The organism is Burkholderia sp. AU33545 (assembly GCF_020419685.1).
In the GTDB taxonomy this organism is placed as follows: domain Bacteria; phylum Pseudomonadota; class Gammaproteobacteria; order Burkholderiales; family Burkholderiaceae; genus Burkholderia; species Burkholderia diffusa.
The window spans coordinates 113,611-214,160 of the sequence record NZ_JAIZRQ010000011.1; the positions used below are offsets into that span (position 1 = coordinate 113,611).

General features: G+C 64.3%; 104 protein-coding genes, 4 tRNA genes, 1 rRNA gene, 2 pseudogenes and 1 riboswitch (1 of these 112 running past the window's edge). Of the genes and pseudogenes, 8 read left to right on the plus strand and 103 right to left on the minus strand.

Annotated elements, in window-relative coordinates:
- On the plus strand, positions 1–564 hold the end of the coding sequence (locus tag LGM71_RS30735) for a Do family serine endopeptidase (RefSeq protein WP_059535654.1). 642 nt of this gene lie to the left of the window's left edge; only the last 564 of its 1,206 coding nucleotides appear in the window; its start codon lies off the left edge, out of view; its stop codon occupies positions 562–564.
- A 235-nt stretch (positions 565–799) separates the two neighbouring features.
- On the opposite strand, the gene tatC is transcribed toward LGM71_RS30735, so the two are convergent.
- From tatC to LGM71_RS30880, 29 genes and pseudogenes are all read right to left on the minus strand, one after another.
- Positions 800–1,582, minus strand: coding sequence for a twin-arginine translocase subunit TatC (tatC, locus tag LGM71_RS30740; protein ID WP_226118279.1), 783 nt, complete (start codon positions 1,580–1,582; stop codon positions 800–802).
- A 41-nt stretch (positions 1,583–1,623) separates the two neighbouring features.
- Positions 1,624–2,154 (minus strand): Sec-independent protein translocase protein TatB, encoded by a 531-nt coding sequence (tatB, locus tag LGM71_RS30745; RefSeq protein WP_059686471.1) that lies wholly within the window; start codon positions 2,152–2,154, stop codon positions 1,624–1,626.
- Between the two features lie 26 nt (positions 2,155–2,180).
- Positions 2,181–2,411 (minus strand): Sec-independent protein translocase subunit TatA, encoded by a 231-nt coding sequence (gene tatA / locus LGM71_RS30750; RefSeq protein WP_034183658.1) that lies wholly within the window; start codon positions 2,409–2,411, stop codon positions 2,181–2,183.
- Positions 2,412–2,504: 93 nt separating this feature from the next.
- The gene (locus LGM71_RS30755; RefSeq protein ID WP_044845951.1) at positions 2,505–2,870 is read right to left on the minus strand and encodes a histidine triad nucleotide-binding protein; all 366 of its coding nucleotides are present in this window, start codon (positions 2,868–2,870) and stop codon (positions 2,505–2,507) included.
- Positions 2,871–2,899: 29 nt separating this feature from the next.
- The gene (locus LGM71_RS30760; protein WP_059599820.1) at positions 2,900–3,292 is read right to left on the minus strand and encodes a DUF4870 family protein; all 393 of its coding nucleotides are present in this window, start codon (positions 3,290–3,292) and stop codon (positions 2,900–2,902) included.
- 71 nt (positions 3,293–3,363) lie between these two features.
- Positions 3,364–3,729 (minus strand): phosphoribosyl-ATP diphosphatase, encoded by a 366-nt coding sequence (locus tag LGM71_RS30765; protein ID WP_044845953.1) that lies wholly within the window; start codon positions 3,727–3,729, stop codon positions 3,364–3,366.
- Positions 3,726–4,142: a phosphoribosyl-AMP cyclohydrolase gene (gene hisI / locus LGM71_RS30770; protein ID WP_044845954.1), complete on the minus strand. Its 417-nt coding sequence runs from the start codon at positions 4,140–4,142 to the stop codon at positions 3,726–3,728. Before hisI ends, LGM71_RS30765 begins: the two co-directional genes overlap by 4 nt.
- Positions 4,142–4,915 carry an imidazole glycerol phosphate synthase subunit HisF gene (hisF, locus tag LGM71_RS30775; protein WP_059599819.1) on the minus strand — a complete coding sequence of 258 codons (774 nt, stop codon included), beginning with the start codon at positions 4,913–4,915 and terminating at the stop codon, positions 4,142–4,144. Before hisF ends, hisI begins: the two co-directional genes overlap by 1 nt.
- 105 nt (positions 4,916–5,020) lie before the next feature.
- Entirely contained in the window at positions 5,021–5,776 is a 756-nt protein-coding gene (gene hisA / locus LGM71_RS30780) for a 1-(5-phosphoribosyl)-5-[(5-phosphoribosylamino)methylideneamino]imidazole-4-carboxamide isomerase (RefSeq protein WP_039366646.1), read from the minus strand.
- 163 nt (positions 5,777–5,939) lie between these two features.
- Positions 5,940–6,581 carry an imidazole glycerol phosphate synthase subunit HisH gene (hisH, locus tag LGM71_RS30785; RefSeq protein ID WP_059599818.1) on the minus strand — a complete coding sequence of 214 codons (642 nt, stop codon included), beginning with the start codon at positions 6,579–6,581 and terminating at the stop codon, positions 5,940–5,942.
- Positions 6,578–7,198, minus strand: coding sequence for a YchE family NAAT transporter (locus LGM71_RS30790; protein ID WP_124904005.1), 621 nt, complete (start codon positions 7,196–7,198; stop codon positions 6,578–6,580). Before LGM71_RS30790 ends, hisH begins: the two co-directional genes overlap by 4 nt.
- Positions 7,199–7,260: 62 nt before the next feature.
- Positions 7,261–7,848 (minus strand): imidazoleglycerol-phosphate dehydratase HisB, encoded by a 588-nt coding sequence (hisB, locus tag LGM71_RS30795; RefSeq protein WP_059599816.1) that lies wholly within the window; start codon positions 7,846–7,848, stop codon positions 7,261–7,263.
- Positions 7,849–7,913: 65 nt separating this feature from the next.
- Positions 7,914–8,987 (minus strand): histidinol-phosphate transaminase, encoded by a 1,074-nt coding sequence (hisC, locus tag LGM71_RS30800; RefSeq protein ID WP_226118281.1) that lies wholly within the window; start codon positions 8,985–8,987, stop codon positions 7,914–7,916.
- Between the two features lie 119 nt (positions 8,988–9,106).
- The gene (hisD, locus tag LGM71_RS30805; protein ID WP_059599814.1) at positions 9,107–10,423 is read right to left on the minus strand and encodes a histidinol dehydrogenase; all 1,317 of its coding nucleotides are present in this window, start codon (positions 10,421–10,423) and stop codon (positions 9,107–9,109) included.
- 24 nt (positions 10,424–10,447) lie between these two features.
- Positions 10,448–11,101, minus strand: a complete 654-nt coding sequence (gene hisG / locus LGM71_RS30810) for an ATP phosphoribosyltransferase (protein WP_059599813.1) — start codon at positions 11,099–11,101, stop codon at positions 10,448–10,450.
- Positions 11,098–12,447: a UDP-N-acetylglucosamine 1-carboxyvinyltransferase gene (gene murA, locus LGM71_RS30815; RefSeq protein WP_059599812.1), complete on the minus strand. Its 1,350-nt coding sequence runs from the start codon at positions 12,445–12,447 to the stop codon at positions 11,098–11,100. The genes hisG and murA overlap by 4 nt, the downstream gene beginning before the upstream one ends.
- A 13-nt stretch (positions 12,448–12,460) precedes the next feature.
- Positions 12,461–12,700: a BolA family protein gene (locus LGM71_RS30820; RefSeq protein ID WP_006477131.1), complete on the minus strand. Its 240-nt coding sequence runs from the start codon at positions 12,698–12,700 to the stop codon at positions 12,461–12,463.
- 50 nt (positions 12,701–12,750) lie between these two features.
- Positions 12,751–13,590: an ABC transporter permease gene (locus LGM71_RS30825; protein ID WP_226118283.1), complete on the minus strand. Its 840-nt coding sequence runs from the start codon at positions 13,588–13,590 to the stop codon at positions 12,751–12,753.
- Positions 13,587–14,513, minus strand: coding sequence for an ABC transporter ATP-binding protein (locus LGM71_RS30830; protein ID WP_059599810.1), 927 nt, complete (start codon positions 14,511–14,513; stop codon positions 13,587–13,589). The genes LGM71_RS30825 and LGM71_RS30830 overlap by 4 nt, the downstream gene beginning before the upstream one ends.
- 192 nt (positions 14,514–14,705) lie before the next feature.
- Positions 14,706–14,981, minus strand: coding sequence for a lipid asymmetry maintenance protein MlaB (locus LGM71_RS30835; protein ID WP_124904013.1), 276 nt, complete (start codon positions 14,979–14,981; stop codon positions 14,706–14,708).
- Positions 14,978–15,607: a phospholipid-binding protein MlaC gene (locus LGM71_RS30840; RefSeq protein WP_124628028.1), complete on the minus strand. Its 630-nt coding sequence runs from the start codon at positions 15,605–15,607 to the stop codon at positions 14,978–14,980. Before LGM71_RS30840 ends, LGM71_RS30835 begins: the two co-directional genes overlap by 4 nt.
- Positions 15,608–15,717: 110 nt before the next feature.
- Positions 15,718–16,681, minus strand: a pseudogene (locus LGM71_RS30845) (VacJ family lipoprotein).
- A 31-nt stretch (positions 16,682–16,712) separates the two neighbouring features.
- The gene (gene mlaD / locus LGM71_RS30850) at positions 16,713–17,273 is read right to left on the minus strand and encodes an outer membrane lipid asymmetry maintenance protein MlaD (protein ID WP_059599808.1); all 561 of its coding nucleotides are present in this window, start codon (positions 17,271–17,273) and stop codon (positions 16,713–16,715) included.
- A gap of 24 nt (positions 17,274–17,297) precedes the next feature.
- A complete protein-coding gene (gene mlaE, locus LGM71_RS30855) occupies positions 17,298–18,065 on the minus strand; it encodes a lipid asymmetry maintenance ABC transporter permease subunit MlaE (protein ID WP_059599807.1) in 768 nt (255 codons plus the stop codon).
- Entirely contained in the window at positions 18,062–18,883 is an 822-nt protein-coding gene (locus LGM71_RS30860; protein ID WP_059535623.1) for an ABC transporter ATP-binding protein, read from the minus strand. The genes mlaE and LGM71_RS30860 overlap by 4 nt, the downstream gene beginning before the upstream one ends.
- Positions 18,884–18,967: 84 nt before the next feature.
- Positions 18,968–20,092, minus strand: coding sequence for a thiamine phosphate synthase (gene thiE, locus LGM71_RS30865; protein ID WP_226118285.1), 1,125 nt, complete (start codon positions 20,090–20,092; stop codon positions 18,968–18,970).
- Entirely contained in the window at positions 20,089–20,904 is an 816-nt protein-coding gene (locus LGM71_RS30870; protein WP_059599805.1) for a thiazole synthase, read from the minus strand. Before LGM71_RS30870 ends, thiE begins: the two co-directional genes overlap by 4 nt.
- A 39-nt stretch (positions 20,905–20,943) precedes the next feature.
- Entirely contained in the window at positions 20,944–21,141 is a 198-nt protein-coding gene (gene thiS, locus LGM71_RS30875) for a sulfur carrier protein ThiS (protein WP_014898319.1), read from the minus strand.
- 32 nt (positions 21,142–21,173) lie between these two features.
- Complete coding sequence (locus tag LGM71_RS30880; protein ID WP_226118293.1) at positions 21,174–22,310, minus strand: FAD-dependent oxidoreductase; 1,137 nt, start codon at positions 22,308–22,310, stop codon at positions 21,174–21,176.
- Positions 22,311–22,544: 234 nt separating this feature from the next.
- Positions 22,545–22,668, minus strand: a riboswitch (TPP riboswitch).
- Positions 22,669–22,936: 268 nt separating this feature from the next.
- On the opposite strand from LGM71_RS30880, the gene LGM71_RS30885 reads away from it, so the two are divergent.
- Positions 22,937–24,706 carry an ABC transporter ATP-binding protein/permease gene (locus LGM71_RS30885; RefSeq protein ID WP_226118296.1) on the plus strand — a complete coding sequence of 590 codons (1,770 nt, stop codon included), beginning with the start codon at positions 22,937–22,939 and terminating at the stop codon, positions 24,704–24,706.
- Between the two features lie 70 nt (positions 24,707–24,776).
- On the opposite strand, the gene thpR is transcribed toward LGM71_RS30885, so the two are convergent.
- The 6 genes from thpR to LGM71_RS30915 all read right to left on the minus strand — a co-directional run bounded on the left by thpR (position 24,777) and on the right by LGM71_RS30915 (position 35,440).
- Entirely contained in the window at positions 24,777–25,325 is a 549-nt protein-coding gene (gene thpR, locus LGM71_RS30890; RefSeq protein WP_124904021.1) for an RNA 2',3'-cyclic phosphodiesterase, read from the minus strand.
- Positions 25,322–26,812 (minus strand): alanine/glycine:cation symporter family protein, encoded by a 1,491-nt coding sequence (locus tag LGM71_RS30895; protein ID WP_124628039.1) that lies wholly within the window; start codon positions 26,810–26,812, stop codon positions 25,322–25,324. The genes thpR and LGM71_RS30895 overlap by 4 nt, the downstream gene beginning before the upstream one ends.
- A gap of 593 nt (positions 26,813–27,405) precedes the next feature.
- Positions 27,406–27,900, minus strand: coding sequence for an RICIN domain-containing protein (locus LGM71_RS30900; protein WP_151051102.1), 495 nt, complete (start codon positions 27,898–27,900; stop codon positions 27,406–27,408).
- A 282-nt stretch (positions 27,901–28,182) separates the two neighbouring features.
- Positions 28,183–29,649 carry a glutamate synthase subunit beta gene (locus tag LGM71_RS30905; protein WP_124628042.1) on the minus strand — a complete coding sequence of 489 codons (1,467 nt, stop codon included), beginning with the start codon at positions 29,647–29,649 and terminating at the stop codon, positions 28,183–28,185.
- 85 nt (positions 29,650–29,734) lie between these two features.
- The gene (locus tag LGM71_RS30910; RefSeq protein ID WP_124904027.1) at positions 29,735–34,438 is read right to left on the minus strand and encodes a glutamate synthase-related protein; all 4,704 of its coding nucleotides are present in this window, start codon (positions 34,436–34,438) and stop codon (positions 29,735–29,737) included.
- Between the two features lie 288 nt (positions 34,439–34,726).
- Positions 34,727–35,440, minus strand: a complete 714-nt coding sequence (locus tag LGM71_RS30915; RefSeq protein WP_027783329.1) for a transposase — start codon at positions 35,438–35,440, stop codon at positions 34,727–34,729.
- Between the two features lie 193 nt (positions 35,441–35,633).
- Between LGM71_RS30915 and LGM71_RS30920 the strand changes: the two genes are divergently transcribed.
- Positions 35,634–36,365 (plus strand): OmpW/AlkL family protein, encoded by a 732-nt coding sequence (locus LGM71_RS30920; protein WP_151051098.1) that lies wholly within the window; start codon positions 35,634–35,636, stop codon positions 36,363–36,365.
- 164 nt (positions 36,366–36,529) lie between these two features.
- Here the strand turns inward: LGM71_RS30920 and ugpQ are convergent, their stop codons facing one another.
- The 12 genes from ugpQ to LGM71_RS30980 form a co-directional block, all read right to left on the minus strand.
- Positions 36,530–37,294, minus strand: a complete 765-nt coding sequence (gene ugpQ, locus LGM71_RS30925) for a glycerophosphodiester phosphodiesterase (RefSeq protein WP_226118298.1) — start codon at positions 37,292–37,294, stop codon at positions 36,530–36,532.
- Between the two features lie 28 nt (positions 37,295–37,322).
- Positions 37,323–38,408: a sn-glycerol-3-phosphate import ATP-binding protein UgpC gene (locus tag LGM71_RS30930; protein ID WP_226118300.1), complete on the minus strand. Its 1,086-nt coding sequence runs from the start codon at positions 38,406–38,408 to the stop codon at positions 37,323–37,325.
- Between the two features lie 32 nt (positions 38,409–38,440).
- The gene (gene ugpE / locus LGM71_RS30935; protein WP_124628054.1) at positions 38,441–39,286 is read right to left on the minus strand and encodes a sn-glycerol-3-phosphate ABC transporter permease UgpE; all 846 of its coding nucleotides are present in this window, start codon (positions 39,284–39,286) and stop codon (positions 38,441–38,443) included.
- Positions 39,283–40,167 carry a sn-glycerol-3-phosphate ABC transporter permease UgpA gene (ugpA, locus tag LGM71_RS30940; RefSeq protein WP_124628056.1) on the minus strand — a complete coding sequence of 295 codons (885 nt, stop codon included), beginning with the start codon at positions 40,165–40,167 and terminating at the stop codon, positions 39,283–39,285. Before ugpA ends, ugpE begins: the two co-directional genes overlap by 4 nt.
- A gap of 100 nt (positions 40,168–40,267) precedes the next feature.
- Positions 40,268–41,602, minus strand: coding sequence for a sn-glycerol-3-phosphate ABC transporter substrate-binding protein UgpB (ugpB, locus tag LGM71_RS30945; RefSeq protein WP_124904033.1), 1,335 nt, complete (start codon positions 41,600–41,602; stop codon positions 40,268–40,270).
- A gap of 90 nt (positions 41,603–41,692) precedes the next feature.
- Positions 41,693–42,901, minus strand: a complete 1,209-nt coding sequence (locus LGM71_RS30950; protein WP_124628060.1) for a deoxyguanosinetriphosphate triphosphohydrolase — start codon at positions 42,899–42,901, stop codon at positions 41,693–41,695.
- A 41-nt stretch (positions 42,902–42,942) separates the two neighbouring features.
- Positions 42,943–44,022, minus strand: coding sequence for a 3-dehydroquinate synthase (gene aroB, locus LGM71_RS30955; protein ID WP_124904035.1), 1,080 nt, complete (start codon positions 44,020–44,022; stop codon positions 42,943–42,945).
- A complete protein-coding gene (locus tag LGM71_RS30960) occupies positions 44,019–44,573 on the minus strand; it encodes a shikimate kinase (RefSeq protein ID WP_082728862.1) in 555 nt (184 codons plus the stop codon). Before LGM71_RS30960 ends, aroB begins: the two co-directional genes overlap by 4 nt.
- A gap of 40 nt (positions 44,574–44,613) precedes the next feature.
- Positions 44,614–46,257 (minus strand): type IV pilus secretin PilQ, encoded by a 1,644-nt coding sequence (locus tag LGM71_RS30965; RefSeq protein WP_226118302.1) that lies wholly within the window; start codon positions 46,255–46,257, stop codon positions 44,614–44,616.
- Positions 46,254–47,123 (minus strand): pilus assembly protein, encoded by an 870-nt coding sequence (locus LGM71_RS30970; RefSeq protein WP_226118304.1) that lies wholly within the window; start codon positions 47,121–47,123, stop codon positions 46,254–46,256. Before LGM71_RS30970 ends, LGM71_RS30965 begins: the two co-directional genes overlap by 4 nt.
- A complete protein-coding gene (locus LGM71_RS30975; protein ID WP_226118306.1) occupies positions 47,120–47,755 on the minus strand; it encodes a fimbrial protein in 636 nt (211 codons plus the stop codon). The genes LGM71_RS30970 and LGM71_RS30975 overlap by 4 nt, the downstream gene beginning before the upstream one ends.
- The gene (locus tag LGM71_RS30980) at positions 47,752–48,675 is read right to left on the minus strand and encodes a competence protein ComA (protein ID WP_226118308.1); all 924 of its coding nucleotides are present in this window, start codon (positions 48,673–48,675) and stop codon (positions 47,752–47,754) included. Before LGM71_RS30980 ends, LGM71_RS30975 begins: the two co-directional genes overlap by 4 nt.
- A gap of 225 nt (positions 48,676–48,900) precedes the next feature.
- Here LGM71_RS30980 and LGM71_RS30985 point away from each other — a divergent pair, with 225 nt between their 5' ends.
- Complete coding sequence (locus LGM71_RS30985) at positions 48,901–51,288, plus strand: penicillin-binding protein 1A (RefSeq protein ID WP_108064679.1); 2,388 nt, start codon at positions 48,901–48,903, stop codon at positions 51,286–51,288.
- 82 nt (positions 51,289–51,370) lie between these two features.
- Here LGM71_RS30985 and cyaY read toward each other — a convergent pair whose 3' ends face one another.
- Positions 51,371–51,697, minus strand: a complete 327-nt coding sequence (gene cyaY, locus LGM71_RS30990; protein WP_059599785.1) for an iron donor protein CyaY — start codon at positions 51,695–51,697, stop codon at positions 51,371–51,373.
- A gap of 36 nt (positions 51,698–51,733) precedes the next feature.
- Here cyaY and lptM point away from each other — a divergent pair, with 36 nt between their 5' ends.
- Positions 51,734–52,015, plus strand: a complete 282-nt coding sequence (gene lptM, locus LGM71_RS30995) for an LPS translocon maturation chaperone LptM (RefSeq protein ID WP_124628070.1) — start codon at positions 51,734–51,736, stop codon at positions 52,013–52,015.
- Positions 52,016–52,099: 84 nt separating this feature from the next.
- Here the strand turns inward: lptM and msrQ are convergent, their stop codons facing one another.
- The 5 genes from msrQ to LGM71_RS31020 form a co-directional block, all read right to left on the minus strand.
- Positions 52,100–52,789 (minus strand): protein-methionine-sulfoxide reductase heme-binding subunit MsrQ, encoded by a 690-nt coding sequence (msrQ, locus tag LGM71_RS31000; RefSeq protein ID WP_226118327.1) that lies wholly within the window; start codon positions 52,787–52,789, stop codon positions 52,100–52,102.
- A 20-nt stretch (positions 52,790–52,809) separates the two neighbouring features.
- Complete coding sequence (gene msrP / locus LGM71_RS31005; RefSeq protein WP_124628072.1) at positions 52,810–53,805, minus strand: protein-methionine-sulfoxide reductase catalytic subunit MsrP; 996 nt, start codon at positions 53,803–53,805, stop codon at positions 52,810–52,812.
- A 158-nt stretch (positions 53,806–53,963) separates the two neighbouring features.
- Positions 53,964–55,154: a c-type cytochrome biogenesis protein CcsB gene (gene ccsB, locus LGM71_RS31010; protein ID WP_226118310.1), complete on the minus strand. Its 1,191-nt coding sequence runs from the start codon at positions 55,152–55,154 to the stop codon at positions 53,964–53,966.
- A 4-nt stretch (positions 55,155–55,158) separates the two neighbouring features.
- Positions 55,159–57,375, minus strand: a complete 2,217-nt coding sequence (locus LGM71_RS31015) for a cytochrome c biogenesis protein ResB (RefSeq protein ID WP_226118312.1) — start codon at positions 57,373–57,375, stop codon at positions 55,159–55,161.
- A 204-nt stretch (positions 57,376–57,579) separates the two neighbouring features.
- A complete protein-coding gene (locus LGM71_RS31020) occupies positions 57,580–58,233 on the minus strand; it encodes a c-type cytochrome (protein ID WP_226118328.1) in 654 nt (217 codons plus the stop codon).
- Between the two features lie 218 nt (positions 58,234–58,451).
- Here LGM71_RS31020 and yihA point away from each other — a divergent pair, with 218 nt between their 5' ends.
- Positions 58,452–59,111 (plus strand): ribosome biogenesis GTP-binding protein YihA/YsxC, encoded by a 660-nt coding sequence (gene yihA / locus LGM71_RS31025; protein WP_226118314.1) that lies wholly within the window; start codon positions 58,452–58,454, stop codon positions 59,109–59,111.
- Positions 59,112–59,364: 253 nt separating this feature from the next.
- Entirely contained in the window at positions 59,365–60,363 is a 999-nt protein-coding gene (gene hemB, locus LGM71_RS31030) for a porphobilinogen synthase (protein ID WP_124628078.1), read from the plus strand.
- Between the two features lie 116 nt (positions 60,364–60,479).
- Here the strand turns inward: hemB and dsbD are convergent, their stop codons facing one another.
- The 49 genes from dsbD to LGM71_RS31275 all read right to left on the minus strand — a co-directional run bounded on the left by dsbD (position 60,480) and on the right by LGM71_RS31275 (position 98,485).
- On the minus strand, positions 60,480–62,315 hold the full coding sequence (gene dsbD / locus LGM71_RS31035; protein WP_226118316.1) for a protein-disulfide reductase DsbD: 1,836 nt from the start codon (positions 62,313–62,315) through the stop codon (positions 60,480–60,482).
- Positions 62,308–62,634 (minus strand): divalent-cation tolerance protein CutA, encoded by a 327-nt coding sequence (gene cutA / locus LGM71_RS31040; RefSeq protein WP_059599777.1) that lies wholly within the window; start codon positions 62,632–62,634, stop codon positions 62,308–62,310. Before cutA ends, dsbD begins: the two co-directional genes overlap by 8 nt.
- A 208-nt stretch (positions 62,635–62,842) precedes the next feature.
- Positions 62,843–63,238, minus strand: coding sequence for a 50S ribosomal protein L17 (gene rplQ / locus LGM71_RS31045; RefSeq protein WP_006477175.1), 396 nt, complete (start codon positions 63,236–63,238; stop codon positions 62,843–62,845).
- 136 nt (positions 63,239–63,374) lie between these two features.
- Positions 63,375–64,352 carry a DNA-directed RNA polymerase subunit alpha gene (locus tag LGM71_RS31050; RefSeq protein ID WP_006477176.1) on the minus strand — a complete coding sequence of 326 codons (978 nt, stop codon included), beginning with the start codon at positions 64,350–64,352 and terminating at the stop codon, positions 63,375–63,377.
- A 124-nt stretch (positions 64,353–64,476) separates the two neighbouring features.
- Complete coding sequence (gene rpsD / locus LGM71_RS31055) at positions 64,477–65,100, minus strand: 30S ribosomal protein S4 (protein ID WP_012362893.1); 624 nt, start codon at positions 65,098–65,100, stop codon at positions 64,477–64,479.
- Positions 65,101–65,255: 155 nt separating this feature from the next.
- A complete protein-coding gene (gene rpsK, locus LGM71_RS31060; protein WP_004197937.1) occupies positions 65,256–65,657 on the minus strand; it encodes a 30S ribosomal protein S11 in 402 nt (133 codons plus the stop codon).
- Positions 65,658–65,685: 28 nt separating this feature from the next.
- Complete coding sequence (gene rpsM / locus LGM71_RS31065; RefSeq protein WP_039323572.1) at positions 65,686–66,051, minus strand: 30S ribosomal protein S13; 366 nt, start codon at positions 66,049–66,051, stop codon at positions 65,686–65,688.
- A 38-nt stretch (positions 66,052–66,089) separates the two neighbouring features.
- A complete protein-coding gene (rpmJ, locus tag LGM71_RS31070; protein WP_004199844.1) occupies positions 66,090–66,206 on the minus strand; it encodes a 50S ribosomal protein L36 in 117 nt (38 codons plus the stop codon).
- Between the two features lie 20 nt (positions 66,207–66,226).
- A complete protein-coding gene (gene infA / locus LGM71_RS31075) occupies positions 66,227–66,445 on the minus strand; it encodes a translation initiation factor IF-1 (RefSeq protein WP_004521905.1) in 219 nt (72 codons plus the stop codon).
- A gap of 9 nt (positions 66,446–66,454) precedes the next feature.
- On the minus strand, positions 66,455–67,804 hold the full coding sequence (secY, locus tag LGM71_RS31080) for a preprotein translocase subunit SecY (protein ID WP_006400642.1): 1,350 nt from the start codon (positions 67,802–67,804) through the stop codon (positions 66,455–66,457).
- A 42-nt stretch (positions 67,805–67,846) separates the two neighbouring features.
- Positions 67,847–68,281 (minus strand): 50S ribosomal protein L15, encoded by a 435-nt coding sequence (rplO, locus tag LGM71_RS31085; protein WP_006477180.1) that lies wholly within the window; start codon positions 68,279–68,281, stop codon positions 67,847–67,849.
- Between the two features lie 26 nt (positions 68,282–68,307).
- Entirely contained in the window at positions 68,308–68,490 is a 183-nt protein-coding gene (gene rpmD, locus LGM71_RS31090) for a 50S ribosomal protein L30 (RefSeq protein WP_006400644.1), read from the minus strand.
- Positions 68,491–68,505: 15 nt separating this feature from the next.
- Positions 68,506–69,024, minus strand: a complete 519-nt coding sequence (gene rpsE / locus LGM71_RS31095) for a 30S ribosomal protein S5 (RefSeq protein WP_006752931.1) — start codon at positions 69,022–69,024, stop codon at positions 68,506–68,508.
- Between the two features lie 14 nt (positions 69,025–69,038).
- A complete protein-coding gene (gene rplR / locus LGM71_RS31100; protein WP_006477183.1) occupies positions 69,039–69,404 on the minus strand; it encodes a 50S ribosomal protein L18 in 366 nt (121 codons plus the stop codon).
- Positions 69,405–69,416: 12 nt separating this feature from the next.
- On the minus strand, positions 69,417–69,947 hold the full coding sequence (gene rplF, locus LGM71_RS31105; RefSeq protein ID WP_006758786.1) for a 50S ribosomal protein L6: 531 nt from the start codon (positions 69,945–69,947) through the stop codon (positions 69,417–69,419).
- Between the two features lie 18 nt (positions 69,948–69,965).
- A complete protein-coding gene (gene rpsH, locus LGM71_RS31110; RefSeq protein WP_006477185.1) occupies positions 69,966–70,361 on the minus strand; it encodes a 30S ribosomal protein S8 in 396 nt (131 codons plus the stop codon).
- A gap of 14 nt (positions 70,362–70,375) precedes the next feature.
- Positions 70,376–70,681, minus strand: coding sequence for a 30S ribosomal protein S14 (rpsN, locus tag LGM71_RS31115; protein ID WP_006482884.1), 306 nt, complete (start codon positions 70,679–70,681; stop codon positions 70,376–70,378).
- Positions 70,682–70,688: 7 nt separating this feature from the next.
- Positions 70,689–71,228 carry a 50S ribosomal protein L5 gene (gene rplE / locus LGM71_RS31120; protein ID WP_006482882.1) on the minus strand — a complete coding sequence of 180 codons (540 nt, stop codon included), beginning with the start codon at positions 71,226–71,228 and terminating at the stop codon, positions 70,689–70,691.
- Between the two features lie 16 nt (positions 71,229–71,244).
- Positions 71,245–71,553 (minus strand): 50S ribosomal protein L24, encoded by a 309-nt coding sequence (gene rplX / locus LGM71_RS31125; protein WP_006477187.1) that lies wholly within the window; start codon positions 71,551–71,553, stop codon positions 71,245–71,247.
- Between the two features lie 9 nt (positions 71,554–71,562).
- Positions 71,563–71,931, minus strand: coding sequence for a 50S ribosomal protein L14 (rplN, locus tag LGM71_RS31130; protein ID WP_006752929.1), 369 nt, complete (start codon positions 71,929–71,931; stop codon positions 71,563–71,565).
- A 309-nt stretch (positions 71,932–72,240) separates the two neighbouring features.
- Positions 72,241–72,513: a 30S ribosomal protein S17 gene (rpsQ, locus tag LGM71_RS31135; RefSeq protein ID WP_006752928.1), complete on the minus strand. Its 273-nt coding sequence runs from the start codon at positions 72,511–72,513 to the stop codon at positions 72,241–72,243.
- Positions 72,510–72,704, minus strand: a complete 195-nt coding sequence (gene rpmC / locus LGM71_RS31140; RefSeq protein ID WP_006400652.1) for a 50S ribosomal protein L29 — start codon at positions 72,702–72,704, stop codon at positions 72,510–72,512. Before rpmC ends, rpsQ begins: the two co-directional genes overlap by 4 nt.
- A gap of 9 nt (positions 72,705–72,713) precedes the next feature.
- Positions 72,714–73,130, minus strand: coding sequence for a 50S ribosomal protein L16 (rplP, locus tag LGM71_RS31145; RefSeq protein WP_059468475.1), 417 nt, complete (start codon positions 73,128–73,130; stop codon positions 72,714–72,716).
- A 2-nt stretch (positions 73,131–73,132) separates the two neighbouring features.
- On the minus strand, positions 73,133–73,933 hold the full coding sequence (gene rpsC, locus LGM71_RS31150; RefSeq protein ID WP_006482899.1) for a 30S ribosomal protein S3: 801 nt from the start codon (positions 73,931–73,933) through the stop codon (positions 73,133–73,135).
- An 11-nt stretch (positions 73,934–73,944) separates the two neighbouring features.
- The gene (gene rplV / locus LGM71_RS31155) at positions 73,945–74,274 is read right to left on the minus strand and encodes a 50S ribosomal protein L22 (RefSeq protein ID WP_004199272.1); all 330 of its coding nucleotides are present in this window, start codon (positions 74,272–74,274) and stop codon (positions 73,945–73,947) included.
- Between the two features lie 12 nt (positions 74,275–74,286).
- Entirely contained in the window at positions 74,287–74,562 is a 276-nt protein-coding gene (rpsS, locus tag LGM71_RS31160; RefSeq protein ID WP_004199273.1) for a 30S ribosomal protein S19, read from the minus strand.
- A 10-nt stretch (positions 74,563–74,572) separates the two neighbouring features.
- Positions 74,573–75,400, minus strand: coding sequence for a 50S ribosomal protein L2 (gene rplB / locus LGM71_RS31165; RefSeq protein WP_034209733.1), 828 nt, complete (start codon positions 75,398–75,400; stop codon positions 74,573–74,575).
- A 2-nt stretch (positions 75,401–75,402) separates the two neighbouring features.
- A complete protein-coding gene (gene rplW, locus LGM71_RS31170; protein ID WP_004199275.1) occupies positions 75,403–75,717 on the minus strand; it encodes a 50S ribosomal protein L23 in 315 nt (104 codons plus the stop codon).
- Entirely contained in the window at positions 75,714–76,334 is a 621-nt protein-coding gene (gene rplD / locus LGM71_RS31175; RefSeq protein WP_006477192.1) for a 50S ribosomal protein L4, read from the minus strand. The genes rplW and rplD overlap by 4 nt, the downstream gene beginning before the upstream one ends.
- The gene (gene rplC / locus LGM71_RS31180) at positions 76,334–76,984 is read right to left on the minus strand and encodes a 50S ribosomal protein L3 (RefSeq protein ID WP_006752926.1); all 651 of its coding nucleotides are present in this window, start codon (positions 76,982–76,984) and stop codon (positions 76,334–76,336) included. The genes rplD and rplC overlap by 1 nt, the downstream gene beginning before the upstream one ends.
- A 178-nt stretch (positions 76,985–77,162) precedes the next feature.
- Positions 77,163–77,474 (minus strand): 30S ribosomal protein S10, encoded by a 312-nt coding sequence (gene rpsJ / locus LGM71_RS31185; protein ID WP_004199280.1) that lies wholly within the window; start codon positions 77,472–77,474, stop codon positions 77,163–77,165.
- A 286-nt stretch (positions 77,475–77,760) separates the two neighbouring features.
- Positions 77,761–78,951: an elongation factor Tu gene (tuf, locus tag LGM71_RS31190; protein ID WP_006482910.1), complete on the minus strand. Its 1,191-nt coding sequence runs from the start codon at positions 78,949–78,951 to the stop codon at positions 77,761–77,763.
- Between the two features lie 42 nt (positions 78,952–78,993).
- Positions 78,994–81,096, minus strand: a complete 2,103-nt coding sequence (fusA, locus tag LGM71_RS31195; RefSeq protein WP_059535572.1) for an elongation factor G — start codon at positions 81,094–81,096, stop codon at positions 78,994–78,996.
- Between the two features lie 123 nt (positions 81,097–81,219).
- Positions 81,220–81,690 carry a 30S ribosomal protein S7 gene (rpsG, locus tag LGM71_RS31200; RefSeq protein ID WP_006477195.1) on the minus strand — a complete coding sequence of 157 codons (471 nt, stop codon included), beginning with the start codon at positions 81,688–81,690 and terminating at the stop codon, positions 81,220–81,222.
- Between the two features lie 172 nt (positions 81,691–81,862).
- On the minus strand, positions 81,863–82,243 hold the full coding sequence (gene rpsL, locus LGM71_RS31205) for a 30S ribosomal protein S12 (protein ID WP_006400662.1): 381 nt from the start codon (positions 82,241–82,243) through the stop codon (positions 81,863–81,865).
- A 227-nt stretch (positions 82,244–82,470) separates the two neighbouring features.
- Positions 82,471–84,318 carry a DNA helicase RecQ gene (gene recQ, locus LGM71_RS31210; protein ID WP_059599776.1) on the minus strand — a complete coding sequence of 616 codons (1,848 nt, stop codon included), beginning with the start codon at positions 84,316–84,318 and terminating at the stop codon, positions 82,471–82,473.
- 242 nt (positions 84,319–84,560) lie between these two features.
- Positions 84,561–88,802 (minus strand): DNA-directed RNA polymerase subunit beta', encoded by a 4,242-nt coding sequence (gene rpoC / locus LGM71_RS31215; RefSeq protein ID WP_226118318.1) that lies wholly within the window; start codon positions 88,800–88,802, stop codon positions 84,561–84,563.
- Between the two features lie 21 nt (positions 88,803–88,823).
- The gene (gene rpoB, locus LGM71_RS31220; protein ID WP_059599774.1) at positions 88,824–92,930 is read right to left on the minus strand and encodes a DNA-directed RNA polymerase subunit beta; all 4,107 of its coding nucleotides are present in this window, start codon (positions 92,928–92,930) and stop codon (positions 88,824–88,826) included.
- Between the two features lie 377 nt (positions 92,931–93,307).
- Positions 93,308–93,682 carry a 50S ribosomal protein L7/L12 gene (gene rplL / locus LGM71_RS31225; RefSeq protein WP_021161757.1) on the minus strand — a complete coding sequence of 125 codons (375 nt, stop codon included), beginning with the start codon at positions 93,680–93,682 and terminating at the stop codon, positions 93,308–93,310.
- Between the two features lie 63 nt (positions 93,683–93,745).
- A complete protein-coding gene (gene rplJ, locus LGM71_RS31230) occupies positions 93,746–94,243 on the minus strand; it encodes a 50S ribosomal protein L10 (RefSeq protein WP_226118320.1) in 498 nt (165 codons plus the stop codon).
- Between the two features lie 295 nt (positions 94,244–94,538).
- Entirely contained in the window at positions 94,539–95,237 is a 699-nt protein-coding gene (gene rplA / locus LGM71_RS31235) for a 50S ribosomal protein L1 (RefSeq protein WP_226118322.1), read from the minus strand.
- The gene (gene rplK, locus LGM71_RS31240; protein WP_006400671.1) at positions 95,238–95,669 is read right to left on the minus strand and encodes a 50S ribosomal protein L11; all 432 of its coding nucleotides are present in this window, start codon (positions 95,667–95,669) and stop codon (positions 95,238–95,240) included.
- 140 nt (positions 95,670–95,809) lie between these two features.
- Positions 95,810–96,367 (minus strand): transcription termination/antitermination protein NusG, encoded by a 558-nt coding sequence (gene nusG / locus LGM71_RS31245; protein WP_006400672.1) that lies wholly within the window; start codon positions 96,365–96,367, stop codon positions 95,810–95,812.
- Between the two features lies 1 nt (position 96,368).
- On the minus strand, positions 96,369–96,749 hold the full coding sequence (secE, locus tag LGM71_RS31250) for a preprotein translocase subunit SecE (RefSeq protein ID WP_006482892.1): 381 nt from the start codon (positions 96,747–96,749) through the stop codon (positions 96,369–96,371).
- Positions 96,750–96,791: 42 nt separating this feature from the next.
- Positions 96,792–96,867 (minus strand) — tRNA-Trp (locus LGM71_RS31255).
- Between the two features lie 59 nt (positions 96,868–96,926).
- Entirely contained in the window at positions 96,927–98,117 is a 1,191-nt protein-coding gene (tuf, locus tag LGM71_RS31260; RefSeq protein WP_006482910.1) for an elongation factor Tu, read from the minus strand.
- 65 nt (positions 98,118–98,182) lie between these two features.
- Positions 98,183–98,257 (minus strand) — tRNA-Thr (locus tag LGM71_RS31265).
- A 25-nt stretch (positions 98,258–98,282) separates the two neighbouring features.
- Positions 98,283–98,356 (minus strand) — tRNA-Gly (locus tag LGM71_RS31270).
- A gap of 43 nt (positions 98,357–98,399) precedes the next feature.
- Positions 98,400–98,485: transfer RNA gene (locus LGM71_RS31275), tRNA-Tyr, on the minus strand.
- Between the two features lie 692 nt (positions 98,486–99,177).
- Here LGM71_RS31275 and LGM71_RS31280 point away from each other — a divergent pair.
- Positions 99,178–100,307: pseudogene (locus LGM71_RS31280) on the plus strand (IS3 family transposase).
- A 128-nt stretch (positions 100,308–100,435) separates the two neighbouring features.
- On the opposite strand, the gene rrf reads toward LGM71_RS31280, so the two are convergent.
- Positions 100,436–100,548 (minus strand): 5S ribosomal RNA (rrf, locus tag LGM71_RS31285).
- Positions 100,549–100,550 lie beyond the last annotated feature (2 nt).

A 100,550-nucleotide genomic window follows, 5' to 3' on the forward strand; every position in this document is an offset into this window, starting at 1 on the left:
CGCAACCATCTCGGCATCAACACGTTCGAAAACTTCATCCAGACGGACGCGCCGATCAACCCCGGCAACTCGGGCGGCGCGCTGGTCGACGTGAACGGCAACCTGCTCGGCATCAACACGGCGATCTACTCGCGCTCGGGCGGCTCGCTCGGCATCGGCTTCGCGATCCCCGTGTCGACCGCGCGCACCGTGCTCGAAAGCATCATCACGACGGGCTCGGTCACGCGCGGCTGGATCGGTGTCGAGCCGCAGGACGTCACGCCGGAAATCGCCGAGTCGTTCGGGCTCCAGCAGAAGTCGGGCGCGATCGTCGCAGGCGTGCTGCAGGGTGGTCCGGCCGACAAGGCCGGCATCAAGCCGGGCGACATCCTCGTGAGCGTGAACGGCGACGACATCACCGACACGACGAAGTTGCTGAACACCGTCGCGCAGATCAAGCCGGGCACGCCGACCAAGGTGCACGTCGTGCGCAAGGGCAAGGAGTTCGACGTGAGCGTGGTGATCGGCAAGCGCCCGCCGCCGCCGAAGCAGACGCTCGACGAACAGGACAGCGACAGCGAGTGACATCCGGCGGGCGGCGGGCGGTGTATCGGCGGGCGCCGCTTGCCGGCCAAGGATGGAAATGCAAAAGGGCAGCCTGATCGGCTGCCCTTTTGTTTTGCTTCGAAGATCCTTCGTCACGGTGACGGAGCTGCGTTCACCCGCCGCCTGCACCGCCCGGTCGCGCGCCCGGATTCAACGTCGTCGAAGTGCCGCATCGACGGCGCCCCTCATGCCGGGCGCCGCGCGCCGCGTTTCATCAACTCGCGGCGCCGTCCTCGGCCTCGGGTTCTTCCGTCGGCTTCGGCACGAAGAATCGCGCGGCCAGCAGCCCGATTTCGAACAGCACGACGAGCGGCAGCGCGAGCATCAGCTGCGAGAACACGTCCGGCGGCGTGACGACCGCCGCGACGACGAACGCGCCGACAATCACGTACGGCCGCATCTCCTTCAGCTTCTTCAGCGTCAGCACGCCCATCCGGACGAGCAGCACGACGACGATCGGCACCTCGAACGTGACCCCGAACGCGATGAACATCCCGAGCACGAAGCTCAGGTAGTTGTCGATGTCGGTCGACATCTCCGCGCCGAGCGGCGCGTTGTAGTGCGCCATCACACGGAAGATCGTCGGGAACACGAGGAAGTATGCGAACGCCATCCCGCACAGGAACAGGACGTAGCTGCTGCCGACGAGCGGCGCGACGAGCTTCTTCTCGTGCTGATACAGGCCCGGCGCGACGAACGCCCAGATCTGGTACAGCACGATCGGCAGCGCGATCACGAGCGCGACGAGCATCGTGACCTTCATCGGCACGAAGAACGAGCCGGTGACGTCGGTCACGATCATCCTGCCGCCCTTCGGCAGGTTCTCCATCAGCGGCCGCGCGAGCAGCCGGAAAATGTCGGGCGCCCAGTACACGAGCCCGAGGAACACGACGATCACGGCCAGCCCCGCGCGAATGATGCGATCGCGAAGCTCGACGAGATGGGAAATGAAGGTTTCTTCCGGGGCGTCGCCCGGATTCTGCTGGGGGTCGCTCACACCGGCCCTCGGTAGGATTGACGAGCGAGCATGCGCTCGGCTCAGAAGAAGCGCGTCGGCCGGCGCAGGCTGGCCGGCTGATGGCGCGCGACACGCGCGGCGCCCGACTGCACGTGCGTGCGGCGGGTCGTCGCGCGCTTGTACCAGACAGGCGTCGCCGCCTGTTTCACACGCCAGTTGCGACGCTTCGGCGCGAGCGCGGCCATGCTGCCCCGCCACGACGGCGCCGCGGGCGTGTCCGAGCCGTACGTGCCGGCATCGACCGAGCCTTCGTTAGGACCGCCGACCGCGGAGTTCCACGTGTCGTTCAGTTCCTTCTCGTGCTCGCGCAGGTTGTCGTGAATCGTCGTCTCGACATTGCGCGCGGCCGACTCGAAATCGGTCTTCATCGTCCGCAGCGCGTCGAGTTCGATTTCGCGCGAGACCTCGGCCTTCACGTCGTTGATGTACCGCTGCGCGCGGCCGAACAATGCGCCGGCCGTACGCGCGACGCGCGGCAGGCGCTCGGGGCCGAGCACCACGAGCGCGACGACGCCGATCAGCGCCATCTTCGAAAGACCGAGATCCAGCATCGCGAATGCCTGTCAGCGTGCCGGCGTTACGCCTTGTTCGAGTCGGAACGCGTCGTTTCCTTCGCGTTGACGTCGACCGAACCCGAACGCGGCAGTTGCTGCGCATCCGCCGGTGTCTCGCCTTCCTTCATGCCGTCCTTGAAACCCTTCACGGCGCTGCCGAGGTCGTTGCCGATGTTGCGCAGCTTCTTCGTACCGAAAACCAGCGCGACGATCAGCAGCACGATCAGCCAGTGCCAAATGCTCAATCCACCCATGATGAAACCTCTCCTCAACCACGCCGCGTCGCGGCGCAAATCGCCGGCGGCACGCCGGCTTCGACTATCGATGCGGGGAAACGCCCCGCCACGTCAACCCATCCGCAGCCACGGGCGCGGGCCGGCCAGGATGTGCGCGTGCAGGTGGTAGACCTCCTGCCCGCCGCCGGGGCCCGTGTTGATCACCGTGCGAAAACCGGTTTCGCCTCCCGTGTATGCAACGCCGAGCTGGTCGGCCAGACGGGCGACCAGCAGCATCAGCCGGCCGAGCATCGGCGCGTCGGCCTCGCTCGCCGCCGACAGCGTCGGCACATGCCGGCGCGGAATGACGAGCACGTGCGTCTCGGCCGCCGGGCGGATGTCGCGGAACGCGACGAATTCGTCGTCCTCGTGCACCTTCGTGCTCGGGATCTCGCCCGCCGCGATCTTGCAGAACAGGCAATTCGGATCGTGACTCATGTTGCTCCTGCGAAACGCCCGTGCGCCGGTCAGAACCAGGCCTGCGGATCGAGCGTCTTGTTGTCGTTCAGGTACAGCCAACCTTTGATGATACGGTACAGCGTCCAAATCCACGTGACAAACATGATCACGAATCCCACCACCACGAACATCAGCGCGAAGCCGATCACGTAGGCGATCAGCGCGCGCCAGAACGTGCGGATCTGCCACTCGAAATGGTCGGCGTACGGCGTGCCGGCCACGTCGCCGCGCTTCACGTAGTTGATGATGATCGCGATGATCCCGGTGACGCCGCCCGTCAGCCAATGAATCGCGTAGAGGCCGTACAGCACGTGCGTCAGCGTGCGCAGACCTGCCAGTCGCTCGGCGTCCGCTGCGCCCGGCACCGACGGTGTCGGAAACTGGCTCGGCGTATCGGTCATGATGCTACCCCCGTTAGATGACAATTCTTACAGCTTACCGCACTGTCGTCGGCGCGGCAGGCCGCGCGTCGTCACCCGCCGTTTTCCTCGCGCTCGCGACGCTTGCGCAGCGCCTTTTCCTCGATGCCCGACAGACCTTCGCGGCGCTCGAGTTCGGCGATCACGTCGGCCGGGCTCAGGTCGAAATGCGACAGCATCACCAGGCAATGGAACCACAGGTCGGCCACCTCGCCGACCAGCGCCGTCGGCGCGCCGCCCTGGCGCACGTCCTTCGCGGCCAGCACGACTTCGGTCGCCTCTTCGCCGATCTTCTTCAGCACCGCGTCGTCGCCCTTGTGAAACAGGCGCGATACGTACGATTGTTCGGGGTCGCCGCCCTTGCGGCTATCGATCACGGCCGCGAGGCGCAGCAGCGTGTCTTCGGTCGATTGCGTCATTTGTAGATGTGTTCGGGGTCTTTCAGCACCGGATCGACCGCGACCCAGTCGCCGCTGTCCACGGTGCCTTCGAATTTCTGGAAGAAGCACGAATGCCGGCCGGTGTGGCATGCGATGCCCGACACCTGCTCGACCTTCAGCAGCACGACGTCCTCGTCGCAGTCGAGCCGCACCTCGTGCACGTGCTGCACGTGGCCCGACTCCTCGCCCTTGAACCACAGGCGCTTGCGCGAACGCGAATAGTAGACCGCGCGCTGCGTCTCGATCGTCTTCGCCAGTGCCTCGCGGTTCATCCACGCGAACATCAGCACGTCGTTCGTCGACGCTTCCTGCGCGATCACCGGCACGAGGCCGTTGTCGTCCCAGCGGACCTTGTCGAGCCACGCGGGCAGGGATTTCGTTTCCGTATTCATCACAGCCTCACCGGAATGCCCTGGTCGGCCATGAAGCGCTTCGCCTCGCCAACCGTGTGCTCGCCGTAGTGGAAGATGCTCGCGGCCAGCACTGCGTCGGCGCGGCCGTCCTTGATGCCGTCCGCGAGGTCCTGCAGCGAGCCCACGCCGCCCGATGCGATCACCGGGACCGGCACCGCGTCCGACACGCCGCGCGTGAGCGCGAGGTCGAAACCGGACTTCGTGCCGTCGCGGTCCATGCTCGTGAGCAGGATCTCGCCCGCGCCGAGCTCGGCCATCTTGCGCGCCCATTCGATCGCGTCGAGGCCCGTGCCCTTGCGGCCGCCGTGCGTGAACACTTCCCAGCGCGGCGCCTCGCCGTCGGCCGACACGCGCTTCGCGTCGATCGCGACGACGATGCACTGCGAGCCGTACTTGTCGGCCGCGTCGCGCACGAGCTGCGGGTTCGCGACCGCCGACGAATTCATGCTGACCTTGTCCGCACCGGCGTTCAACAGGCGCCGCACGTCCTCGACGGCGCGCACGCCGCCGCCGACGGTCAGCGGAATGAAGACCTGCGACGCGACGGCTTCGATGATCGGCAGAATCAGGTCGCGCTGGTCGGACGTCGCGGTGATGTCGAGGAAGGTCAGTTCGTCGGCGCCTTGTTCGTCGTAGCGGCGCGCGATTTCGACGGGGTCGCCGGCATCGCGCAGTTCGACGAAATTGACGCCCTTGACGACACGCCCGGCAGTCACGTCCAGGCAGGGGATGATGCGTTTAGCTAGAGCCATGATGTTGCGCCAAATGCCGCGCTGGGACGGCCGGTTACGGAAGCCTCGCGCGAGGCTTCCGGTGGAGCCGCCCGCGGGCAGCTCCGGCAAACGGAACAACCGCGGTTACGCGTTGTCGAGTTCGCCGTTCAGTTCGTCCGCGCGCTTTTGCGCGGCCGCGAAATCGAGATCGCCGGAGTAGATCGCACGGCCGCAGATCACGCCTTCGACGCCATGCTCTTCCACTTCGCAGAGGTTCTCTATGTCCGTGAGGTTCGACAGGCCGCCGCTGGCGATCACCGGAATGCCGACCGCCTGCGCGAGCTTCACGGTCGCCTCGATGTTGATGCCCTGCAGCATCCCGTCGCGGCCGATGTCCGTGTAGACGATCGATTCGACGCCGTAGTCCTCGAACTTGCGCGCGAGATCGATCACTTCGTGGCCGGTCAGCTTGCTCCAGCCGTCGGTCGCGACCTTGCCGTCCTTCGCGTCCAGCCCGACGATGATGTTGCCGGAGAACGCGGTGCACGCGTCCTGCAGGAAGCCGGGGTTCTTCACGGCGGCAGTGCCGATGATCACGTAGGACAGGCCGGCGTCGAGATACTTCTCGATCGTTTCGAGGCTGCGGATGCCGCCGCCGAGCTGTACGGGGATTTCGTCGCCGACTTCGTCGAGGATCGCTTCGATCGCTTCGAGATTCTTCGGCTTGCCGGCGAATGCGCCGTTCAGGTCGACGAGATGGAGCCGCCGGGCGCCGAGATCGACCCACTTGCGGGCCATCGCCGCCGGGTCCTCGGAGAAAATCGTGGCCTGGTCCATATCGCCCTGTTTGAGGCGCACACACTGACCGTCTTTGAGATCGATGGCCGGAATCAGCAACATAGCAATCGGGTGTCGTCGTGGAAAATGAAAAGAATCCGGCGCGTACCGGCCAAACCGGTGCCGCGCCGTCTCGCTAGTTTAGTACAACTCTTTCGGCGCTTAAGCGGGCAAGCCCCGCGCGACGGGCCGTTCGGCCCGGTCGACTGTGGCTCGCACACCACGTTTACGGCTTCCAGTGTACGAAGTTGCGATACAGACGCAACCCGACCTCCGCGCTTTTCTCGGGGTGGAATTGGGTCGCGAAGAGGTTGTCCCGCGCGACCGCGGACGTAAACGGCGCGCCGTATACCGTTTCGCCGACCGTGTGCGCCGGGTTGTCCGGGCTCACGTAATAACTGTGCACGAAGTAGAAATATGCGTCGTCGGGCACGCCATCCCACAGCGGGTGCGGCTGCGACTGGTGCACGCGGTTCCAGCCCATCTGCGGCACCTTGAAGCGCGAGCCGTCGTCCTGCAGGCGGCCTTCGAGCTCGAAACGCACGACCTTGCCGGGCAACAGGCCGAGGCCCTTCGTGTCGCCTTCCGCGCTCCAGTCGAACAGCATCTGCTCGCCGACGCACACGCCGAGCAGCGGCTTCGTGCGCGACGCCTCGATCACGGCCTCCTGCAGCCCCGACTCGCCGAGGCAGCGCATGCAGTCGGGCATCGCGCCCTGGCCGGGCAGCACGACGCGGTCGGCCGCGCGAATCGCGGCCGGCGTATCGACGATCGCCACGTCGGCGGCCGGTTCGGCCTTCTTGAGCGCCTGCGCAACCGAGCGCAGGTTGCCCATCCCATAATCCACAATCGCAATCGAAGTTTTCATCTCAGTGCAGGCAGTAGCGCCCTCAGTCCATTGACGATGAATTCCACCGCCAGCGCCGACAGCATCAGACCCATCAGCCGCGTGGCGATGTTGATGCCGGTGCGGCCGATCCAGTTCGCGATCGGCTCGGCAAGCCGCATCGCGAAGAAACACAGCAGAGCCAGGACCGCGCCGATCGCGACGAGCCCGGCTCGCTCATACCAGTGATGCGAGTTCGCCGCATAGACGATCGCCGTGCTGATCGAGCCGGGGCCCGTGAGCAGCGGAATCGCCAGCGGCACGACCGCGATGTTGTCCTTCAGCTCGGCCTCGTGGCGCTCCTCCGGCGTCGATCGCGTGTTGCCGATCTGCGCGTTCAGCATGTTGATCGCCATCAGCAACATGATGATCCCGCCGCCCACTTCAAGGGAGCCGACCGAAATGCCGAAGAAGTCGATGATCTGCTGCCCGAGCAGCGTCGTCACCGTCATCACGCAGAACACCGACACCGACGCGATCCGGATCGTGCGGCGCCGCTCGATGTCCGACTGCTGCGCCGTCAGGCTCAGGAAAAACGGCAACGCGCCGATCGGGTTGATCAGCGCCAGCAGCGAAATGAACGATTTGAGCAGATCCATCGCAAGCCGGCGCGCCGCGCCGAAGCTGTGAGGTTGTCGTTGGCGTCCTGTCCGTTCGGAAGTTAGAGGCTGCCCTTCGTCGACGGAATCTGCCCCGCCGCACGCTCGTCGAGCTCCACCGCCCCACGCAGCGCCCGGCCGAAGGCCTTGAACACCGTTTCGAGCTGGTGGTGCGCGTTGATTCCGCGCAGGTTGTCGATGTGCAGCGTGACGCCCGCGTGGTTCACGAACCCGCGGAAGAATTCGATGGACAGGTCGACGTCGAACGTGCCGATCCGCGCACGCGTGAACGGCACGTGGAATTCAAGACCCGGCCGGCCCGAGAAGTCGATCACGACGCGCGACAGCGCCTCGTCGAGCGGCACGTACGAATGGCCGTAGCGGCGGATGCCCTTCTTGTCGCCGATCGCCTTCGCGACAGCCTGACCAAGCGTGATGCCGACGTCCTCGACCGTGTGGTGGTCGTCGATATGGGTATCGCCATGCGCTTCGACCTCGAGATCGATCAGACCATGTCGCGCGATCTGGTCGAGCATATGGTCGAGAAACGGCACGCCGGTGGCCAGCTTCTGCCGGCCCGTCCCGTCGAGATCGAGCTTCACACGGATCTGCGTTTCGCTGGTATTGCGAACGACTTCCGCCACACGCATGGCAATTCCTTGAATGAGTCTGATGTAAATGGGGATTGATCGTCGCGCGCCGCCGCGCCCTGGGCTCAACCGGGCAGCGCGAGTTTCAAAGCAGCCAGCAGGCGCGCGTTTTCGTCGGGAGAACCGACGGTCAGCCGCACGCATTCGGCCAGCAACGGATGCATTTTACTCACGTTTTTGACCAGCACCCGCTCCGTGAGCAGCGCATCGAACACGGCGGCCGCGTCCGGCACGCGCACCAGCAGGAAATTGCCGGCGCTCGGGAACACCGTCGCACCCGGCAGCGCGGCCACGGCCTGCGCGAGGCGCGTGCGTTCCGCACGCAGTTCGGCCGCCTGCGCGTCGAGCACGTCGAGGTGGTCGAGCAGGAAATCGGCGGTCGCCTGGGTCAGCACGTTGATGTTGTACGGCGGGCGCACCTTGTCGAACTCGGTCAGCCACGCCGGCAGGCCGGCGAGATAGCCGAGGCGGATCCCCGCGAGGCCGAGCTTCGACACCGTGCGCATCACGACGACATTGTCGAACTCGGCGGCACGCGGCAGCCACGAGCGCTCCGCGAACGGCTGGTACGCCTCGTCGATCACGATCAGGCTGTGCCGCGCGGCCGCGATGATCCGCTCGACGTCGGCTTCGTCGTACAGCGTGCCGGTCGGGTTGTTCGGGTAAGCGAGGTAGACGAGCGCGGGCCGATGCTCGGCGATCGCCGCGATCATCGCGTCGGCGTCGAGCGTCAGGTCGGCCTTGAGCGGCACGCCGACGAATTCGAGCTGCGCGAACTTCGCCGACAATTCGTACATCACGAAGCCCGGCACCGGTGCGAGCACCTTCGCGCCCGGCTTCGCGCATGCCACCGACATCATGCTGATGATTTCGTCCGAGCCGTTGCCGAGCAGCACGTCGCATGCGGCCGGCACGCCCATCGCACGGCGCAGCTTGTCGAGCAGCGCGCCCGGGCGCGGCGCCGGGTAGCGGTTCAGCGCGACCTGCGCGAGGCGTTCGCCGAGCGCCGCCGCAAGCGGCGCCGGCAGCGAATACGGGTTCTCCATCGCGTCGAGCTTCACGAAGCCGCTTGCGTCGGGCACCGGGTAGCTCGTCATCGCGAGCACGTCGCGGCGGATGATGTCTTGTGGCGTCGTCATGGTCTCAAGCCGGCGTGCGTCGCGCCGGCGTCAATTGGTCGGCAAGGCGGCGGCTGCCGCCCTGCGCTGGGTCTCCTCGTCGACCGGAACCGCTGCGTCGGCATCGGCTCCGGCGCGCGTCACCCCTTCATCCGGAGCTCGGCGCTACGCGCGTGCGCCTGCAGCCCTTCGCCGTATGCGAGCTCGGAGGCGATCTCGCCCAGCGTCTGCGCCCCTTCGGCGCTGACTTCGATCAGGCTCGAACGCTTGATGAAGTCGTACACGCCGAGCGGCGACGAGAAGCGCGCGGTGCGCGACGTCGGCAGCACGTGGTTCGGGCCCGCGCAGTAGTCGCCGAGGCTTTCGCTCGTGTAGCGGCCGAGGAAGATCGCGCCGGCGTGGCGGATTTGCTGGCCCCATTGCTGCGGCTCCAGCGCGGAAATCTCGAGGTGCTCCGGCGCGATGTCATTCGCGATCCGGCACGCTTCGGCCATATCGCGCACCTTGATCAGCGCGCCGCGGCCTTCCAGCGACGCGCGGATCACGTCCCGGCGCGGCATTGTCGGCAACAGCTCGTCGATCGCCTTCTCGACGCGCTCGAGGAATGCGGCGTCCGGGCACAGCAGGATCGACTGCGCGAGCTCGTCGTGTTCGGCCTGCGAGAACAGGTCCATCGCGACCCAGCTCGGATCGGTCGTGCCGTCGCACAGCACGAGGATTTCCGACGGGCCGGCGATCATGTCGATGCCGACCGTGCCGAACACGCGGCGCTTCGCCGACGCGACGTATGCATTGCCCGGCCCGCAGATCTTGTCGACCGGCGGCACCGTGGCCGTGCCGTACGCGAGCGCGCCGACCGCCTGCGCGCCGCCGATCGTGAACACGCGATCGACGCCGCCGAGCAGCGCCGCGGCGAGCACGAGGTCGTTCTTCACGCCGTCCGGGGTCGGCACGACCATCACGATCTCGCCGACGCCCGCGACGCGCGCGGGAATCGCGTTCATCAGCACCGACGACGGATAGGCGGCCTTGCCGCCCGGCACGTACAGGCCGACGCGGTCGAGCGGCGTGACCTTCTGGCCGAGCACCGTGCCGTCGCTTTCCGTGTACTGCCAGCTATGGGTGCCGCACTCGATCTTCTGTTTCTCGTGATACGCACGCACGCGCGCGGCAGCGGCTTCCAGCGCCGCGCGCGCCTTCGGCGCGAGGCCGTCGAGCGCCGTCTGCAGCGCGTCCTGCGGCAGTTCGAGCGCGGCGACGCTGCTCGCGTCCAGCCGGTCGAAGCGGTTCGTGTACTCGAGCACCGCGGCGTCGCCGCGCGACTTCACGTCGGCGAGAATCTTCGCGACCGACTGCTCGATCGCTTCGTCCTCGCTCGCCTCGAACGCGAGCACCGCACGCAGCGCGGCGTCGAAGCCCTCGCTCGTCGAATCGAGTTTGCGGATGGTGATGGCCATGGGAATTCCGTTACGGTGATGCGCTCAATTGCCATTCTGCGACGCGCGTTCGAACGCGTCGAGAATCGGCTTGAGCGCCGTGCGCTTCAACTTCAGCGCAGCCTGGTTCACGACGAGGCGCGACGAGATCGCCATGATCTCCTCGACCTCGACCAGATTGTTCGCCTTCAGCGTGCCGCCCGAACTGACGAGGTCGACGATCGCGTCGGCCAGCCCGACCAGCGGCGCCAGCTCCATCGAGCCGTACAGCTTGATCAGGTCGACGTGCACGCCTTTCGCGGCGAAGTGTTCGCGTGCCGTTTCGACGTATTTGGTCGCGACCCGCAGGCGCGCGCCCTGGCGCACCGCGTTCGCATAGTCGAAACCGGCCGGCACGGCCACCGACATCCGGCAGCGCGCAATGTTCAGGTCGATCGGCTGGTACAGACCCGAGCCGCCGTGCTCGACCAGCACGTCCTTGCCCGCCACGCCGAAGTCGGCCGCGCCGTATTCGACGTAGGTCGGCACGTCGCTGGCGCGCACGATGATCACGCGCAGGTTCGGGTCGGTCGTCGGCAGGATCAGCTTGCGCGACGTTTCCGGATCCTCGGCCACCTGCACGCCGGCGGCCGCCAGCAGCGGCAGGGTTTCCTCGAAAATCCGGCCCTTCGACAGGGCGAGGGTCAGCGGCGCGGTCATGCTTGGCTCCCGGAGAGGCGGCGCACGTTCGCGCCGACGGCGGTCAGTTTGGTTTCCATGCGGTCGTAGCCGCGGTCCAGGTGATAGATGCGGTCGACGAGCGTTTCGCCTTCGGCCCGCAGCCCGGCGATCACGAGGCTCGCCGAGGCGCGCAGGTCGGTCGCCATCACGTTCGCGCCGGACAGCTTGTCGACGCCGGTCACGAGCGCCGTGTTGCCGTCGATCGTGATGTTCGCGCCGAGCCGGTTCAGCTCCTGCACGTGCATGAAGCGGTTCTCGAAAATGGTCTCGACAACCTGCGCGGTGCCCGTCGCGACCGAATTGAGGGCCATGAACTGCGCCTGCATGTCGGTCGGGAACGCCGGGTATTCCGACGTGCGGATCGTCACCGCCGACGGGCGGCGGTCCATCTTCACGCGCAGCCAGCTGTCGCCTTCCTCGATCGACACGCCGGCCTCGCGCAGCTTGTCGATCACCGCGTCGAGGATGTGCGGGCGCACGCCCGTCAGCATCACGTCGCCGCCCGCCGCCGCGACCGCGCACAGGAACGTGCCGGCCTCGATGCGATCGGGAATCACCGAATGGCGTGCGCCATGCAGCCGCTCGACACCCTGGATCACGAGGCGGTCGGTGCCGATGCCGTCGATTTTCGCGCCCATCGCGACCAGCAGGTGCGCGAGATCGCTCACTTCCGGTTCGCGGGCAGCGTTCTCGATCACCGTCTCGCCGTCCGCGAGCGTCGCGGCCATCAGCAGGTTTTCCGTCCCCGTCACCGTGATCATGTCGGTCACGATGCGCGCGCCCTTCAGGCGCTTCGCGCGCGCCTCGATGAAGCCGTGCTCGATGCTGATCTCGGCGCCCATCGCCTGCAGGCCCTTGATGTGCTGGTCGACCGGACGCGCGCCGATCGCGCAGCCGCCCGGCAGCGACACCTTCGCCTCGCCGAAGCGCGCGAGCAGCGGCCCGAGCACGAGAATCGACGCGCGCATCGTCTTCACGAGTTCGTACGGCGCCACGAGGTTGTCGACGCGCGACGCATCGAGCTGCACGCGGCAGCCGTCGGTCTCGCTCTTCACGCCCATCTGGTTCAGCACCTTCAGCGTGGTGCGCACGTCCTTCAGGTTCGGCACGTTGTCGAGTTCGACCGGCTCGGCGCTGAGCAGCCCCGCGCACAGGATCGGCAGCGCGGCGTTCTTCGCGCCCGACACGACGATCTCGCCCGACAACCGGCGACCGCCTTCGATCACCAGCTTGTCCATCCCATGTCCCTGCGATTCCCCGTTGGCGGCCGGGTGTGCCGTGGCGACGCTCTGGACGGCGTCGCACTCGTTGACGGTGACTTGCACTCAGTGGTTCCGGTTATGCGTTCTGCCATTCGGCGGGCGTCAGCGTCTTCATGCTGAGCGCGTGAATTTCCTGCTTCATGCGATCGCCGAGCGCCGCATAAACGAGCTGGTGCCGCTGGATCGGCCGCTTGCCTTCGAAGGCCGCCGACACGATCGTCGCGAAGAAATGCTGGCCGTCGCCTTCGACTTCCAGATGGGTGCAGGCGAGACCGCCGGCAATGTATTGCTTGACCTGTTCGGGAGTCGGCAACATGAGAGGCTCCTGTCGGCGCGCGCCGCCCGTGGCGGCCGCCACCGTCGATATCAATGACGCAGTTTGTAGCCGGTCGCGAGCAGCCGCATCGCGAACATCGCGAGCAGCACGAAGAAACCGGTGACGATCGCGAGGCTCGCGAGCGGGTTGATGTCGGACGCGCCGAAGAACCCGTAACGGAAGCCGTCGATCATGTAGAAAAACGGATTGAGACGCGAGATCTCGCGCCACACGGGCGGCAGTGAGTGCGTCGAATAGAACACGCCGGACAGGAACGTCAGCGGCATGATCAGGAAGTTCTGGAACGCGGCGAGCTGGTCGAACTTCTCGGCCCAGATCCCGGCGATCAGCCCGAGCGTGCCGAGGATCGCCGAGCCGAGCAGCGCGAACGCGATGATGAACAACGGCGCCGCGAAATGCATCGGGACAAACCAGATCGTCACGACGAATACGCCCGCGCCGACCGCGAGCCCGCGCACGACGGACGCGAGCACGTACGCGCCGAAGATGTCGCGGTACGACAGCGGCGGCAGCAGCATGAACACGAGGTTGCCGGTGATCTTCGACTGGATCAGCGACGACGAGCTGTTCGCGAACGCGTTCTGCAGCACGCTCATCATCACGAGGCCCGGCACGAGAAAGCTCACGTACTCGACGCCCGGATACACCTCGACGCGGCCCGACAGCGCGTGGCCGAAGATCGTCAGATACAGCAGCGCCGTCACGATCGGCGCGCACACCGTCTGGAACGACACCTTCCAGAAACGCAGCAGTTCCTTGTAGAACAGCGTTTGAAAGCCGCTTCCCGGCACTCGCCGGGCCGCCCCGATAGTGGCGGGCGCCCCCTCGGGGGGCAGCGAACGAAGTTCGCGTGGGGATTGTTGATTCATGCCAGACCCTCGATCACCTCGGCCCCGTTCATCACCTGGACGAACACATCCTCGAGGTCGGCCTTGCGGACCTCGATCTCGTCGAACGTGCAGCCCGCCGCGCGGCATTGCGCGAGGATCCGCTCGACATCGTCGTAGCTCGTCAGGCGCAGCAGGTGCTCGCCCGGCGCGCGGGCGGCCGGGTCGGACTCCAGCCCGCGCAGCTCGGACGGCAGCGCGCCAGTCCCCAGGCGCAGGTACAGCTGCAGCCCGGCGAAGCGGCGCAGCAGCGCGTCGGTGCGATCGAGCGCAACGACTTCGCCACGGCGCAGCATCGCGATGCGGTCGCACAGCGACTCGGCTTCCTCGAGGTAATGGGTGGTCAGCACGATCGTGTGGCCCTCGCGGTTCAGGCGCGAGATGAACTTCCACAGCGTCTGGCGCAATTCGACGTCGACGCCGGCGGTCGGTTCGTCGAGCACGATCACGGGCGGCCGGTGCACGAGCGCCTGCGCGACCAGCACGCGGCGCTTCATCCCGCCCGACAGCGCGCGCATGTTCGCGTCGGCCTTCTCGGTGAGGTCGAGATTGGCCATCACTTCGTCGATCCAGTCGTCGTTGCGGCGCAGCCCGAAATAGCCGGACTGGATCCGCAGCGTCTCGCGGACGGTGAAGAACGGGTCGAACACGAGTTCCTGCGGCACGACGCCGAGCGCGCGGCGCGCATCGCGGAAGTCCTTGACGACGTCGTGGCCGCGCACCGAGATACTGCCTTCATCGGCCCGGGTAAGCCCGGCGAGGATACTGATGAGCGTGGTCTTGCCTGCGCCGTTCGGGCCGAGCAGACCGAAAAACTCGCCTTCCTCGACCGACAGGCTGACGCCCTTGAGCGCCTGAAGCGATTTGTAGCGCTTCTTGACGTGACGGATTTCTATGGCTGACATGACTGTGCGCGGCGCAAGGGCCGCGACGCCTATTCTGTGCTTGCTGCGAAAGAAAATGGGGGCCGGACGCCGATTGGCTGCCCCGCAAAACGCTTGATTATAGGGCAAACCGGCTGGTGGGGCCGGCGCAGGAGGCGCGCGGCCTGAAGCGTGCGCGCGCCGGCTGGCGCGGCAGGCTTCGGTCGGGCAGGGTCAATGTCGCCCGGTGCCGTCGATGAGGGCGTCGACGCCATAGGCGCGCGCGAGGCTGGCGAGCTTCTGCGGGAGATTGAGGATGTCGAGGGTCGCGCCGCGCGCTTCGGCGGCACGTTGCCATGCGAGCAGCACGGCGAGCGCGGACGAGTCGAACTGCGTCAGCGCCGTGCAATCGACGGCGGTCGCGCCGGCGCCGATGCGCGCAAGACCGTCCGCGAGCGCGGACTTCGCGCTCGCGACGGTCAGCGAAGAGCCTGCTTCGAAGCCGCTCACGACGCCTGCTTGCCGGAGGCAAGTTGCTGGTTGCGCTGCGTCAGGAACTGGATCAGGCCGTCCACGCCGCTTTGCTGGATCTTCTCGTTGAACTGCTGCTGGTACGTCTGGATCAGCCACGCGCCGAGCACGTTCAGGTCATAGACCTTCCAGCCATTCGCCGACTTGTACAAGCGATAGTCGATCTGGACCGGCTGACCGTTGTTCATCGCGACCGTCTTCACCACCACGTCGGTGTCGGCCGGATCGGCGCGGAACGGCGGGTACTGGATCTGCTGGTCCGGCTTCAACTGCGCGAGCGCGCCCGAATACGTGCGGATCAGCAGCAGCTTGAACTGCTCCTGAATCTGCTGCTGCTGTTCGGCCGACGCCGTGCGCCAGTTGCGGCCCATCGCGAGCTGCGTGGTACGGCGGAAATCCGTGTACGGCAGGATGTCCTTGTTGACGATCGTAATGATGCGGTTGGTGTCGCCCTGCTTGATCGTCTGCTGCTTGACTTCGTCGAGCACCTGCTGCGTCGCCGTCTTGATCAGCGCCTGCGGGTTCGACTGGTCGACTTGCGCGTGAGCTGCGCTGCCGAACGAGAACAGCGCCGCGAAAACGGGGATCAGGAACAGTTTTTTCATCATAGTGACCTGCATGAAGAGTCGATGCGAAGGTTGGAGCCGGTAGCTTACGCGCAAGTTCGCGTGCGCTACCGACTGAATCGTTTCCGGCTGTAACGAATGTAAGTTGGTCAGTGCAGCTTGATGCTCGGGAAACGTCCCGCCCGGTGCGGGCGGCGTCATCTGCATTGCCGGCACGTTCGTCGCGCTGGCCGGGTTCGGTGCTTCGGCACTGCCCGACGCCGGTACGGCAACGGCCGCGCCCGATGCGCCGGCCGGTGCCGTCGCGCCGCCGACTGCAGCCGCGCCCGCCGTTCCGGCCGCGCCGGCTGCCGCCGGTGCCGCGCCGTCGTCCGGCAAGTCGTACTTCGGCAGCGCATCGTTGCTCGACGCCGTCGAGGCCTCGCCGCGCGCGTTGTCGATCAGCATCTGGCGGCGCTGCAGGTACGCATTGCGCACGAACGAATACTTGTCGAGCGCCGCGGCATCCAGCACGTCGCCCGCGCCGAGCAGGTTCGCACGCGTGTTGACGAGGTTCACGCCGAACAGGCCCCAGCTCAGGCCGTCCGGCTTCACGTAGGTGAGCGGATTGCCCACGTAGTCGACGCCGAGGCCTGCCGTGTCGCGCAGCGTGCTCGGGCCGAGCAGCGGCAGCACGAGATACGGGCCCGACGGCATGCCGTAGCGGCCCATCGTGATCCCGAAATCGGCCGTGTGCTTCGGCAGTTTCGCAATCGTCGCGACGTCGAACAGGCCGCCGACGCCGAACACCGTGTTGATCACGACGCGCATGATGTCGCCGACGCCGTCCGCGATTCGCAACTGCACGATGTTGTTCGCGGCGATGTAGACGTCGCCGATGTTCGAGAAGAAGTTCGTCACGCTGTCGCGCACCGGCTGCGGCACCACGTACTGGTAGCCCTTCGCGACCGGTTTCAGCGCGTACGTGTCGACCGTGTCGTTGAACTTGTACATCGACCGGTTGAAGCCTTCGAGCGGATCGCCCTTGGTCGGCGTCTGCACGGTCGCGCAACCGCTCAACGCGGCGACTGCCGCCACCGCGAGCGCGGCGTGCCTGATGCGGATCGTCTGCATGGTCATTCCCTCTTGTCTTTCTCTCGTGTGGTTATTGGGCAGCCGAGCCAGACACCGCGGAGGCCGGCACCGCGACCGGCGCGGGTGCCGCCGGCGCGGCCGAGGCCCCGGATGCCGGCTTCGCGCCGCCCGCGTCGGCTGCCTTGCTGTACAGGAACTGGCCGATCAGGTTCTCGAGCACGATCGCCGACTGCGTCATCGTGATCGTATCGCCCGCCTTCAGCATTTCGGTGTCGCCGCCCGGATCGAGGCCGATGTACTGCTCGCCGAGCAGGCCCGACGTCAGGATCTTCGCCGACGAATCCTTCGGGAACGGATACTGACCGTCGATATCGATCGTCACCAGCGCCTGATAGGTGTTGGTGTCGAAGCCGACCGACTTCACGCGGCCGACCACGACGCCCGCGCTCTTCACGGCGGCGCGCGGCTTCAGTCCGCCGATGTTGTCGAATTTCATCCTCACCGAGTAGGTCGGCTGAAACGACAGCGAGCTCATGTTGCCGACCTTGAGCGCCAGGAATAGCACCGCAAGGAAGCCCACCACCACGAACAGGCCGACCCAGAAGTCGAGAGCAGTCTTTTTCATCGTCATCCCAAAATTTGGCTTGGCTGAGGCTTAGCTGAACATCAGCGCGGTCAGCAGGAAATCGAGGCCGAGTACGGCGAGCGACGCGAACACGACCGTCTTGGTCGTCGCGCGCGACACGCCCTCGGGCGTGGGCTTCGCTTCATACCCCTGAAACAGTGCAATGAAGGTCACGGCGAACCCGAACACGATGCTCTTGATCACGCCGTTGCCGACGTCGGCCCACACCTCGACCCCGCCCTGCATCTGCGACCAGAACGCGCCCGGATCGACGCCGATCAGCACGACACCGACGAAATAGCCGCCGAGCACGCCGACCGCGTTGAAGATCGCGGCGAGCAGCGGCATCGCGATGATGCCGGCCCACATGCGCGGCGCGATCACCGTCTTGATCGGATCGACTGCCATCATCTCGAGCGCCGTGAGCTGCTCGCCGGCCTTCATCAGGCCGATCTCGGCGGTGAGCGACGTGCCGGCGCGGCCCGCGAACAGCAGCGCGGTCACGACCGGGCCGAGCTCGCGCACCAGCGACAGCGCGACCAGCAGGCCGAGCGCCTGCTCGGACCCGTAGCGATTCAGCGTGTAATAGCCCTGCAAGCCGAGCACGAAGCCGACGAACAGGCCCGACACGGCAATGATCACGAACGAATAGTTGCCGAGAAAGTGGATCTGCTTGGTGACCAGCCGCGGCCGGCGCAGCAACGGGAAGAATTCCAGCACGAGGCGCACGAACAGCCGCGTGCCGTAGCCCGCGCGCTCGAGGCCGCCAATGACGTAACGTCCGATCGCGCTGATCATGCGCGCCCTCCGCCGAGCCCGAAATCCGCAGCCAGCGGCGGGCTCGTGTAATGAAATTTGAACGGGCCGTCCGGCGCGCCGTCGATGAACTGGCGCACGCTCGGGTCGGTCGACGCACGCAGCTCGTCGGGCGTCCCCTGCGCGAGCACGCCACCATTGGCCAGAAAATACACGTAGTCGGCGATCGCGAACGATTCCGGCACGTCGTGCGTGACGAGGATCGACGTCGCGCCGAGTGCCTCGTTCAGCGTGCGGATCAGGTTCGCCGTGATGCCGAGCGAGATCGGATCGAGGCCCGCGAACGGTTCGTCGTACATGATGAGCTGCGGGTCGAGCGCGATCGCGCGCGCGAGCGCGATGCGGCGCGCCATCCCGCCTGACACCTCGGACGGCATCAGATCACGCGCGCCGCGCAGACCGACCGCGTTGAGCTTCATCAGCACCAGGTCGCGGATCAGGTCTTCGGGCAGGTCGGTGTGTTCGCGCAACGCGAACGCGACGTTCTCGAACACCGACATGTCGGTGAACAGCGCGCCGAACTGGAACAGCATGCCCATCTTGCGGCGCAGCGCGTACAGGCCGTCGCGCGTCTGCGCGCCGACGTCGGCGCCGTCGAACAGCACCTGGCCGCGGCGTGCGCGCACCAGTCCGCCGATCAGGCGCAGCACGGTCGTCTTGCCGCAACCCGACCCGCCCATGACGGCGACGACCTGGCCGCGCCCGAAGCGCATGTTCAGGTTCGACAGGACGAGGCGGTCGCCATAGCCAAAGTCGACGTCGCGAAGTTCCAGCAGAGTCTCGGTAGGAGTGGGGCTCACGGAGCTGACAGTCCTTTTACGCAGAACGCCGAATTATAGGGCCTGCATTGGAATGATGTCGTGACGCCGTTCCGGGCCCTGCGGTCAATGATTGTCAAATTGTCGGGCAAAACATTGCTGCAACGCAACAATCGCCGCCCGATAATCGTCTGCGCCCGTGACCGCACTGACCACCGCGACGCTGCCGACGCCCGTCGCCAGCACGTCCGGCAACGCGTCGAGCCCGACGCCGCCGATCGCGACGAGCGGCGCGCGCGCGCCCGCGAAGCGCGCATAGCGGGCAATCCGCGCGAGGCCCTGTGGCGGCGCCGCGACGGCCTTGGTCGCGGTCGTGTACACGGGGCCGAGCGCCAGATAGCTCGGGCGCTCGTGCAACGCGCGCAACATCTCGTAATAACCATGGCTCGACAGTCCGAGCCGCAGGCCCGCGCGCGCGATCGCGGCCAGATCGGCCGTTTCGAGGTCCTCCTGACCCAGATGTACGCCGTACGCGCCCTCTTCTATCGCGATTTGCCAGTGATCGTTGATGAACACGCGTGCATCGGGATAGCGGCGCCCTGCCGCGACCGCACGTGCGACTTCCCGGCGCAACGCGTCCGGGTTCGCGCCTTTCACGCGCAGCTGCACGGTTCGCGCGCCGCACTCGAGCACGCGTTCGACCCATTCGGCGTCGGGGACGACCGGATAGAGGCCGAGTTGCTTGGGGCACGGCGGGAATGCGGGCTCGGGTGCCGCGGCCAGGCCGGCGACGCGCGGGTACCGCGCGGCATCGATCGGCCACGCATCGGCCCCGCGCGTTTCGTCGCCGTCGCGCCACGCCAGCGCGAGCACGAGCGCGTCGATCGGCGCGAAACCGCAATCGAGGAACGCCGCGAGCGCCGCGATCCAGTCGTCGGCGAGCGGATGCGCGGCTTCCAGCGCGTAGCGCGCGCCTGCGGCGTGCAGCACCGCGCCGTGCTCGCCGAACTCGATCGCGACCGCGTCCGACGACGCGGGGCGCGATGCGGCCGACGCGCGCGCCTGCGCGGCACGATCGCCGGCCGACACGATCAGCACGTCGCCTTGGGCCGGCACGTCGGGCGCCGCGACGCACAGCCGCCACGCCGTCGTGCCGGTCGGCCAGTCGCCCAGGCGGGCGCGAATCCGCTCGGCCGCTTCGGCCAGCTCGTCGGCCGGCGGCCAGAAGGCATCGGCGAAGCGCGCACTCATGCGCCGCCCCCGTCCTGGTGCCAGAACGGCATCCCGACGACCGGCGTGCTCGCGTGCGCGGTCTCGCGCGCATCCATCGGCCCGGCGAGATAGGCCGCACGGCCGGCCTCGACGCCTTGCGCGAACGCACGCGCCATGATTTCCGGATGCGTGGCCTGCGACACGGCCGTGTTCAGCAGCACGCCGTCGAAACCCCACTCCATCACCTGGCACGCGTGCGACGGCACGCCGAGCCCGGCGTCGACGATCAGCGGCACGTCCGGCAGCCGCTCGCGCAGCACGCGCAGCCCGTACGGATTCACGACGCCCTTGCCGGTGCCGATCGGCGCGCCCCACGGCATCAGGGCCTCGCAGCCGACGTCAAGCAGACGCCGGCCGATCACGAGATCCTCGGTGCAGTACGGCAGCACCTTGAAGCCGTCCTTGACCAGTTGCGCGGCCGCCTCGATCAGCCCGATCGGGTCGGGCTGCAGCGTGTAGTCGTCGCCGATCAGTTCGAGCTTGATCCAGTCGGTATCGAAAACCTCGCGCGCCATGTGCGCGGTCGTCACCGCCTCGGCGACGGTCTGGCAGCCGGCCGTGTTCGGCAGCAGCGGCACCGAGTGACGCTTGAGCAGATCGAAAAAGCCGGCCTCTGCGGTGCCGCCGGTCATCTGGCGGCGCAGCGCGACCGTCACCATCCCGGGGCGCGACGCGGCGATCGAATCGGACAGCGACTGCAGCGACGGGTAGCGCGACGTGCCGAGCAACACGCGGCTTGCGAAGGTTTCGCCGTACAGCGTCAGCGCGTCGGCGGAAGTGAGGGACGTCATGTCGTTTTCCTGGAAGAGCAGAGGGCGAACCGGCGGCGCTCAGCCGCCCGCGACGGGGTGCACGACGTCGAGCTTGTCGCCCGTCGCGAGCGCGCGCGCCGCATGCTGCGTGCGCGCGACGAAATTGCCGTTCAGCGCAACCGCGTACGGCGGACGCGCGCCGTACGCGGCGAGCGCGTCGGCCACCGTTGCGCCGTCGGGCAGGGTCAGCGTCTGTTGGTTGATCTGGATATCCATGAGTCTTGGTCGAATTCGGTCGGCGGCGCGCATCAGGCCGGCTGGCGCGCGTCGTCGCGGTGATGGAGGAGCGTCGGCCAGCGCGCGGCATCGCGCCACGCGGCGAACGCGTCGGCATCGGCGAACGCGCCGCCGAGCGCGGCTTGCGCGAACGCGACCGCCGCATGCGCGACTTCCGGCGCGATCATGAAGCCATGCCGGTACAGGCCGTTGACGGCCAGCGTCGTCGCGCCGTCCCAGATCACCGCCGGGCGGTGATCTGGCAGCGTCGGGCGGCATTGCGCGTTCAGCTCGAGAATGCGCGCCTCGCCGAACGCCGGGTGCACGGAAAACGCCGCGCTCAGCAGTTCGAGCGCCGAGCGCACGCTGACGGGCGACATGTCCTCGCCCTCCACTTCGGTCGCGCCGATCACGTACAGGTCGTCCTGTTTCGGCGCGATGTACAGCGGATAGCGCGGATGCAGCAGCCGCACGGGCCGCGTGAGCCCGATGCCTGGTGCGCACACGCGCGCGACTTCGCCGCGGATGCCCCGCAGCGCGGAAAGCGCGGATTTCGCGCCGAGCCCGCGGCAATCGATCGTGAAATGCGCGTCGGGCCGGTTCGCGTCGTCGATCGTCGCGTGCCAGTGCAACTCGACGCCGCGTTGCGCGAGGCCCGCCGCGAGTGCGCGCAGCGCCTGCCGGTTGTCGAGCTGCCCTTCGCGCGGCAGCATCAGGCCGCGCGCGAAGCGCCCCGCGAGCGCGGGCTCGGCCGCGTCGACCTGCGCGCCGGCCAGCGCGACGAAGCCACCGTCGAACAGTTCGGCCGGCGCGTTCGCGCGCACGCGCCGCTCGAACAGCGGCGCCTCGGCGCGATCCGCTTGATGCCAGACGACGAGCGTGCCGTGCTGCTGGAAGAACACCGGTTCGGGCAGTTCCGCGAGCCATTGCGGCCAGCGCGCGAGCGATGCCGCGCCGAGCTCGGTGATCAGCAGCTCGGCGCTGGCCGCCTCGGCGAGCGGCGCGAGCATCGCGGCCGCGATCCACGCGGCCGACTGCTCGCCGTCCGGGCCGCCGCGCTCGTACAGCGCGACGCGATGCCCGTCGCCCGCAAGCCGCCACGCGATCAGACGGCCGACGAGGCCGCCGCCGAGTACCGCGAAATCGGGCCGGGAAGCATGGAGGTTCATCGCGCGCCCTCCCCGCGAACAGCGCTATCGCGTGCGACGAACGTCGACGCGCATGCACCGTCCCGTGCGGACGCACGCGACAGCGGATCGGGAACAGCACAAAAGACTGAAGATTGAGCGGTCATCATTCCTTCCGTAACGCGCGACGCGCGTACCCAAAAGGACGAAACCGGCAGCAAAGGCCGGCCGGGCGGGACTCGGGCGCTGACCATGTGGGATGGCAGCCAGCGCGGCCCGGCGGGATCAGAAACTTCCCTCGCCGGTATTACCCGGATCGGGTGCGAAGGGTCTTTCTCAGCCTCGCCGCGTCGCCCGGAACTGTCCGTCGGCCGCGCTCGAAGCACCCCTGTTTCGTCGTCGGCCATTAGACCATAAAAGCGGAAAGCGCCGCAAACTGTCCCCTTGCGGCAAATTCGCCGTCGCGCCGCGCCGCTCTGGCACAATGCCCGCAGGCCGGCCGCGCGAGCGGCCGGTTGCCGCGTCACCGCCGGCCTTAAGTGCCGTTTAAGACGCGCGGGCCACCATCCGGACGCCCGCCGTCAGTCGGCACCTCGTCCCGGCATGCCGTATCGCGGCGCGCGTCCGGCTCCGCCCGGCCCGCGCGCCGGCTACTCATCAGGAAGCACATGACCCAATCGATCGATCCCGTCCGCTCCGTCTCCGACGCGCCGCAGGACGAGCGCCCGGTATCCGCGTGGAGCCTCATCAAGCCCTACTGGGTGTCGTCCGAATGGAAAATCGCGTGGGGGCTGCTGGTCACGATCATCGCAATCAACCTTTGCGTGGTCTGGATCAATGTCAAGCTGAACAAGTGGAACGCGCAGTTCTACAACGCGCTGCAGTCGAAGGACGTCCACGACTTCCCGAACCTGCTGATGCAGTTCTCCGCGCTCGCATTCGGCTTCATCATCCTCGCGGTGTACGGCCGCTACCTGCGCCAGATGCTCGGGTTCCGCTGGCGCCAGTGGCTCACCGACCGCTTTCTCGGCCAGTGGCTCGGCGATCGTGCGTTCTACCGGATCGAACGCGACCGCCTCGCCGACAACCCCGACCAGCGGATCACCGACGACCTCCAGTCGTTCGCGACGACGACGCTCGCGCTGTCGCTCGACCTGCTGTCGACGGTCGTCACGCTCGTGTCGTTCATCACCATCCTGTGGTCGCTCGCCGGCGCGCTGACGTTCTCGCTCGGCGCGACGCCGATCACGATCCCCGGCTACATGGTGTGGGCGGCCGCGCTGTACGCGGTGGTCGGCTCGCTGATCATCCAGAAGGTCGGCCACCCGCTCGTGTCGATCAACTACCAGCAGCAGCGCGTCGAGGCCGACTTCCGCTTCGGGCTGATCCGCGTGCGCGAGAACGCCGAGCAGATCGCGTTCTACGACGGCGAGAAAACCGAGACCGTCAATGCGCAGAACCTGTTCACGCGCATTCGCGACAACTGGTGGCGCGTGATGAAGTACACGAAGCGCCTTACGTTCGTGCTGAGCTTCTACGGGCAGATCGCGATCATCTTCCCGCTCGTCGTCGCGGCGCCGCGCTATTTCGCGGGCGCGTTCTCGTTCGGCGTGTTGATGCAGATCTCGTCGGCGTTCGGCACCGTCAGCGATTCGTTCTCCTGGTTCATCAACAGTTACTCGACCCTCGTCGAATGGCGCGCCACCGTCAACCGTCTGCGTGAGTTCAAGCGCGTGATGGGCACGTCGCACCTGAAGGAAAGCATGTCGCCCGCGACCGAGCACGGCGGCATCAACCTGCATTACGTCGATGCCGCGAAGCTGTCGACGTCGTCGCTGAAGCTCGCGCTGCCGAACGGCAACGCGCTCGCGAACATCGGCAACGTGACGATCGAACCCGGCTCGCGCTGGCTCGTCGTCGGCAAGTCGGGTTCCGGCAAGAGCACGTTCATGCGCGCGCTGGCGGGCCTCTGGCCGTTCGGCGACGGCGCGATCGATGCGCCGGTCGGCGCGCGGATGATGTTCGTGCCGCAAACCAGCTACTTGCCGATCGGCACGCTGAAGGCCGCGCTCACCTATCCGGCCGCGCCCGACGCGTTCACCGACGACGCGTGCCGCGACGCGCTGCGTGCGTGCCACCTGGAAGACTACGTCGGGCGCCTCGACGAGACCGCCCACTGGACGCGCGTGCTGTCGCCGGGCGAACAGCAGCGTCTGGCCGGCGCACGCGTGCTGCTGCACAAGCCGGACTTCCTGTTCCTCGACGAAGCGACGAGCGCGCTCGACGCCGACAATGAAGCGCGGCTCTATCATCTGTTCGCCGAACGGCTGCCGAAGGCCGCGATCGTCAGCATCGCGCACCGCGAGGCGCTGGCCGCGTTCCACGTCGGCACGATCAACGTCGAACGCGTGAACGAGAGCGACAAGGTCGCCGCTTAACCGCAAAAAAGGCCGGCGCATACCGCGCCGGCCTTCACTTCCTCGTCCTCCCCGCCTTCCAGCTTTCCCGCTACGCCGGCGCGACCGGCGCCGACACGATCGGCACATGCGACACGCCGTCGTGCGACAGCCTGCTTTCAAACAGCGTCAGCGCGACGAAACGCAGCGCGACCGGCCGCCCGGTCGCACCGCCGTGCGCAGGCTGCCCGTCCGCGTCGCGCGGCAACCGCGCAAGTGTGACGTGCGGCCTGAACGGCCGGCCGTCGGCCGGCACGCCCAGTTCGTGCAGCAGCGCGGACACGTCGGCATTCAGCGCCGCACAGGCGGGATCGGGCGCCAGCTCCGCGACGATCAGCCTCGCGCGCGGCAGGCTCGGCCACCACGCGATTCGCTCGACCAGCTGCAACGGCAGCGCATGCCCGGCCGCGAGTGCCGGCAGGCGCGCGGCCAGCGCATTGCACCGCTCCCGTTCGATTGCACCGATGAACGAGAGCGTCACGTGCAATTGAGCCGGCATCGTGCGCCGCGCGCCGCGGGTGACCGGCAACGCGTGCAGTGCATCGCGCGATGCCGCATCGGGCACCAGCGCGACGAATGCACGGAGCCGGTCGCCGTTCATGACTCGCGCACCGCCACGCGCGCTTCGACCACCGCGCCCTCCGAAGCCGGACGCTGAGGCAGCGGACCGTGCTCGCCCCACACGTCGGCGGGCAGCACGCTTGCAAGCTCGGGAATCGTGTTGCGCGTAAACACCGGATCGGCGACGCCTTCCGCGCGCTGGCGGCGATAGTCGCGCCACGCGGCATGCGCATATTTGCCGAGCGCGAGGATCGCGACCAGGTTGATGATCGCCATCAGCCCCATGCTCGTATCGGCCATCGCCCATACGAGCGGCAGTTGCCCGACGCTGCCGAACATCACCATCCCGAGCACCGCGACGCGGAACAGCGGCAGCACGCCGCGCCGCTTCGTGATGAAGTCGACGTTGCCTTCCGCGTACGCGTAATTGCCGATCACCGACGAGTACGCGAAGAAGAAGATCGCGACGGCCATGTAGATGCCGCCCCAGTCGCCGACGTGGCTCGCGATCGCGCGCTGCGTGAGCGCCGCGCCCTCCATGCCGGTGCCGAGTTCGTACTGGCCCGACAGCAGGATCACGAACGCGGTCGCGCTGCAGATCACGATCGTGTCGACGAACACGCCGAGCATCTGGATCAGCCCCTGCACGACCGGATGCCGCACGCTCGCGGTCGCGGCCGCGTTCGGTGCGCTGCCCATGCCGGCCTCATTCGAGAACAATCCGCGCTTCACACCCATCGCGACCGCCTGGCTGACTGCATAGCCGGTCAGGCCGCCCGCCGCCTGCTCGAGCCCGAACGCGCTCTTCACGATCAGCGCGATCACGCCCGGCACCAGCGCGACGTGCGTCGCGACCGCGTAGACCGCCAGAGCGAGGTAGCCGATCGCCATCACCGGCACGATCACCTGCGCGACCGACGCGATGCGGCGAATCCCGCCGAAGATGAGCGGCGCGGTGAGCAGCACGAGGCCGAGGCCGACCGTTTCGCGGCTCAAGCCGAACGACGTATGGAACGCGTCGGCGATCGCATTGGCCTGCACCGCGTTGAACACGAAGCCGAACGCGAGGATCAGCGACAGCGAGAACAGCACGCCGAAGCCGCGCGAGCGCAGGCCCGTCTGGATGTAGTACGCGGGGCCGCCGCGATAGCTGCCGTCCGCGTGCGACACCTTGAAGATCTGCGCGAGCGTCGCCTCGACGAACGCCGACGACATCCCGACGAGCGCCGTCATCCACATCCAGAAGATCGCGCCCGGCCCGCCGACCGTCAGCGCGACCGCCACACCGGCGATGTTGCCGGTGCCCACGCGGCTCGCGAGGCCGGTCGCGAACGCCTGGAATGACGAGATGCTGCCCGGCTCGCCCTTGCTGCCGACCAGTTTGATGCTGAGGAACAGCGCCTTCAGCTGGATCATCCGGAACCGCAGCGTGAACCACGCGCCCACGCCGAGCAGCAGCGCGATCAGCACGTAGTTCCACAGCACACCGTTGACGGCGTCGATCAGCCCTTGTACGAATGCTTCCATTCAGAGTCCTTGCAAATGGGGTCAGTCAAATGCGGCGGCCACGCGAACGCGGCCAGCGGGCGATGATATGACAGTTTCCAAGGAACATTACAAAATGAAAGTATTCGGGATCGCGGAAAATCAACGTCCGATGTGATCAGGTTAGGCGACGCTTCGGGGAGGTGCGGGGGATGCGACGGGGCGGGCGGCGCGGCGAGTGCATGCCCGGGGCTTGCGTGATGCCCCGGATCCTTGCTCTTTGTCACACGGTGCGCCAGGCTCGGCGAGCAACGATCCCGAGCGGAAATGCCGTAGCGGGCGAATCGCGATCTTTGACACCCGAAAACAGTCGCAATAGTGAATCGCCAAACAGAAATGGCGATAAAAAACGAAACTATGATTTAAGCAGCTTTCCCTACCCATTAATCACGACTACCCCTCTAGAAACGCCCAATCCCGAAAAATAGAAATAAACCAGGCGAATCCGATGCAGTTTATTGCGATACCGGTTGATTACCGTTAAAGAATTCACCCGTCGACGACGCGCATGCGTCTGAGTCGGTCGGCGCGGGTCGCCGCGGGGATCCTCTGCCCGCGGCGCCCGCAAACAATTCTTATGCTCGTAGCGATTGCGGCGCTCTTTCGGCGACTGCCTGGAAGGCATGAACCGGCGTCCATTGTTGTGCTTGGGTGCCGTTGTACGGGAATGCCCAGACGAGGTTGTTGGCCTGCCGACTATCGTAATGATCGTCGATCACGAGGCCGGTGTTGGCGAGTGACGTGATGTAACCGGGGCGAATGGAGATGCTCCACCGCTGCGAAGGCGCTCCCGTGAACGGGCGCAGGACCAGCGGGGTTTCGGCGGCGACCTTGCCGTCCGCGAAATCGACCGCCAGCTTGCCTCCGCCGTTCAAATCGCTGAAATCCAGAATGATGAAACCATGGGTGGGATCGTAGTCCCACAGGGTCTGCACATTCGGGTCGGTGAAGTAGCGAAGTTGCACCGGGGCATTCGGGCCGATCACGCTGCCGTCGGTATTGTTCTGGGCAACACCGAGGACGCGCGTCGGATCCTGCGCAAACTGAAACGACATCGATATATACGCCATGATTTTCTCCAAAGGGTGTGAAAACCAGACCGTTCAATATGCCCGAATTAATCGGACAAAAATCACTATAGGTGGCAGCAGACCCCGATTCAACGTCTATTTCGAGATAAATATCGATATTTTTGTTTTTATGAATAGTCGATTTAATTGACGCCGAATAAATTGTTGCCTGCTCACGGAAAATCCCCGCCAACCCAGTCGTCTCAGGCTCGCGCCCCATAAAAAAACCGGGCGCCCTTTCGGACGCCCGGTTTTCTTCGAAACCCGCTCGCGCGCTTCAGCTTAGCGCGGCAGTTCCGAATGCCCCATCAGGTACGCGTCGACCGAGCGCGCGCACTGGCGGCCTTCGCGGATCGCCCAGACGACGAGCGACTGGCCGCGGCGCATGTCGCCAGCTGCGAACACCTTGTCGACCGACGTGTAGTACGAGCGATCGCCTTCGGTCGCCGCACGCGCATTGCCGCGCGCATCCTTCGCGACGCCGAACGCGTCGAGCACGGGCGCTGCCGGCTGCGTGAAGCCCATCGCGAGCAGCACCAGGTCGGCCTTCATCTCGAACTCGGAGCCCGGCACTTCCTGCATCTTGCCGTCCTTCCACTCGACGCGCACCGCGATCAGCTTCTCGACCTTGCCGTTCTTGCCTTCGAGACGCTTCGTCGCGACCGCCCAGTCACGCTCGCAGCCTTCCTCGTGCGACGACGACGTGCGCAGCTTGATCGGCCAGTACGGCCACACGAGCGGCTTGTTTTCCTCTTCCGGCGGCTGCGGCAGCAGCTCGAACTGCGTGACCTGCTTCGCGCCGTGACGGTTCGACGTGCCGACGCAGTCCGAACCGGTATCGCCGCCGCCGATCACGATAACGTGCTTGCCCTTCGCGAGCAGCTGGTCGGTGAGCTTGTCGCCCGCGTTCACACGGTTCTGCTGCGGCAGGAAGTCCATCGCGAAATGCACGCCGGCCAGCTCGCGGCCCGGCACCGGCAGGTCACGCGGCGTTTCCGAACCGCCCGCGATCACGACCGCGTCGAACTCTTCCTTCAGCGTGTCCGGCGAGATGGTTTCCTTCGCGAGGCTGCCGATCGATTCAGGCAGCGGATCCTTGCCGATGAACACGCTGGTGCGGAACGTCACGCCTTCCGCTTCCATCTGGCGCATGCGGCGGTCGATCAGCCACTTCTCGAGCTTGAAGTCGGGAATCCCGTAACGCAGCAGGCCGCCGATCCGGTCGTTCTTCTCGAACACCGTCACGTCGTGGCCGGCGCGCGCGAGCTGCTGCGCGGCCGCGAGGCCCGCGGGGCCGGAACCGACGACCGCGACCTTCTTGCCCGTCTTGTGCTCGGCCGGCAGCGGCTTCACCCAACCTTCCGCCCAGGCCTTGTCGATGATCGCGTGCTCGATCGACTTGATGCCGACCGGGTCGTTGTTGATCCCGAGCGTGCACGCTGCTTCGCACGGCGCCGGGCAGATGCGGCCCGTGAATTCCGGGAAGTTGTTGGTCGAGTGCAGGACTTCGATCGCCTGCTGCCAGTCCTGGCGGTAAACGAGATCGTTGAAGTCCGGAATGATGTTGTTGACCGGGCAGCCGTTGTTGCAGAACGGGATGCCGCAATCCATGCAGCGCGCGCCCTGAACCTTCGCATCCGCGTCGGTCAGTGCCGCGACGAATTCCTTGTAGTGCTTCACGCGCGTGAGCGGTGCTTCGTACGCCTCGTGGCGGCGTTCGAACTCCAGAAAACCGGTTGCCTTGCCCATAAGGTGCTCTTCTGTTCGGTGTATCGGGTGGGGGAGCCGCGCGCGGCAATCATGCGCGCGCGGCATTCGCTATGTCGTTCGTCGCTCAGGCGGCCAGCACTTCCTTCGCCGCCTTCTTCGCACCGATCTCGCCCAGCGCGCGCTTGTATTCGTGCGGGAACACCTTCACGAACTGGCGGCGCGCCGCGTCCCAGTTTTCCAGCAGCGACTTCGCGCGCGGCGAACCCGTGAACTGGAAATGACGCTCGACGAGCCCCTTGAGCAGCGCTTCGTCCGTCGTGCCCGCATGCCAGAGCGCGCGGTCGACCGTGCGCTCCTGCTCGGCCTGCTGCAGCACCGGCTCGAGCGCGACCATCGACTTGTTGCACTTCGCCGCGAACGTGCCTTCCGGATCGTAGATGTACGCGAGGCCGCCCGACATGCCGGCCGCGAAGTTGCGCCCCGTCTCGCCGAGCACGACGACCGTACCGCCCGTCATGTATTCGCAGCCGTGGTCGCCCGTGCCTTCGACGACCGCCGTCGCGCCCGAGTTGCGCACGCAGAAGCGCTCGCCCGCCACGCCGCGGAAGAAGGCCTCGCCTTCGATCGCGCCGTACATCACCGTATTGCCGCAGATGATGTTTTCCTCGGACTTGCCGCGGAAGTCGTTGGTCGGTCGGATGATGATCCGGCCGCCCGACAGGCCCTTGCCGACGTAGTCGTTGCCGTCGCCGACGAGGTCGAGCGTCACGCCCTTCGCGAGGAACGCGCCGAAGCTCTGGCCGGCCGTGCCCTTCAGCTGGATGTGCACCGCGTCGTCGGCCAGGCCGTCATGGCCGTGCTTCTTCGCGATCACGCCCGACAGCATCGCGCCGACCGTGCGGTTCACGTTGCGCACCGGCTGGATGAACGACACATGCTCGCCGTTCTCGATCGCGGCCTTCGCCTTCTCGATCAGCACGTGGTCGAGCGCGCGCTCGAGGCCGTGGTCCTGCACGTCGACGTGACGCGGCGCGACGTCCTCGCACTCTTCCGGCTGGTAGAACACGCGCGAGAAGTCGAGGCCCTTCGCCTTCCAGTGCTCGATGCCCTTGCGCGTATCGAGCAGGTCGGCGCGACCGATCAGGTCGTCGAACTTCGCGATGCCGAGCTGCGCCATGATCTCGCGCACTTCCTCGGCGACGAAGAAGAAGTAGTTCACGACGTGCTCGGGCTGGCCCTTGAACTTCGCACGCAGCACCGGATCCTGCGTCGCGACGCCGACCGGGCACGTGTTCAGGTGGCACTTGCGCATCATGATGCAGCCTTCGACGACGAGCGGCGCCGTCGCGAAGCCGAATTCGTCAGCGCCGAGCAGCGCGCCGATCACGACGTCGCGGCCCGTCTTCATCTGGCCGTCGGCCTGCACGCGGATGCGGCCGCGCAGGCGGTTCAGCACCAGCGTCTGCTGCGTTTCGGCGAGGCCGAGTTCCCACGGCGTGCCCGCATGCTTGACCGACGACAGCGGCGATGCGCCCGTGCCGCCGTCATGGCCGGCGATCACGACGTGATCGGCCTTCGCCTTCGCGACACCGGCCGCGACCGTGCCGACGCCCACTTCCGACACCAGCTTCACCGAGATGCTCGAGCTCGGGTTCACGTTCTTCAGGTCGTGGATCAGCTGCGCCAGATCCTCGATCGAGTAGATGTCGTGGTGCGGCGGCGGCGAGATCAGGCCGACACCCGGCACCGAGTAACGCAGCTTGCCGATGTATTCGGACACCTTGTGGCCCGGCAGCTGGCCGCCTTCGCCCGGCTTCGCGCCCTGCGCCATCTTGATCTGGATCTGGTCGGCCGACGCGAGGTACTCGGCGGTGACGCCGAAGCGGCCCGACGCGACCTGCTTGATCTTCGAGCGCAGCGAATCGCCGTCCTTCAGCGGAATGTCGCTGACGATCTCGTCGCCGATGACCGACTTCAGCGTCTCGCCCGACTTGATCGGAATGCCGCGCAGTTCGTTGCGATAGCGCTTCTCGTCCTCGCCGCCTTCGCCGGTGTTCGACTTGCCGCCGATCCGGTTCATCGCGATCGCGAGCGTCGCGTGCGCTTCGGTGCTGATCGAACCGAGCGACATCGCGCCGGTCGCGAAGCGCTTGACGATGTCCTTCGCCGGCTCGACGTTTTCGATCGGGATCGCCTTGGTCGGCTCGACCTTGAACTCGAACAGGCCGCGGAACGTCATGTGCCGCTTGGTCTGGTCGTTGATCAGGTGCGCGTATTCCTTGTACGTCTGGTACGAGTTGCTGCGCGTCGCGTGCTGGAGCTTCGCGATCGAATCCGGCGTCCACATGTGGTCTTCGCCGCGCACGCGGTATGCGTACTCGCCGCCCGCGTCGAGCATGTCGCGCAGGACCGGGTTGTCGCCGAACGCGTCGCGGTGCAGGCGGATCGCTTCTTCCGCGACTTCGAACAGGCCGATGCCGCCGACCTTCGACGCCGTGCCCTTGAAGTACTTCTCGACGAGGTCGCTCGACAGGCCGAGCGCTTCGAAGATCTGCGCGCCCGTGTACGACATGTACGTCGAGATGCCCATCTTCGACATCACCTTCTGCAGGCCCTTGCCGACCGCCTTCGTGAAGTTGTAGACGGCCTTCTCCGGCGACAGGTCGCCCGGCAGGCCTTCGGCCATCTTCGCGAGCGTTTCCATCGCGAGGTACGGGTGCACGGCTTCCGCGCCGTAGCCCGCGAGCAGCGCGAAGTGGTGCGTCTCACGTGCCGAGCCCGTCTCGACGACGAGGCCCGTGCTCGTGCGCAGCCCTTGCTGGACGAGGTGCGTGTGGATCGCCGACGTGGCGAGCAGCGCCGGAATCGCAACATGCTCGGCGTCCGTCTTGCGGTCCGACACGATCAGCATGTTGTAGCCCGACTTCACCGCGTCGACGGCTTCCGCGCACAGCGACGCGAGGCGCGCCTCGATGCCTTCCTTGCCCCAGGCCACCGGATAGCAGATGTTCAGCTCGTATGCGCTGAACTTGCCGCCCGTGTACTGGTCGATCGCGCGGATCTTCGCGATGTCCTTGAAGTCGAGCACCGGCTGCGACACTTCGAGACGCATCGGCGGGTTGATGTTGTTCGTGTCGAGCAGGTTCGGCTTCGGGCCGATGAACGACACGAGCGACATGACCATGTTCTCGCGGATCGGGTCGATCGGCGGGTTCGTGACCTGCGCGAACAGCTGCTTGAAGTAGTGATAGAGCGTCTTGTTCTTGTTCGACATCACCGCGAGCGGCGAGTCGTTGCCCATCGAGCCGACGGCCTCTTCACCCTGCTGCGCCATCGGCGCCATCAGGAACTTGAGGTCTTCCTGCGTATAGCCGAACGCCTGCTGGCGGTCGAGCAGCGCGGCGCCCTGCGTGCGGCCGGCCGCGACGTCCTCGGCCTTCGGCTCGATCTCGTCGAGCTTGATGCGCACGGCGTCGATCCAGCTCTTGTACGGCTTAGCGTTCGCGAGGTTGTCTTTCAGTTCCTTGTCGTCGATGATGCGGCCGTGTTCCATGTCGATCAGGAACATCTTGCCCGGCTGCAGGCGCCACTTCTTGACGATCTTCGATTCGGGGATCTGCAGCGTGCCGGCTTCCGACGCCATGATGACGAGGTCGTCGTCCGTGACGATGTAACGCGCCGGGCGCAGGCCGTTGCGGTCGAGCGTCGCGCCGATCTGGCGGCCGTCCGTGAACGCGATCGCGGCGGGACCGTCCCACGGCTCCATCATCGCGGCGTGGTATTCGTAGAACGCGCGGCGGTTCTCGTCCATCAGCGTGTGCTGTTCCCACGCTTCCGGGATCATCATCATCACCGCGTGCACGAGCGGATAGCCCGCCATCACGAGCAGTTCGAGACAGTTGTCGAACGAAGCCGTATCCGACTGGCCCGGATAGATCAGCGGCCAGAGCTTCGGCAGGTCGTCGCCGAGCACGTGCGACGCGATCGCGCCGGTACGCGCGTTCAGCCAGTTCACGTTGCCCTTCACGGTGTTGATCTCGCCGTTGTGCGCGATCATCCGGTACGGGTGAGCCAGCTCCCACGCCGGGAACGTGTTGGTCGAGAAGCGCTGGTGCACGAGCGCGAGCGCCGACACGACGCGCGAGTCCTGCAGGTCGCGGTAGTACACGCCGACCTGGCCCGCCAGCAGCAGCCCCTTGTAGACGACCGTGCGCGCCGACATCGACGGCACGAAGTATTCCTTGCCGTGCTTGAGCTTCAGCGCCTGGATACGGTGGCTCGCGGTCTTGCGGATCACGTAGAGCTTCCGCTCGAGCGCGTCCGTCACCATGATGTCCTTGCCGCGGCCGATGAAGATCTGGCGGATCAGCGGCTCGCTCGCCTTGACCGTCGGCGAGATCGGCATCGCGTGGTCGACCGGCACGTCGCGCCATCCGAGCACGACCTGACCCTCAGCCCGCACCGTCCGCTCGAGCTCCTGCTCGCATGCGAGACGCGACGCGTTCTCCTTCGGCAGGAAGATCATCCCGACCCCATATTCACCGGCCGGCGGCAGCGTCACGCCCTGCTTCGACATTTCCTCGCGATAGAACGCGTCCGGAATCTGGATCAGGATGCCGGCGCCGTCGCCCATCAGCGGATCGGCACCGACCGCGCCGCGGTGATCGAGGTTCTCGAGGATCTTCAGACCCTGCTGAATGATCTCGTGGCTCTTCTTGCCCTTGATGTGAGCGACGAAGCCGACGCCGCAGGCGTCGTGTTCGTTTTGCGGGTCGTACAGACCTTGTGCGGCGGGCACCGCGGCGAGCGGCTGCTGGTGGTCGTTCATGGGGACACCGTCGTAAAGGGGCCTCGAGGGCCGTTGAACCATTTTGTGTTGCCGTCGATCCCGCTCCCGACGGGAGACGGCACGGCCGACAGTGGTTGGGCGAGCTTCACCCGGGCCACCGGAATTCGGAATATACGCGACGAATCAAAGGAATAGCAACAAAAACCGCTTGATCGAACCCCAATTAAACGCATGTTCAGATCTGGTGCAGTTTTATTGGGGCCGTATCGTATTGGTGCAAAAAGAAGCGGCGCCCGCGGCGCCGCCTCGTGATCCGCCTTTCCCGCGTTACTGCTGGATCGGCGGGGTGTTTTCACGCACCTTTCTGGGGCGTCCGCGCGGCAGCGGCGATACGCGGCGGTTCGCGGTACGCGCCGCCCATTCGCGGTAGTTCTCGCCGCCGAGCACCCAGCCCTTCAGCGTCGCCTGCTGCAGCTGATCGGCCTGCCGCTCGTCGAGCGGCTGCTCGCACAGCTCCTTGTACGCGCGCTGACGGTCGAACGGCGTGTTGCCGAGCGCCCAGTAGAGCGGATGGTCGGTGATCAGGCTGTCGACGGTGAGCCCGACGTGATGCCGGTAGCTCGACCACCGATAGGCCTCGGGCGTCGCGACCAGCTGCGAGCGCACCGGGCTCATCTCGACCACGCGGCTCGCGAGGAGGAAATACCGTTCGCCTTCGATCACCGTCGCGCGATAGCGGCCTTCCCACAAGGTGCCGCGACGCGAATAACGTCGGTTGAAATGCGCGACGTAGCGGCGGCCGACCGCCTGCATCGCCTTCGGCAGGCTCGCCTCGTCGCTGGGCGTCACGAGGAGCTGCACCTGGCGCGGAAGCAGCACGTAGGCATGCACCGAGAGGTGATGATCGCGTGCCGCGGCCTTCAGGCAATCGATGAAGAGTTCGTAGTCCTGGTCGTCGACGAACGCAGGTTGCTGATCCAGGCCGCGCAGTATCACGTGCTGCGGCTGGTCGGGAACGTAGAGTCGTGCTAACCGTGCCATGCTGAATGTCCGTTTGAACGCGTTAGGAAATACCCGAAGGTCCGAAATTGCGCACCTGCGTAGAATGCCTGTCCCGGCGGGGCGCTGAAACGTACGGTCGTACTAATCTTAGGGTGAAAACTCTAACTTACGAGCTTGTTTGGTTTTAAACGCAGTCGTCATAATGAGCACGCCTTAGATCGGAGGAGACACAATGAAACGAAAACTGGCCATTACGGGGGCTGCAGCGCTCGCATTCACGTTTGCGGGCGGTACGGCACAAGCACAATCCGCAGGTGATTTCTACGTCAGCACCGGCTGGTTCCACCTTTCGCCGCAGGACAGCAGCGACCCGCTGTTCGTCTACGGCGTTGGCGGCACGCCCATCAACCAATCGATTCCCAACACCGGCGCAGGCATCAGCGACGCCGATACGCTTGGGCTCGCAACGGGCTACTTCGTCACCGACCATATCTCCACCGAGCTCGTTATGGGGATACCGCCGAAGTTCGACATCACCGGCAAGGGTCAGTTCGAAAGATTCGGCGTACTCGGCCGTGCGTACCAGTGGAGCCCTGCCGTATTGCTTCGCTACCACTTCAACGACGCCAACGCGAAGTTCCGCCCGTATGTCGGCATCGGCGCAACGTACATCTGGTTCACCGGCGCGAAGATCACGAACAGCAGCTTCGAGAACGGCGTGCTCGGCGGCCCGACCAGCGCCACGACCAGCAACCAGTGGGCGCCCGTCTTCAACGCCGGCTTCACGTACAACTTCACGAAACACTGGTTCGCGGGCCTGTCGCTCTCGTACATCCCCGTCAGCGTGACCGCGACCTTCACGACGGCTCGCCGGACGCCGGTCGGCACCCTGACGGAAACGTCGAAGGCCCACATCTCGCTGAACCCGATCGTCACGTACCTGAACGTCGGCTACCGTTTCTAAGCGTAGTCGAATATTTGGGGAATGGTTAATCCTGCTGCAATTTGTAGCGGATTTTTCGTGACGTAACGTCTCCTCGATGCAAAACGCCCCGGCGGAAATCCCGCCGGGGCGTCGTTTTTTTGTCTCAGGGTCTTCCCGCATCCACCACTGCGCGGGACGGGTCGCTACGCAATGTCGTCCAGTGCATCGGGGCCGATCAGGTCGATCCGGTCCGTGCAGACCGCATCGACGCCCCAGCGCACGAGTTCGCGCGCCCGGGCGAGGTCGTTGACCGTGTAGACCAGGATGCGCAGCCCGGCCGCCTTGATCGCGCGCACGAGCGGTTCGTCGAGTTCCTTGTGGTTTGCATGCAACGATACGCAGCCGAGCGCGCCGACGACCTGCGCGTGCCAGTCGTCCGGCACCGCCTCGTACAGCATCCCGCGCGGCAGCGCCGGGGCGCTCGCACGCGCCTGTTGCAGCGCGTCGAACGAGAACGACGACAGCAGCGGCGGTACGGCCGCGCCGTGCCAGTACGCGGCCGCATCGACGGCCACCCGCTGCCCCGTGTCGCGCTCGCGGCCCGGGCACGGCTTGATCTCGACGTTCGCCGCCATCCCGCGCGCGATGCAGCGCGCCGCCGCCGCCTCGAGCGTCGGCATCCGCTCGCCCGCGAACCGCGCGTCGAACCAGGCGCCGGCGTCGAGCGCGGCCAGCGCCGCATAGCGCATGCCCGCCGCCGGCCCGCTGCCGTTCGACGTGCGGTCGACCGTGTCGTCGTGCAGCAGGAAACTCACGTCGTCGGCGGACAGCTTCGCGTCGAACTCGACCATCCGGTGACCGCGCCGCGCACCTTCGTCGAACGCGGCGAGCGTGTTCTCCGGCGCGAGCGTGCCGCCGCCGCGATGGGCGACGACGCGCGGATAGGGCCAATCGGTACGGGAAGTCATCGTGCGCCTCGCAGCAGGTCCGTCAGGGTCAGCCGGCACGCTGGCCGGTCTCGGGATCGAAGAAATGCAGCCGGTGCGCGGGCAGCGCGGCACCCAGCGCCGTGCCGCGCGCGGGACGATCCGCGTGCGGCAGCCGCACCGCGACGTCGTGGTTGCCCCAGCGGCCGTGCGCGAGGTTGTCCGCGCCGAGCAGCTCGCACGAGTCGACCGGCAGCGATGCCTGCGCGACGCCCGGCTGCGGCGTCATGTGCTCCGGCCGCACGCCGAGCACCCAGTCGCGCCCGGTGGCGATCGTGGTGCCGATGCCGGGCGCGCCGGCGACCGGCAGCGCCGGACCGCCGCCCGCGACCGTGAACGTCGCGCCATCCTCCGACAGCCGGCCGTGCATCAGGTTCATCGCCGGCGAGCCGATGAAGCCCGCGACGAACACCGTCGCCGGCTTCTCGTACACGTCGACCGGCGCGCCGATCTGCTCCGCATAGCCACGGTTCATCACGATCACGCGCTGCGCGAGCGTCATCGCTTCGATCTGGTCGTGCGTCACGTACACGCTCGTCGTCGCGAGCCGCGCATGCAGCCGCTGGATCTCGAGCCGCATCTGCACGCGCAGCTTCGCGTCGAGGTTCGACAGCGGCTCGTCGAACAGGAACACCGACGGCTCGCGCACGATCGCACGCCCCATCGCGACGCGCTGCCGCTGGCCGCCCGACAGTTCGCGCGGCCGCCGCGCGAGCAGCGGCTCGAGTTCGAGGATCTTCGCGGCCGCGGCCACCCGCGAGTCGATCGTCGCGCGCTCGATGCCGCGGATCTTCAGCCCGTAGCCCATGTTCTGCGCGACCGTCATGTGCGGATACAGCGCATAGTTCTGGAACACCATCGCGATGTCGCGATCCTTCGGCTCCAGCACGTTGACGACGCGATCGCCGATCGCGATCTCGCCGTCCGTCACCGTCTCGAGCCCCGCGATCATCCGCAGCAGCGTCGACTTGCCGCAGCCCGACGGGCCGACCAGCACGATGAATTCGCCGTCGGCGATCTCCACGTCGATGCCGTGCAGCACGTGCTGCTTGCCGTCGTAGGATTTCCTGACGCCCTTCAAGCTCAGCGCAGCCATACTTGGTCCTTCTCCCGGTTGCCGTCCGTGGTTCATTTCTCGGAATCGACGAGGCCGCGCACGAACCAGCGCTGCATCGCCAGCACGACGACGAGCGGCGGAATCATCGCCAGCAGCGTCGCCGCCATTACGTATTGCCATTCGGTCGCGGCGTCACCGCTCGCGATCATCGTCTTGATGCCCACCACCGCCGTCGACAGCGACGCTTCCGTCGTGATCAGGATCGGCCACAGATACTGGTTCCAGCCGTAGATGAACGTGATCACGAACAGCGCCGCGATGCTCGTCTTCGACAGCGGCAGCACGACGTCCCGGAAAAAGCGCAGCGGCCCCGCACCGTCGATGCGCGCGGCGTCCATCAGCTCGTCGGGCAGCGTCATGAAAAACTGGCGGAACAGGAACGTCGCGGTCGCCGATGCGATCAGCGGCAGCGAGAGCCCGGCGTAGGTGTTCGTCAGGTTCAGCGTCGACACGACCTGCACGGTCGGGAATATCCGCACCTCGACGGGCAGCATCAGCGTGATGAAGATCAGCCAGAACGCCGTGTTGCGGAAGGGGAAGCGGAAATAGACGATCGCATACGCGGACAGGATCGACACCGCGATCTTGCCGACCGCGATGCCGAGCGCCATCACGAAGCTGTTGATGAGCAGCCGGCCGAACGGCGCCGTCGTGCCGCCGCTGCCGTGCCCCCAGATGTAGGCGATGTTCTCCAGCAGGTGCGTGCTCGGCACCAGCGACAGCGGGATCGTGAACACTTCCTGCGCGTTCATGGTCGCCGCGCAGAACGCGACGTACACCGGGAACACGATCAGCACGACGCCCGCGATCAGCACCGCGTGGCAGAACAGGTCGAAGCCCTTGCGATTTTCGATCATGCGTATTGCACCCTGCGTTCGACGAAACGGAACTGGATCACCGTCAGGCCGACGACGATGATCATCAGCACGACCGACTGCGCGCCCGAGCTGCCGATGTCGAGGCCCTGGAAGCCCTCCGTGAAGATCTTGTAGATCAGCGTCTTGGTGCTTTGCGCGGGGCCGCCCGCGGTGGCCGCGTCGATCACCGGGAACGTGTCGAAGAACGCATAGACGAGGTTCACGACCAGCAGGAAGAAGCTCGTGGGCGACAGCAGCGGCAGCACGATGTGGAAGAAGCGCCGCACCGGCCCGGCACCGTCGATCGCCGCCGCCTCGATCAGCGAGCGCGGGATCGCCTGCAACCCCGCGTAGAAGAACAGGAAGTTGTAGCTCACCTGCTTCCACACCGACGCGAGCACGACGAGGAACATCGCCTGGCCGCCGTTCAGCGCGTGATTCCACACGATGCCGCCCTTCGCGAGCGCATAGGTGACGAGCCCGATGCTCGGGTTGAACAGGAACGCCCACAGCACGGCCGCGATCGTCGGCGCGACCGCGTACGGCCAGATCAGCAGCGTGCGGTACACGCGCGCGCCGCGGATCACGCGGTCGGCGCAGGCGGCGAGCAACAGCGACACGACGAGCCCGCTGACCGTGACGAGCGAGCTGAACACCAGCGTCGTGCGGAACGAGTCGAGGTACAGCGGATCGGCGAACAGGCGCGCGAAGTTCGCGAAGCCGACGAATTCGCTCGACGTGCCGAACGCGTCCTGCATCTGCGTGGACTGCCACAGCGCGACGCCGGCCGGCCACAGAAAGAATACGGCGGTGATCGCGAGTTGCGGCGCGATCAGCAGGTACGGCAGCAGGCTCGCGCCGAAACGGGAACGGGATTGCATCGCGGGCATCCGGTCAGGCGAAACGGGAAAGGAACCGCGCCGCCGGCCGCGCGCGTCGCATATGCGACGCGGCGACCGGCGACACGCACGCGATGCGGGATCAGCCGCCCGACTTCTCGAAGCGGCGCAGCAGTTCGTCGCCGCGCGAGGCCGCCGAATCGAGCGCGTCCTTCGGCGACTTCTTCTGCGCCCAGACCTGCTCCAGTTCCTCGTCGACGACCGTGCGGATCTGCGGCATGTTGCCGAGGCGCAGCCCCTTCGTGTAAGGCAGCGGCGGCTTGTTCATCATCTGCTTGATCGCGGTTTCCGCGCTCGGGTTCTTCGCATAGAAGCCCTGCTGGCGCGTGAGGTCGTACGCAGCCGTCGTGACCGGCAGGTAGCCCGTTTCCTGGTGCCACTTGGCGGCGATCGGCGGCGAGGCCAGGAACGCGAGGAATTTCGCGACGCCCTTGTAGGTCGCCGGATCCTTGCCGGCCAGCACCCACAGGCTCGCGCCGCCGATGATCGCGTTCTGCGGCGCACCCTTCACGTTCGCGTCGTACGGCATCATGCCGGTGCCGTAGCTGAACTTCGCGAACTTCTGCACGTTCGCGAGCGCGCCCGACGACGTCGTCAGGATCCCGCAGTCGCCGCTGTAGAACTTCGCGGACGCTTCGTCCTTGCGGCCCGCATACGTGAACGTGCCGTCCTTCTGCATCTGCTGCAGGAAAGAGATGTGCGCGATCTGCTGCGGCTTGTTGAATTCGAGCGCCGCGTCGGTGCCGTCGAAGCCGTTGTTGCGGCTCGCGAACGGCAGCGCATGCCACGCGCTGTAGTTTTCGAGCTGGATCCAGCCTTGCCAGCCGGTCGTGAAGCCACACGCCATCCCGGACTTGCGCAGCTTCTCCGCGTCGGCCTGCACGTCGGCCCACGTCTTCGGCGGCTGGTTCGGATCGAGCCCGGCCTTCTTGAACGCATCCTTGTTGTAGTACAGCACCGGCGTCGAGCTGTTGAACGGCATCGACACGAGATGGCCCGTCTTCGCGTCGCTGTAGTAGCTCGCGATGGTCGGCACGAACGCCTTTTCGTCGAGCGGCACGCCGGCCTGCTTGAACACGTCGTAGACGGGCACGACGGCCTTCTTCGCCTGCATCATCGTCGCGGTGCCGACTTCATAGACCTGGAGGATCGCCGGCGCATTGCCGCTGCGATAGGCGGCGATGCCCGCCGCGAGCGCCTGATCGTAGGTGCCCTTGAAGACCGGCACGATCTTGTAGTCGCCCTGCGATGCATTGAACTGCGCGGCGAGCTCGTTCACGCGCTCGCCGAGCGCCGACTCCATCGCATGCCAGAACTGGATCTCCGTCACGGCGAACGCCGCATGCTGCATACCGAACATGAGCGCGCCGCCCAGCGCGATCGAGCGAACCACGGTCCCCGCAGGCTTCTTCTTCATCGACCTCTCTCCTATGAAAACGTTACCAACAGCGTGTGCAACATTTCCGTCGCCATTGAACCGGCGAAGTCTAGTGATCGTTTGTGACAGTCAGTTGTCGTTGATGACGAACAGGCGCTGATATTCCTTCAGCGCGAAGCGGTCGGTCATGCCGGCGATGTAGTGCGCGACGAGGCGCGGCTGCTGCGCTTCGTCGTCCGACTGGTACGGCGGCGGCAGCAGGCGCGGATCGTCGATGAACGCGTCGAACAGCCCGGTGACGACGCGCTGCGCCTTGTTCGCCATGCGCATCACCTTGTAGTGGCGATACAGGTTCTTGAACAGGAAGCGCTTGAGGGCCGCCGCCTGCGCGGCGATCGCCTCGCTGTGCGCGACGAGCTGCGGCGCGGCGCGCACGTCGTCGAGCGACGCGGGCGCGACACGCGCGAGATTGCGCGTGGTCTCGTCGATCAGGTCGACGATCAGCGTGTTGATGATGCGGCGCACCGTCTCGTGGACGAGGCGGCGGCCTTCCAGATGCGGGAATTCGGCGAGCGCGGCGTCGTAGTGGCGCTGCCACAGCTCGACTTCGGCGAGCTGCTCGATCGTGATCAGGCCGGAGCGCAGGCCGTCGTCGACGTCGTGGTTGTTGTACGCGATTTCGTCCGCGATGTTCGCGAGCTGCGCTTCCAGCGACGGCTGGCGCCCTTGCAGGAAGCGCTCGCCGAGCGCGCCGAGCTTGCGCGCGTTCTCGCGCGAGCAGTGCTTGAGGATGCCTTCGCGCGTCTCGAAGCACAGGTTCAGACCGTTGAACGCGCCGTAATGCTCCTCGAGTTCATCGACCACGGCCAGGCTCTGCAGGTTGTGCTCGAAGCCGCCGTGCTCGCGCATGCACGCGTTCAGCGCATCCTGCCCGGCGTGGCCGAACGGCGTATGACCGAGATCGTGCGCGAGCGAGATCGCTTCGACGAGATCCTCGTTGAGCCGCAGGTTGCGCGCGACCGAACGCGCGATCTGCGCAACTTCGAGGCTGTGCGTGAGGCGGGTGCGGAACAGGTCGCCTTCGTGATTGACGAAGACCTGCGTCTTGTATTCGAGCCGGCGGAACGCGGTCGAATGAACGATACGGTCGCGGTCGCGCTGGAATTCGGTGCGCGCCGCCGGCGGTGTTTCCTGATGGCGGCGGCCGCGCGACTGCGACGCGTGGGCGGCATACGGAGCGAGATGGGCTTCCAGCGCCGCCAGCGTCGGCGGCTCGGCCGGCGCCGCGACGGATGCGCGGCCGGCTTTGGACGGTTTGCTGCTGGATGTCTCGCTCACGTCTCCTCCATGTCAGGGGCGCCGGGGCATCCGGGGCACCGTTACCGGGTTGTCTGCGCCAGGGTGGCGAACACGACTTCGTCGGGCGCCTGGGTGATCAGCGTATCGCCGAATCGCTTCAGCAGGATGAACTTGATCGCGCCAGCTTCGGCTTTTTTGTCGACGCGCATCAGCTCCATGTAGCGCGCATCGCCGAGTGCCGGCCCGCGGACCGGCAGGTGCGCGGCGGCGATCACCGCATCGAGCCGCTGCCGCGACGCTTCGTCGAGGAGGCCGAGCCGCACCGACAGGTCGCCCGCCATCACCATCCCGCAGCCGACCGCTTCGCCGTGCAGCCACTCGCCGTAGCCGAGCCCGGCCTCGATCGCATGGCCGAACGTATGGCCGAAATTCAGGATCGCGCGCAGCCCGCCTTCGCGTTCATCGGCCGCGACCACGCTCGCCTTGATCTCGCACGAGCGCTTCACCGCATGCGCGAGCGCGGCCGGCTCGCGGCGGTTAAGCGCATCGACGTTCGCCTCGATCCAGTCGAAGAATGCCGCATCGGCGATCGCGCCCGTCTTGATGACCTCGGCCACGCCGGCCGCCAGCTCGCGATCGGGCAGCGTGGTCAGCGCGCCGATATCGGCGATCACGGCCTGCGGCTGGTAGAACGCGCCGATCATGTTCTTGCCGAGCGGGTGGTTGATGCCCGTCTTGCCGCCGACCGACGAATCGACCTGCGACAGCAGCGTCGTCGGCACCTGGATGAACGGCACGCCGCGCATATAGCACGCGGCGGCGAAACCGGTCATGTCGCCGATCACGCCGCCGCCGAGTGCGACGAGTGTCGTCTTGCGGTCGGCGCGCTCGGTCAGCAGGCCGTCGAAGATCAGGTTCAGCGTTTCCCAGTTCTTGTAGGCCTCGCCGTCCGGCAGCACGACCGTCGAGACGCGCTTGCCGAGCGGCGCGAGCGCCGCGCGCAGCGCATCGCCGTAGAGCGGATCGACCGTCGTGTTCGTGACGATCGTGATCGACGAACCGGTGATGTGAGGAGCGAACAGCTCGGTGCGGCCGATCAGGCCGGCACCAATGTGAATCGGGTAGGCGCGGTCGCCCAGATCGACGTTGACGGTAATCATGCTTGTAGCGGCTTGGCGACGACGCCTGCCAGTTCGAGTTGCATCAGCACCATGTTGACGAGGCCGTTGACCGACGGACGGCCGGTCTCGATGATGAAGTCCGCGCATTCGCGGTAAAGCGGGTCGCGTACTTCGTAGAGCGCTTCGAGACGCGCCTTCGGATCGTCGGTCTGCAACAGCGGGCGGTTCTTGTCCTTGCGCGTGCGCAGCCACAGATCGTGCGGATTGGCGCGCAAATAGATGACGATGCCGCTGCCTTTCAGGCAATCGCGATTTTCGGGGCGCAGCACCGCGCCGCCGCCCGTCGCGAGCACGATGTTCTCGCGCTGCGTCAGATCGGCGATCACCTGCGATTCGCGGTCGCGAAACCCGGCCTCGCCCTCCATCTCGAAGATCACCGGAATGCGCGCACCCGTTCGGGCCTCGATTTCGTGGTCGGAGTCGAAGAACGTCCTGTCGAGCCGGCGCGCGACCGCACGGCCCACGGTGGTCTTACCCGCTCCCATAAGGCCGACGAAAAATACGTTTGCGTGTGGGTCCCGCGCTTGCAACGGCTTCCTCTGCTTGAATCTTGCTGGTGTGTGGCGCAGCTTACTGGCAAAGCGGCTGCCTTGTCGAGCCTGCACCACCGGCTTCCGGCCCCGCTTTTCCCGCATCCGCGTCGCCCGCGCCGGCCGTTTCGCAACGCGCGCCGACGACCGTTGGCGTGATGAAGACGACCAATTCGTTACGCTGGTCGCGCCGCGCACGGTGCCGGAAAAGCGCGCCCAGAACCGGTATTTTGCCCAAGAGCGGCACCCGCGTCACATCGTCCCGGTTCAACTGCTCGTAAATCCCGCCGATGGCGACCGTTCCGCCGTCCTCGACCTCGACACGCGTCTGGACGTGCTTCGTATGAATCGCCGGGCCGGCGGCCGTCGGCTCGCCGATGCTGTCCTTCGTCACGTCCAGGTCGAGCACGACGCGCCCGTCGGGCGTGATCTGCGGCTCGACCTCGAGCTTCAGCGTCGCTCGGCGGAACTGCACGCCGCTCACGCCGTTGCCGACTTTCGCCTGGTACGGCAGCTCCGACCCCTGTTCGACGATCGCCTTCACGCGATCGGCCGTCACCACGCGCGGGCTGGAAACGATCTGGCCCCGGCCCTGCGCCTCGAGCGCGCTCAATTCGATGTCGAGCACGCGGCTGAGGGGCGCTGCGAACAACGTGAAGCCGGCCGTCGCCGCCTCGAAGCCGCCGAGCGGTCGCGCGGCCAGGTCGAGCGCGTTGCGCGTGTCCGTCGCGGACGCCGCCCCCTCGGCTACGGGGGCCCGCCCTTGGGCGCGCAGCGCGACGCGAGCCCCGAGGTTGCGCGAGAACCCCTGTTCGCCCTCGACGATGCGCGCCTCGATCCTGACCTGCCGCGACGGCCGGTCGATCGCGTCGATCAGGCCCGCGATCTGCTCGATGCGCGGCGCCAGGTCGGTGACGAACAACAAGTTCATGCGCGGATCGGCCGCCGCGGCGCCGCGTTTCGATAGCAGGCGCTGGCCGGTCGCCCCCGCCAGCAACCGCTGCACGTCCTGCGCACGTGGGTAATGCAGCGCGAAGGTTCGGCTCGCGAGCGGCTCCAGCTCGGCCGCACGTGCGTGCGTTTCGAAGCGCTCGCGCTCCCGCGCGGCGAGTTCGGCCGCCGGAGTGACCCAGATCACGTTGCCGCGCCGGGACATCGCCAGCCCGTGCGTGTCGAGCAACGTATCGAACGCATCGCGCCAGCGGACATTGTTCAGACGTAATGTCACGGTACCGCGCACCTGCTCGCCGACGATGATGTTCAGCCCGGTGAATCGCGCGAGCGCGTCGAATGCGGCCGCGAGCCCGGCGCCCTGCAGATTCAGCGAGATTCGACGCGCGTCGTCCGCATCGCCGGGGTGCCGCGCCGCGGCGTCGCTCATGCGCACCGGCGGAGGCAATGGAATCGGCGGCCCTTCCAGCTGGGGCACCGGTGCCGCAGTGTCCGCCCGAAGTACCGCGTGCGCCGCTTGGTCGAACGGCTGCGGACCATCGTGCGCGGGCGCGTCACCGCCCACGCCGTCCGCGCCATCAGGCGCGCCCTGCGGCAGCGGCGTCTCCTCGGCGTACGCCCGTATCGATCCGATCGGCCAGCCGGCCGGCGGCAAAGGCGGTAGCGCCGCATCCACGGTGGCCACGCTCGATCCAGCCCAGAATGCGATCACGCACCATCCGTACTTCGTCATGAGTGGTCTCCGTCGTCCACGACGAACCGGCGTGCGCCATCGGCCGTCGCGACCGTCACGGCACCGGCATCGACGCTCACCACACGCGACACCCCGAACGCCTCGCCCGGCGCGACGGTCGCGAATGCGCCATCGCCGGCGTCGAACAGCGCGAGCCCGGTGCGTCCGTCGCGAATGGTGCCGGCCAGGCGCGGCGGCGTATCGTCGGCTACCGTCGGCGAACCGGCGTCGCCGAATGGATCGTCGCTCGGCGCACCGGCAAGCACCGCCTCCGCGCCGTCCGGAACGTGGGCCCCCGACAGCGCCGGAAACACGTCGATCGTCATGTCCACCCGCGACGCGGGCGGTTTCCTCTCGATATGCAGCCCCGACGGCACCACCAGCGCGGGGAAACTCGCCAACGCGCCCATCAGGCGCAGCAGTGCCGGAAAACCGCCGTCCGCGACAATCCGTACCGTGCGCCGGCCATCCGGCGCTGCATCGTCAGTGCGCCGCGGTTCGATCGACACAACCCGCAGTCCGCTTCCTCGGACCAGGTCAGCCAGCTCCAGCATCAGCGCGGGCCACCCTGGCGCAGGCGGCGAACTGGCGGCGCGCCCGGCAGGCGTGCCCATATCGCGCCGCGGCGCGGCGGCCGCGAGCAGCCGTTGTGCGTCGGCGGCCCGTATCTGCGCCGTTGCCAGCAACGCGCGACTGCGTGCGAGTCCGCTTCCATCGACGGCACTCATCAGATGAATGCCACCCACCATCACGACCGCGAATGCCAGCGCGCAACCAACGGCGTGCACTGCGGCAGGCGACATCCGCGTCACGCGGCCGAACCACTCGACACCGTCAGGCATGGACCGATGCACGATGGCCGTCATGCGCCGCCTCCCGTTGCCTTCTGTCGCGGCGGCGCGTCGTGCCAGCGCACCTGCACGGAAAAACGGAACGGCGCGGCCGAACCCGGGACCGGCGTGGCCGACGCCGGTGTCAGCGCACCGATGTCGAATCGCCAGTCGCGCTGCTCGGCCGCGATCCGTGCGAGCCACCGCGCGGCCGTCCGGTAACTCGTCGCGCGCGCGTCGAGCTCGGCACCGGACGATGTCGTACGCAATGCGTCGAGCCGAACGGTGTCGTCGCGCACCAGCGCCAGCGTCGCGAGCAGTCCGGCAACGCGCCGGTAAGGCCCGGCAAGGACGACTGCCCGCGCATCGCGTTGCGCGAGATCGGCTGCCGCGCCGGCGGTGCGCCGTGCGGCATCGACCTGCGGTTGCAATTGCCGCAACCGCGCCTCCACTCGCGTGCGCTCGGCATCCACGCGCCATCGCCACGCTGTCGCCGCCCCTGTCCAGACACAGGCCCCGAGTGCGCCGAGCACGATCGCCGCCCCGCATTGCGTGGCACGGCGCCGCCGCAGCGCCTGCGCCAGCCGCTCACGGTACGGCAGCAAATTGAAGCCGCCGAGCGCGGCGTGGCTGGCGGCAGCCCGCCCGAACCCCATATCGACCATCATTCCCACACCCCGCGCAGCGCCAGCCCGATCGCGAGGGCAAACGCCGGACCGCCCGGCGCGCCGGAGGGCTCGCCCGGCAGCCCGTCCCATCCCGTGCAGTCGAACGGCACCACGGCCACCCCGAGCGCATCGCCGATATCGGCGGCCGACGTGCCGCAGCGGCCGATGCAGCGCTCGTCGCCGGCCACGAGCACGCAGCGCACCGGCTCGAATACGCACTGGCGCAATGCGTCAGGCAACGCCGCCTGCACGTCGCCGGACAGCGCGAGCACCGGCGCGGCGATCGCGCCGTCAATCCGCCAGCCGCGCACACCCGTGTCGCTAAACCAGAATGCGGCATACGGGCCGTGTGCGTCAGGCTCGAACTGCGCGGCATAGCGCAACGCGCGCAGTGCGGCAGCTGACTCGCCGTCGACGGCCGTCAGATCGATGCCAGCCTGCGCGGCCACGTCGATCCGCCGCTCGAGCAACGCCTGCGGCGCCACGGCGACCGCAATCTCGCCCGGGCACGCATCGTCGTCCTGCCGCCAGTCGAACGCGAGGTTGTCCGGTGCCAGCCCCGAGATCCGTTCGGCCGCCTGCCGGGCGGCGTCCGCGATGTCGTCGCGTCCGGCCAGATCAAGCGTCGCGGTCTGCATCTCGTCATCGCGCAGCGCCATCACGCCGCGTGCGTCGCAGCACACACCCGCCGCCGACAGCCGCGACACGGCCGCCGCCAACGCACGTGCCACCGCAGCCCAGCGCGCGTCCTCCGGCCCACCCGCCAGTCCGACCGGCTCCCGCTCGAGTCCTTCGACCCGAACATCCGCAGCCCGGCCGCGCCGGCTCAGCACGGCCACCCTCACCTCGTCCGCCCCGACGTCGATGCCCGTCGAACGGTGCCTGCCCGGCGCGAACCGCGCCGCCCATCGTCCTGCCATTCCAGCCTCCCGCGATCGTTGCGGCCCACGCCGCGTTTCCGATGCCTGATTCTGCAAAGCGCCGCGCGCACCCGACAGTCGGCCGGACGGCCAGTCGTGACACAAGCGGCCGCGCGGACGCCATACTGGCGGCACCGCGATCCGCCGCGTTCCGGCCGACGCCCCCCCGCGCCAGGACCGTCTTACCGGGCAGCTATAATCGCGGGACTGTTTTCCGGTATGCCTATGCAATCCACGTCTCCTACGTCCCCGCCTCCCGCGCCCGAGCCGAAGAAGCGATCCTGGTGGCTGAAAGTCCTGATCGGCGTCGCCGCGATGTGCGTGGCCCTCGTCGTGGCCGGCGGCCTCGTGCTCGGCTACGCGCTCGTCGTCGCGTGGCCGAACATGCCGTCGCTCGAAGCGCTGACCGACTATCGTCCGAAGGTACCGTTGCGGATCTACACGTCGGATCACGTGCTGATCGGCGAATTCGGCGAGGAACGCCGCGACATCGTCCATTTCAAGGACGTGCCCGACTCGCTCAAGAAGGCGATCCTCGCGATCGAGGACGCGCGCTTCTACGATCACGGCGGCGTCGACCTCACCGGCATCGCCCGCGCCGGTTTCGTCGCGCTGACGAACGGCCATGCGTCGCAGGGCGCGAGCACGATCACGATGCAGGTCGCGCGCAACTTCTTCCTGTCGAGCGAAAAGACCTACACGCGCAAGATCTACGAGATGCTGCTCGCGTACCGGATCGAGCGCGCGCTGACGAAGGATCAGATTCTCGAGGTCTACATGAATCAGATCTATCTCGGTCAGCGTGCGTATGGCTTCGCGAGCGCGGCGCGGGTCTACTTCGGCAAGGACCTGAAGGACATCACGCTCGCGGAAGCGGCGATGCTCGCGGGGCTGCCGAAGGCGCCGTCCGCGTATAACCCGGTCGTCAATCCGAAGCGCGCGAAGGTGCGCCAGGAATACATCCTGCAGCGGATGCTCGAGCTGAACTTCATCACGCGCGAGCAGTACGACGAAGCCGTCGCGCAGCCGCTCGTCGTCAAGGGCGCGGGCCGCGAGTTCAGCGTGCACGCCGAGTACGTCGCGGAAATGGTCCGGCAGATGATGTACGCGCAGTACCGCGAGGAAACCTATACGCGCGGCTTCAATGTCGTCACGACGATCGACTCCGCCGACCAGCAGGTCGCGTACACGGCGCTGCGCAAGGGCATCATGGATTACGAGCGCCGCCACGGCTATCGCGGGCCGGAAGGCTTCATCGAGCTGCCGGCCGGCGCCGATGACCGCGAGCAGGCGATCGACGACGCGCTGCTCGAGCACCCCGACAACGGCGAACTGGTCGCGGCGGTCGTCACCGCCGCAACCCCGCGGCAGATCACCGTCGCCTTCATCGACGGCAGCAGCGCGACGATCGAAGGCGACAACCTGCGCTTCGCATCGGGCGCGCTGTCAGCCAGCGCGCAGCCGAACCGCCGCATCCGTCCGGGCGCGATCGTCCGGGTCTCGAGGAACGACGCAGGCAAGTGGGCGATCACGCAGTTGCCGCAGGTCGAAGGCGCGTTCATTTCGATCGTCCCGCAGGACGGCGCGATCCGCTCGCTCGTCGGCGGCTTCGACTACAACAAGAACAAGTTCAACCACGTCACGCAGGCGTGGCGGCAACCGGGTTCGTCGTTCAAGCCGTTCATCTACTCGGCGTCGCTCGACAAGGGCCTCGGACCGGCCACGGTGATCAACGACGGCCCGCTGTATTTCAGCGCCGCGGAAACCGGCGGCCAGCCGTGGGAGCCGAAAAACTACGGCGGCGGCTTCGAAGGCCCGATGTCGATGCGCACTGCGCTGCAGCGCTCGCGCAACCTCGTGTCGATCCGGATCCTGAACCACATCGGCACGAAGTACGCGCAGCAGTACATCACGCGCTTCGGCTTCGACGCCGACCGCCATCCGGCCTATCTGCCGATGGCGCTCGGCGCGGGCCAGGTCACGCCGCTGCAGATGGCCGGCGCGTACTCGGTGTTCGCGAACGGCGGCTTCCGCGTGAATCCGTACCTGATCGCCGAAGTGACCGATCCGAATGGCGCGATCGTCGCTCGCGCGCAGCCGCTCATCGCCGAGCAGAACGCGCCGCGCGCAATCGACGCGCGCAACGCGTACGTGATGAACAGTCTGCTGCAGAGCGTCGCGCAGCGCGGCACCGGCGCGCGCACCAACGTGCTGAAGCGCACCGACCTCGCCGGCAAGACCGGTACGACGAACGATTCGCACGACGCATGGTTCGCCGGCTACCAGCACACGCTCGCGGCGATCGCGTGGATCGGCTACGACAACCCGCGCAGCCTCGGCGATCGCGAAACCGGCGGCGGCCTGTCGCTGCCGGTCTGGATCGACTACATGGGCGCGGCGCTGAAGGGCGTGCCGGAGTTCAAGCCGACGATGCCGGACGACGTCCAGGCGCTCGGCAGCGAGCTGTACTTCACCGAGTTCACGCCGGGGCACGGCTTCGTATCGACGGTCGGCGTGCCGCAGGCGCCGGCGGTGCAGAACACCGACGAACCCGTACCGCACGTCGACGAGCAGGAGAAGCAGGACATCATGAACCTGTTCCGCGGCCATTGACCCGCATGGCCCGAGCATGAAAAAAGCGCCCCGCAGGGCGCTTTTTTCTTGTGCTTCGATCCGGCGTATCGGGTGCCGGACGTTACGCGCCGAACGTGATCGGCAGACCGGCCTGCTGCGTCGCGTAGTCGGTGAGCGCCGCGAAGAACTCGGCGCCCGTGCGCGTGTCGCGCCATTCGCCGTCCACGAAACGGTAATGGAATCCGCCCGCCTTCGCGGCGATCCACAGTTCCTTCATCGGCGGCTGGAGATTGATGATGATCTTCGAGCCGTTCTCGAACGTCAGCGTCAGCACGCTGCCGTTGCGCTCCAGATCGATGTCGTGATCGCCATCGTTCGCGGCATCCACGGTACGCTCGACGGCCGCCAGCACGGCCTCGGCACGGGCCAGGTATTCAGTATCGGACATGCTAAACTCTATCGGTTAAATTGTTCAGGGACGATCATGCGAGTCGTTTTCCGGATGAGCGCGATTGTAGCGGCTTTGGCGATACTTGCCGGCTGCGGTCAACGCGGCCCGCTCTATCTGCCCACCGTGCCGCCGTTGCCGGCGAAGCCCATCCAGCAGCAGGACACGCCGCCGTCGGACGTCATGCCGACCGATGAAAACGCGTCGTCCGAGAGCATTCCCGATTCTTCCGGCACGCCGCTCACGCTGTCGCCGGAGCTGTCGAGCGATGCGTCGAGGGCCGCGACGCCCGCATCCGGTCCGGCTGTCGCGCAGTAATCGCACACCGCCACTCGCGCGGCTCCGTTCGCAACAAAGGCGATGACGTCCCGTCATCGCCTTTTGTTTTTCCAGGCGCGCACGTCATGCACGGATGCGGCGCCAGCCCCATTCAAGCAGCCGCCAGCCGAGCAGCACCGCTACGATCGTCGCGTAGAGCTTCGGCTGTTCGAGATTGTGTTTGCCGGCCCGCATCCACCAGAAATGCAGCACACCGAACAGCGCAATCGCATAGATTGCGCGATGCAGCGTCGCCCAGTGACGGCCGAGCCGGCGCACCATCGCCCGCGGCGACGTCGCGGCCAGCGGAATCAGCAGCACGAACGCGGCGAAGCCGACCGTGATGAACGGACGCTTGCCGACGTCCTTCAGGATCGCGAGCACGTCGAACCACTTGTCGAACCACAGATACGTCGTGAAATGCAGCGTTGCGTAAAAGAACGCGAACAGGCCGATCATCCGACGAAAGCGCAGCAACGCGGGAACACCTGTCACGCGCCGAAGCGGCGTGACGGCGAGCGTGACGCAGAGCATCACCAGCGTCCAGAGGCCCGTCGAACGCGTGATGAACTCGATCGGGTTCGCGCCGAGCCGGTCGGTCAGCCCGAACAGCACCACGCGCGCGAGCGGATAGAGGCCGGCCGCGAAAACCAGCACCTTGGCGGGAGCAAGCCAGCGCGGCGAGGCGTTCCGAACCGTGCCGGCCCCTGCACCACCGGCGGCAGCCGTGCGCATGCCGGACGCGCGCGCGGGCGTCAGCGTCGAAGGAGGGATGTCGTTTCTCACCGGCGCGCTCAGAAGTTCTTTTTCAGATCCATGCCCTGATACATCGACGCGACGAGATCGCCGTAGCCGTTGAACATCAGGGTCTTGCGCTTCGGCGTGAAGAAGCCGTCCTCGCCGATCCGGCGCTCGGTCGCCTGGCTCCAGCGCGGGTGATCGACGTTCGGGTTCACGTTCGAATAGAAACCGTATTCATTCGACGCATACGTGTTCCAGCTCGTCTTCGGCTGCTTGTCGACGAAGCGGATCTTCACCAGCGACTTCGCGCTCTTGAAGCCGTACTTCCACGGCACGACGATCCGCACCGGCGCGCCGTTCTGGTTCGGCAGCACCTGGCCGTACACGCCCATCGTCAGCAGCGTCAGCGGATTCATCGCCTCATCCATCCGCAGCCCTTCCGAGTACGGCCAATCGAGCACCGGCGTCGACAGCCCCGGCATCTGCGACGGATCGGCCAGCGTGATGAACTGCACATATTTCGCGTTGCCGGTCGGCTGTACGCGCTTGATCAGTTCGGACAGCGGCACGCCGATCCACGGAATCACCATCGACCATCCCTCGACGCAACGCAGCCGGTACACGCGCTCCTCGAGCGGCGCGAGCTTCAGCAGTTCATCGAGATCGAACACCTTCGGGTGCAGCACCTCGCCCTCGACGCTCACGCGCCACGGGCGCGGCCGCAGCGTGCCCGCGTTCTGGGCCGGGTCGCTCTTGTCGGTGCCGAATTCGTAGAAGTTGTTGTAGGACGTGATGTCCTTGAACGGCGTCACCTTGTCGGCCGCGACGAACCTCGGATTGGTTTTCGCCGCGAGCTTCGCGGCCCGCGCGTCCGGCGACGCATAGGCCGCGAACGCCGCGCCGCTGCCGCCGAGCAATCCGCCCGCCGCCGCCAGGCCGGCGGCCTGCAAGACACGCCGCCGGTTCTCGAACACCGCGCGCGGCGTAATCTCGCTCGGCGCGATATCACCGCCGGTCAGTACGGTGCGCAAAGGGTGTTTGATCCACATCGTGCTGCTCCTCCTGCATGCGCGGCGCGCACGCTTCATGGGTGTTCGACCCGAGCCGTCCTGCGCCGTTCGACGCCCGGACCGTCCGCCCGTTACAAAAGAAAACCGCCGGGCACGCAGTGCGCCGGCGGTCTTTTGTCGGACCAACGTCGGAAATCTTACAGCTTGCCGTAGCTATGCAGCCCGGACAGGAACATGTTGACGCCGAGGAACGCGAACGTCGTCACGAGCAGGCCCGTGAGCGCCCACCAGGCGGCGACCGCGCCGCGCAGGCCCTTCATCAGGCGCATGTGCAGCCAGGCCGCGTAGTTGAGCCATACGATCAGCGCCCAGGTTTCCTTCGGGTCCCAGCTCCAGTAGCCACCCCATGCTTCGGCGGCCCACAGCGCGCCGAGGATCGTCGCGATCGTGAAGAACGCGAAACCGACCGCGATCGACTTGTACATCACGTCGTCGAGCACCTCGAGCGTCGGCAGACGATCGGCGAGCATGCCGCGCTCCTTCATCAGATACGCGACCGACACCATCGCCGACAGCGCGAAGCTGCCGTAGCCGATGAAGTTCGCCGGGACGTGAATCTTCATCCACCAGCTCTGCAGCGCCGGCACGAGCGGCTGGATCTGCTGCGCGTCGCGCGCGACCGAGTACCACATCAGGAAGCCGACGGCCGCGCTGATGACCAGCAGCACGAACGCGCCGAGCGAGCGCGTGCCGTAGTGGCCTTCGTAATACAGGTAGAGCAGTGCGGTGATCAGGCTGAACAGCACGAAGACTTCATACAGATTCGACACCGGGATATGCCCGACGTCGGCACCGATCAGGTAGGACTCATACCAGCGCACCATCAGGCCGGTGAAACCCATCAGCACCGCGACCCACGTCAGTTTCTGGCCGATCGCGGAGCCCGACTCCGAGCGCGCGAGCAGGCCGATCCAGTAGAAGATCGTCGCGAGCACGAACAGCGCGCTCATCCACAGGATCGCGGACTGGCTCGACAGGAAGTACTTGAGGAAGAACGCCGAATCGGCACGCGCGAGATCGCCCTGGTAGATCTGGATCGACAGCAGCGACAGCACCGCGATCGACGCCATCATCAGCCGCGCGGGCTTCCAGCGCCAGCCGAGCACGACAAGCGCCGGCACCGTGCCGATCATCACCGCCTTGTCGTAGTAATTCATGTGTTCGTTGTAATGCACGAACGCATAGCCTGCGCCGACCACGAGAGCCAGGGCGAACAGCCAGTCGATGATCGACAGGCGGGCGAGGAACGGACGGTCGTCGAACAACGGCGCCGGATTCGAGGCCTGAACCGGCCCCGAACGGGAAGAGGAGACTTGAGTGAGATCCATGATGTTACCGGGTGGAATTCTCGGAATCGGAACCGCCGCCGGCAGGCGGACGGACAGTCGCTGCCGCACCGGCGGGTGCGGCGTCGCGTGGCGTGGCGCGCAAGGCGGCGCCGGCCGCGTCGCGCGTCTGCACGAATTCTTTCTCGAAATCGAAGGTCTTGCGGGCCGTGGACATCGCCATCACCACATCGACGCCCGAACCGGCATCCTTGAGCCAGAACCAGAGGCGCCGCTCGCGCACGTAGAACATCGAGAAGATGCCGGCGACCAACAGCAGGCTGCCAAGATACACCAGATTCTTGCCGGGTGCGCGCGTCAGCTGAAATACCGAAGCTTGCACCTGCTTGAAGGAGTCGAGCTGCAAATAGACCGGCGATCCGTACAAGAAGCTGTCGGATAGCGCATTGATCGCGTTCTGCACGAAGCGGATCGTGTCGGCGCCCTGCTGCGCGGCCGGCTCGCCGGCATGCTCGCGCGCGATCTGCCAGACCTCCCACATCGAACCCTCGAGCATGCGCAGCAGCAGGCTGGCCGCCTTTTCCTGCTCGGCCTTCGGCACCGAGCGGTCGATGAACGTCGCCACCGCCTGGAAGCCGCCGACCGGCTGGCCGTCGGCGCCGCGGCCGATGCTGTCGTCGCTCGCCGCAAAGAGGGTCAGCACCTTGAACGCACTGTCCTGCAGGCGGCCGCGCAGCGACGCTTCGGTCGTCGGCAGCGAACGCTGCGCGAAACGTGCGGCGGCGTCGGCACGCACGGCCGGATCCTCGAGCGCGGCGCGCAGGCGCATCCATTCGCCGATCGAATCCTGGCTATCGGCCGGAATCCGCATGTACCGGAACGGATCGTTCGGGCTCGCGCGCACGCCGGCGAGGAACACGCGCGTGCCGCCCATGTCGACGGGCAGCATGTAGTTGTTGAATTCGCGCGCCTGACCGTCCTTGCCGCGAATCTTGTACTGGACCGACGGGCCGATGTTGTGGAGTTGCATCGGCTTCGACGTCTTCGCGCCCGAACCGAGCCGCTCGTCGAACGCTTCCTTGAGCGACTCCGTCTTCGCGACGCCGCGCACGTCCGGCTTGCCGTTCGCGTCCGCCATGTTCTCGACGTTGATCGCGCGGAAGTCGGAGAATTCGATCGTGTCGCCGTCGCTGCCCGGCATCTGCAGCGGCGCCGTACTGCCGATCGTGCCCTTCACCGCGAAGGTCTTCGCGTTGCCGCCCGTCATCGGGTAGGCCGTCATCTCCATCTGCGAGCCGCCGTCCTGGAAGCTCGACTGGTAGATCGACACGCCCTTGTACGTGAACGGCTTGTTGACCTCGACGCGCGCCGGGATCTTCTGGCCCGTCTCGCGATCGATCACGACGATGTCGCTCGCGAACAGCTTCGGCATCCCGGTCGTGTAGTAGTCGACGATGAACTTGTTGAGCTGGATCGAGAACGGCAGGTCCTGGATCAGCGAGCCGCTCGGCTGGTTCAGGATCGCGGTCGACACGAACTGGCCTTCCGGCACCCACGCGTAGCCGCGGAACGTCGGGTTCGACGCGGACAGCCGGTGGTCGGGCGAAATCTCGCTGATCGTCGCGCTCGTGTTGACCGGGCTCTTGCCGAACAGCCACATCTGGAATTTGATCGGCAGGTTGCTGTCCAGCAGGCCGCCGATACAGATCACGACGATCGCAAGGTGCGCGGAGATGTAGCCCCACTTCGTCAGCGCGCCGCGTTTCGCGGAGATCAGCGTCGCGCCTTCGGTTTCACGCACGACGTGCTTGTAGCCGGCCTTGGTGACGAACGTGGTGAGCGTGGCCGCGACGGTCGCGCGCGTACCGGACGCCGAGTATTCGGCCTTGTGGTGGAAGGCGCGCAGGCTGCCTTCGCGGACCTTGTCCTTCCAGCTCTTCGCGTCGGCGAGCATCTTCGGCGCGTTGCGGATCACGCACAGCGAGATCGACACGACGAGGAAGATCAGGATCAGCATGAACCACCACGCGCTGTACACGTTGTACAGGCCCAGCGAGCGGAAGATGTCCGCCCAGAATGGCCCGAACTGGTTCACGTAGTTCGGATATGGGTCATCCTGGGTCAGGACCGTGCCGACGATGCTCGCGATCGACAGCACCACCAACAGTGCGATCGCGAAGCGCATCGAGCTCAGCAGCTCGACTGCGCGCCTGGACGCACTTTGACCCGACTTCGACTGCAACCCCGACGTGGTAACGCTCATTCAAACTCCGACTAAGGGGAAACAGCCCCCACGCTCACTATGTTCGCTGCCCACCCAAGGGGGGCGGTCAGCACTCTTGGGACGGCCCGGCGAGTGCCGACAAAAAAGGGCGAGGCAACCGCAACGGTGCGGCGCCCCACCCTTTTCTTGTTCTGACGCCGGCCGCCCTTCGGGCGCCCGGTCATTCCATTCGCGACCGTCCGTTCAACGCAGGCCCGCGATGTAATCCGCGACGGCCTTGATCTCGTTGTCCGACAGACGCGATGCGATCTGATGCATCGCCTCGTTGTTGTTGCGCGCGCCGACACCCTGCTGGAATGCGGTCAACTGCGCAACCGTGTAATCGGCCCACTGCCCCGACAGACGCGGGTACTGGACCGGAATCCCCTGTCCCGTCGGCCCGTGGCAGCTCGCGCAGGCGGGCACACCCTTTTCCGCGATGCCGCCGCGATAGATCTTCTGGCCGATCGGCACGGTCGCCGCGTCGCGTGCGGTGCCGAGCTTCGTCGTCTGCGATCCGTAATACGCGGCGACGTTGCGCATGTCGTCCGCGCTCAACGCGCTCGCGAACCCGACCATCACCGGATTGGTCCGCGCCGGCCCCTTCGCGCCCGGCTGGGCCTTGAAGTCGTTCAACTGCTTGACCAGATATTCGGGATGCTGGCCGGCGAGCTTCGGGAAACTGCCCGATGCGCTGTTGCCGTCGGCGCCGTGACACGACGCGCAGACTTGCCCGGCAATCACCTTGCCGCGGTCCAGATCCGGCTTTGCCGCATCCGCCGCGTTTGCCTCCGCTACGAAACCTACGAACCCTGCTGCAACCTGAAGCACCATCAGAGACTTGCACAGTCGATTCATTCGCACACCCTGTTTCGTCTTGTGGGAATTTGAGGTTCTGCAAAAAACGACGTCGACCAGTCTACCGCAGAAGCTGCATAAAAGCGCGAGGCAGGCGCCCGCAACCCTTCGGCAAAACCGGCGTATTGTACAATATCGCGCTGAAAGCTCCCGCGCCTATCGGGGCTACCCCGCCTCCACCAAGCGGCTCGCGCCGCCCCGTCCCTCCGGTTTCCCCCATGGCCTTTTTGCTCCATCAAGCCCGCTTCTACACGACCGTCAACCATCTGCGCGACCTGCCGCCGACGGTACAACCGGAAATCGCGTTCGCCGGCCGCTCGAATGCCGGCAAATCGACGGCGATCAACGTGCTGTGCAACCAGAAGCGGCTCGCGTTCGCGTCGAAGACGCCAGGCCGCACCCAGCACATCAACTACTTCTCCGTCGGCCCGGCCGCCGAGCCCGTCGCGAACCTCGTCGACCTGCCCGGCTACGGTTACGCGGAAGTGCCGGGGGCCGCGAAGGCCCACTGGGAAATGCTTCTGTCGTCCTATCTCGCAACGCGTTCGCAGCTGTGCGGCCTGATCCTGATGATGGATTCGCGGCGCCCGCTGACCGACCTCGATCGCCGGATGCTCGAGTGGTTTGCGCCGACCGGCAAGCCGATCCACACGCTGCTGACGAAGTGCGACAAATTGACGCGCCAGGAAAGCATCAACGCGCTGCGTAACACGCAGAAGGGACTCGACGCGTATCGCGACCAGGGCGTGAAGGGCAAGCTGACCGTCCAGCTGTTCTCGGCGCTGAAGCGCACGGGGCTCGACGAGGCTCATGAACTGATCGAGAGCTGGGTGCGGCCGTCCGTCGCCGACGAAAATAGCGAGCCTGTAGGACAATGAGCGGGCAACGCGCGGCCGGGATCGGCCGGGCGCACCTGACGGCACCTGCGGATTCGGCCGGCTCATAAAAAAACCCGCCGTTGAACGGCGGGTCAAACAGCCTAATCGAATAACGACAGGCACCCGCTCAGGGAGGAGAAGCGGGGAGTTGCACGCGACGCGTGCCGCTCGATCGCTATCATATACCAACGATCTCGAAAATGACCTAAGGGTTCCGTAAGGTCCTTCTTGCCCTGATTTCTGCCAAATCGCCATGAGCTTCCATCCGCTTCATCGTCCGCGCCGGATGCGCCGCGACGACTTCTCCCGGCGCCTGATGCGCGAAAACCGCCTGACCACCGACGACCTGATCTACCCGGTTTTCGTCGTCGAAGGCACCAATGAACGCCAGGCCGTCCCGTCGATGCCCGGCGTCGAGCGCGTATCGGTCGATCTGCTGATGCAGGTCGCCGAGCAGTGCGTCGAACTTGGCGTGCCCGTGCTGTCGCTGTTCCCGGCCATCGAGCCGTCGCTGAAAACGCCCGACGGACGCGAAGCGGCCAATCCGGAAGGCCTGATCCCGCGCGCTGTGCGCGAGCTGAAGAAGCGTTTCCCCGAACTCGGCGTGCTGACCGACGTCGCGCTCGATCCGTACACGAGCCACGGCCAGGACGGCGTGCTCGACGAGAACGGCTACGTGATCAACGACGACACGATCGAGATCCTGGTCGACCAGGCACGCGCGCAGGCAGAAGCCGGCGTCGACATCGTCGCGCCGTCGGACATGATGGACGGCCGCATCGGCGCGGTCCGCGAGATGCTGGAAAGCGACGGCCATATCCATACGCGCATCATGGCCTATTCGGCCAAGTTCGCGTCGGCGTTCTACGGCCCGTTCCGCGATGCGGTCGGCTCGGCGTCCAATCTGGGCAAGGGCAACAAGATGACCTACCAGATGGATCCGGCGAACAGCGACGAAGCGCTGCGCGAAGTGCGCCTCGACATCGACGAAGGCGCCGACATGGTGATGGTCAAGCCCGGGATGCCGTATCTCGACATCGTGCGCCGCGTGAAGGACGAGTTCCGCTTCCCGACCTACGTGTACCAGGTGAGCGGCGAATACGCGATGCTGAAGGCCGCCGCGATGAATGGCTGGCTCGACCACGACAAGGTCGTGCTCGAATCGCTGCTCGCATTCAAGCGCGCGGGCGCCGACGGTGTCCTCACGTACTTCGCGCTCGATGCTGCCCGTCTGCTGAAAGCGCAGCGCTGAGCCGCACGACGGCGAGTATCAGGAAAAACGGCGGGACACTTCATCGGTGTCCCGCCGTTCTGCGTTTGCGGTCCGGTGGGCGCAGCGGGCGCCCATGTGCGGCGGACGCGCGCGCCTTACACCGTCGGCACCGCTGCGCGATCGAGGCTGCGCAGGAACGTCTCGGCCGCCTGATAGCCGACCACGCGGCCGATTTCGTTGCCGTTGCGATCGAAGAAGATGATGCCCGGCGGCCCGAACAGGTTGAAGCGCTTGAGGAGCGCCTGGTCGTCCGGATTGTTCGCGGTGACATCCGCGCGCACCAGGTGAAGCTGCGCGAGCCGCGCCTGCACGCGCGAATCGGTGAACGTCAGATGCTCCATTTCCTTGCAGCTCACGCACCAGTCGGCGTAGAAGTCGAGCATCACGGGCCGGCCCGACGTCTTCAGCAGCGCGTCGAGTTCGCCGCTGGAGCGCACCGACGCGAACGCGGGGCCCACCTGCCCGGCTGCCGACGCATCGCCCGATGCAACCGTGCGCGTCGCGAGTACGGCCAGCGGCTTCACGGGGTCGTTGGAGCCCGCCGCGAGCCCGACGAGCAGCGTCGCGGCCCAGATCGCGAGCGCCGCACCGAGGCCACGACCGAGTCGGCGCCAGATCGACGCGGCGCCGGCATGCGGCGTGAACAGGCCGAGCGCCGCAGCCGCGACGAGCAGCCACAACGCAGCGAGCACCATCTTCAGCCCGCCCGCGAGCACTGGCCACACGATCCACAGCGCGGCCGCGAGCAGCACGATGCCGAAGAACACCTTCACGCCATCCATCCATGCGCCCGCGCGCGGCAGCACCGTGCCGGCACCGACGCCAACGACGAGCAGCGGCACGCCGAGCCCCAGTCCCATTGCGAACAGGGCAGCACCGCCGAGCCACGCATTGCCGGTGTGCGCGATGAACGCGAGCACTGCGAACAGCGGCGCCGTCATGCATGCGCCGACGACCAGCGCCGACAACGCGCCCATCGCCGCGACCGCGACGAAGTGACCGCCCTGCCGCGCGCGCGAAGCTTCGGCCGCGCCGTTCTGCCAGCGCTCGGGCAACGCGATGTCCTTGCCGGAAATCAGCGACACTGCGAATGCCGTGAGCAGCACGCCGAACGCGCCGAGCACCCACGGGTTCTGCAACCACGCGCCAAGGCTCTGGCCGACCAGCGCCGCAGCGATGCCCAGCACCGTATAGACGAGCGCCATGCCGACCACGTACGTCAGCGACAGCGCAAAGCCGCGCGCATGCGTCGCCCGCGTGCCTTGGCCGATGATGATCGCGGACACGATCGGAATCATCGGATACGAACAGGGCAGGAGACTCAGCACCACGCCCGCGACGAAATACAGCGCGACGATCGTGAAGAAGCCGTGCCCCTCGAGCAGCGACTGCGCGAAATCCGCGCTCGTGACCTTGTCGAACCAGTTGCCCGAGGCCGGTGCGCCGTCGGCCGGCGCGGCCGCGCCGAGCGCCGCACCGTCGACCTTCACGACGTGCTCCGCGGGCGGATAGCAGATCCCTTCGTCGGCGCATCCCTGCGACGTCACCGCGAGTTCGAACGGTCCCGCCGCCTGCTTGACCGGCACGTGAATCACGACCTCGTCGCGATAGGTCTCGACTTCTTTTTGGAACGTCTGGTCGAACTTCACGTGACCGGCCGGGAATTGCGGATCGCCGAGCGTCACCTGCCCGCCCTTCACAGCGAACGCGAACCGCTCGCGGTACAGGTAATAGCCATGGGCGACCTTGAAGCGGACGTCCACCTGCCCCGGCGACTCGCTCGCGCTGAACTTGAACGCGACCGACGGATCGAGAAAATCGTCGGCCGCGCGCGCGACCGACACGCCGGCCAGCACGAACATGAACGACAACAGGACTGCGAGGACCCGCAGCGCGCGCACGCGCACGGAAAGCGCCATACCGTTAAACATGAAATAGACGTTGAGTTTCGCTGGTCACCCACTGGCCGTACGCGGCCGAAGCCGTCGCCTGCCACGAGACGACTTCTGGCGTCTCGTAAGGATGATGCGCGAGAATAAATCGCTCCAGTTCGAGCGAGCGCATGGGGCTCGTCTTGAACAGCAACTGGATCTCGTCGGCCGTCTCGACCTTGCCCTGCCAGTGGTAGCGCGACTTGATCGCACCGAGTTCCGACACGCACGCGGCAAGCCGCGCATCGAGCGCGCCGTCGGCGAGCGCTGCAGCCGTCGCCGCATCCGGCACCGTCGTGAGCATCAACACCACCACCATACGCGCCCTCCTGGCTGGTTTTTACCGGCTTGCGCCGCCACGATTCGCCCATCGAGGGCCCGTGCCGACAGTTCCGTATCGTAGCGCAGCCCGCGCGACGCTGCCGGCCGCGGGCTGCGACAATCTTTCGCAGCCCGCGGCACGACAAAAAACAAAAAGGGCCAAGCAATCGCTCGGCCCTTTTCAGATACTGCTGCGTACTGGAAGCTTACTCGGCTTCTTGCACGTTTTCCGTTTCGTCGACTTCCGGACGATCGAGCAGCTCGACCAGTGCCATCGGTGCGTTGTCGCCGACGCGGAAGCCGAACTTCAGCACGCGCAGGTAGCCGCCCGGACGGTTCGCGAAACGCGGACCGAGCACGTCGAACAGCTTCGCCACCGAGTCACGATCGCGCAGGCGGTTGAACGCCAGGCGACGGTTTGCCAGCGACGGCTTCTTGCCGAGCGTGATCAGCGGCTCGACGACTTTACGGAGTTCCTTCGCCTTCGGCAGCGTCGTCTTGATGACTTCGTGCTCGATCAGCGAGTTGGACATGTTACGGAGCATAGCCAGACGGTGGCTGCTCGTGCGGTTCAGTTTCCGCAGACCATGACGATGGCGCATTTCAGTTTCCTTGATTCAAAGTTTTGATCCAGCTCTTCTATCGCACCGCTGGGGTGCACGGGCCGGTAACGAAAAAAGCAAGATGCGGATTTTAAAGGAAAATCCGCATCTTTGCCAACTACAGCAACAACCGGACTTACTTGTCGAGACCAGCCGGCGGCCAGTTTTCGAGCTTCATGCCCAGCGTGAGACCGCGCGAAGCGAGCACTTCCTTGATCTCGTTGAGCGACTTGCGACCGAGGTTCGGCGTCTTCAGCAGCTCGTTTTCCGTGCGCTGGATCAGGTCGCCGATGTAGTAGATGTTCTCGGCCTTCAGGCAGTTCGCCGAACGAACCGTCAGCTCGAGATCGTCCACCGGACGCAGCAGGATCGGATCGATCTGCGGTGCGCGCGACGGTGCCTCGGCGGCCGTTTCCGTGCCTTCCAGCGCCGCGAACACGGACAGCTGGTCGACCAGGATGCGGGCCGATTGACGGATCGCTTCTTCCGGCGTGATCACGCCGCTCGTCTCGATGTTCATGACGAGCTTGTCGAGGTCGGTACGCTGCTCGACACGTGCGCTTTCGACCGCGTAGCTCACGCGGCGAACCGGCGAGAACGATGCGTCGAGGACGATGCGGCCGATGATCTTGGCCGTGTCTTCGCCGTAGCGACGGACGTTGCCCGGCACATAACCGCGACCCTTCTCGATCTTGATCTGAACGTCGAGCTTGCCGCCCTTCGACAGATGCGCGATCACGTGATTCGGGTTGATGACTTCGCAATCGTGAGCCAGCTCGATATCGCCGGCCGTGACGACGCCTTCGCCTTCCTTGCGCAGCGTAACCGTCACTTCGTCACGGTTATGCAGCTTGAACACCACGCCCTTCAGGTTCAGCAGCAGGTTGACGACGTCTTCTTGCACGCCATCAAGCGTCGAGTACTCGTGCACCACGCCTGCGATCGTCACTTCGGTCGGCGCGTAGCCAACCATCGACGACAGCAGCACGCGGCGAAGCGCATTGCCCAAGGTGTGGCCGTAACCGCGTTCGAACGGTTCCATGACCACCCTCGCGTGGTTCTCGCCCAGCGATTCCACGGCGATGATCTTGGGTTTCAGCAAACTGGTTTGCATGGGCTTTCCTTTTCAATACCCTCGGCTCGTTACACCGATAAGGCTGACCGGTAACAACCAGAAAATAAACAGCCGAGGCCCCCCCTTGCATAACGCAATCGGGGTACCTCGGCCGTCAATCGGATTAACGCGAATACAATTCGACGATCAGGCTTTCGTTGATGTCGCCTGCGATGTCAGCGCGTTCCGGCATTTGCTTGAACGTGCCTTCGAACTTCTTCGCATCGACTGCAACCCAGCTCGGCATGCCGCCTTGCTCGGCCAGCGACAGCGCTTCGACGATACGCGCCTGCTTCTTCGCCTTTTCGCGGATCGCGACGACGTCACCCGCCTTCACTTGCTGCGACGGCACGTTCGCGACGACGCCGTTCACGGTGATCGACTTGTGGCTCACCAGCTGACGCGCCTCAGCGCGGGTCGAGCCGAAGCCCATGCGATACACGACGTTGTCGAGACGCGACTCGAGCAGTTGCAGCAGGTTTTCACCCGTGTTGCCCTTGCGACGGTCGGCTTCAGCGAAGTAACGGCGGAACTGACGCTCCAGGACGCCGTAAATGCGCTTGACCTTTTGCTTTTCACGCAGCTGCGTACCATAGTCGGACGTACGTGCGCCCGAGGTACGGCCGTGCTGACCCGGCTTGCTGTCGAGCTTGCACTTGTCGGCGAGCGAGCGGCGCGCGCTCTTCAGGAACAGGTCGGTGCCTTCACGGCGGGACAGCTTGGCCTTGGGGCCGATATAACGTGCCACTTTGCATTCCTTTATCAATCAGTCACGCGGATCGAAATCCGCGCTAGTTCGCGCCCTTTGGGGCGAACGGTGGGCTTAGTCAATCAAAAAAGCAACGCCCGTCGACGCTACGCGGCGACAGGCAAATGTGCCAGCACGAACGTGCCAGCACATTCTTAGATACGACGGCGCTTCGGCGGACGGCAGCCGTTGTGCGGAATCGGGGTGACGTCCGAAATCGCGGTGATCTTGATGCCGAGGCCATGCAGTGCACGCACTGCCGACTCACGACCCGGGCCCGGGCCCTTGATCCGCACTTCCAGATTCTTCACGCCATATTCCATCGCCACGCGACCGGCCGACTCAGCAGCAACCTGAGCAGCGAACGGCGTCGACTTGCGCGAGCCCTTGAAGCCCTGGCCGCCCGACGTCGCCCATGCCAGTGCATTGCCCTGGCGATCGGTGATCGTGATGATCGTGTTGTTGAACGACGCGTGAACGTGAACCACGCCTTCAGCGACGTTCTTCTTAACCTTCTTGCGAACGCGTTGCGCCGCGGTATTCGAAGCCTTAGCCATTACGTTTTCCTGTAACTGTCAGTTCCGCTTACTTCTTCAGCGCTTGCGCTGCACGACGCGGACCCTTGCGGGTACGTGCGTTCGTACGCGTACGCTGACCGCGCATCGGCAGGCCCTTGCGATGACGAACACCACGGTAGCAACCGAGGTCCATCAGGCGCTTGATGTTCATCGTCACTTCACGGCGCAGATCGCCTTCGACGATGAACTTGCCCACTTCTTCACGCAGCTTTTCGAGGTCTGCGTCGGTCAGGTCCTTGACCTTCTTCGAGAATTCCACGCCAGCTGCCGTGCAGATGCTGCGCGAGCGCGTGCGGCCGATACCGAAGATTGCCGTCAGGCCGATCTCGGTATGCTGGTGATTCGGGATGTTAACCCCTGCGATACGAGCCATTGTTTTTCCTCAAACAAAAAGCGCAAACAAACGCGCGGTCAGCCTTGGCGCTGCTTGTGGCGCGGATCCGAGCTGCAGATCACGCGAACGACGCCTTTGCGCTTGATGATCTTGCAATTGCGGCAAATGCGCTTAACCGATGCCATCACTTTCATGATAATACCCTTTTTTCAAATCACTTCGCCCGGAACACGATCCGCGCACGAGACAGATCGTAAGGCGTCAATTCAACCGTCACCTTGTCGCCTGGCAGGATGCGGATGTAGTGCATCCGCATCTTCCCGGAGATATGCCCCAACACGACATGGCCGTTTTCCAGCTTCACACGGAAGGTCGCATTCGGGAGGTTTTCGATCACCTCACCTTGCATCTGGATTACATCGTCTTTGGCCATAGTCCTTAATTAACGCATTGGGATGTTGCCGCCCTTGAAGTTTGCCTTCTTGAGCAGCGACTCATACTGTTGCGACATAACGTACGACTGCACCTGCGCCATGAAGTCCATCGTGACGACGACAATGATCAGCAGCGACGTTCCACCAAAATAAAACGGCACGTTCCAGCGCAGCACCAGGAATTCCGGCAGCAGACAGACGAAGACGATGTAGATCGCACCCGCCAGCGTCAGACGCGTGAGGATACGGTCGATATATCGTGCGGTCTGATCGCCCGGACGAATCCCCGGAACAAACGCGCCGCTCTTCTTCAGGTTGTCCGCGGTTTCCCTGCTGTTGAACACCAATGCGGTGTAGAAGAAGCAGAAAAACACGATCGCCAGCGTGTACAGCAGCACATAGACCGGCTGGCCCGGCTTCAGCGCCTCCGCGACGTTATGCAACGTGTTGGAGATCCAGCTTCCCGACGGCTGACCCGTGCTGAACCAGCCGAGAATCGTGGCCGGGAATAGGATGATCGACGATGCGAAGATCGGCGGAATCACGCCCGACATGTTCAGCTTCAGCGGCAAGTGCGACGACTGGCCACCGTAGATCTTGTTGCCGACCTGGCGCTTCGCATAGTTCACGAGGATCTTGCGCTGACCGCGTTCGATGAACACGACCAGGTAAGTCACCGCGGCAATCAGAACGACGATGATGATCGCCGAAATGATGCTCATCGAACCCGTGCGCACCAGCTCGAACAACCCACCGACGGCATTCGGGAACCCTGCTGCGATCCCGCCGAAGATGATGATCGAGATGCCGTTACCAAGACCACGCTCGGTGATCTGCTCACCCAGCCACATCAGGAACATCGTGCCGGTAACCAGCGTCACGACCGTCGTCAGTCGGAACAGCATGCCGGGGTCGATCACGAGGCCTGGCTGGTTTTCCAGCGCAGCCGCGATCCCGAACGCCTGGAAGGTCGCGAGCACCACGGTGAAATACCGCGTGTACTGCGTGATCTTCCGTTGCCCTGCCTGCCCTTCCTTCTTCAGCGCCTCGAGCTGCGGCGAGACGATCGCCAGCAACTGCATGATGATCGACGCCGAGATGTACGGCATGATCCCCAGCGCAAAGATCGTGAAGCGGGAAAGCGCGCCACCCGAGAACATGTTGAACATGCCCAGGATGCCGCCCGCCTGGCTCTGGAACAGCTTCGCCAGTTGATCCGGATCGATGCCCGGCACGGGGATGTGCGCGCCGATGCGATAGACGATCAGCGCCAGGAGCAGGAACATCGCTCGCCGACGCAGATCGCCGAATTTCGCCGTGCTTCGACCGGGTTTTGCAAGACTCGGGCTGTTAGCCAAGTACCTTCTCCGATGAATGCAAGTAACGACGCGCTACGCGTGTCACTCGGCGAACGAACCGCCAGCCGCTTCGATCGCAGCGCGCGCACCCTTGGTGGCACCGAGACCCTTCACGACGATCTTGCGCTTCAGTTCGCCCGTCGCGATGATCTTTGCGCTCTTCGTCAGCTCGCCGACCAGGCCGGCTTGCTTCAGCGCGAGCAGATCGATTTCATCGACCGGCAGCTTCTCGAGGTCGGAGAGGCGCACTTCACCGACGAATTCCTTCGTCAGCGACGTGAAGCCGCGCTTCGGCAGACGACGTTGCAGCGGCATCTGACCGCCTTCGAAACCGACTTTGTGGAAGCCGCCCGAACGCGATTTCTGACCCTTGTGACCACGGCCAGCCGTCTTGCCGAGGCCCGAACCGATGCCGCGACCGACGCGACGCTTGGCGTGCTTGGCGCCAGCGGCCGGCTTCAGGTTATTCAATTCCATATCAACTCCTTGATCCGTAGGGCCGCTTACGCGATGACCTTAACGAGGTACGAGACCTTGTTGATCATGCCGCGGACCGCCGGCGTGTCCTGCAGCTCGCTAACCGAGTTGAGTCGGCGCAGGCCCAGGCCACGCACGGTCGCGCGGTGCGATTCGCGGGTCCCGATCAGGCTCTTAACGAGCTGAACCTTGACAGTTTTTTCAGACATGGTGACCACCCGGGCTTAGCCCAAAATATCTTCGACGGACTTGCCGCGCTTCGCCGCGATGTCTGCCGGGGTCGACTGCTTGCGCAGACCGTCCAGCGTGGCGCGAACGAGGTTGTACGGGTTCGTCGAACCGTGGCTCTTCGCCACGACGTTCTGAACGCCCATCACGTCGAACACTGCGCGCATCGGGCCGCCGGCGATCACGCCCGTACCTGCCTTCGCCGGAGCGAGGAGGACAGCGGATGCGCCATGCTTGCCGTGCACTTCGTGCTGCAGCGTGCCGTTCTTGAGCGGCACCTTGAACATGTTGCGGCGAGCTTGTTCCATTGCCTTCTGGACAGCGACCGGCACTTCCTTCGCCTTGCCCTTGCCCATACCGATACGGCCATCGCCGTCGCCAACCACGGTCAGTGCGGCGAAGCCGAGAATACGGCCACCCTTCACGACCTTGGTCACGCGGTTGACCGAAATCATCTTTTCGCGAAGGCCGTCGTCGCGCTCGTCAGCCTGAACTTTCGCTTGCATCTTTGCCATGACGAATTCCTTCCTTAGAACTTGAGCCCAGCTTCGCGAGCTGCCTCAGCCAGCGCCTTGACGCGGCCGTGGTAGCGGAAGCCCGAGCGGTCGAAGGCGACGGATTCGATGCCGGCGGCCTTTGCCTTCTCGGCAATACGCTTGCCGATCAGCGTCGCAGCATTAACGTTGCCACCCTTGCCCGACTTGTCGGCCAGTTCGGCGCGCACTTCTGCTTCGAGCGTCGACGCGCTGGCGAGCACCTTGGTGCCGCAGGGCGAGAACACTTGAGCGTAGATGTGCGTGTTCGTGCGATGCACGGCGAGACGCGCGACCTGCAGCTCAGCGATCTTGATACGCGTCTGGCGAGCGCGGCGCAGGCGAGATTGAGTCTTATCCATGATTGCGCACCCTTACTTCTTCTTCGTTTCTTTGAGGATCACAACCTCGTCGGAATAGCGCACGCCCTTGCCCTTGTAGGGCTCCGGCGGACGGTAACCGCGAACTTCCGCAGCCACTTGACCGACTTGTTGCTTGTTGATCCCCTTGATCACGATTTCGGTTTGCGTCGGGGTTTCAGCCTTGACGCCTTCCGGCATCTGGTGCACCACCGGGTGCGAGAAACCCAGCGACAGGTTCAGCTTGTCGCCTTGCGCCTGCGCACGATAACCGACGCCAACCAGCGTCAGCTTGCGCTCGAAACCCTTGGTCACGCCGTGCACGGCATTCGCGATGATCGCGCGCATCGTGCCCGACAGTGCATTTGCTTCGCGGCTTTCGTCGACCGGCGACAGATTCAGCGTGCCGTCGTTGTTCGCCACGTTCACGAGCGGATTGATCGCTTGCGTGATGGTGCCCAGCGGGCCCTTGACGGTGATTGCACCGTCGGCCAGCTTGACTTCCGCGCCTTGCAGCGCGATCGGGCTCTTACCTACTCGAGACATGTTTCTCTCTCCTCGGCTTTAAGCGACGTAGCAGATGACTTCGCCGCCGACGCCGGTAGCGCGCGCCTTGCGGTCGGTCATCACGCCCTTCGGCGTCGACACGATTGCCACGCCCAGGCCATTCATGACCTGCGGAATGTCGTTACGGCCGCGGTACACGCGCAGACCAGGCTTCGACACGCGCTCGAGGCGTTCGATGACCGGGCGACCTGCGTAGTACTTCAGCGCGATATTTAGTTCGGACTTCGCACCTTCCGCCTTGACGGCGAAATCGTCGATATAACCTTCGTCCTTCAGGACTTGCGCGATTGCAACCTTGACCTTCGACGAGGGCATCGCGACCGATACCTTCTCGACCATCTGCGCGTTGCGGATGCGAGTCAGCATATCGGCGATAGGATCACTCATGCTCATTTACGTTTCTCCTATTACCAGCTCGCCTTGGTCAGGCCAGGAATCTCGCCACGGAATGCGATTTCACGAATCTTGTTACGCGCGAGGCCGAATTTACGGAACGTGCCACGCGGACGGCCCGTGATCGCGCAGCGGTTACGCTGGCGGGTCGGGTTTGCGTTGCGGGGCAGTTGCTGCAGCTCAAGGCGTGCTTCGTAGCGCTCTTCTTCCGACTTGCTTTGGTCTTCGACGATCGCCTTCAGCGCTTCGCGCTTTGCTGCGAACTTCGCGACCAGGCGGGCGCGCTTCTTTTCACGTTCGATCAGTGCCAGTTTAGCCACGGTAACCTCAGTTTCTGAACGGGAACTTGAAGCTGGCGAGCAGAGCCTTTGCTTCGTCGTCGGTCTTCGCAGTCGTCGTGATGCTGATGTTCAGCCCACGCAGTGCGTCGATCTTGTCGTAGTCGATTTCGGGGAAAATGATCTGCTCTTTCACACCGATGTTGTAGTTGCCGCGGCCATCGAAAGCACGGCCCGACACACCGCGGAAGTCACGCACGCGGGGCAGGGCAACGGTCACGAAACGGTCGAGGAATTCGTACATCGCACGACCACGCAGCGTCACCATCGCGCCGATCGGGTAGCCCTGGCGGATCTTGAAGCCTGCGATTGCCTTGCGTGCCTTCGTGACGACCGGCTTCTGACCAGCGATCTTCGTGAGGTCGCCAACGGCGTTCTCGATGATCTTCTTGTCAGCGATCGCTTCGCCAAGACCCATGTTCAGCGTGATCTTGGTGATGCGCGGCACTTCCATGACCGACTTGTAACCGAACTTCTCGATCAGGCCGGGCACAACCTTTTCTTTGTAAAACTCTTGAAAACGAGCCATTTTTTACTCCGCTGCGTCAGGCGCTCAGTACGGCACCGGTCGTCTTCAGGAAGCGAACCTTCTTGCCTTCCTCGACCTTGATGCCAACACGCGACGCCTTGCCATTCGCGTCGACCAGTGCGACGTTCGAAATATGCAGGGGCATCGTCTTCGCTTCCACGCCACCCGTCGTACCCTTCATCGGGTTCGGCTTCACATGCTTCTTGACGAGGTTGATACCCTCAACCGTCACATGTTCTGCACCGACAGCCAGCACGACGCCGCGCTTGCCCTTGTCTTTGCCAGTGACGACGATAACTTCGTCACCTTTGCGAATCTTGTTCATCGCGACTCCTTACAGCACTTCCGGCGCCAGCGAAACGATCTTCATGAATCGTTCGCTACGCAGCTCACGCGTCACCGGCCCGAAGATACGGGTGCCGATCGGCTCAAGCTTGTTATTCAAAAGCACAGCGGCGTTGCCGTCGAACTTGATCAGCGAGCCGTCTTGACGGCGAACACCCTTGGCGGTGCGGACCACCACGGCGTTGTAGATTTCGCCTTTCTTCACGCGCCCGCGCGGCGTTGCTTCTTTGACGGTCACCTTGATGATGTCGCCAATGCCGGCATAACGACGCTTCGAGCCGCCGAGCACCTTGATGCACATGACTTCACGCGCACCCGTGTTGTCGGCTACTTCGAGCCGAGATTCGGTCTGGATCATGGTTTGTCTTTCCCAACTTAATCCGGATGCACCACCATGATGCATTCGGTCAGTCTTGGTCCCGTCAGCCAATCGGCTGCTTGGGTTGGAACAGCAGCGACGGCAAACGAAACCCGCCATCGCAATTCGGTGAATCTTTCGGACAGGCTGGCGCCAGTCCGCTTCCCCCACCAACTTCGCCCGCGACGGGGCTCCCATAAAGAGGGAAGACCGGGATTATAACAAATAATCCCGGTCACGCAAGCAAAAACTTTGCGATTTCAAGCACTTCTTGGCGAAGTGCCTGTTACTGCCAACTGCCCTGCCCGCTTAGATGACGCGAGCTGCTTCGACGAGGCGCGACACCGTCCAGGCCTTCGTCTTCGAAACAGGACGAGTTTCCTGGATTTCGACGAGATCGCCTTCGTTGCAGGTGTTCGCTTCATCATGCGCGTGGTACTTCTTCGAGCGCACGACGTACTTGCCGTAGATCGGGTGCTTGACGCGGTGCTCGATCAGCACGGTGACGGTCTTGTCCATCTTGTTGCTGACGACCCGACCGACCAGCGTCCGCTTCAGCGAGGTTTTCACGCTATCGTTCATTTCTGGTTCGCCTTCTGAGTCATGACGGTCCGCACACGTGCGATGTCGCGACGAACCTTCTTCAGCTGGCTCGTGTTCGTGAGCTGCTGGGTCGCGAGTTGCATGCGCAGGCCGAATTGCGCCTTCAGCAGGTCCGCCAGCTCCTTGTTGAGCGCGGCCTGGTCTTTCTGGAGAAGTTCGGAAGCCTTCATGTTTTCTCCTTAGGCGCCGAGCTGGCGCACGATGAACGTCGTCTTCAGCGGCAGCTTCGCTGCAGCCAGACGGAACGCTTCGCGTGCCAGTTCTTCGGTTACGCCGTCCATTTCATAGAGCATCTTGCCCGGCTGGATTTCGGCGACGTAGTACTCCGGGTTACCCTTACCGTTACCCATACGCACTTCTGCCGGCTTTTGCGAAATCGGCTTGTCCGGGAAGATCCGAATCCAGATGCGGCCGCCACGCTTGATGTGACGCGTCATTGCACGACGCGCCGCTTCAATTTGACGTGCGGTCAAACGACCGCGACCGATCGCCTTCAGGCCGAATTCACCGAACGACACTGCGTTGCCGCGCGTCGCCTTGCCAGTGTTACGACCCTTCTGCTCTTTACGATACTTTCTGCGTTTCGGTTGCAGCATCGTTATTCTCCAGTCTTGCCGTCTTCGGGCTTGCCGGCGCCACGGCGCGGTGCGCCACGACGAGCACCCGGAGCGCCGCCTTCGCCGTCACGGCGCGGACGACGGTCGCCCGGACGCGCATTGCGACGCGGACGCTTGTCTTCGGCTACTTCTTCGACCACCGGCGCGTCATTGCGGCCGAGCGTGTCGCCCTTGTACACCCAAACCTTGACGCCGATGATCCCGTAGGTCGTCTTCGCTTCCGAGGTTGCGTAGTCGATATCGGCACGCAGCGTGTGAAGGGGCACGCGACCTTCGCGATACCACTCCGTACGAGCGATTTCGATACCGTTCAGACGGCCTGCGCTCATGATCTTGATGCCCTGGGCACCCAGACGCATCGCGTTCTGCATCGCACGCTTCATCGCGCGACGGAACATGATCCGGCGCTCGAGCTGTTGCGTGATCGAGTCAGCGATCAGTTGCGCATCGGTTTCCGGCTTGCGGATTTCTTCGATGTTGACGTGAACCGGCACGCCCATGCGGCGTTGCAGTTCCGTCTTCAGCTGTTCGATATCCTCGCCCTTCTTGCCGATGACGACGCCCGGACGCGAGCTGTAAATCGTGATGCGCGCGTTCTTTGCCGGACGCTCGATGACGACCCGACCGACCGAAGCGTTCTTCAGCTTCTTCTTCAGGTATTCACGAACACCGATGTCTTCCTGCAGCATCGCCGCGAAATTGTTGTTGTTCGCGTACCAACGCGAAGCCCAATTGCGGCTGACAGCCAGGCGGAAGCCAGTCGGATGAATTTTCTGTCCCATCGTATGGCTCCTTAATTCCCGACCGTCACAGTGATGTGACAGGATTGCTTCTCGATGCGGTTACCGCGGCCCTTTGCGCGCGCGGTGAAACGCTTGAGCGATGCAGCCTTGTCGACGTAGATGCTCTTGATCTTGAGCTCGTCGATATCAGCGCCTTCGTTGTGCTCCGCATTCGCGATTGCCGACAGCACAACCTTCTTCACGATGCCAGCCGCCTTCTTCGGCGAGAACGTCAGAACGTTCAGCGCCTTGTCGACCGGCAAACCGCGGATCTGGTCAGCCACAAGGCGCGTTTTTTGCGCCGAGATGCGGGCACCGCGATGAATTGCTTTCACTTCCATCTTGATTGCCCCTTATTTCTTGGCCTTCTTGTCGGCCGCGTGACCCTTGAACGTACGGGTCAGTGCGAACTCGCCAAGCTTGTGGCCGACCATGTTTTCCGAGATGTACACCGGAACGTGTTGACGGCCGTTGTGAACAGCGATCGTCAGGCCGATGAAATCCGGCAGAATCGTCGAGCGACGCGACCAGGTCTTGATCGGCTTTTTGTCGCGCGAAGCTGCAGCCGCCTCAACTTTCTTCAGCAAATGGGCGTCGCAGAACGGACCTTTTTTTACAGAACGTGCCATTGCCTACTCCTTAACGCTTGTGACGGCGCTGGACGATCATCGTCGTCGTGCGCTTGTTGCTGCGGGTGCGGTAACCCTTAGCCGGCGTACCCCACGGGCTCACCGGGTCGCGACCTGCAGCCGTCTTGCCCTCACCACCACCGTGCGGGTGATCAACCGGGTTCATCGCAACGCCACGCACCGTCGGGCGGATACCGCGCCAGCGGTTCGCGCCAGCCTTGCCGATTTGGCGCAGGCTATGCTCTTCGTTGCCGACTTCACCGATCGTTGCACGGCACTCGATGTGCACGCGGCGGATTTCGCCCGAACGCAGACGAACCTGCGCGTAGACGCCTTCACGTGCCAGCAGCATGGCCGACGTGCCAGCCGAACGCGCCATTTGCGCGCCCTTGCCCGGCAGCATCTCGATGCAGTGGATCGTCGTACCGACCGGAATGTTGCGGATCGGCAGCGTGTTACCTGCACGGATCGGCGCTTCCGAACCCGACATCAGCTGCTGGCCGACGGTCAGGCCCTTCGGGGCGATGATGTAGCGACGCTCGCCGTCTGCGTAGAGCACCAGCGCGATGTTCGCGCTACGGTTCGGGTCGTATTCGAGACGCTCGACCTTTGCCGGGATGCCGTCCTTCGTGCGACGGAAATCGACGATACGGTAATGCTGCTTGTGACCACCACCCTTATGACGCGTGGTGATGCGGCCGTTGTTGTTACGGCCGGCGGTCGAGCTCTGCGAGTCGAGCAGTGCCGCGTACGGCTTGCCCTGGTGCAGATTCTTGTTGACCACCTTGACCATCGCGCGGCGACCCGGCGAAGTCGGTTTAACTTTCACGATTGCCATGATTACTTGGCCTCCGCTTCAAAGTTGATTTCCTGGCCGGGCTTCAGGCAAACGTACGCCTTCTTCACGTCCTTGCGACGGCCCATCGAACGGCCGAAGCGCTTTTGCTTGCCCTTCTGAACCAGCACGTTGACCGAATCAACTTCAACCTTGAACAGCAGCTCGACAGCCGCCTTCACTTCCTGCTTCGTGGCATCCGGTGCGACTTCGAACACGACTTGCTCGTTCTTGTCGGCAACCAGCGTCGCCTTTTCCGAGATCACCGGTGCGAGCAGGACCTGCATCAAACGATGATCGTTCTTGCGAATCTCGCTCATGACAGCAACTCCTCGATCTGGGCGACCGCAGCCTTCGTGACCAGCACTTTCTTGAAGTAGATCAGCGACAGCGGGTCAGCGTAGCGCGGCTCGACAATCGCCACGTGCGGCAGGTTGCGCGAAGCCAGGTACAGGTTCTCGTCGACCGTGTCCGTAATGATCAGCACGGAGTCGAGACCCATGGTCTTGAATTTGTCAGCCAGCAGCTTGGTCTTCGGCGCTTCGAGGATGATGTCCTCGACGACCGACAGACGACCTTCACGGGCCAGCTGCGAGAAGATCGAGCAGAGACCTGCGCGATGCATCTTCTTGTTGACCTTGTGCGAGAAGTTTTCTTCCGGCGAGTTCGGGAAGATGCGACCACCGCCACGCCACAGCGGGCTCGACGACATACCGGCACGAGCGCGGCCCGTACCCTTCTGACGCCACGGCTTCTTGGTGGTGTGCTTGACTTGCTCACGGTCCTTCTGTGCGCGGTTACCTTGGCGAGCATTCGCTTGGTACGCGACGACGACCTGGTGGATCAGCGCTTCGTTGTAGTCACGACCGAACACGACGTCCGACGCGTTGACCACTGCACCTTCCTGACCATTTTCGTTCAGGAGCTTGAGTTCCATTATTTCGCCCCCTTGGTCTTGACGGCCGGCGTCACGAAAACCTTGCCGCCCTTCGCGCCCGGAATCGCGCCCTTGACGAGCAGCAGCTTGCGCTCTGCGTCGATACGAGCGATTTCGAGGTTCTGCACCGTCACCGTAACGTCACCGAGGTGACCCGTCATGCGCTTACCCGGGAAAACGCGACCCGGATCCTGCGCCATACCGATCGAGCCCGGCACGTTGTGCGAGCGCGAGTTACCGTGGGTGGCACGGCCGGAGGAGAAGTTGTAACGCTTGATCGTACCAGCGTAGCCCTTACCGATCGACACGCCTTGCACGTCGACCTTCTGGCCCACTTCGAAAAGATCAGCACCGACCACGGCGCCATTCGACAGCTCTGCTGCCTTGGCCGCGTCAATGCGGAATTCCTTGAGGATTTCACCGGCTTCGACACCGGCTTTGGCGAGATGACCTGCCAGCGGCTTCGTCACGCGCGATGCGCGGCGGGAGCCGAATGCAACCTGCACGGCCGTGTAGCCGTCGGTTTCAACAGTCTTGATCTGCGTCACGCGGTTGTCCGACACGTCCAGCACGGTGACGGGAATCGAATCCCCTTCAGCCGTGAAGATACGGGTCATGCCAACCTTGCGACCTACGAGTCCAAGGCTCATCATTTTCTCCATTCCCGACTGCGATTGGTCGGGGCTGATTTACAAAATGCCGGGCACGCAAGGCCCAACTTTTTTACGCGAATACGCGAAAAGCCAAGCAGTATAGCCCGACTTCTCGATTTCCGCAAGCAATACAAAGACTTAGCACCACCCAGCAATCCGGATGGCGCCGAAAGCCTTACTGCAGCTTGATTTCCACGTCGACGCCAGCCGGCAGATCGAGCTTCATCAGCGCGTCAACCGTCTTGTCGGTCGGATCGACGATGTCCATCAGGCGCTGGTGGGTACGGATTTCGAGCTGATCGCGCGACGTCTTGTTGACGTGCGGCGAGCGCAGGATGTCAAAACGCTGAATGCGCGTCGGCAGCGGCACCGGGCCACGGACGATTGCGCCAGTCCGCTTCGCGGTATCGACGATTTCGGCAGCCGATTGATCGATCAGACGATAGTCGAAAGCCTTCAGGCGAATGCGGATTTTCTGTTGCTGCATGACGATTCCTTGAAAAGAGCGAGGCGATGTTGCATCGCCGGACACTAAAAGAACGCGAAACCTGTTGCCTGCGGGGAGCGAGGCGCCAGCTTCCGAACGGCACTTCCACTGCTAAGCCCGCGATTCTACACGAAAAATCGGAGTGGTGGTGTGCGTTTGTCAATACCGCAACGCGCACGCCACAAAGACAAAACCGGGTGCCAGATCAAACTGGACACCCGGTTTCAACGGTACGACTGCCTACCGTGGAATCGCGGACCCCGGAGGGATCCGCGGATCGTCGATGTTACTCGATGATCTTGGCGACGACGCCGGCGCCGACGGTACGGCCGCCTTCGCGGATTGCGAAGCGCAGACCTTCTTCCATCGCGATCGGAGCGATCAGCTTCACCGTGATCGACACGTTGTCGCCCGGCATCACCATTTCCTTGTCCTTCGGCAGCTCGATCGAGCCCGTCACGTCCGTCGTACGGAAGTAGAACTGCGGACGGTAGTTGTTGAAGAACGGCGTGTGACGGCCGCCTTCGTCCTTGCTCAGCACGTACACTTCAGCCGTGAAGTGCGTGTGCGGCGTGATCGAACCCGGCTTCGCCAGAACCTGGCCACGCTCCACGTCTTCACGCTTCGTGCCGCGCAGCAGGATACCCACGTTGTCGCCTGCCTGACCTTGGTCCAGCAGCTTGCGGAACATTTCAACGCCCGTGCAGGTCGTCTTCACCGTCGGCTTGATACCGACGATTTCGATTTCCTCGCCGACCTTCACGATGCCGCGCTCGACACGACCCGTCACCACCGTACCACGGCCCGAGATCGAGAACACGTCTTCCACCGGCATCAGGAACGCGCCGTCAACTGCACGCTCCGGCGTCGGGATGTACGTGTCCAGCGCGTCTGCCAGGCTCATGATCGCCACTTCGCCCAGCTCGCCCGTGTCGCCTTCCAGCGCCAGCTTCGCCGAACCCTTCACGATCGGCGTGTCGTCGCCCGGGAAGTCGTACTTCGACAGGAGTTCGCGAACTTCCATCTCGACCAGCTCGAGCAGTTCAGCGTCGTCCACCATGTCGCACTTGTTCAGGAACACGATGATGTACGGAACGCCAACCTGACGCGCCAGCAGGATGTGCTCACGCGTTTGCGGCATCGGGCCGTCTGCTGCCGAGCAAACCAGGATCGCGCCGTCCATCTGCGCCGCGCCCGTGATCATGTTCTTCACATAGTCAGCGTGGCCCGGGCAGTCGACGTGTGCGTAGTGGCGGTTTGCCGTTTCGTACTCGACGTGTGCCGTGTTGATCGTGATGCCGCGCGCCTTTTCTTCCGGTGCCGCGTCGATCTGGTCGTACGCCTTCGCTTCGCCGCCGAACTTCTTCGTCAGAACCGTCGTGATCGCTGCCGTCAGCGTCGTCTTGCCGTGGTCAACGTGACCAATCGTACCAACGTTGACGTGCGGCTTGGTCCGCTCAAACTTTTCTTTTGCCATGATTCTCTTCTTTCAAAAAATAATCGGTTGGTAGCTACAGATTTACTTCGACTTCGCGCTGATGATCGCTTCAGCAACGTTGCGCGGAGCTTCAGCGTAGTGCTTGAACTCCATCGTGTACGTTGCACGACCTTGCGTCAGCGAACGCAGCGACGTCGAGTAACCGAACATTTCCGACAGCGGCACTTCGGCGCGAACGATCTTGCCGCCGCCAACCATGTCTTCCATGCCCTGGACGATGCCGCGACGGCCCGACAGGTCGCCCATCACGTTGCCCATGTAGTCTTCCGGCGTCTCGACTTCGACAGCCATCATCGGCTCGAGGACGACCGGGTTCGCCTTGCGCATCGCTTCCTTGAACGCCATCGAACCGGCCATGCGGAACGCGTTTTCGTTCGAGTCAACGTCGTGGTACGAACCGAACGTCAGGTGAACCTTCACGTCGACGACCGGGAAGCCAGCCAGCACGCCCGACTTCAGCGTGTCCTGGATACCCTTGTCGACCGCCGGGATGTATTCACGCGGAATCACACCACCCTTGATCTCGTCGAAGAACTCGTAGCCCTTGCCTTGTTCGTTCGGCTCGAGCGTGATGACCGCGTGACCGTACTGGCCGCGACCACCCGACTGCTTGACGAACTTGCCGTCGACGTCCTTCGCCGTCGAACGGATCGTTTCGCGGTATGCAACCTGCGGCTTGCCGACGGTCGCTTCCACGCCGAATTCACGCTTCATCCGGTCAACCAGAATTTCGAGGTGGAGCTCGCCCATGCCCGAAATGATGGTCTGGCCCGACTCTTCGTCGGTCTGCACGCGGAACGACGGGTCTTCCTGCGCCAGACGGTTCAGCGCGAGGCCCATCTTTTCCTGGTCAGCCTTGGTCTTCGGCTCGACAGCCTGCGAAATCACCGGCTCCGGGAACACCATGCGCTCGAGAACGATCGGGTTCGCCGGGTCGCACAGCGTGTCGCCCGTGGTCGCTTCCTTCAGGCCGACCGCAGCGGCGATGTCGCCTGCGCGGACTTCCTTGATTTCTTCACGCTGGTTCGCGTGCATCTGCAGAATACGACCGAGCCGTTCCTTCTTGCCCTTGGTCGAGTTCAGCAGCGTGTCGCCCGAGTTGACGACGCCCGAGTACACACGGAAGAAGATCAGCTGGCCGACGAACGGGTCGGTCATGATCTTGAACGCGAGCGACGAGAACTTCTCGTCGTCCGACGCCTTGCGCTCCGCTTCTTCACCGTTTTCGAGCTCGCCCTTGACCGGCGGGATGTCGACCGGCGACGGCAGGAAGTCGATCACGGCGTCGAGCATACGCTGCACGCCCTTGTTCTTGAACGCGGTACCGCACAGCATCGGCTGGATTTCGCACGCGATCGTACGGTCGCGCAGAGCCTTGACGATGTCGGCTTCCGGCAGATCGCCTTCTTCCAGGTACTTGTTCATCAGGTCTTCGCTGGCTTCAGCAGCCACTTCGACCATCTTTTCGCGCCATTCCTTGCAGGTCTCGGCGAGCTCGGCCGGGATGTCGACGTAGTCGAACTTCGTGCCTTGCGACGCTTCGTCCCAAATGATCGCCTTCATCTTGATCAGGTCGACCACGCCCTTGAAGTTTTCTTCCGAGCCGATCGGCACCACGACCGGAACCGGGTTCGCCTTCAGGCGCAGACGGAGCTGGTCGTAGACCTTGAAGAAGTTCGCGCCGGTACGGTCCATCTTGTTGACGAACGCGAGACGCGGCACCTTGTACTTGTTCGCCTGGCGCCACACCGTTTCCGACTGCGGCTGCACGCCGCCCACTGCGCAGTACACCATGCACGCGCCGTCGAGCACGCGCATCGAGCGCTCCACTTCGATCGTGAAGTCGACGTGCCCCGGGGTGTCGATGATGTTGATGCGGTGTTCCGGATAGTTGCCGCCCATGCCCTTCCAGAAGGCCGTGGTAGCAGCGGACGTGATCGTGATGCCACGCTCCTGTTCCTGCTCCATCCAGTCCATCGTGGCTGCGCCGTCGTGAACTTCACCGATCTTGTGGTTCACACCGGTGTAAAACAGAATGCGCTCGGTCGTCGTCGTCTTGCCGGCGTCGATGTGAGCGCTAATACCGATATTGCGGTAGCGCTCGATAGGAGTCTTGCGAGCCACTTTGATCCTCTACTGGGATGACACGATGCAGCCCTGCTGCATCATGCTTCAACACAAACGGGCGAGGCGCCTGAAAAGCGCACCCGCCCGGAATTTATTTCCGCTAACAGCCCAGCCAGGCGCTTAGAAACGGAAATGCGAGAACGCGCGGTTGGCTTCTGCCATGCGGTGAACTTCATCGCGCTTCTTCATCGCGCCGCCACGGCCTTCGGCCGCTTCGGAGAGTTCACCTGCCAGGCGCAGGGCCATCGACTTCTCGCTGCGCTTCTTCGCAGCCTCACGCAGCCAGCGCATCGCCAATGCCATACGACGCGACGGGCGCACTTCGACCGGAACTTGATAGTTGGCACCACCAACGCGACGGCTCTTCACTTCGACCACCGGCTTCACGTTGTTGAGCGCAACGGTGAACACTTCCAGCGGGTCCTTGCCACCCTTGGTCTGGATTTGTTCGAATGCGCCATAAACGATGCGCTCTGCGACCGACTTCTTGCCGGACAGCATCAGCATGTTCATGAACTTGGCTACATCAACGTTGCCGAACTTCGGATCCGGCAACACTTCCCGCTTGGGGACTTCGCGACGACGCGGCATGATTCTTCCTTTACCTGTTCAGTTGGAGCTGCATTCAGCCCCGCGGCCACCAACAAACCCGATCACATCTTCACGACTAACCAGCTTGGCCGGGTGACCACTTACTCGACAGCACCGGCAATCCGGCACTCCCGCCTTGACCGCCCTGCGGCGATCCCTGATCAAAAACTGCTTACTTGGCAGCCTTTGCACGCTTCGCGCCGTACTTCGAGCGCGCTTGCTTACGGTCCTTGACGCCCTGGGTATCCAGCGAGCCGCGAACCATGTGGTAACGCACACCCGGCAAGTCCTTCACACGGCCGCCGCGGATCAGCACAACCGAGTGTTCCTGCAGGTTGTGGCCTTCACCGCCGATGTACGAAATCACTTCGAAGCCGTTCGTCAGACGAACCTTGGCAACCTTACGGAGTGCCGAGTTAGGCTTCTTCGGCGTCGTCGTGTACACACGGGTGCACACGCCGCGACGCTGGGGGCAGTCCTGCAGGGCCGGGCTCTTGCTCTTCGTCGTTTCCGACTGACGGCCTTTGCGAACCAGTTGGTTGATGGTTGGCATTGTTTATTCCTGAAATTGAACAAAATCTGCACATCGATTTCGGGCAAAGCGAGAATCGACGCACAGTTGATTTCCGAACTGGCGATACGGACACGAACTTTCGAACGCGGCTCGACCCACCGAATACCGGAACCCAGCATCATATGCCGGAAATGCCAACGAAGTCAACGGCTTGCGTGATTTGCCAACCGCGCGGGCGGTTTACCGGAAGGGTCGGAACACCTGTGTCATGCCGATTCGACGACGTCGATGATCTCGTCGCCGAAGCGTTCCAGCTTGCGCACACCCATGCCGGGGATGTGGCGCAGGTCGTCGATCGTCTCCGGCGCATTGCGCGCAATTTCGGCCAGCGTCGCGTCGTGGAAGATCACGTAGGCCGGCACGCCGTCGGACTTCGCGGTTTCCGCGCGCCACGCGCGCAGCGCATCCCAGCGTGCGCGCTCGCGCGTGCCCATGCCGGCCGTCGGGTCGACCCGCGTGCCGCTGCGGCTCGACGACTGGCGCGTGCGCTGCGGCTTCACGTAGCGGCGAAGCGTGACCTTCTCCTCGTTCTTCAGCACCGGCTTCGCGGCCTCGGTCAGCATCAGCGCGCCGAAGCCGCCGTGGTCGACCGCCAGATAGCCATACGCCACGAGCTGCCGGAAAATCGCGCGCCACTCGGGCTCGGACAGCGACGCGCCGATCCCGAACGTACTGAGCTGGTCGTGGCCGCGCTGCAGCACCTTCTCGGTGCGGCCGCCACGCAGAATCTCGATCAGATGGCTCGAGCCGAAATTGAAGCCGCTCGCGCGCTGCGCGCGGAATACGCACGACAGCGCCATCTGCGCCTCGCGCGTCGCGTCCCACGAATCGGGCGGTTCGAGGCACGTGTCGCAGTTGCCGCACGGGTGGCTCGCCTCGCCGAAGTAGTTCAGAAGCCGCACGCGCCGGCACGAGATCGTCTCGCACAGTCCGAGCAGCGCATCGAGCTTCGACGTCTGTACGCGCTTGTGCGCGTCGTCCGCATCGGACTCGTCGATCATCTTGCGCTGCTGGACGACGTCGCCGAGCCCATACGCCATCCACGCGTTTGCCGGCATCCCGTCGCGGCCCGCACGGCCGGTTTCCTGGTAGTAGCCTTCGACACTCTTCGGCAAATCGAGGTGGGCGACGAAGCGCACGTCCGGCTTGTCGATGCCCATGCCGAACGCGATGGTCGCGCACATCACGATGCCTTCCTCCCGCTGGAACATTTCCTGGTGCTTCTGCCGCACCTCGAACTCCATCCCCGCGTGATACGGTAGCGCACGCACGCCCTGCGCCTTGAGCCATTCGGCCGTTTCCTCGACCTTGCGGCGCGACAGGCAGTAGACGACACCGGCGTCGGTCGTGCCGTCGGCATTCGTGTGCTCGGCGCGGATGAAATCGAGCAACTGCGAACGCGCGTTGTCCTTTTCGACGATCCGGTAGCGGATGTTCGGGCGGTCGAAGCTCGACACGAACACGCGCGCGTCGTCGAGCGCGAGACGATGGATGATCTCGTCGCGCGTGATCGCATCGGCCGTCGCGGTCAGCGCGATACGCGGCACCGACGGGAACCGCTCGTGCAGCACCGACAACTGAATGTATTCCGGACGGAAATCGTGCCCCCATTGCGACACGCAGTGCGCTTCGTCGATCGCGAACAAGCCGATCTTCGCGCGCTCGAGCAGGTCGAGGAAGCGCCCCGTCATCAGGCGCTCCGGCGCGACGTACAACAGGTCGATTTCGCCTTCGCGCAGCGCGCGCTCCGTGGCCGCGGCCTCGGCGCCCGACAGCGTCGAGTTCAGGTAGGCCGCGCGCACGCCGACTTCGCTCAACGCCGCGACCTGGTCCTGCATCAGCGCGATCAGCGGCGACACGACGATGCCGGCGCCCTGCCCGGCCTCGCGGCGCAGCAGCGCCGGAATCTGGTAGCACAGCGATTTGCCGCCGCCAGTCGGCATCAGCACGAGGCAATCGCCGCCGCCGGCGACGTGTTCGACGATCTCGCCCTGCTGGCCGCGAAATGCGGAATAACCAAAGACTTCGTCGAGGATTTCGAGGGCGCGGGACATGAATGATGAGAACGAGGACGGCGGAACGATGACCGCGATTTTAACAACCCGCTCGCGCGACGCGCGGCGAATCGTGCAACGTTGGCCGATCGGCAGGGTTCGTGCACGCGCATGACGGGCCTGCGCAAGCGTGCGGCAAGCCCGTCATGCACGTGAACGACGTAAAAAAAAACCGCCCGGCGGACCGGGCGGTTTCGATGACAGCGAATACGCAACGTGAGGCGGCTCGCGCCGCCCCGCGCTTATTCGGCTGCCGGGTGTTGCGGCTCTTCCGCAGGCGCGCTCGGCGTGCCGAAGTCGAATGCCTCTTCCGCTGCGATCTGATCGAAACGCTCGCGATCGGACATCTCCTTCGCCTTGCGTGCCTTGTGGAACGCGAGACCCGTACCGGCCGGGATCAGACGGCCGACGATCACGTTTTCCTTCAGGCCGCGCAGATCGTCGCGCTTGCCCATGATCGCCGCTTCGGTCAGCACGCGGGTCGTTTCCTGGAACGATGCCGCGGAGATGAACGAGTCGGTCGACAGCGACGCCTTCGTGATACCGAGGAGCACGTTGTCGTACGACGCCGGACGCTTGCCCTCGGCGATCATGCGATCGTTCTCGTCCAGCATGTCGGAACGCTCGACCTGTTCGCCCGGGATGAAGCGCGTATCACCGTTGTCGGTGATCTGCACACGACGCAGCATCTGGCGAACGATCACCTCGATGTGCTTGTCGTTGATCTTCACGCCCTGCAGACGATACACGTCCTGCACTTCGTCGACGATGTAGCGCGACAGCGCCTCGATACCCTGCAGACGCAGGATGTCGTGCGGATCGGCCGGGCCGTCCACGATCATTTCGCCCTTGTTGACGACCTGAGCATCGTGGACCAGCACCTGCTTTTCCTTCGCGATCAGGAACTCGTGCTGATTGCCTTCGAGGTCCGTGATGACGAGACGCTGCTTGCCCTTCGTGTCCTTGCCGAACGACGTCGTGCCGGTGACTTCCGCGAGGATGCCGGCATCCTTCGGCGAACGCGCTTCGAACAGTTCCGCCACCCGCGGCAGACCGCCGGTAATGTCACGCGTCTTCTGCGCTTCGGTCGGGATACGTGCAAGCACTTCACCCACCTGCACTTGCTGGCCGTCCTTCACGGTGATCAGTGCACCGACCTGGAAGCCGATCTGCACTGCGTGTTCCGTGCCCGGGATCTTCACTTCTTCGCCGTTCGCGTCGAGCAGCTTCACCTGCGGACGCACGCTCTTCGAAGCTTGCGAACCGCGACGCTTCACGTCGATCACGACCAGCGTCGACAGGCCGGTCACGTCGTCGATCTGCTTCGCGACGGTTACGCCTTCCTCGACGTTCTCGAACTTCACCGTACCACCGTACTCGGTGATGATCGGACGCGTCATCGGATCCCACGTCGCCAGCTGCGTGCCGGCCTTGATCGCCGCACCGTCGAGCTGCAGCAGCGTCGCGCCGTACGGGATCTTGTGACGTTCGCGCTCGCGGCCGATATCGTCGGTGATCAGCGCCTCGCCCGAACGCGAGATGACGATCTGTTCGCCCTTCGCGTTGGTGACGTAACGCATCGTCGCCGTGAAACGCACGATACCGTTGCTCTTCGCTTCCACCGACGACGCCACTGCCGCACGCGATGCCGCACCACCGATGTGGAACGTACGCATCGTCAGCTGCGTGCCCGGTTCACCGATCGACTGTGCCGCGATCACGCCGACTGCTTCGCCGACGTTCACGAGCGAGCCGCGGCCGACGTCACGGCCGTAGCAGGCTGCGCACAGACCGTAACGCGTTTCGCAGGTCAGCGGCGTGCGCACGCGCACTTCGTCGATGCCGAGGCGTTCGATTTCCTCGACCGCCGTTTCGTCGAGCAGCGTGCCCGATTCGTACAGCGTTTCCTGCGTTTCCGGGTTCACGACGTCCGCGACCGCGACGCGGCCGAGGATACGGTCGCGCAGTGCCTCGACGACTTCACCGCCTTCGACCAGCGCCTTCATCGCCACGCCGTTCGACGTGCCGCAATCGTCCTCGACCACCACCAGATCCTGCGTGACGTCGACGAGACGACGGGTCAGGTAACCCGAGTTTGCCGTCTTCAGTGCCGTATCAGCCAGACCCTTACGTGCACCGTGGGTCGAGATGAAGTACTGCAACACGTTCAGGCCTTCGCGGAAGTTCGCGGTAATCGGCGTCTCGATAATCGAGCCGTCCGGCTTCGCCATCAGGCCACGCATACCGGCCAGCTGACGAATCTGCACCGCCGAACCCCGGGCGCCCGAGTCGGCCATCATGTAGATCGAGTTGAACGACTCCTGGCGCGTCTCGTTGCCGTCGCGGTCGATCACCGGCTCCGTCGACAGCTGCTCCATCATCGCCTTGCCGACCGCTTCCGACGTCGCCGACCAGATGTCGACCACGTTGTTGTAGCGTTCCTGGGCGGTGACGAGACCCGACATGTACTGGCGGTCGTACTCCTTCACCTTCTTCGCTGCATCGCCGACGATCGTTTCCTTCTGCGGCGGCACGAGCATGTCGTCCACACAGATCGAAATGCCGGCGCGCGTCGCGAGACGGAAACCCGACTGCATCAGCTGATCGGCGAACACCACCGTCGCGCGCAGACCGCACTTGCGGAACGCCGTGTTGATCAGGCGCGAGATTTCCTTCTTCTTCAGCGGCTTGTTCAGCACCGAGAACGGCAGGCCGTGCGGCAGGATCTCCGACAGGATCGCGCGACCGACGGTCGTCGCGTACAGCGTGATCTTCGGCACGAATGCCGGTGCGCCTTCCGACTTGTCTTCGTTGTGGACCATTTCGGTGATCCGCACGTTGACGCGCGATGCCAGCTCGACTTCCTTGTTCTCGTACGCGCGGATCACTTCCGACACGCCGGTGAACGACAGGCCTTCGCCCTTGCCGTTGATCGCTTCGCGGGTCGCGTAGTACAGACCCAGCACGATATCCTGCGACGGCACGATCGACGGATCGCCGTTGGCCGGGAACAGCACGTTGTTCGACGCCAGCATCAGCGTGCGCGCTTCCATCTGCGCTTCGAGCGACAGCGGCACGTGAACGGCCATCTGGTCACCGTCGAAGTCGGCGTTGAACGCCGCGCAGACGAGCGGGTGCAGCTGGATCGCCTTGCCTTCGATCAGCACTGGCTCGAACGCCTGGATACCGAGACGGTGCAGCGTCGGCGCACGGTTCAGCATCACCGGGTGCTCGCGGATCACCTCTTCGAGGATGTCCCACACCACCGGCGTCTGGTTCTCGACTTCCTTCTTCGCCGCCTTGATGGTCGTCGCGACGCCCATCACTTCCAGCTTGTTGAAGATGAACGGCTTGAACAGCTCGAGCGCCATCAGCTTCGGCAGACCGCACTGGTGCAGCTTCAGCGTCGGGCCGACCACGATGACCGAACGGCCCGAGTAGTCGACGCGCTTGCCCAGCAGGTTCTGACGGAAACGACCGCCCTTGCCCTTGATCATGTCGGCGAGCGACTTCAGCGGACGCTTGTTCGCGCCCGTCATCGCCTTGCCGCGACGACCGTTGTCGAGCAGCGAGTCGACGGCTTCCTGCAGCATCCGCTTTTCGTTGCGGACGATGATTTCAGGGGCCTTCAGCTCGAGCAGACGCTTCAACCGGTTGTTACGGTTGATCACGCGGCGATACAGGTCGTTCAGGTCCGACGTCGCGAAACGGCCGCCGTCCAGCGGCACGAGCGGACGCAGTTCCGGCGGCAGCACCGGCAGCACTTCGAGGATCATCCACTCGGGCTTGATGCCCGAGCGCTGGAATGCCTCGAGGACCTTCAGGCGCTTCGCGTACTTCTTGATCTTCGCTTCCGAGCCGGTGTTCTTCAGCTCGGTGCGCAGCGTCTCGACCTGCTCGTCGATGTTGATCGCGCGCAGCAGTTCACGCACGCCTTCCGCGCCCATCTCGGCACGGAATTCGTCGCCATATTCCTCGACCTTGTTGTAGTAATCCTCTTCGGTCATGATCTGCCGCGCCTTCAGCGGCGTCATGCCCGGTTCGATCACCACGTACGCTTCGAAGTACAGCACGCGTTCGATGTCGCGCAGCGTCATGTCGAGCACCATGCCCAGACGCGACGGCAGCGACTTCAGGAACCAGATGTGCGCGACCGGCGAGGCCAGTTCGATGTGGCCCATGCGTTCGCGACGCACCTTCGCCAGCGTCACTTCGACGCCGCACTTCTCGCAGATCACGCCGCGGTGCTTCAGACGCTTGTACTTGCCGCACAGGCACTCGTAGTCCTTGATCGGCCCGAAGATCTTCGCGCAGAAGAGACCATCGCGTTCCGGCTTGAACGTACGGTAGTTGATGGTCTCCGGCTTCTTCACTTCACCGAACGACCACGAACGGATCTTGTCGGGCGAGGCCAGACCGATCTTGATCGCGTCGAAAACTTCTTCCTGTTGGACTTGCTTGAATAGATCGAGCAGAGCTTTCATTGCTTTCTCTCCGTAGTCCGATTAATTGCGGTCGAGATCGATATCGATACCGAGCGAGCGGATTTCCTTCACGAGCACGTTGAAGGATTCCGGCATGCCTGCATCGATCACGTGATCGCCCTTGACGAGGTTTTCGTACACCTTCGTCCGGCCGGTCACGTCGTCCGACTTCACCGTCAGCATTTCCTGCAGCACGTAGGACGCGCCGTACGCTTCGAGTGCCCACACTTCCATTTCACCGAAACGCTGGCCACCGAACTGCGCCTTACCGCCCAGCGGCTGCTGCGTGACGAGCGAGTACGGGCCCGTCGAACGCGCGTGCATCTTGTCGTCGACCAAGTGGTGCAGCTTCAGGTAGTGCATGTAGCCGAGCGTCACGCGACGTTCGAACATTTCACCCGTGCGGCCGTCGTACAGGCGGACCTGGTTCTTCGACGGGTTCATGCCGAGCTGTTCCGCGATGTCGTCCGGGAACGCGAGGTCGAGCATCTTGCCCATTTCTTCCTCGGTCGCACCGTCGAACACCGGCGTTGCGAACGGCACACCTTCGCGCAGGTTCTTCGCGAGTTCGAGGATCTCGTCGTCGGTGAAGCTTTCCAGATCTTCCTGGCGGCCCGACTCGTTGTAGATCTTCGTCAGGAACACACGCAGTTCCTCGATCTTCGCCTGACGCTGCAGCATTTCGCCGATACGCCAGCCGAGGCCCTTCGCGGCCCAGCCGAGGTGCACTTCCAGAACCTGACCCACGTTCATCCGCGACGGCACGCCGAGCGGGTTCAGCACGACGTCTGCCGGACGGCCGTCGGCCATGTACGGCATGTCTTCGATCGGGACGATCTTCGACACGACACCCTTGTTACCGTGGCGGCCTGCCATCTTGTCGCCAGGCTGCAGGCGGCGCTTCACCGCGAGGTACACCTTGACCATCTTCAGCACGCCCGGCGGCAGTTCGTCGCCTTGCGTGAGCTTCTTGCGCTTCTCTTCGAACGCGAGATCGAACTGGTGACGCTTTTCTTCGATCGAGTTCTTGATCGCTTCGAGCGATGCCGCTGCTTCGTCGTCCGCGAGGCGGATGTCGAACCAGTGGTAGTGGTCGAGGTCTTCCAGGTAAGCCTGGTCGATCTTCGTGCCCTTCGCGAGCTTCTTCGGACCGCCGTTCGCGACCTTGCCCACGAGCATCCGTGCGAGACGCTGGAACGCGTCGCCTTCCACGATGCGCAGCTGGTCGTTCAGGTCGAGACGGTAGCGCTTCAGCTCGTCGTCGATGATCTGTTGCGCACGCTTGTCGCGCTGGATGCCTTCACGCGTGAATACCTGGACGTCGATCACGGTGCCGCTCATGCCCGACGGCACGCGCAGCGAGGTGTCCTTCACGTCCGAAGCCTTCTCGCCGAAGATCGCGCGCAGCAGCTTCTCTTCCGGCGTCAGCTGGGTCTCGCCCTTCGGCGTGACCTTGCCGACCAGCACGTCGCCCGCTTCGACTTCCGCACCGATGTACACGATGCCCGATTCGTCGAGACGGCCGAGCTGGACTTCCGCTAGGTTCGAGATGTCGCGCGTGATTTCTTCCGGCCCGAGCTTCGTGTCGCGTGCAACGACGTTCAGCTCTTCGATGTGGATCGACGTGTAGCGATCGTCGGCCACGACCTTCTCCGAGATCAGGATCGAGTCTTCGAAGTTGTAGCCGTTCCACGGCATGAACGCGATCAGCATGTTCTGGCCGAGCGCGAGCTCGCCCAGGTCCGTCGAGGCGCCGTCGGCCAGCACGTCGCCGCGCGAGACCTTGTCGCCCATCTTCACGATCGGACGCTGGTTGATGTTCGTGTTCTGGTTCGAACGCGTGTACTTGATCAGGTTGTAGATGTCGACACCGACTTCACCCGCGACCGCTTCGTCATCGTTCACGCGAATCACGATACGGCCTGCGTCGACATAGTCGACGACGCCGCCGCGGAACGCCTGAACCGTCGTGCCCGAGTCGACCGCACAGGTGCGCTCGATGCCCGTACCGACGACCGGCTTTTCCGGACGCAGACACGGCACGGCCTGACGCTGCATGTTCGAACCCATCAGTGCACGGTTCGCGTCGTCGTGCTCGAGGAACGGGATCAGCGAAGCTGCAACCGACACGATCTGCGACGGCGCGACGTCCATGTACTGGATGCGATCCGGCGTGACCATCATCGTTTCGCCGGCTTCACGCGACGACACGAGTTCGTCGACCAGCGTGCCGTTCTCGTCGATCGCGGCGTTCGCCTGCGCGATCATGTAGCGGCCTTCCTCGATCGCCGACAGGTAGTCGATCTGGTCGGTCACCTTGCTGTCCACGACCTTGCGGTACGGCGTCTCGAGGAAGCCGTACTCGTTCAGGTGCGCATACAGTGCGAGCGAGTTGATCAGACCGATGTTCGGACCTTCCGGCGTTTCGATCGGGCACACGCGGCCATAGTGGGTCGGGTGCACGTCACGCACTTCGAAGCCTGCGCGTTCGCGCGTCAGACCGCCCGGGCCCAGTGCGGAAACACGGCGCTTGTGCGTGATTTCCGACAGCGGGTTGGTCTGGTCCATGAACTGCGACAGCTGCGACGAACCGAAGAACTCGCGGATCGCCGACGAAATCGGCTTCGAGTTGATCAGGTCATGCGGCATCAGGTTTTCGCTTTCGGCCTGGCCGAGGCGTTCCTTGACCGCGCGCTCGACACGCACGAGACCCGCGCGGAACTGGTTTTCCGCCAGTTCGCCGACGCAACGCACGCGACGGTTGCCGAGGTGGTCGATGTCGTCCACTTCGCCCTTGCCGTTGCGCAGTTCGACGAGGATCTTGATCGTCGCGAGGATGTCGTCGTCCTGCAGCGTCATCGGGCCGGTGATCTCGTCACGGCTGACGCGGCGGTTGAACTTCATACGGCCGACCTTCGACAGGTCGTACGCTTCTTCGCTGTAGAACAGACGGTTGAACAGCGCCTCGACCGCTTCTTCGGTCGGCGGCTCGCCCGGACGCATCATGCGGTAGATCGCGATGCGCGCGGCCGTCTTGTCGGTCGTTTCGTCGACACGCAGCGTCGACGAGATGTACGGACCCTGGTCCAGATCGTTCGTATAGAGCGTCTGGATGTCCTTGATGCCCGCTTCACGCAGCTTCTCGAGCACGCTTTCCGTGACTTCGTCGTTCGCGCTCGCGATCACTTCGCCGGTATCGCCATCGACGACGTTCTTCGCCAGCACGCGGCCGAGCAGATAGTCTTCCGGCACCGAGATGAACTTGGTCTTGGCGGCTTCGAGGTCGCGAATGTGCTTCGCGTTGATCCGCTTGTCCTTCTGGACGATGACCTTGCCATCACGATCCGTGATGTCGAAACGCGCGACTTCACCACGCAGGCGCTCGGGCACGAACTCGAGTTGTGCGCCTTCGTCCATCAGCGTGAAGTTGTCGAACACGAAGAAGTTCGCGAGGATCTGTTCCGGCGTGAGGCCGATGGCCTTCAGCAGGATCGTGACCGGCATCTTGCGGCGACGGTCGACGCGGAAGTACAGGATGTCCTTCGGATCGAATTCGAAGTCGAGCCACGAGCCGCGGTACGGAATGATCCGTGCCGAGAACAGCAGCTTGCCCGAGCTGTGCGTCTTGCCCTTGTCGTGTTCGAAGAACACGCCCGGCGAACGGTGCAGCTGCGAGACGATGACACGCTCGGTGCCGTTGATGACGAACGAGCCCGTCGGCGTCATGAGCGGCATTTCGCCCATGTACACTTCCTGCTCTTTCACTTCCTTGACGACCGGCTTGTTCGGCGATTCCTTGTCGAGGATGACAAGGCGGACCTTCGCGCGCAGCGCGGAGCAGTACGTCAGGCCACGCTGCTGGCATTCCTTGATGTTGAATGCCGGCGAGGACAGCGCATAGCTCACGAACTCGAGGCGCGCGAAACCGTTGTGCGAAACAATGGGAAATACCGATGTGAACGCGGCCTGCAAACCTTCAGGCTTGCGTTGTGTGGCCGGCACATCGGCTTGCAGAAACGTGCTGAATGATTCAAGCTGGGTGGCCAGCAAGAACGGAACTTGGTGAACGATGGGGCGCTTCGCGAAACTCTTGCGAATGCGCTTCTTCTCGGTGAAGGAATATTGCATACGATCTCCGAATCACGGCGGGTGCTATCGAGGCGGAATACCTGGACGTTTCAAACCCGAGTGTTCACCGACTGAGACCCGATGGCCGTCCAACGGCTTGAACGAGCCGAGAAGCTTGGTGGTTGGCCGCTACCAACCGCTGGCTGACGGCAGCGGATGCCTGTGTTGCCCGCTACCCGACCAAACTTGCCTTCTGCAGTCGCTTCAGAAGACAAAGAGAAACGCCGATCGCGACCTTTGATTACGATTCGGCGGTTTTCTTTGGCTTCTGGGGCCGATTATTCGGGCTCCCGAATGAGTGCCAGAATAACGTCCCCACAAAGCACAAAAAGGCCGGCGGTGAAAATACCGCCAGCCTTCGCACAGCGCGTCGAAACTTACTTGACTTCGACCTTTGCGCCTGCTTCTTCCAGCTTCTTCTTGGCTTCTTCAGCAGCAGCCTTGTCGACGCCTTCCTTGACAGCCTTCGGTGCGCCGTCAACGACGTCCTTCGCTTCCTTCAGGCCGAGGCCCGTCAGTTCGCGAACTGCCTTGATGACTGCAACCTTGTTGCTGCCTGCTTCAGCCAGAACGACCGTGAATTCGGTCTTCTCTTCTGCAGCAGCAGCAGCGCCGCCGCCTGCCGGGCCAGCGACTGCCACTGCAGCTGCCGACACGCCAAACTTCTCTTCGAACGCCTTGACCAGTTCGTTCAGTTCCAGAACGGTCATCCCTTCGACTGCTGCCAGGATGTCTTCTTTTGCGATTGCCATTTGAAATACTCCTAAATTGAATTCGGATACAGCCAGCGATCAGTGACGCTGATGCTCGCTCGATTACGCAGCTTCTGCTTGCTTCTTCTCGGCCAGCGCGGCAAGAGCACGCGCGAAGCCCGAAACAGGCGATTGCATAACGAACAGCAGCTTCGAGAGCAGTTCTTCACGGCTCGGGATGCTTGCCAGCGCTTGCACGCCAGCCTTGTCCATCACCTTGCCATCGAACGAACCAGCCTTGATGACCAACTTGTCATTGCCCTTGCTGAAGTCGTTGACGACCTTAGCAGCAGCAATTGCATCTTCCGAGATGCCGTAGATCAGGGGGCCAGTCATCTGCTCTGCCAGCGGAGCAAACGGCGTACCTTCAACAGCGCGACGCGCCAGCGTGTTCTTCAACACGCGCAGGTAAACCTGTTGCTCACGCGCTTTCGCGCGCAGCTTGGTCAGATCGCCAACCGCAATTCCACGATACTCAGCCAGCACAACGGTCTGGGCCTTCGCGACTTGCGCGGCAACCGCAGCGACGACGGCTTGCTTGTCTTCTCTATTAAGCGGCACGGTTAGCCTCCAGAAACGATACGTTCGGCACGAAACCTCACGTACCTCGTTCAACAACGGCGTCCGACCTCGTTAGGAGTATTTCCACCACACGCCGGGAATCGCTTCACGGCCTGCGGCTTCACCACTGCAAAACTTTTTCGGGTTCGCCATCTGCGTTGGCTTGAATTAAGGGATCGCCTGCCTGCTGCGCCCCACCAACGGTCTTTGATAACCGGTTGCCCGCCTTGCTGCACGAACAACCGCCCAAAGCCCATGTAGGCCGCTTCGCGAACGAAGCGGCCCGAATACTTGCTTACTGTGCTGCCAGCGTAGCCTGGTCGATACGCACGCCGACACCCATCGTGCTCGACAGTGCGATCTTGCGCAGGTAGACGCCCTTGCTCGTTGCCGGCTTGGCCTTCTGCAGCGCTTCGATCAGTGCCGACAGGTTCGAACGCAGTGCGGTCGATTCGAACGATGCACGGCCGATGGTTGCGTGAATGATACCGGCCTTGTCGACACGGAATTGCACCTGACCAGCCTTCGCGTTCTTGACTGCAGTCGCAACGTCCGGCGTGACCGTGCCAACCTTCGGGTTCGGCATCAGGCCGCGCGGGCCGAGGATCTGACCGAGCGTACCGACGATACGCATCGTGTCCGGCGAAGCGATCACGATGTCGAAGTCCATCTGGCCAGCCTTGATCTGCTCAGCCAGGTCTTCCATACCGACGATTTCCGCGCCTGCTGCACGAGCCTGCTCGGCCTTGTCGCCTTGTGCGAACACGGCAACGCGAACCGACTTACCCGTACCTGCCGGCAGAACGACCGAACCACGAACGACTTGGTCCGACTTCTTCGCGTCGATGCCGAGTTGCACTGCGACGTCGATCGATTCGTTGAACTTCGCGCTCGCGCATTCCTTCACGAGTGCCAGTGCGTCCTCGATCGCATACAGCTTCTGACGATCGACCTTGGCGGCAAATGCCTGACGGCGCTTGGAGATCTTAGCCATTTACACGCCCTCCACAGTGATGCCCATCGAGCGTGCGCTACCAGCGATGGTGCGAACGGCTGCGTCCAGATCAGCTGCCGTAAGGTCCGGCATCTTGGTCTTCGCGATTTCTTCGGCTTGAGCGCGCGTGATCGAACCGACCTTGTCGGTGTGCGGCTTGCTCGAGCCCTTGTCCACCTTCGCCGCCTTCTTGATCAGGACGGTCGCCGGCGGCGTCTTCATCACGAACGTGAAGCTCTTGTCAGCGTATGCCGTGATAACCACCGGCACCGGCAGACCCGGCTCCATGCCTTGAGTCTGCGCGTTGAACGCCTTGCAGAACTCCATGATGTTCAGGCCGCGCTGACCCAGTGCCGGACCGACCGGCGGCGACGGATTGGCTTTACCTGCAGGGATCTGCAGCTTGATAAAGCCGACAATCTTCTTTGCCATTTGTAAACCTCGTTGGAACGCCAAGCGGCGTTCGGTGAGTGATAACGCGCTTTCGCCGCTGGCTACTGACGCTCCTCAACGGCCATAACGCGAGCCGTAAGCGCGAAGGTGGGCAGCCGAGGCTGCCCACCGAATCGGGATTAAACTTTTTCGACCTGACCGAACTCGAGTTCGACCGGGGTAGAACGGCCAAAGATGGTGACCGACACACGCACGCGCGATTTTTCGTAGTTGACTTCCTCGACAGTGCCGTTGAAGTCCGTGAACGGGCCTTCCTTGACACGCACCATCTCGCCAACTTCGAACAGGGTCTTCGGGCGCGGCTTCTCGACGCCTTCCTGCATCTGCGACATGATCTTTTCGACTTCCTTCGGGGAAATCGGGGTCGGGCGGTTACGCGCACCGCCGACGAAACCCGTGACCTTCGCCGTGTTCTTCACGAGGTGCCACGTTTCGTCCGTCATCTCCATTTCCACCAGCACGTAGCCGGGGAAGAAACGACGCTCGGTTACAGCCTTGTGGCCACCTTTGACTTCGACCACTTCTTCGGTCGGAACCAGGATCTGACCGAATTTATCCTGCATGCCAGCACGTTCGATGCGCTCTTGAAGCGCGCGCTGCACGCTCTTCTCCATACCGGAGTAGGCGTGCACGACGTACCAACGCTTTCCGCTCGGGGATGCCGGAGTATCGCTCATATCATTTCCAACCCAGAATCGCCGAGAAAATCACCCATTCGATCGATTTGTCACTCAACCAGAGGAAAATCGCCATCACGAGCACGAAACCAAACACGACGAGTGTGGTTTGCGTTGCCTCCTTGCGGGTGGGCCAAACGACCTTGCGGACTTCCTTGTACGAATCCTTGGCAAACGCGATGAGGCTCTTGCCAGGTGCGGACATCAGGCCGACGGCCACGCCGGCGATAATACCTACCGCCAATGCGGCACCGCGGACGTACCACTGCTGATTGGCCAGCCAGAAGAAGCCCACGAATCCGGCCAAGACCAGCAATACGCCCAGGGCCAGCATCAGCTTATCGCCGGAGGTATTTACAGTTTCGACGGATGGATTCGCCATAACACCTTAAAACAAATGCCACGTGGGACACGTGGCGATTTTTGGCAGGGGCAGAGGGAATCGAACCCCCAACCTTCGGTTTTGGAGACCGACGCTCTGCCAGTTGAGCTATACCCCTAAACCATGCTGGGGCCGGCTGATGCCAGCCCCAAAACTGTCGATCAACGAATAACTGGCTTACTCGATGATCTTGGCGACGACGCCGGCGCCGACGGTACGGCCGCCTTCGCGGATTGCGAAGCGCAGACCTTCTTCCATCGCGATCGGAGCGATCAGCTTCACCGTGATCGACACGTTGTCGCCCGGCATCACCATTTCCTTGTCCTTCGGCAGCTCGATCGAGCCCGTCACGTCCGTCGTACGGAAGTAGAACTGCGGACGGTAGTTGTTGAAGAACGGCGTGTGACGGCCGCCTTCGTCCTTGCTCAGCACGTACACTTCAGCCGTGAAGTGCGTGTGCGGCGTGATCGAACCCGGCTTCGCCAGAACCTGGCCACGCTCCACGTCTTCACGCTTCGTGCCGCGCAGCAGGATACCCACGTTGTCGCCTGCCTGACCTTGGTCCAGCAGCTTGCGGAACATTTCAACGCCCGTGCAGGTCGTCTTCACCGTCGGCTTGATACCGACGATTTCGATTTCCTCGCCGACCTTCACGATGCCGCGCTCGACACGACCCGTCACCACCGTACCACGGCCCGAGATCGAGAACACGTCTTCCACCGGCATCAGGAACGCGCCGTCAACTGCACGCTCCGGCGTCGGGATGTACGTGTCCAGCGCGTCTGCCAGGCTCATGATCGCCACTTCGCCCAGCTCGCCCGTGTCGCCTTCCAGCGCCAGCTTCGCCGAACCCTTCACGATCGGCGTGTCGTCGCCCGGGAAGTCGTACTTCGACAGGAGTTCGCGAACTTCCATCTCGACCAGCTCGAGCAGTTCAGCGTCGTCCACCATGTCGCACTTGTTCAGGAACACGATGATGTACGGAACGCCAACCTGACGCGCCAGCAGGATGTGCTCACGCGTTTGCGGCATCGGGCCGTCTGCTGCCGAGCAAACCAGGATCGCGCCGTCCATCTGCGCCGCGCCCGTGATCATGTTCTTCACATAGTCAGCGTGGCCCGGGCAGTCGACGTGTGCGTAGTGGCGGTTTGCCGTTTCGTACTCGACGTGTGCCGTGTTGATCGTGATGCCGCGCGCCTTTTCTTCCGGTGCCGCGTCGATCTGGTCGTACGCCTTCGCTTCGCCGCCGAACTTCTTCGTCAGAACCGTCGTGATCGCTGCCGTCAGCGTCGTCTTGCCGTGGTCAACGTGACCAATCGTACCAACGTTGACGTGCGGCTTGGTCCGCTCAAACTTTTCCTTGGCCATTTTCAACTCCCAAAAGGAATTTCACATGTTGCGCCGCGCGCAAACAGACACTGACTTTGTACTGCTGGTGCCCATGGGCAGGATCGAACTGCCGACCTCTCCCTTACCAAGGGAGTGCTCTACCACTGAGCCACATGGGCGCTATTACGCTTCAACTACACGGACTGGAGCGGGTGAAGGGAATCGAACCCTCGTCGTAAGCTTGGAAGGCTTCTGCTCTACCATTGAGCTACACCCGCACGGGCCACTAACGATTCCCTACCGCTCTTTGCGTTGATGTTCTGGTGGAGGAGGTTGGATTCGAACCAACGTAGGCGTAAGCCAACAGATTTACAGTCTGCCCCCTTTAGCCACTCGGGCACCCCTCCGTAGAGAACTGACGATTATGGGGGTGCATCGCACTCTTGTCAAGCACATCTGAAAGATTATTTTCATTCTCTTCCAGAGCACTTGCCGACTCACCCGACACTCACGCTCACCCGGCTGAGGCAAGCACGAGAGGAGGCCGATCGGCGCCACATCTTCGTCAGACTCCGTCTTCAGCGTCGATTTGCATCTTCGCTAAAAACGAAAGACCGCCATGATACGACCTCCCGCGGATAATGCCAAGCGGGTAGATGCAAAAAATTTGCAATTTCCATGCCGACGGGAATTGTGGGGGCATCCGGCAAACGCCCGGACCAGCTGAAGCCGGATGACGGTGACGTCAGCATATCGCCCGGCCGGGGGCAGCCGCGTTGTCCGCAGGGGCCTCGGGGACACCGGATTCGGGATATAGCGCCGCTGTTCGCCTCCTCCGCTGCGATAGCTTGACCTGACGCTCACGTTGATAAGCTTGCACGAAGGCCCGATGCAATGCGGGCTGCACCGCAGCACGTTCGCCGCGACGGTTACGCGCAGTCGACGTGGTAGCCAGGGGTGCAGGAGCAGATCGTCGCGTACGAGCGGCAGCTTGACGCCGAGGCAGGTTGAGCTTTGGCCCTTCTAGTCCACAAAACTGTCGGATTTGAGAGTGGAAAATTCCGGCATGACGTTGTCATCGAGACTTGGAGGTCATGCCGTGAAGAAGAGCAAGTTCACCGAAGAGCAGATCGCATACGCGTTGAAGCAGGCCGAGTTGGGCACGCCGGTCGCGGAGGTCTGCCGCAAGATGGGGATTAGCGACGCAATGTTTTACGACTGGCGGACGAAATATGGAGGACTGTCGCCCTCGGAGGTGCGCCGGCTGAAGCAACTTGAGGAAGAGAACGCGAAGCTCAAGCGGCTCGTGGCTGTTCTGTCGCTGGAAAAGGCCATGCTGCAGGACGCGCTGTCAAATAGGCTTTGAAGCCTTCTCGGCGCCGAGATCTGGTCACGGACTTGATGCAGCGTTTCGGCGCGAGCCAACGGCAGACCTGCGCGTTGTTGCAGCTTTCTCGCACGGTCTACCGTCACGAGTCGGTCGCGTGGGATCACAGCGCACTGGAAATGCGCATCAAGGAGATCACGGAAGTGCGGAGGCATTACGGTGCGCCCCGCGTGTACGTGATGCTTCGCAGGGAAGGCTGGAGAGACAATCATCAGAGAGTAGAACGCGTGTATCGGGAACTGGGCCTTTCGTTGTGCCACTAGCGAGCCCGTCGAAACAAGTCTGCCCGGCGCCGGCAACCGAAGCAGTCAGTGAGCGCGATCAAAGAAAGCTGGAGTAAGAACCTCGTCGCTGATGCGCTGTTTGATGGTCGACGCTTGCGCACCCTCACGATCGTGGTCAACTACCCGCGGGAATGCTTGGCGATTGAAGTCGGCGGCTCGTTGGGTGGCGAGCACGCGGTTGCCGCGCTGACCAAGCTTGCGCAGCATCGCCCGCTTCCACGCTATATGAAGGCAGACAATGACAGCGAGTTCATTTCGAAGGTGCTCGACAAATGGGCGTACGAGAACGGCGTGGAGATTGATTTCTCGCGTCCTGGCAAGCCGACCGAATACGCGAAGAATGAATCCTTCAACGGACGCTTTCGGGAGGAATGCCTCAACGCGCATTGGTTCTCGTCGCTTGAAGAAGCCAGACGCAAAATCGAGGTCTGTCGCGAGTACTACAACGAGGCGCGCCCTCATTCTGCGCTGCAGTGGATGACACCGGCGGAATTCGCCCGCCAGCGCACCGATCGGGCCTGGGCGGCCCACCCCGAAGTACCGGAATTTTCGAGCTAAGGCCGGGATGGAAATTGGACCAGCCTCATTGAGCAACAACCGGAGAGGTTCGATTGCCTGCACTCGCGCTTTTCGCCGCCCAAATGCAAAAACCCCCGCCTTTCGGGCGGGGGTTCTTGGCTTAGGGAGCCTGACGATTACCTACTTTCACACGGGAATCCGCACTATCATCGGCGTAGAGTCGTTTCACGGTCCTGTTCGGGATGGGAAGGGGTGGGACCGACTCGCTATGGTCATCAGGCA

What these genes read in the sequence shown, in the direction of transcription:
- tatB (WP_059686471.1), bottom strand. Translation starts at nt 2,154, where the DNA reads ATGCTGGATCTCGGTCTTTCGAAGATGGCGCTGATCGGCGTCGTCGCG.
- tatA (WP_034183658.1), bottom strand. Translation starts at nt 2,411, where the DNA reads ATGGGTGGATTGAGCATTTGGCACTGGCTGATCGTGCTGCTGATCGTC.
- LGM71_RS30755 (WP_044845951.1), bottom strand. Translation starts at nt 2,870, where the DNA reads ATGAGTCACGATCCGAATTGCCTGTTCTGCAAGATCGCGGCGGGCGAG.
- LGM71_RS30760 (WP_059599820.1), bottom strand. Translation starts at nt 3,292, where the DNA reads ATGACCGATACGCCGAGCCAGTTTCCGACACCGTCGGTGCCGGGCGCA.
- LGM71_RS30765 (WP_044845953.1), bottom strand. Translation starts at nt 3,729, where the DNA reads ATGACGCAATCGACCGAAGACACGCTGCTGCGCCTCGCGGCCGTGATC.
- hisI (WP_044845954.1), bottom strand. Translation starts at nt 4,142, where the DNA reads ATGAATACGGAAACGAAATCCCTGCCCGCGTGGCTCGACAAGGTCCGC.
- hisF (WP_059599819.1), bottom strand. Translation starts at nt 4,915, where the DNA reads ATGGCTCTAGCTAAACGCATCATCCCCTGCCTGGACGTGACTGCCGGG.
- hisA (WP_039366646.1), bottom strand. Translation starts at nt 5,776, where the DNA reads ATGTTGCTGATTCCGGCCATCGATCTCAAAGACGGTCAGTGTGTGCGC.
- hisH (WP_059599818.1), bottom strand. Translation starts at nt 6,581, where the DNA reads ATGAAAACTTCGATTGCGATTGTGGATTATGGGATGGGCAACCTGCGC.
- LGM71_RS30790 (WP_124904005.1), bottom strand. Translation starts at nt 7,198, where the DNA reads ATGGATCTGCTCAAATCGTTCATTTCGCTGCTGGCGCTGATCAACCCG.
- hisB (WP_059599816.1), bottom strand. Translation starts at nt 7,848, where the DNA reads ATGCGTGTGGCGGAAGTCGTTCGCAATACCAGCGAAACGCAGATCCGT.
- hisC (WP_226118281.1), bottom strand. Translation starts at nt 8,987, where the DNA reads ATGACGACGCCACAAGACATCATCCGCCGCGACGTGCTCGCGATGACG.
- hisD (WP_059599814.1), bottom strand. Translation starts at nt 10,423, where the DNA reads ATGGCCATCACCATCCGCAAACTCGATTCGACGAGCGAGGGCTTCGAC.
- hisG (WP_059599813.1), bottom strand. Translation starts at nt 11,101, where the DNA reads ATGACCGCGCCGCTGACCCTCGCCCTGTCGAAGGGCCGGATTTTCGAG.
- LGM71_RS30820 (WP_006477131.1), bottom strand. Translation starts at nt 12,700, where the DNA reads ATGTTGCCGACTCCCGAACAGGTCAAGCAATACATTGCCGGCGGTCTC.
- LGM71_RS30825 (WP_226118283.1), bottom strand. Translation starts at nt 13,590, where the DNA reads ATGAATCAACAATCCCCACGCGAACTTCGTTCGCTGCCCCCCGAGGGG.
- LGM71_RS30830 (WP_059599810.1), bottom strand. Translation starts at nt 14,513, where the DNA reads ATGTCAGCCATAGAAATCCGTCACGTCAAGAAGCGCTACAAATCGCTT.
- LGM71_RS30840 (WP_124628028.1), bottom strand. Translation starts at nt 15,607, where the DNA reads ATGAAAAAACTGTTCCTGATCCCCGTTTTCGCGGCGCTGTTCTCGTTC.
- mlaD (WP_059599808.1), bottom strand. Translation starts at nt 17,273, where the DNA reads ATGACGATGAAAAAGACTGCTCTCGACTTCTGGGTCGGCCTGTTCGTG.
- mlaE (WP_059599807.1), bottom strand. Translation starts at nt 18,065, where the DNA reads ATGATCAGCGCGATCGGACGTTACGTCATTGGCGGCCTCGAGCGCGCG.
- thiE (WP_226118285.1), bottom strand. Translation starts at nt 20,092, where the DNA reads ATGAGTGCGCGCTTCGCCGATGCCTTCTGGCCGCCGGCCGACGAGCTG.
- LGM71_RS30870 (WP_059599805.1), bottom strand. Translation starts at nt 20,904, where the DNA reads ATGACGTCCCTCACTTCCGCCGACGCGCTGACGCTGTACGGCGAAACC.
- thiS (WP_014898319.1), bottom strand. Translation starts at nt 21,141, where the DNA reads ATGGATATCCAGATCAACCAACAGACGCTGACCCTGCCCGACGGCGCA.
- LGM71_RS30880 (WP_226118293.1), bottom strand. Translation starts at nt 22,310, where the DNA reads ATGAACCTCCATGCTTCCCGGCCCGATTTCGCGGTACTCGGCGGCGGC.
- LGM71_RS30885 (WP_226118296.1), top strand. Translation starts at nt 22,937, where the DNA reads ATGACCCAATCGATCGATCCCGTCCGCTCCGTCTCCGACGCGCCGCAG.
- thpR (WP_124904021.1), bottom strand. Translation starts at nt 25,325, where the DNA reads ATGAACGGCGACCGGCTCCGTGCATTCGTCGCGCTGGTGCCCGATGCG.
- LGM71_RS30895 (WP_124628039.1), bottom strand. Translation starts at nt 26,812, where the DNA reads ATGGAAGCATTCGTACAAGGGCTGATCGACGCCGTCAACGGTGTGCTG.
- LGM71_RS30900 (WP_151051102.1), bottom strand. Translation starts at nt 27,900, where the DNA reads ATGGCGTATATATCGATGTCGTTTCAGTTTGCGCAGGATCCGACGCGC.
- LGM71_RS30905 (WP_124628042.1), bottom strand. Translation starts at nt 29,649, where the DNA reads ATGGGCAAGGCAACCGGTTTTCTGGAGTTCGAACGCCGCCACGAGGCG.
- LGM71_RS30910 (WP_124904027.1), bottom strand. Translation starts at nt 34,438, where the DNA reads ATGAACGACCACCAGCAGCCGCTCGCCGCGGTGCCCGCCGCACAAGGT.
- LGM71_RS30915 (WP_027783329.1), bottom strand. Translation starts at nt 35,440, where the DNA reads ATGGCACGGTTAGCACGACTCTACGTTCCCGACCAGCCGCAGCACGTG.
- LGM71_RS30920 (WP_151051098.1), top strand. Translation starts at nt 35,634, where the DNA reads ATGAAACGAAAACTGGCCATTACGGGGGCTGCAGCGCTCGCATTCACG.
- ugpQ (WP_226118298.1), bottom strand. Translation starts at nt 37,294, where the DNA reads ATGACTTCCCGTACCGATTGGCCCTATCCGCGCGTCGTCGCCCATCGC.
- LGM71_RS30930 (WP_226118300.1), bottom strand. Translation starts at nt 38,408, where the DNA reads ATGGCTGCGCTGAGCTTGAAGGGCGTCAGGAAATCCTACGACGGCAAG.
- ugpE (WP_124628054.1), bottom strand. Translation starts at nt 39,286, where the DNA reads ATGATCGAAAATCGCAAGGGCTTCGACCTGTTCTGCCACGCGGTGCTG.
- ugpA (WP_124628056.1), bottom strand. Translation starts at nt 40,167, where the DNA reads ATGCAATCCCGTTCCCGTTTCGGCGCGAGCCTGCTGCCGTACCTGCTG.
- ugpB (WP_124904033.1), bottom strand. Translation starts at nt 41,602, where the DNA reads ATGAAGAAGAAGCCTGCGGGGACCGTGGTTCGCTCGATCGCGCTGGGC.
- aroB (WP_124904035.1), bottom strand. Translation starts at nt 44,022, where the DNA reads ATGATTACCGTCAACGTCGATCTGGGCGACCGCGCCTACCCGATTCAC.
- LGM71_RS30965 (WP_226118302.1), bottom strand. Translation starts at nt 46,257, where the DNA reads ATGACGAAGTACGGATGGTGCGTGATCGCATTCTGGGCTGGATCGAGC.
- LGM71_RS30970 (WP_226118304.1), bottom strand. Translation starts at nt 47,123, where the DNA reads ATGACGGCCATCGTGCATCGGTCCATGCCTGACGGTGTCGAGTGGTTC.
- LGM71_RS30975 (WP_226118306.1), bottom strand. Translation starts at nt 47,755, where the DNA reads ATGATGGTCGATATGGGGTTCGGGCGGGCTGCCGCCAGCCACGCCGCG.
- LGM71_RS30980 (WP_226118308.1), bottom strand. Translation starts at nt 48,675, where the DNA reads ATGGCAGGACGATGGGCGGCGCGGTTCGCGCCGGGCAGGCACCGTTCG.
- LGM71_RS30985 (WP_108064679.1), top strand. Translation starts at nt 48,901, where the DNA reads ATGCAATCCACGTCTCCTACGTCCCCGCCTCCCGCGCCCGAGCCGAAG.
- cyaY (WP_059599785.1), bottom strand. Translation starts at nt 51,697, where the DNA reads ATGTCCGATACTGAATACCTGGCCCGTGCCGAGGCCGTGCTGGCGGCC.
- lptM (WP_124628070.1), top strand. Translation starts at nt 51,734, where the DNA reads ATGCGAGTCGTTTTCCGGATGAGCGCGATTGTAGCGGCTTTGGCGATA.
- msrP (WP_124628072.1), bottom strand. Translation starts at nt 53,805, where the DNA reads ATGTGGATCAAACACCCTTTGCGCACCGTACTGACCGGCGGTGATATC.
- ccsB (WP_226118310.1), bottom strand. Translation starts at nt 55,154, where the DNA reads ATGGATCTCACTCAAGTCTCCTCTTCCCGTTCGGGGCCGGTTCAGGCC.
- LGM71_RS31015 (WP_226118312.1), bottom strand. Translation starts at nt 57,375, where the DNA reads ATGAGCGTTACCACGTCGGGGTTGCAGTCGAAGTCGGGTCAAAGTGCG.
- LGM71_RS31020 (WP_226118328.1), bottom strand. Translation starts at nt 58,233, where the DNA reads ATGAATCGACTGTGCAAGTCTCTGATGGTGCTTCAGGTTGCAGCAGGG.
- yihA (WP_226118314.1), top strand. Translation starts at nt 58,452, where the DNA reads ATGGCCTTTTTGCTCCATCAAGCCCGCTTCTACACGACCGTCAACCAT.
- hemB (WP_124628078.1), top strand. Translation starts at nt 59,365, where the DNA reads ATGAGCTTCCATCCGCTTCATCGTCCGCGCCGGATGCGCCGCGACGAC.
- dsbD (WP_226118316.1), bottom strand. Translation starts at nt 62,315, where the DNA reads ATGTTTAACGGTATGGCGCTTTCCGTGCGCGTGCGCGCGCTGCGGGTC.
- cutA (WP_059599777.1), bottom strand. Translation starts at nt 62,634, where the DNA reads ATGGTGGTGGTGTTGATGCTCACGACGGTGCCGGATGCGGCGACGGCT.
- rplQ (WP_006477175.1), bottom strand. Translation starts at nt 63,238, where the DNA reads ATGCGCCATCGTCATGGTCTGCGGAAACTGAACCGCACGAGCAGCCAC.
- LGM71_RS31050 (WP_006477176.1), bottom strand. Translation starts at nt 64,352, where the DNA reads ATGCAAACCAGTTTGCTGAAACCCAAGATCATCGCCGTGGAATCGCTG.
- rpsK (WP_004197937.1), bottom strand. Translation starts at nt 65,657, where the DNA reads ATGGCTAAGGCTTCGAATACCGCGGCGCAACGCGTTCGCAAGAAGGTT.
- rpsM (WP_039323572.1), bottom strand. Translation starts at nt 66,051, where the DNA reads ATGGCTCGTATCGCAGGGGTTAACATCCCGAATCACCAGCATACCGAG.
- rpmJ (WP_004199844.1), bottom strand. Translation starts at nt 66,206, where the DNA reads ATGAAAGTGATGGCATCGGTTAAGCGCATTTGCCGCAATTGCAAGATC.
- infA (WP_004521905.1), bottom strand. Translation starts at nt 66,445, where the DNA reads ATGGCCAAAGACGATGTAATCCAGATGCAAGGTGAGGTGATCGAAAAC.
- rplO (WP_006477180.1), bottom strand. Translation starts at nt 68,281, where the DNA reads ATGGAATTGAATAACCTGAAGCCGGCCGCTGGCGCCAAGCACGCCAAG.
- rpmD (WP_006400644.1), bottom strand. Translation starts at nt 68,490, where the DNA reads ATGTCTGAAAAAACTGTCAAGGTTCAGCTCGTTAAGAGCCTGATCGGG.
- rpsE (WP_006752931.1), bottom strand. Translation starts at nt 69,024, where the DNA reads ATGGCAAAGATGCAAGCGAAAGTTCAGGCTGACGAGCGCGACGACGGC.
- rplR (WP_006477183.1), bottom strand. Translation starts at nt 69,404, where the DNA reads ATGGATAAGACTCAATCTCGCCTGCGCCGCGCTCGCCAGACGCGTATC.
- rplF (WP_006758786.1), bottom strand. Translation starts at nt 69,947, where the DNA reads ATGTCTCGAGTAGGTAAGAGCCCGATCGCGCTGCAAGGCGCGGAAGTC.
- rpsH (WP_006477185.1), bottom strand. Translation starts at nt 70,361, where the DNA reads ATGAGCATGAGTGATCCTATCGCCGATATGCTGACTCGCATCCGCAAC.
- rplE (WP_006482882.1), bottom strand. Translation starts at nt 71,228, where the DNA reads ATGGCTCGTTTTCAAGAGTTTTACAAAGAAAAGGTTGTGCCCGGCCTG.
- rplX (WP_006477187.1), bottom strand. Translation starts at nt 71,553, where the DNA reads ATGAACAAGATTCGCAAAGGTGACGAAGTTATCGTCGTCACTGGCAAA.
- rplN (WP_006752929.1), bottom strand. Translation starts at nt 71,931, where the DNA reads ATGATCCAGACCGAATCTCGGCTCGAAGTAGCCGACAACACGGGTGCG.
- rpsQ (WP_006752928.1), bottom strand. Translation starts at nt 72,513, where the DNA reads ATGAACGATAGCGTGAAAACCTCGCTGAAGCGGACGCTGGTCGGTCGG.
- rpmC (WP_006400652.1), bottom strand. Translation starts at nt 72,704, where the DNA reads ATGAAGGCTTCCGAACTTCTCCAGAAAGACCAGGCCGCGCTCAACAAG.
- rplP (WP_059468475.1), bottom strand. Translation starts at nt 73,130, where the DNA reads ATGCTGCAACCGAAACGCAGAAAGTATCGTAAAGAGCAGAAGGGTCGT.
- rpsC (WP_006482899.1), bottom strand. Translation starts at nt 73,933, where the DNA reads ATGGGACAGAAAATTCATCCGACTGGCTTCCGCCTGGCTGTCAGCCGC.
- rplV (WP_004199272.1), bottom strand. Translation starts at nt 74,274, where the DNA reads ATGGAAGTGAAAGCAATTCATCGCGGTGCCCGCATCTCGGCGCAAAAA.
- rpsS (WP_004199273.1), bottom strand. Translation starts at nt 74,562, where the DNA reads ATGGCACGTTCTGTAAAAAAAGGTCCGTTCTGCGACGCCCATTTGCTG.
- rplB (WP_034209733.1), bottom strand. Translation starts at nt 75,400, where the DNA reads ATGGCAATCGTGAAAGTTAAACCGACTTCGCCGGGTCGCCGCGCGATG.
- rplW (WP_004199275.1), bottom strand. Translation starts at nt 75,717, where the DNA reads ATGAGCGAGATTCGCAAGAACGATCATCGTTTGATGCAGGTCCTGCTC.
- rplD (WP_006477192.1), bottom strand. Translation starts at nt 76,334, where the DNA reads ATGGAACTCAAGCTCCTGAACGAAAATGGTCAGGAAGGTGCAGTGGTC.
- rplC (WP_006752926.1), bottom strand. Translation starts at nt 76,984, where the DNA reads ATGAGCCTTGGACTCGTAGGTCGCAAGGTTGGCATGACCCGTATCTTC.
- rpsJ (WP_004199280.1), bottom strand. Translation starts at nt 77,474, where the DNA reads ATGCAGCAACAGAAAATCCGCATTCGCCTGAAGGCTTTCGACTATCGT.
- tuf (WP_006482910.1), bottom strand. Translation starts at nt 78,951, where the DNA reads ATGGCAAAAGAAAAGTTTGAGCGGACCAAGCCGCACGTCAACGTTGGT.
- rpsG (WP_006477195.1), bottom strand. Translation starts at nt 81,690, where the DNA reads ATGCCGCGTCGTCGCGAAGTCCCCAAGCGGGAAGTGTTGCCGGATCCG.
- rpsL (WP_006400662.1), bottom strand. Translation starts at nt 82,243, where the DNA reads ATGCCAACCATCAACCAACTGGTTCGCAAAGGCCGTCAGTCGGAAACG.
- recQ (WP_059599776.1), bottom strand. Translation starts at nt 84,318, where the DNA reads ATGTCCCGCGCCCTCGAAATCCTCGACGAAGTCTTTGGTTATTCCGCA.
- rpoC (WP_226118318.1), bottom strand. Translation starts at nt 88,802, where the DNA reads ATGAAAGCTCTGCTCGATCTATTCAAGCAAGTCCAACAGGAAGAAGTT.
- rpoB (WP_059599774.1), bottom strand. Translation starts at nt 92,930, where the DNA reads ATGCAATATTCCTTCACCGAGAAGAAGCGCATTCGCAAGAGTTTCGCG.
- rplL (WP_021161757.1), bottom strand. Translation starts at nt 93,682, where the DNA reads ATGGCAATCGCAAAAGAAGACATCCTGGCAGCAGTCGAAGGGATGACC.
- rplA (WP_226118322.1), bottom strand. Translation starts at nt 95,237, where the DNA reads ATGGCTAAGATCTCCAAGCGCCGTCAGGCATTTGCCGCCAAGGTCGAT.
- rplK (WP_006400671.1), bottom strand. Translation starts at nt 95,669, where the DNA reads ATGGCAAAGAAGATTGTCGGCTTTATCAAGCTGCAGATCCCTGCAGGT.
- nusG (WP_006400672.1), bottom strand. Translation starts at nt 96,367, where the DNA reads ATGAGCGATACTCCGGCATCCCCGAGCGGAAAGCGTTGGTACGTCGTG.
- secE (WP_006482892.1), bottom strand. Translation starts at nt 96,749, where the DNA reads ATGGCGAATCCATCCGTCGAAACTGTAAATACCTCCGGCGATAAGCTG.
- tuf (WP_006482910.1), bottom strand. Translation starts at nt 98,117, where the DNA reads ATGGCCAAGGAAAAGTTTGAGCGGACCAAGCCGCACGTCAACGTTGGT.